This window comes from Amycolatopsis coloradensis, assembly GCF_037997115.1.
In the GTDB taxonomy this organism is placed as follows: Bacteria; Actinomycetota; Actinomycetes; order Mycobacteriales; family Pseudonocardiaceae; genus Amycolatopsis; species Amycolatopsis coloradensis_A.
The window spans coordinates 133,774-249,116 of the sequence record NZ_CP150484.1; the positions used below are offsets into that span (position 1 = coordinate 133,774).

Annotated in this window: 92 protein-coding genes, 1 tRNA gene and 1 pseudogene (1 of these 94 running past the window's edge); 60 read left to right on the forward strand and 34 right to left on the reverse strand. The window is 68.7% G+C overall.

The genetic code is table 11. The annotated features are described in order from the left end of the window. Nucleotides 1-129: 129 nt before the first annotated feature. Nucleotides 130-3,306, reverse strand: coding sequence for an AfsR/SARP family transcriptional regulator (locus LCL61_RS00465; protein ID WP_340685000.1), 3,177 nt, complete (start codon nucleotides 3,304-3,306; stop codon nucleotides 130-132). 100 nt (nucleotides 3,307-3,406) lie between these two features. Next, nucleotides 3,407-9,217: an RHS repeat-associated core domain-containing protein gene (locus LCL61_RS00470; protein WP_340685001.1), complete on the reverse strand. Its 5,811-nt coding sequence runs from the start codon at nucleotides 9,215-9,217 to the stop codon at nucleotides 3,407-3,409. A gap of 328 nt (nucleotides 9,218-9,545) precedes the next feature. Between LCL61_RS00470 and LCL61_RS00475 the strand changes: the two genes are divergently transcribed. Then, nucleotides 9,546-10,511, forward strand: a complete 966-nt coding sequence (locus LCL61_RS00475; protein WP_340685002.1) for a hypothetical protein — start codon at nucleotides 9,546-9,548, stop codon at nucleotides 10,509-10,511. A 422-nt stretch (nucleotides 10,512-10,933) separates the two neighbouring features. After that, complete coding sequence (locus LCL61_RS00480; RefSeq protein ID WP_340688452.1) at nucleotides 10,934-11,485, forward strand: YciI family protein; 552 nt, start codon at nucleotides 10,934-10,936, stop codon at nucleotides 11,483-11,485. 269 nt (nucleotides 11,486-11,754) lie between these two features. Here LCL61_RS00480 and LCL61_RS00485 read toward each other — a convergent pair. Next, nucleotides 11,755-11,827, reverse strand: a tRNA-Ala gene (locus LCL61_RS00485). A 269-nt stretch (nucleotides 11,828-12,096) separates the two neighbouring features. Between LCL61_RS00485 and LCL61_RS00490 the strand changes: the two genes are divergently transcribed. Continuing rightward, the gene (locus tag LCL61_RS00490) at nucleotides 12,097-14,250 is read left to right on the forward strand and encodes an RICIN domain-containing protein (protein ID WP_340685003.1); all 2,154 of its coding nucleotides are present in this window, start codon (nucleotides 12,097-12,099) and stop codon (nucleotides 14,248-14,250) included. A gap of 105 nt (nucleotides 14,251-14,355) precedes the next feature. Then, entirely contained in the window at nucleotides 14,356-14,910 is a 555-nt protein-coding gene (locus LCL61_RS00495) for an HdeD family acid-resistance protein (protein ID WP_340685004.1), read from the forward strand. On the opposite strand, the gene LCL61_RS00500 is transcribed toward LCL61_RS00495, so the two are convergent. Then, nucleotides 14,897-15,622, reverse strand: a complete 726-nt coding sequence (locus LCL61_RS00500) for a hypothetical protein (protein WP_340685005.1) — start codon at nucleotides 15,620-15,622, stop codon at nucleotides 14,897-14,899. The two genes, LCL61_RS00495 and LCL61_RS00500, sit on opposite strands and share 14 nt — an antisense overlap. A 25-nt stretch (nucleotides 15,623-15,647) precedes the next feature. On the opposite strand from LCL61_RS00500, the gene LCL61_RS00505 reads away from it, so the two are divergent. From LCL61_RS00505 to LCL61_RS00535, 7 genes are all read left to right on the forward strand, one after another. After that, entirely contained in the window at nucleotides 15,648-17,303 is a 1,656-nt protein-coding gene (locus LCL61_RS00505) for an FAD-dependent oxidoreductase (RefSeq protein ID WP_340685006.1), read from the forward strand. After that, complete coding sequence (locus tag LCL61_RS00510; RefSeq protein WP_340685007.1) at nucleotides 17,300-18,721, forward strand: ATP-binding protein; 1,422 nt, start codon at nucleotides 17,300-17,302, stop codon at nucleotides 18,719-18,721. Before LCL61_RS00505 ends, LCL61_RS00510 begins: the two co-directional genes overlap by 4 nt. Nucleotides 18,722-18,860: 139 nt before the next feature. Continuing rightward, nucleotides 18,861-19,949, forward strand: a complete 1,089-nt coding sequence (locus tag LCL61_RS00515) for a hypothetical protein (protein WP_340685008.1) — start codon at nucleotides 18,861-18,863, stop codon at nucleotides 19,947-19,949. Continuing rightward, complete coding sequence (locus LCL61_RS00520; RefSeq protein WP_340685009.1) at nucleotides 19,949-21,103, forward strand: toxic anion resistance protein; 1,155 nt, start codon at nucleotides 19,949-19,951, stop codon at nucleotides 21,101-21,103. The genes LCL61_RS00515 and LCL61_RS00520 overlap by 1 nt, the downstream gene beginning before the upstream one ends. Continuing rightward, entirely contained in the window at nucleotides 21,100-22,722 is a 1,623-nt protein-coding gene (locus LCL61_RS00525; protein WP_340685010.1) for a VWA domain-containing protein, read from the forward strand. The genes LCL61_RS00520 and LCL61_RS00525 overlap by 4 nt, the downstream gene beginning before the upstream one ends. Then, nucleotides 22,719-23,315, forward strand: coding sequence for a hypothetical protein (locus LCL61_RS00530; protein WP_340685011.1), 597 nt, complete (start codon nucleotides 22,719-22,721; stop codon nucleotides 23,313-23,315). The genes LCL61_RS00525 and LCL61_RS00530 overlap by 4 nt, the downstream gene beginning before the upstream one ends. 130 nt (nucleotides 23,316-23,445) lie before the next feature. Continuing rightward, nucleotides 23,446-24,546 (forward strand): peptidase inhibitor family I36 protein, encoded by a 1,101-nt coding sequence (locus tag LCL61_RS00535; protein WP_340685012.1) that lies wholly within the window; start codon nucleotides 23,446-23,448, stop codon nucleotides 24,544-24,546. A gap of 291 nt (nucleotides 24,547-24,837) precedes the next feature. On the opposite strand, the gene LCL61_RS00540 is transcribed toward LCL61_RS00535, so the two are convergent. Continuing rightward, the gene (locus LCL61_RS00540; RefSeq protein ID WP_340685013.1) at nucleotides 24,838-25,632 is read right to left on the reverse strand and encodes an LmeA family phospholipid-binding protein; all 795 of its coding nucleotides are present in this window, start codon (nucleotides 25,630-25,632) and stop codon (nucleotides 24,838-24,840) included. 45 nt (nucleotides 25,633-25,677) lie between these two features. Then, the gene (locus tag LCL61_RS00545; RefSeq protein WP_026467456.1) at nucleotides 25,678-25,932 is read right to left on the reverse strand and encodes a hypothetical protein; all 255 of its coding nucleotides are present in this window, start codon (nucleotides 25,930-25,932) and stop codon (nucleotides 25,678-25,680) included. Between the two features lie 175 nt (nucleotides 25,933-26,107). Between LCL61_RS00545 and LCL61_RS00550 the strand changes: the two genes are divergently transcribed. Next, nucleotides 26,108-26,812 carry a class I SAM-dependent methyltransferase gene (locus LCL61_RS00550; RefSeq protein WP_340685014.1) on the forward strand — a complete coding sequence of 235 codons (705 nt, stop codon included), beginning with the start codon at nucleotides 26,108-26,110 and terminating at the stop codon, nucleotides 26,810-26,812. A 50-nt stretch (nucleotides 26,813-26,862) separates the two neighbouring features. On the opposite strand, the gene LCL61_RS00555 is transcribed toward LCL61_RS00550, so the two are convergent. Then, nucleotides 26,863-27,453, reverse strand: coding sequence for a hypothetical protein (locus LCL61_RS00555; RefSeq protein WP_340685015.1), 591 nt, complete (start codon nucleotides 27,451-27,453; stop codon nucleotides 26,863-26,865). A 21-nt stretch (nucleotides 27,454-27,474) separates the two neighbouring features. Continuing rightward, nucleotides 27,475-28,914: a M20/M25/M40 family metallo-hydrolase gene (locus tag LCL61_RS00560; protein WP_425341974.1), complete on the reverse strand. Its 1,440-nt coding sequence runs from the start codon at nucleotides 28,912-28,914 to the stop codon at nucleotides 27,475-27,477. 110 nt (nucleotides 28,915-29,024) lie between these two features. Here LCL61_RS00560 and LCL61_RS00565 point away from each other — a divergent pair, with 110 nt between their 5' ends. Further along, on the forward strand, nucleotides 29,025-30,164 hold the full coding sequence (locus tag LCL61_RS00565) for a hypothetical protein (RefSeq protein ID WP_340685017.1): 1,140 nt from the start codon (nucleotides 29,025-29,027) through the stop codon (nucleotides 30,162-30,164). Between the two features lie 36 nt (nucleotides 30,165-30,200). Here the strand turns inward: LCL61_RS00565 and LCL61_RS00570 are convergent, their stop codons facing one another. Then, the gene (locus tag LCL61_RS00570; RefSeq protein ID WP_340688453.1) at nucleotides 30,201-31,238 is read right to left on the reverse strand and encodes an HNH endonuclease signature motif containing protein; all 1,038 of its coding nucleotides are present in this window, start codon (nucleotides 31,236-31,238) and stop codon (nucleotides 30,201-30,203) included. A gap of 280 nt (nucleotides 31,239-31,518) precedes the next feature. On the opposite strand from LCL61_RS00570, the gene LCL61_RS00575 reads away from it, so the two are divergent. The 3 genes from LCL61_RS00575 (at nucleotide 31,519) to LCL61_RS00585 (ending at nucleotide 33,729) form a co-directional block, all read left to right on the forward strand. Then, nucleotides 31,519-31,962 carry a hypothetical protein gene (locus tag LCL61_RS00575; RefSeq protein ID WP_340685018.1) on the forward strand — a complete coding sequence of 148 codons (444 nt, stop codon included), beginning with the start codon at nucleotides 31,519-31,521 and terminating at the stop codon, nucleotides 31,960-31,962. 317 nt (nucleotides 31,963-32,279) lie between these two features. Further along, nucleotides 32,280-32,852, forward strand: a complete 573-nt coding sequence (locus LCL61_RS00580) for an RNA polymerase sigma factor (RefSeq protein ID WP_340685019.1) — start codon at nucleotides 32,280-32,282, stop codon at nucleotides 32,850-32,852. After that, complete coding sequence (locus LCL61_RS00585; protein ID WP_340685020.1) at nucleotides 32,845-33,729, forward strand: CU044_5270 family protein; 885 nt, start codon at nucleotides 32,845-32,847, stop codon at nucleotides 33,727-33,729. Before LCL61_RS00580 ends, LCL61_RS00585 begins: the two co-directional genes overlap by 8 nt. Nucleotides 33,730-34,780: 1,051 nt before the next feature. On the opposite strand, the gene LCL61_RS00590 is transcribed toward LCL61_RS00585, so the two are convergent. Then, nucleotides 34,781-35,377, reverse strand: a complete 597-nt coding sequence (locus tag LCL61_RS00590) for a TetR/AcrR family transcriptional regulator (protein ID WP_340688454.1) — start codon at nucleotides 35,375-35,377, stop codon at nucleotides 34,781-34,783. 94 nt (nucleotides 35,378-35,471) lie between these two features. Between LCL61_RS00590 and LCL61_RS00595 the strand changes: the two genes are divergently transcribed. The 4 genes and pseudogenes from LCL61_RS00595 (at nucleotide 35,472) to LCL61_RS00610 (ending at nucleotide 38,679) form a co-directional block, all read left to right on the forward strand. Then, entirely contained in the window at nucleotides 35,472-35,618 is a 147-nt protein-coding gene (locus LCL61_RS00595; protein WP_340685021.1) for a hypothetical protein, read from the forward strand. Between the two features lie 2 nt (nucleotides 35,619-35,620). Next, entirely contained in the window at nucleotides 35,621-36,577 is a 957-nt protein-coding gene (locus LCL61_RS00600; RefSeq protein ID WP_340685022.1) for an amidohydrolase family protein, read from the forward strand. Further along, nucleotides 36,574-37,428, forward strand: a complete 855-nt coding sequence (locus tag LCL61_RS00605) for an alpha/beta hydrolase (protein ID WP_340685023.1) — start codon at nucleotides 36,574-36,576, stop codon at nucleotides 37,426-37,428. The genes LCL61_RS00600 and LCL61_RS00605 overlap by 4 nt, the downstream gene beginning before the upstream one ends. Nucleotides 37,429-37,465: 37 nt before the next feature. After that, nucleotides 37,466-38,679, forward strand: a pseudogene (locus LCL61_RS00610) (NAD(P)/FAD-dependent oxidoreductase). A gap of 3 nt (nucleotides 38,680-38,682) precedes the next feature. On the opposite strand, the gene LCL61_RS00615 reads toward LCL61_RS00610, so the two are convergent. Beyond that, entirely contained in the window at nucleotides 38,683-39,135 is a 453-nt protein-coding gene (locus LCL61_RS00615) for a VOC family protein (protein ID WP_340685024.1), read from the reverse strand. A 49-nt stretch (nucleotides 39,136-39,184) separates the two neighbouring features. Between LCL61_RS00615 and LCL61_RS00620 the strand changes: the two genes are divergently transcribed. Next, nucleotides 39,185-40,201, forward strand: a complete 1,017-nt coding sequence (locus LCL61_RS00620; protein WP_340685025.1) for an NAD-dependent epimerase/dehydratase family protein — start codon at nucleotides 39,185-39,187, stop codon at nucleotides 40,199-40,201. 16 nt (nucleotides 40,202-40,217) lie between these two features. Here the strand turns inward: LCL61_RS00620 and LCL61_RS00625 are convergent, their stop codons facing one another. Both LCL61_RS00625 and LCL61_RS00630 read right to left on the reverse strand, forming a co-directional pair. Next, complete coding sequence (locus tag LCL61_RS00625; RefSeq protein WP_340685026.1) at nucleotides 40,218-42,569, reverse strand: helix-turn-helix transcriptional regulator; 2,352 nt, start codon at nucleotides 42,567-42,569, stop codon at nucleotides 40,218-40,220. Then, nucleotides 42,566-43,711, reverse strand: a complete 1,146-nt coding sequence (locus LCL61_RS00630) for a molecular chaperone DnaK (protein ID WP_340685027.1) — start codon at nucleotides 43,709-43,711, stop codon at nucleotides 42,566-42,568. The genes LCL61_RS00625 and LCL61_RS00630 overlap by 4 nt, the downstream gene beginning before the upstream one ends. Before the next feature lie 295 nt (nucleotides 43,712-44,006). On the opposite strand from LCL61_RS00630, the gene LCL61_RS00635 reads away from it, so the two are divergent. The 5 genes from LCL61_RS00635 to LCL61_RS00655 all read left to right on the forward strand — a co-directional run bounded on the left by LCL61_RS00635 (nucleotide 44,007) and on the right by LCL61_RS00655 (nucleotide 50,463). Continuing rightward, complete coding sequence (locus LCL61_RS00635) at nucleotides 44,007-45,092, forward strand: IniB N-terminal domain-containing protein (RefSeq protein WP_340685028.1); 1,086 nt, start codon at nucleotides 44,007-44,009, stop codon at nucleotides 45,090-45,092. 226 nt (nucleotides 45,093-45,318) lie between these two features. After that, nucleotides 45,319-47,085 carry a dynamin family protein gene (locus LCL61_RS00640; protein ID WP_340685029.1) on the forward strand — a complete coding sequence of 589 codons (1,767 nt, stop codon included), beginning with the start codon at nucleotides 45,319-45,321 and terminating at the stop codon, nucleotides 47,083-47,085. Beyond that, on the forward strand, nucleotides 47,082-48,290 hold the full coding sequence (locus LCL61_RS00645; RefSeq protein WP_340685030.1) for a GTPase: 1,209 nt from the start codon (nucleotides 47,082-47,084) through the stop codon (nucleotides 48,288-48,290). The genes LCL61_RS00640 and LCL61_RS00645 overlap by 4 nt, the downstream gene beginning before the upstream one ends. 68 nt (nucleotides 48,291-48,358) lie before the next feature. Then, nucleotides 48,359-49,924: a long-chain-fatty-acid--CoA ligase gene (locus tag LCL61_RS00650; RefSeq protein ID WP_340685031.1), complete on the forward strand. Its 1,566-nt coding sequence runs from the start codon at nucleotides 48,359-48,361 to the stop codon at nucleotides 49,922-49,924. Continuing rightward, entirely contained in the window at nucleotides 49,924-50,463 is a 540-nt protein-coding gene (locus LCL61_RS00655) for a TetR/AcrR family transcriptional regulator (protein WP_340685032.1), read from the forward strand. Before LCL61_RS00650 ends, LCL61_RS00655 begins: the two co-directional genes overlap by 1 nt. Nucleotides 50,464-50,542: 79 nt before the next feature. On the opposite strand, the gene LCL61_RS00660 is transcribed toward LCL61_RS00655, so the two are convergent. Next, on the reverse strand, nucleotides 50,543-50,944 hold the full coding sequence (locus LCL61_RS00660) for a PPOX class F420-dependent oxidoreductase (RefSeq protein WP_034320079.1): 402 nt from the start codon (nucleotides 50,942-50,944) through the stop codon (nucleotides 50,543-50,545). Between the two features lie 142 nt (nucleotides 50,945-51,086). Here LCL61_RS00660 and LCL61_RS00665 point away from each other — a divergent pair, with 142 nt between their 5' ends. The 5 genes from LCL61_RS00665 (at nucleotide 51,087) to LCL61_RS00685 (ending at nucleotide 57,077) form a co-directional block, all read left to right on the forward strand. Continuing rightward, complete coding sequence (locus tag LCL61_RS00665; protein ID WP_340685033.1) at nucleotides 51,087-52,304, forward strand: glycosyl hydrolase family 8; 1,218 nt, start codon at nucleotides 51,087-51,089, stop codon at nucleotides 52,302-52,304. 434 nt (nucleotides 52,305-52,738) lie between these two features. Next, complete coding sequence (locus LCL61_RS00670) at nucleotides 52,739-53,707, forward strand: ABC transporter substrate-binding protein (protein WP_340685034.1); 969 nt, start codon at nucleotides 52,739-52,741, stop codon at nucleotides 53,705-53,707. Then, nucleotides 53,694-54,593: an amino acid ABC transporter permease gene (locus LCL61_RS00675; protein WP_340685035.1), complete on the forward strand. Its 900-nt coding sequence runs from the start codon at nucleotides 53,694-53,696 to the stop codon at nucleotides 54,591-54,593. Before LCL61_RS00670 ends, LCL61_RS00675 begins: the two co-directional genes overlap by 14 nt. Then, nucleotides 54,586-55,353 (forward strand): amino acid ABC transporter ATP-binding protein, encoded by a 768-nt coding sequence (locus LCL61_RS00680; protein ID WP_340685036.1) that lies wholly within the window; start codon nucleotides 54,586-54,588, stop codon nucleotides 55,351-55,353. Before LCL61_RS00675 ends, LCL61_RS00680 begins: the two co-directional genes overlap by 8 nt. Beyond that, nucleotides 55,350-57,077 (forward strand): aminotransferase class V-fold PLP-dependent enzyme, encoded by a 1,728-nt coding sequence (locus LCL61_RS00685; protein ID WP_340685037.1) that lies wholly within the window; start codon nucleotides 55,350-55,352, stop codon nucleotides 57,075-57,077. Before LCL61_RS00680 ends, LCL61_RS00685 begins: the two co-directional genes overlap by 4 nt. A gap of 69 nt (nucleotides 57,078-57,146) precedes the next feature. On the opposite strand, the gene LCL61_RS00690 is transcribed toward LCL61_RS00685, so the two are convergent. Beyond that, complete coding sequence (locus LCL61_RS00690; RefSeq protein WP_340685038.1) at nucleotides 57,147-58,319, reverse strand: macrolide family glycosyltransferase; 1,173 nt, start codon at nucleotides 58,317-58,319, stop codon at nucleotides 57,147-57,149. 327 nt (nucleotides 58,320-58,646) lie between these two features. Here LCL61_RS00690 and LCL61_RS00695 point away from each other — a divergent pair, with 327 nt between their 5' ends. The 7 genes from LCL61_RS00695 (at nucleotide 58,647) to LCL61_RS00725 (ending at nucleotide 66,007) form a co-directional block, all read left to right on the forward strand. Beyond that, nucleotides 58,647-60,167 carry an alpha/beta hydrolase gene (locus LCL61_RS00695; RefSeq protein WP_425342022.1) on the forward strand — a complete coding sequence of 507 codons (1,521 nt, stop codon included), beginning with the start codon at nucleotides 58,647-58,649 and terminating at the stop codon, nucleotides 60,165-60,167. Nucleotides 60,168-60,400: 233 nt separating this feature from the next. Beyond that, nucleotides 60,401-61,303: an ABC transporter ATP-binding protein gene (locus LCL61_RS00700; protein ID WP_340685040.1), complete on the forward strand. Its 903-nt coding sequence runs from the start codon at nucleotides 60,401-60,403 to the stop codon at nucleotides 61,301-61,303. Next, nucleotides 61,300-62,031 carry an ABC transporter permease gene (locus tag LCL61_RS00705; protein ID WP_340685041.1) on the forward strand — a complete coding sequence of 244 codons (732 nt, stop codon included), beginning with the start codon at nucleotides 61,300-61,302 and terminating at the stop codon, nucleotides 62,029-62,031. The genes LCL61_RS00700 and LCL61_RS00705 overlap by 4 nt, the downstream gene beginning before the upstream one ends. Nucleotides 62,032-62,051: 20 nt before the next feature. Further along, nucleotides 62,052-62,681, forward strand: coding sequence for a hypothetical protein (locus tag LCL61_RS00710; RefSeq protein ID WP_340685042.1), 630 nt, complete (start codon nucleotides 62,052-62,054; stop codon nucleotides 62,679-62,681). After that, nucleotides 62,678-63,001 (forward strand): transcriptional regulator, encoded by a 324-nt coding sequence (locus LCL61_RS00715; protein WP_340685043.1) that lies wholly within the window; start codon nucleotides 62,678-62,680, stop codon nucleotides 62,999-63,001. The genes LCL61_RS00710 and LCL61_RS00715 overlap by 4 nt, the downstream gene beginning before the upstream one ends. Further along, complete coding sequence (locus LCL61_RS00720; RefSeq protein WP_340685044.1) at nucleotides 62,988-64,310, forward strand: DNA polymerase IV; 1,323 nt, start codon at nucleotides 62,988-62,990, stop codon at nucleotides 64,308-64,310. The genes LCL61_RS00715 and LCL61_RS00720 overlap by 14 nt, the downstream gene beginning before the upstream one ends. Nucleotides 64,311-64,879: 569 nt before the next feature. Beyond that, nucleotides 64,880-66,007 carry a CapA family protein gene (locus tag LCL61_RS00725; protein WP_340685045.1) on the forward strand — a complete coding sequence of 376 codons (1,128 nt, stop codon included), beginning with the start codon at nucleotides 64,880-64,882 and terminating at the stop codon, nucleotides 66,005-66,007. Between the two features lie 56 nt (nucleotides 66,008-66,063). Here the strand turns inward: LCL61_RS00725 and LCL61_RS00730 are convergent, their stop codons facing one another. Beyond that, the gene (locus LCL61_RS00730) at nucleotides 66,064-67,089 is read right to left on the reverse strand and encodes a family 2 encapsulin nanocompartment cargo protein polyprenyl transferase (protein ID WP_340685046.1); all 1,026 of its coding nucleotides are present in this window, start codon (nucleotides 67,087-67,089) and stop codon (nucleotides 66,064-66,066) included. Nucleotides 67,090-67,540: 451 nt separating this feature from the next. Here LCL61_RS00730 and LCL61_RS00735 point away from each other — a divergent pair, with 451 nt between their 5' ends. Continuing rightward, nucleotides 67,541-68,305: a hypothetical protein gene (locus LCL61_RS00735; protein WP_340685047.1), complete on the forward strand. Its 765-nt coding sequence runs from the start codon at nucleotides 67,541-67,543 to the stop codon at nucleotides 68,303-68,305. Between the two features lie 4 nt (nucleotides 68,306-68,309). Then, nucleotides 68,310-69,512 (forward strand): DUF6923 family protein, encoded by a 1,203-nt coding sequence (locus tag LCL61_RS00740; protein WP_340685048.1) that lies wholly within the window; start codon nucleotides 68,310-68,312, stop codon nucleotides 69,510-69,512. A 1-nt stretch (nucleotide 69,513) separates the two neighbouring features. Here the strand turns inward: LCL61_RS00740 and LCL61_RS00745 are convergent, their stop codons facing one another. Further along, complete coding sequence (locus LCL61_RS00745; protein ID WP_340685049.1) at nucleotides 69,514-70,539, reverse strand: autoinducer 2 ABC transporter substrate-binding protein; 1,026 nt, start codon at nucleotides 70,537-70,539, stop codon at nucleotides 69,514-69,516. Between the two features lie 263 nt (nucleotides 70,540-70,802). Here LCL61_RS00745 and LCL61_RS00750 point away from each other — a divergent pair, with 263 nt between their 5' ends. Then, nucleotides 70,803-71,285 (forward strand): DUF4396 domain-containing protein, encoded by a 483-nt coding sequence (locus LCL61_RS00750; RefSeq protein ID WP_425342023.1) that lies wholly within the window; start codon nucleotides 70,803-70,805, stop codon nucleotides 71,283-71,285. Between the two features lie 125 nt (nucleotides 71,286-71,410). Here the strand turns inward: LCL61_RS00750 and LCL61_RS00755 are convergent, their stop codons facing one another. From LCL61_RS00755 to LCL61_RS00770, 4 genes are all read right to left on the reverse strand, one after another. Continuing rightward, nucleotides 71,411-72,634, reverse strand: a complete 1,224-nt coding sequence (locus tag LCL61_RS00755; protein WP_340688455.1) for a glycoside hydrolase family 88 protein — start codon at nucleotides 72,632-72,634, stop codon at nucleotides 71,411-71,413. Between the two features lie 94 nt (nucleotides 72,635-72,728). Further along, nucleotides 72,729-72,863 carry a BBE domain-containing protein gene (locus LCL61_RS00760; RefSeq protein ID WP_340685052.1) on the reverse strand — a complete coding sequence of 45 codons (135 nt, stop codon included), beginning with the start codon at nucleotides 72,861-72,863 and terminating at the stop codon, nucleotides 72,729-72,731. A gap of 204 nt (nucleotides 72,864-73,067) precedes the next feature. After that, nucleotides 73,068-74,294 (reverse strand): hypothetical protein, encoded by a 1,227-nt coding sequence (locus tag LCL61_RS00765; RefSeq protein WP_340685053.1) that lies wholly within the window; start codon nucleotides 74,292-74,294, stop codon nucleotides 73,068-73,070. A 134-nt stretch (nucleotides 74,295-74,428) separates the two neighbouring features. Continuing rightward, entirely contained in the window at nucleotides 74,429-77,380 is a 2,952-nt protein-coding gene (locus tag LCL61_RS00770) for an AfsR/SARP family transcriptional regulator (RefSeq protein WP_340685054.1), read from the reverse strand. Nucleotides 77,381-77,524: 144 nt separating this feature from the next. Between LCL61_RS00770 and LCL61_RS00775 the strand changes: the two genes are divergently transcribed. Continuing rightward, nucleotides 77,525-78,181, forward strand: coding sequence for an SH3 domain-containing protein (locus tag LCL61_RS00775; protein WP_340685055.1), 657 nt, complete (start codon nucleotides 77,525-77,527; stop codon nucleotides 78,179-78,181). A gap of 43 nt (nucleotides 78,182-78,224) precedes the next feature. Beyond that, on the forward strand, nucleotides 78,225-79,796 hold the full coding sequence (locus LCL61_RS00780; RefSeq protein ID WP_340685056.1) for an alkaline phosphatase D family protein: 1,572 nt from the start codon (nucleotides 78,225-78,227) through the stop codon (nucleotides 79,794-79,796). Between the two features lie 110 nt (nucleotides 79,797-79,906). Here the strand turns inward: LCL61_RS00780 and LCL61_RS00785 are convergent, their stop codons facing one another. Together LCL61_RS00785 and LCL61_RS00790 are read right to left on the reverse strand one after the other, a co-directional pair. Further along, nucleotides 79,907-80,911: a helix-turn-helix domain-containing protein gene (locus LCL61_RS00785; protein ID WP_340685057.1), complete on the reverse strand. Its 1,005-nt coding sequence runs from the start codon at nucleotides 80,909-80,911 to the stop codon at nucleotides 79,907-79,909. A 144-nt stretch (nucleotides 80,912-81,055) separates the two neighbouring features. Further along, nucleotides 81,056-82,216 carry a glycoside hydrolase family 88 protein gene (locus LCL61_RS00790; protein ID WP_340685058.1) on the reverse strand — a complete coding sequence of 387 codons (1,161 nt, stop codon included), beginning with the start codon at nucleotides 82,214-82,216 and terminating at the stop codon, nucleotides 81,056-81,058. Nucleotides 82,217-82,477: 261 nt separating this feature from the next. On the opposite strand from LCL61_RS00790, the gene folP reads away from it, so the two are divergent. Next, complete coding sequence (gene folP, locus LCL61_RS00795) at nucleotides 82,478-83,344, forward strand: dihydropteroate synthase (RefSeq protein ID WP_340685059.1); 867 nt, start codon at nucleotides 82,478-82,480, stop codon at nucleotides 83,342-83,344. On the opposite strand, the gene LCL61_RS00800 is transcribed toward folP, so the two are convergent. After that, on the reverse strand, nucleotides 83,341-84,861 hold the full coding sequence (locus tag LCL61_RS00800) for a sensor histidine kinase (RefSeq protein ID WP_340688456.1): 1,521 nt from the start codon (nucleotides 84,859-84,861) through the stop codon (nucleotides 83,341-83,343). The two genes, folP and LCL61_RS00800, sit on opposite strands and share 4 nt — an antisense overlap. A gap of 216 nt (nucleotides 84,862-85,077) precedes the next feature. Here LCL61_RS00800 and LCL61_RS00805 point away from each other — a divergent pair, with 216 nt between their 5' ends. From LCL61_RS00805 to LCL61_RS00825, 5 genes are all read left to right on the forward strand, one after another. Continuing rightward, complete coding sequence (locus LCL61_RS00805; RefSeq protein ID WP_340685060.1) at nucleotides 85,078-86,136, forward strand: ABC transporter substrate-binding protein; 1,059 nt, start codon at nucleotides 85,078-85,080, stop codon at nucleotides 86,134-86,136. Between the two features lie 16 nt (nucleotides 86,137-86,152). Then, nucleotides 86,153-86,935, forward strand: coding sequence for an ABC transporter ATP-binding protein (locus tag LCL61_RS00810; protein WP_340685061.1), 783 nt, complete (start codon nucleotides 86,153-86,155; stop codon nucleotides 86,933-86,935). After that, nucleotides 86,922-87,815 carry an ABC transporter permease gene (locus LCL61_RS00815; protein WP_340685062.1) on the forward strand — a complete coding sequence of 298 codons (894 nt, stop codon included), beginning with the start codon at nucleotides 86,922-86,924 and terminating at the stop codon, nucleotides 87,813-87,815. The genes LCL61_RS00810 and LCL61_RS00815 overlap by 14 nt, the downstream gene beginning before the upstream one ends. Nucleotides 87,816-87,901: 86 nt before the next feature. Further along, a complete protein-coding gene (locus LCL61_RS00820; protein ID WP_340685063.1) occupies nucleotides 87,902-88,786 on the forward strand; it encodes an iron-siderophore ABC transporter substrate-binding protein in 885 nt (294 codons plus the stop codon). 274 nt (nucleotides 88,787-89,060) lie between these two features. Continuing rightward, nucleotides 89,061-89,993 (forward strand): acyl-ACP desaturase, encoded by a 933-nt coding sequence (locus LCL61_RS00825; RefSeq protein ID WP_063277033.1) that lies wholly within the window; start codon nucleotides 89,061-89,063, stop codon nucleotides 89,991-89,993. Nucleotides 89,994-90,198: 205 nt separating this feature from the next. Here LCL61_RS00825 and LCL61_RS00830 read toward each other — a convergent pair whose 3' ends face one another. Next, nucleotides 90,199-91,845, reverse strand: coding sequence for a DEAD/DEAH box helicase (locus LCL61_RS00830; protein WP_340685064.1), 1,647 nt, complete (start codon nucleotides 91,843-91,845; stop codon nucleotides 90,199-90,201). 276 nt (nucleotides 91,846-92,121) lie between these two features. On the opposite strand from LCL61_RS00830, the gene LCL61_RS00835 reads away from it, so the two are divergent. Both LCL61_RS00835 and LCL61_RS00840 read left to right on the forward strand, forming a co-directional pair. After that, nucleotides 92,122-93,459, forward strand: a complete 1,338-nt coding sequence (locus tag LCL61_RS00835; protein WP_340685065.1) for a serine hydrolase domain-containing protein — start codon at nucleotides 92,122-92,124, stop codon at nucleotides 93,457-93,459. 25 nt (nucleotides 93,460-93,484) lie between these two features. After that, nucleotides 93,485-95,215, forward strand: a complete 1,731-nt coding sequence (locus LCL61_RS00840; protein WP_340685066.1) for an acyl-CoA dehydrogenase — start codon at nucleotides 93,485-93,487, stop codon at nucleotides 95,213-95,215. 66 nt (nucleotides 95,216-95,281) lie between these two features. Here LCL61_RS00840 and LCL61_RS00845 read toward each other — a convergent pair whose 3' ends face one another. Further along, nucleotides 95,282-97,651 carry a Tex family protein gene (locus LCL61_RS00845; RefSeq protein ID WP_340685067.1) on the reverse strand — a complete coding sequence of 790 codons (2,370 nt, stop codon included), beginning with the start codon at nucleotides 97,649-97,651 and terminating at the stop codon, nucleotides 95,282-95,284. 162 nt (nucleotides 97,652-97,813) lie between these two features. Here LCL61_RS00845 and LCL61_RS00850 point away from each other — a divergent pair, with 162 nt between their 5' ends. After that, nucleotides 97,814-99,304, forward strand: coding sequence for a chitinase (locus tag LCL61_RS00850; protein WP_340685068.1), 1,491 nt, complete (start codon nucleotides 97,814-97,816; stop codon nucleotides 99,302-99,304). A 103-nt stretch (nucleotides 99,305-99,407) separates the two neighbouring features. Here LCL61_RS00850 and LCL61_RS00855 read toward each other — a convergent pair whose 3' ends face one another. The 3 genes from LCL61_RS00855 to LCL61_RS00865 all read right to left on the reverse strand — a co-directional run bounded on the left by LCL61_RS00855 (nucleotide 99,408) and on the right by LCL61_RS00865 (nucleotide 103,763). After that, nucleotides 99,408-101,075 (reverse strand): GMC family oxidoreductase, encoded by a 1,668-nt coding sequence (locus tag LCL61_RS00855; protein ID WP_340685069.1) that lies wholly within the window; start codon nucleotides 101,073-101,075, stop codon nucleotides 99,408-99,410. Continuing rightward, nucleotides 101,072-102,529 carry an NAD(P)/FAD-dependent oxidoreductase gene (locus tag LCL61_RS00860; RefSeq protein ID WP_340685070.1) on the reverse strand — a complete coding sequence of 486 codons (1,458 nt, stop codon included), beginning with the start codon at nucleotides 102,527-102,529 and terminating at the stop codon, nucleotides 101,072-101,074. Before LCL61_RS00860 ends, LCL61_RS00855 begins: the two co-directional genes overlap by 4 nt. Nucleotides 102,530-102,659: 130 nt before the next feature. Continuing rightward, complete coding sequence (locus tag LCL61_RS00865; RefSeq protein ID WP_340685071.1) at nucleotides 102,660-103,763, reverse strand: winged helix DNA-binding domain-containing protein; 1,104 nt, start codon at nucleotides 103,761-103,763, stop codon at nucleotides 102,660-102,662. 78 nt (nucleotides 103,764-103,841) lie between these two features. Here LCL61_RS00865 and LCL61_RS00870 point away from each other — a divergent pair, with 78 nt between their 5' ends. Then, the gene (locus LCL61_RS00870) at nucleotides 103,842-104,870 is read left to right on the forward strand and encodes an AraC family transcriptional regulator (RefSeq protein ID WP_340685072.1); all 1,029 of its coding nucleotides are present in this window, start codon (nucleotides 103,842-103,844) and stop codon (nucleotides 104,868-104,870) included. Here LCL61_RS00870 and LCL61_RS00875 read toward each other — a convergent pair. Continuing rightward, nucleotides 104,797-105,462, reverse strand: coding sequence for a helix-turn-helix domain-containing protein (locus LCL61_RS00875; protein ID WP_340685073.1), 666 nt, complete (start codon nucleotides 105,460-105,462; stop codon nucleotides 104,797-104,799). The genes LCL61_RS00870 and LCL61_RS00875 overlap by 74 nt on opposite strands. A 126-nt stretch (nucleotides 105,463-105,588) precedes the next feature. Between LCL61_RS00875 and LCL61_RS00880 the strand changes: the two genes are divergently transcribed. Next, nucleotides 105,589-105,867, forward strand: coding sequence for a hypothetical protein (locus LCL61_RS00880; RefSeq protein ID WP_340685074.1), 279 nt, complete (start codon nucleotides 105,589-105,591; stop codon nucleotides 105,865-105,867). A gap of 104 nt (nucleotides 105,868-105,971) precedes the next feature. On the opposite strand, the gene LCL61_RS00885 is transcribed toward LCL61_RS00880, so the two are convergent. The 3 genes from LCL61_RS00885 to paaI are packed head-to-tail and all read right to left on the reverse strand — an operon-like array spanning nucleotide 105,972 to nucleotide 108,234. Then, complete coding sequence (locus tag LCL61_RS00885) at nucleotides 105,972-106,565, reverse strand: TetR/AcrR family transcriptional regulator (protein WP_126737382.1); 594 nt, start codon at nucleotides 106,563-106,565, stop codon at nucleotides 105,972-105,974. Next, nucleotides 106,562-107,845 (reverse strand): phenylacetate--CoA ligase PaaK, encoded by a 1,284-nt coding sequence (gene paaK / locus LCL61_RS00890; protein ID WP_340685075.1) that lies wholly within the window; start codon nucleotides 107,843-107,845, stop codon nucleotides 106,562-106,564. Before paaK ends, LCL61_RS00885 begins: the two co-directional genes overlap by 4 nt. Beyond that, on the reverse strand, nucleotides 107,842-108,234 hold the full coding sequence (gene paaI / locus LCL61_RS00895) for a hydroxyphenylacetyl-CoA thioesterase PaaI (RefSeq protein WP_425342024.1): 393 nt from the start codon (nucleotides 108,232-108,234) through the stop codon (nucleotides 107,842-107,844). The genes paaK and paaI overlap by 4 nt, the downstream gene beginning before the upstream one ends. A gap of 204 nt (nucleotides 108,235-108,438) precedes the next feature. Here paaI and paaZ point away from each other — a divergent pair, with 204 nt between their 5' ends. Genes paaZ through paaE form a run of 6 tightly spaced genes read left to right on the forward strand, consistent with a single transcriptional unit; the run spans nucleotide 108,439 to nucleotide 114,102 of the window. Then, nucleotides 108,439-110,469 (forward strand): phenylacetic acid degradation bifunctional protein PaaZ, encoded by a 2,031-nt coding sequence (paaZ, locus tag LCL61_RS00900; RefSeq protein ID WP_340685077.1) that lies wholly within the window; start codon nucleotides 108,439-108,441, stop codon nucleotides 110,467-110,469. Further along, nucleotides 110,466-111,410 carry a 1,2-phenylacetyl-CoA epoxidase subunit PaaA gene (gene paaA / locus LCL61_RS00905; RefSeq protein ID WP_340685078.1) on the forward strand — a complete coding sequence of 315 codons (945 nt, stop codon included), beginning with the start codon at nucleotides 110,466-110,468 and terminating at the stop codon, nucleotides 111,408-111,410. The genes paaZ and paaA overlap by 4 nt, the downstream gene beginning before the upstream one ends. Next, nucleotides 111,407-111,691, forward strand: coding sequence for a 1,2-phenylacetyl-CoA epoxidase subunit PaaB (gene paaB / locus LCL61_RS00910; RefSeq protein WP_005168080.1), 285 nt, complete (start codon nucleotides 111,407-111,409; stop codon nucleotides 111,689-111,691). Before paaA ends, paaB begins: the two co-directional genes overlap by 4 nt. 1 nt (nucleotide 111,692) lies before the next feature. Further along, complete coding sequence (paaC, locus tag LCL61_RS00915; RefSeq protein WP_340685079.1) at nucleotides 111,693-112,550, forward strand: 1,2-phenylacetyl-CoA epoxidase subunit PaaC; 858 nt, start codon at nucleotides 111,693-111,695, stop codon at nucleotides 112,548-112,550. Continuing rightward, nucleotides 112,544-113,032, forward strand: coding sequence for a 1,2-phenylacetyl-CoA epoxidase subunit PaaD (paaD, locus tag LCL61_RS00920; RefSeq protein ID WP_034323161.1), 489 nt, complete (start codon nucleotides 112,544-112,546; stop codon nucleotides 113,030-113,032). The genes paaC and paaD overlap by 7 nt, the downstream gene beginning before the upstream one ends. Then, complete coding sequence (gene paaE / locus LCL61_RS00925; protein ID WP_340685080.1) at nucleotides 113,032-114,102, forward strand: 1,2-phenylacetyl-CoA epoxidase subunit PaaE; 1,071 nt, start codon at nucleotides 113,032-113,034, stop codon at nucleotides 114,100-114,102. Before paaD ends, paaE begins: the two co-directional genes overlap by 1 nt. A gap of 63 nt (nucleotides 114,103-114,165) precedes the next feature. Here paaE and LCL61_RS00930 read toward each other — a convergent pair whose 3' ends face one another. Next, nucleotides 114,166-115,343, reverse strand: the 3' portion of a protein-coding gene (locus LCL61_RS00930) for an ABC-F family ATP-binding cassette domain-containing protein (RefSeq protein WP_340685081.1). The gene runs 394 nt beyond the window's last position; 1,178 of the gene's 1,572 nt are visible here — the last part of the coding sequence; its start codon lies off the right edge, out of view; it ends in the stop codon at nucleotides 114,166-114,168.

Here is a 115,343-nt window from a genome sequence, read left to right on the forward strand (position 1 = left end):
TCGACGAGGAAATCGCACGGGTCGTCCTTCCCTACCTTCAGAGTAGGCAAGGAGGCCTTCACGGACCTGCGACCAACTGCCGCCACATTCAGTAGGTACCTGAAACACCTTTGGTTCTGACGGCCTTTATCACTCGGACTCCGGAACGCCCAGCTCCCGGAGTATCGCCAGCGCGGACGTCCGGTTCTCCCGCGCCGCGGCCGCTTCTCCGTTGAAGTCGCGAATCCTTTCGGCGACCAGGAGGGCTCGGGCCTGGCTCAGGCGCTGGCCGTCTTCCTTCGCGATCTTCAGCGCGCGTTCGACCTGGCGGTTCGCCGCGTCGAGGTCGCCAAGGTCCAGCTGGGCGGCGGCCAATTCGGTCAGCGCCGCGCATTCGAGGACCCGCATTCCGGTCTCGTTCATCTTCGTCAGCGCGAGTTCCGCGTGCGCGACGGCGCCGGTGGGATCGCCGGTGGCACGATGCGCGGCGGCCAGGCCGATGAGAATCGACACCTCGCCGTAGCGGAAATTGATCGCCCGGGACAGACTCAGCGCCGCCGTGTAGCCTTCGATGCTTTCCGCGAGCCGCCCGCGGCGCCGGGCGGCGGTGGCGAGGATTTCCAGCGCGCCGGCTTCAAGGCGGCGTTCGCCGACCTCCTGGCCCTGTACCAGTGCCTCCCTGGCCACGTCGTCGGCTTCGGCGTACCGGCCGAGATCGCAAAGGGTTTCGGCCAGGCACACCAGTGCCGCGTTGCCGTAATGCCGCAGGCCCCATTGTTTACAGAGCCGGACGCTTTCCTCGTGGTATTCGGCGGCTTCGCGGAGCCGTCCGGCGGTCCAGTGGGCGAGGCCGAGCCCGTTCAGGGCGATCAGCGAGATGTGGTGGTTGTCGATTCGTGAGCTGAGTTCGACCGCTTTCGTGTGACAAGCGATCGCGGAGTCGATCCGCCCGAGGGACAGGAGGGCGACGCCGACGTAGTTGATCTCCCTGGCCTCGGTCCGCTCATCGCCGATCCGCCGTGCGACCGCGAGCGCGCGCTCGTGGTGGCGCTTCGCCTCGTGCGGCTTCCCGAGTTGCGCGTACACCCGGCCGAGGAAATGCCGGCATTCCACCTCCGCCACCTGGTCCTGGCCGCAGAGCGCCAGCGCGCCGGTGACCTGGACCACGGCGTCGTCGTAGTCGCTGACGTTGTAGGCGATCATCCCGCGCAAGGCGAGCGCCACAACCTTGGCCCGTGTGTCGGCGGCCGCGTCCGCCGCCTTGAGCGCGGCGTTCGCCAGCGCCACGCCGTCCGCGGCGTATCCGCAGCCGGAGAAATAGCCGCGCAGCGCGTCGGCCAGCTCCCGGCAGTAGCCGTGGAGCTCGGAAGAGATGGCCGCGCGCTCGGCGGCGGCGACCAGGTTCGGCCGCTCCTCGTCGAGCCAGCGCATCGCCGCTTCGTCGCCGTCGAACACGTCCCTGGCCACTGGATCCGTCGGCAGCAGCCTGCGGACCAGCGGAAACAGCCGTTCGTGAGCGGCGGCCGCCGTGCCGGCGTAGTGGTCGTACAACCGGATATCGGCCGCGGCCAGCTCGCCCGACGGCTCGTCGTCCCGGGCACACGCGGCCGCGAACTCCCGGAGCAGATCGTGGAACTGGTAGCGGTCGGCGCTGCGCCGGGACAGGAGATTGGCCGAGACCAGCCGGTCGAGCCACCGGCGTGTCCGTTCGGCCGGGCCGACGAGCGCGACGGCCGCCGCGAACGTGAAGGACGGGCCGGGTATCCGCCCGAGCAGCCGGAACGCCCGCCGGGCGGGTTCGTCCAGCGCCTGGTAGGAGAGCTGGAACGTGGCCTGTACCGCGATGTCCGGGTCGCCTTCGATGGCCAGTTCGGCGAGGCGGTCGGCTCGTAACGTCGCCACATAGCTCCCGACGGACGCGTGTTTCCCGCCGACCAGGTTCGCCGCCGCGATCCGCAGCGCCAGCGGCAGATGCCCGCAGAGATCGGCGAACTGGCCGACGGCTCCGGGCTCGGCGCCGACGACGTCCTCGCCGAGCAGCTGGGTGAGCAGCGCTCGCGTGTCCGGGGGTGTCAGCACGTCGAGGCTCAGCACCCGGGCGTCGTTGAGGACGGTCAGGCCACGCAGGTCGCCACGGCTGGTCACCAGCGCGACGCAACCCGAGTTCGGCGGCAGCAGCGGGCGGACGTGATCGGCGTCGGCGGCGTTGTCGAGCACCACGAGAACCCGGCGTCCGGCAAGCAGCGACCGGTAGAGCACGACCTGTTCGTCGAGCGTCACCGGCACCTGCCCGCCCGACACACCGAGGCCGCGCAGGCAAAGCGTGAGGGCCTGGGTCTTCGACACCGGGGAGGTCGACGCGTAACCGCGCAGATCGACGAACAGCTGACCGTCGGGAAACCGGTCGCGGACGCGGTGAGCCCACTGGACGGCCAGCGCGGTCTTGCCGATGCCGCCGGGACCGACGATCGCCATGGTCCGGTGCGCCGAAGCCAGGAACCCGTCCAACGTCTCCAGGTCCGACGTCCGCCCGGAGAAAGTGGGCAGGTCGGCCGGTAGCTGGCAGCCCGCCGGGGGAGTGGCGGGCAGGTCGTCCGGCTGGGTGAGGACCTCCTGATGGGCCGCGCGCAGCTGCATGCCCGGCTCGACGCCCAGCTCGTCGGTGAGCATCCGGTGCACGGTCCGGTAGGTCTCCAGCGCGTCCGCTCTCCGCCCCGATCGGTGCAGTGCGAGGATCAGCAGCGCCCACATTGGTTCCCGCCAGGGATTCTCGCGGGTGAGGGCGCCGAGATCGGCGATGATCTCGACGTGTTTGCCCAGTTCGAGGCTGACTTCGAGATAACGCTCGCGAGCCCGCAGCCGTTCCTGGCCGAGCTGGACGGCCGCTTCGCGCTGAAACGACTCGGCCGGCACGTCCGACAGCGCGTCGCCACGCCAGCAGGCCAGCGCCTCGGCCAGGAGCTCCCGTTCCCTTTCGGGTTCCGCGGTCTTCGCCCGGCCGACGAGCTGCCGGAACCGGAGCAGGTCAAGCCGCGCCGGTTCGAGGCGCATCAGGTAGCCGTCGGGGCGGGTTTCGATCATGGCGTTGTCGCCGAGCACCCGGCGCAGGCGCAACGCGTGGAGCTGGGCGGCCTTGCGTGCCGTCGGAGGCTGGTGTTCGCCCCAGAGATCCTCGGCGAGCTCGTCCAAGGACACGGTGGCGTTCGCCCGGAGCAGCAGCGCCGCGAGGACGACACGCAGCTTCGGTCCGCCGACCGCCACCGGCAGACCGTCGCGTGTCACCTCGAGCGGGCCGAGGATTCCGAAACCGAGACCGGATCCTTCCACTGTTTCTCCCCTTCCACGGGCACATCACTCATGGATCGAGAATGTGCCCGTGGTCGGAAGAGTACGTCCGGATCGCCCGGGATGGGAGGTTCGCCGGTTGTCAGCCGGTGCAGCGGTAGTCGGGCGCGGACCGCAGCCAGGAACATTCGAACCCGGCGGTGAGTGACCAACCGATCTTTTTGCCTTTCCAGTTCATATCCAACTGGGGCGCGTTACGGCGATTCCATTCGAGCGCGGCCGCGCCACCTCCGAATGTGTACTTGTCCGTCATCTTCGCCCAGGTCCGGTCGGCCCCTTGGGGACAGTCCTCGGTCATCCCGAAGCAGATCCATTGCTTCCGGTCGTCCCAGGTGTAGTCCTCGACGCTGCGCGACACCGATCCGTCGACGACCAGGAGGCTGCCCTCCACGAACAGCGCCGGTCCGGCCGCTTCGCCCATGGATTTCTGATCGACCGCGTACTTGAGCGAGTTCGAAATCGCGACACCCGTGGTGAAGCCGAAGCCGATCTTCCAGCCGTCCGTGATGTCGCCACTGGAGTCGATGCAGGTCTCGACACCGAGGACGATGCCCTCACCGGCGGATCCGGACACGCAAGAGAACAGCAGTCCTCCACCCGGGGTGTACGGCGGCGGCGCGATGCCCGTCTTCTCGGACGCCTCCTTGACTCGCTGCTTCCTGATGTCCTCCTTAACGATGGCCCTGGTGACGTTGTTCTCGCGCCACGCGTTGGCGGCCATGCATTCGAGGTTGCCCGCCGCGACCGCTTTGGGCGGACTCCCGCCACAGACCGTGTCGATCACGTACGACTCGATGGGGATCTGCCAGAACGTGACGTCCTCCTGGTCCTTGCGGGACACCACTCCCGACTTGTACGGCGTCGTCCGCCGAGCCGGTGCGGGCGCTCCCCACGGAGTGACGGGCTGCGCCTGCGCGGGCGGCGCGGGCGTGGACTTCGCCGGTGCTCGCGACCCGCTCTTACCGTTCCGGCAGTCGCCGTCGGGGCAGGACAGCAGACCGGACGGGTCACTCCTCGTGATCGGGCTGTTGTTGCTGTAGGCGTACCCGTTGAGCTGCTGCGGGTCCCCCGCGTCCAGCACGGGGTCGACCGAGATGAACCGGCCGGTGTCCGGGTCGTACTCCCGGGCGCCGAGGTGGGTCAGGCCGGTACTCGCGTCCTTGGTCCCGCCGACGAACCCGCGTTCCCCCGGGAAGGCCGACGCCTCGCCACGCGGGCCGCCGAACGGCAGCTGACGTCGGTTGGTGACCGCCAGCGTGCCGGAGTCCACCGCCGTCCGCGCGGTGCTCTGGTGATCCGATGCCAGCCACGTCAGTGCTCCGCGACCCTGGCGCATCGCGATCGCCTGGCCGCCGTGGCCGTAGTACCGGGTGACCGTCGGGTTGCCACCCGACGCCGAGAGCCGCAGTTCCTGATTGCCCAGGTACAACGTCGTTCCGGTCGGGTCGCGTCGGATCAGCCTGTCGCCGGACGGGCCGTACACGAACGAGGTCGCCTTGTCTCCCTTCGCCACCGACGCGAGCTTGCCCGTCTCATTCCACTTGAACGTCTCCGCGACGTCACCTGACGTCCGCGAAGCGAGTTGACCGGCGGCGTCGTAGGCGTACGAGGTGACACCGCCTGGCCCGGTCACCGAGCCGAGGGCGTGGGCGTGTCCGGGAACCTGACCGGTGTAGGTCCGGACGACGTCGCCCGCGGCGGCGTGCTGTGTCTCCGTTGCCCGGTTGCCGGCCTTGTCGTAGGTGAACGACTGCCAGTACGGCGCCGGGCCCCGCAGACTCGCCACGGACGGATCGGCGTCGCATGCCGAAGCGGGCGTCCACGCCTCCGTGAGCCGCTGGAGGCCGTCCATGCGGAAACACTGGACATCGCCGTTGAACTTGTCCGCGATCGACGTGATGGAACCGGCCGGGTCGTAGCCGTAGTGCAGGTCGGACAGCATCGGCGACGGCGTTTCGGCGTCCACGACGGACCGGGTCAGCCGCCGGTCGCTGTCGTCGTAGTACCGCGACAACCAGACCCGCTTCGTCCCGCTCCCCAGGGTGACCCGCTGCACCTCGCTGTAGCGGGTGAAGTCGGTCGCCGACACCAGTTCGACGGTCGAGCCTTCGTAACCGCCCCAGCTGGTGGCCAACGGCCCGAGTTCGTGATATCCGAAGCTGACGGTCTCCGCGGGCAGCTCACCGGCCGCCGGGTACGACTGGCTGGACAGGCCCCCGTCCGGGTTGTACCCGGTGTAGGAGTCGTACGTTCCCGCGAGCAGGCCTTCCTCGGCCGGGATGATCACGGACGTCCCGGTGGGCCGGTAGGCGGGATCGTAGCTGAGCACCTTCGAGGTGTACGCCCTTCCGTCCACGAACGAGGTCGACGACGCGGGTTTTCCCTTGCCCTTCGTCACCGTGTCGTACGTCCATTCCGTCAGCTTCTTCCCGCCGACGGAGCCCGAGAACTTCGCCGTCGGGCGGCCGAGGGCGTCGTAGCTGTAGGCCAGCACCTCACCCCGCGCGTCCCGCGCGGTGAGGATCTGCCCGGCGTCGTCGTAGGTCTTCGTGATCGTGCCGCTGTCCGGATCCTCACTGGTGGTCTGACGGCCGAGGAAGTCGTACCCGAATCGCCAGACCGCGCCCGAAGGGTCGGTCATCGTCGCGGTCCGGCCCGCCTTGTCGTAGGTGTACCGGGTCGAGTCGTACCCGCCTTGCCCGTCGTGCTGGCGCAGCTCGACCGCCTGGCCGCGCGCGTTCGTGTAGGTCGAGGTCGGCGTGCCCCCGGCGGGCGGGGTGACGTCCACGTGGTCGCCGAAGTACGCGGTGGTGGTCCGCCGCTTTTCGAACGCGCCCGCGAAGTAGATCGACGCGTCGGCACGTCCGGCCCCGTCGAAGTGCGACCGGGTGTGTCCCGGGACGTCCACATCGGACGCCACCCACAAGGCGTCGTCGACTGGTTTGTCGTTGTAGTACGGCTGGGTGGTCTTCCACGCCCGGCCCTGCGAGTCGTGCCGCGTGTCGGTGAGCAGCCGGCCGCCGCCGATCGCGGGCAGCTGCACCTGCCGCGCGCGCAGCAGCCCGTCGTAGATCGTGGTCCAGGAATGCTCGGCGCCGGTCGGGCCGATCCTGGTCGAGGTGACCACGGTCGGTTTGTCCCCGCGTACCAGGTACGCGGTCCGGACGGCCGGTACCTCGGGGTGAGCCGCCTTGGTCCAGGTCGGCGTCCACACCGCGACCGGGCGGCCGAGCGGGTCGTACTGGGTCTCCTTCTTTCTCGAGTTCGGGTCACTGATCAGGGTCGCGACACCCCAGGCCGGATCGAACGTCGTGGTCGTCACCAGCCCGCCCGGGACGGCGGTCGTGCCGGGACCGGTGACCACGGTCTTGGTGACCGGGCCGCCCAGCGCCGGGGTGTAAGCCGTCGTCGTGGTGCGGCCGAGCGCGTCCGTGGTCGATGCGACGCGGCCGTGCACGTCGTAGGTCGTCGTCCCGATCGTGAAGTACACCGGATCGGCCGCCGGACGCTCCTTCGCGATCTCCGTCTTCACCGCGTTGCCGAACGGGTCGAACGTCGTCTTGGTGTCCGACAACGCGTCCCGCGGGTACTCCACGGTCGCTCCACAGTGGACGGAATCCGACCAGGTGTGGCCTGCCAGGTTCATCAGCCAGGCGTTGTCCTTGCGCGTGTACTCGGTATGCGTGCACCGGTCGTCGTCGGCCGTGCCGACATCGCCGAGGTCGTTCACCTTGGTCGGGAGACCCAGTTCGTCGTAGGTGGTCTCGGTGCGCGTCTGCCGCCATCCGGTGCCTACCGCCGTGTACGCGCGCTCGACGCCGGTGCGCACGAGGTACGCCTTGTACGAGCCGCGTGTCGCCGTCGGGCCCTGTACCGAAGGCTCGGTGATCGTTTTGCTCACCCTAGGCGGATCCGGCTGGTTCGAAGGACCTTCCCGCTCGAACGTCGCGGTCTCGAATTCGGAGCCCGCCAGCCAGTCGGAGTCGGCGCGCACGCCACCTTCGGTGTCGGACACCGAGACCTGCCGCTTGCCGGAAGGCAGGTGATCGCCGTCCATGCCGCGGTGGAACCGCTGCTCGGTCATGGTGATCGGACCCGCCGGATCGTCCGCCGTGCCCGCCCGCACGCGGACCCGGCCGAACCCGCGGAACTCGTTCCAGGTCCGCTTGTCGTCCTTGGTGAACTCCGAGGTGTCCCAGTGCCAGGCCGCGCCGTCGAGGTACTCGTACCGTGTGGTCTCTTCGGGGAAGGTCGAGGTCGGCTGGCCGTCCACCTGCAGCCGGTCCGTCCGTGTCACCGAGGAGACCACGTACTTGTGGAAGTAGTCGGTCCGCTCGGCCATGTACTTCTTCGCCCAGCGCACCGGGAAGCACCGCTTGTCGTTGGTTTCCGGATTCGCGGGAAGGTTGTCGGACCTGCACTCCGACTCGTACCTGATCGAGGTGACCCCGCCGGTCTCGGACACGATCCCGCTGACCCGGTAGCGGATCAGCTCCGACACGCCGTCCCCCGGCTTCTCGACCCGGTTGTACAGCGGGGTGCCGTGGAACGTCACCGACGGCATCTCCGCGGTTCCGCCCGCCAGGCCGATGTGCTTGATGCCCTTGAGCCACAGCGCGGCCTTCTCGCCGTCACCGGGGTCGGGGTACTGCTGGTCCAGTTCCCAGCGGTCGACGTCGCCGAAGTCGTTGCCACGCCACACCTTCGTGGTCACCGACGCCAGCCGCTGCGTGGTCCAGAACGTCGGCGAGTGCGCGTCCGGGCAGGTGGCCTTGTCGCATTTGGCCTCCCACGGCACATCCGGCCAGTTGCCGGGCGCTTCCGGACGGCAGTCGCTGCCCGGCACGCACCGGTTCGCCGTCGTGAAGACGACTCGTCCGGACGGCTGGGTGACACCGTCGCGCAGGCCGTAGTCGATGTGGTCGAGGTGCCCGCCGCGGGTGTAGGAGACCGCGGCGTCCTTGCCGTTGAAGCCGTAGGAGTTCGACTCGGTGGTGTAGTGGAACCGCATCTCGTTGCCGTTGCGGTCCACCACGCGGTCCAGGTTCCACCGCCATGGCTGCGCGCACGACGAGGCGTCGAAGGTCGCGCCGTGGCAGGGCTCGCCGGAGTCGTCGCCGAACACCGGCACCGTCCAGGTCGATTCCTTGCCGGTGCCGAAGAAGTACTGCGTCCCGTCGACGGTCGTGATCTTCCAGTGCTCACCGTCGTTGTCGCCGTTGTCCGCGCCGGTGAACCGCTCGATCCGCGAGCCGTCGTCGGAGCGCGGCCGCCACTTCCCGGTCGCGTCGTCACGGATCAGCGTTCCGCCGGCGCCGCCGTAGGACGCGGTGGCGTTGTCGCTGCGCCAGCACAGGTCCGCCGCCTGCGGCTTCGCGTCGCCCTCGGTGTCGGCCGAACAACCCCCGTACATGCGCTCGATGAATCCCGAGGACAACGACCAGCCGTCACCGACCCACGACGGCTGGTTGTTGGTCACCGTCGTCCGGCCGTCCACGGCGGACGATCGGTAGGACAGCGCGAGACCCGGCGTCAGCCCGCCCGCCGCGGGCGGCACCCGCAGCGGGTATGACCAGGTGAAGTCGCCGGTCTGCGGCGAAACCGACCAGTTCGCCGACGGCGACAGTGGCGTCGCCGTCGCCGTTCCCGCGCCTTCCTGCGCGGGTTTGAGGGCCTGGTTGCCGGTCAGCGCGTTCGCCGAGGCGTGGTCGGTGCCGATGGTCCGCCACGACGGGCTCGTCACCGGTACGGAAGGGACGTTCGTGAGATTCGTCGACGGTCCGGCGGCCGATGCGGCGGGCGCGGCCATGGCCAGCAACAGGGACGCGCCCAGTTGCGCGGCGACCGCGAGGGTCAGGCAACGTCTCGTTCTCGAGCGCATCCGTTCACGCATCGTCGTTCCTCCCGTGTCCCCCAGTGGACAGATAGGCGGAATCGTGCGTAGCCCCGGCTTCAATCCGGTTTCAGCGGGGCTTCGCGGGAAACCAGGCGAACCAGGTGGTGAGCGATTCGCCGATTCCGGCTGTTCGGCAGCCGAAAATATCCGACGGTTCGCCGACCGTTCCCGACTCCTGCCGATAGTCCTCTGTGGACATACCTGCCGGATGTCGTCATCCGGCGAGGGGCAGCATCCCCCGCACACTCGTCGGTGGCCAAGGCAACCAAAGCGGCCAGTCGTGCGTGATCTCGTAGACAGCTTCCCGCGTTCCAAGGGGTATTCCATGCGTAAGGCCGTACTAAGCGCCGTACTCGGCGCGGCGCTCGCGTTCGCCGTCACCACCGCCCTTCCCATCACCGCGGCCGCCACCCCCTCGGTGGCGCCCTGCACCTGGGTCGCCTCCGACCTGCCCGTCCCCGTCGGAGCCAACGGTGGCTCGGTGGCCGTCGCCGGACCGAACGGGTACCTCGCCGGGTCGGTGTGGAAGGAGAACAAACGCGTGAACGTGCTGTGGCACAACCGCGAGGTCGTCGAAATGCCGCAGCCGCCGAACGGCGCCACGCTCCAGTTCTCCGCCATCAGTGGCCGCGGCGAGGTCGTGGGGTATCAGTCCTCGAGCGACGTCAGCGCGGGATTCCGTTACCACGAAGGCGTTTACGAGACCCTGCCGAGCCCGCCCGGGGTGAGGGCCACTGCCACCGCCATCAACGAGTCCGGTGACATCGTGGGGTACATCGGTGATGGACGAGTGCCCTACCAGGTCATCCTCTGGCCGGCGAACACTCCCGGCAGTTACCGGATCATCGCCGACGGCAAAGCGGTCGGTATCGACAACGCGGGCCGGGTGGTGACCGAGCCCGGGCTGGTGTGGTCGCCCGACGGTTCGACCCGGCAGCTGGCCGGGTACGGCGATCTCGTCATCCAGCGATACCAGGGCGAGCGGATCGTCGGCCTGTCATGGACCCAGGGTGAGCAGCTCATCGAGTGGGACGTGAACACCGGTGCCGTCCTGGGCAAGACACCGGGGACCGTCGCGATGGGCATCAACGCGAACGGCCTGCTCGCAGCGTGGTATTTCAACGACGCCGGCTCGCACACGCTCGGCATCTGGCGGAATCGAACCTTCACCGGCGACTTCGCCCCGGCCAGCAGGATCTCCGCGGTCACCGACGACGACCAGCTCGCCGGATCGCACGGCCCGGCGTCCCCCTGGGTGCCCGCTACGTGGAGCTGCGTTTCCGCGCCATGACCGGCGTTTCGGATCGAATCGACGTCGGCGACGGTACGGTCGTCGACGTCGAGTTCGGTGAAGATCCGCGGTAGGTGGTCCGCCCGCTGCTGGGTCCCCGTTCGGGGTCCATGGCTGGAGCGGTCGATGTGCCCCAGATGACCGGGGAGCGACGAGCGACTGCAACGGCAGGATGGAGCACACTACTTCAGAAACGCCCCAGGGATGAGAGATCTGGAATAGCCGAGGGCAGTACCGCAGAGGATCGCGAGACGTCGTGGCTGGAGAGCATTGAGATGTGAGGACCTGGGCGCGGTGACGGCGTAGGACGGCGAACTCGCCGAGCGACCCGACGAACACACCCCGGCATCAGCCGTCTCGCTCCAAGCGGCATCCGATCAATTACGGGGCGGGGTGGTGCAGGGTGGGTGGACACTGTGGGCATGGAGTTCTTCTGCTACCACCGTGATCGGCCCGGCTCCATGGCGCTGCGCAAAGAGCTGCTGGAAGAGCACTGGTCCTACATGGACCGGTACGCGACGGAGATGATCGCCCGCGGGCCGACCCTCGCTAGCGACGGCGACACGCCCACCGGCAGCGTGCACATCCTCGACCTGCCAGATCCCGCCGCCGCCCGCGCGTTCGCCTTCGACGAGCCCAACTACCAGGCCGGCGTTTACCGAGACGTGCTGCTGCGCCGATGGCACAACACGCTGGGGCGCACCATGTGGGATTTCCCCGGTGGCCGCACCGGTGGCAACCGGTATCTGGTGCTCGGCCTCGGCACGGGACGGGCAGCCGACCTCGCCCTGCCGCCCGATCGAAACGAGCTGATCGCGTATGGGCCGCTGATGTCCGACAACGACACAAGGTGGTTGGGCACAGCCGCGTTGGTCCGGGCACCGGACCCGGACACCGCACGCGCCGTCCTCACCCCTGACCGGTACGCCGACATCGAGGTCCACAACTGGCAGTTCGGCGGACGGCCGTCATGAACCGAGATCACCCGCGTGCCCTTTTGATCCGAGGGAATCTGCAGCTCGTCGGTGTGGATGGACTTGCGTCGGTACGGGGCCAAGGCCAGGACCATCTGGTCGGTTACATGGCTGAAGCAGGCGATGTGACCCCATTTGGCGGAGGTGAGACGGCGTGCTCCAGATTTGCTCCGGTAACTGAAGTTGGCCGCGCCGATTCTCAAGCCAAGGTGCAACGAAAAAACCGCCCTACCTCGGCGGATCTGCCAGGTGGGCGGTGTTTCGTGTTGTGGAGCTAAGGGGACTCGAACCCCTGACCCCCTCACTGCCAGTGAGGTGCGCTACCAGCTGCGCCATAGCCCCGGAGCGGATTTGTTCTCCGCATCTCGTGTGTCCATACATTACACCGCCCGCGGAGGCGGTTCACGCGGGGGTCACTCTATGCGGCCACGGGTGCCGCAAACCTCCGTGACCTGCATCTTCGCGACTTATTTTTAGCCGTGTATTGACTCCGCGTGTGACCGCCGTTACGTTTTCGACCATCGTGACGCCGAGGTCCCCGCCCGCTACGCCGCGTCTCCACTGGGCTCCGCCTCAGCTCGCCCTGCCCGAATGACGCGGAGGAGATCCTGATGAGGGCCAGAGCAGCCCTGATAGCCCTGTTTTCCCTGTTCGGAGCGCTGTTGGTGGTGGCTCCGGCAGCGCAGGCGGCCATCGTTCCCGACACCTGGTACACCGTGTCGACCACCGGTGGGAAGTGCGTGGACGCGCGTGCCGCCGGCACAGCGAACGGGACGGTCGTCCAGCAGTACGCCTGCAACCAGACCTTTTCCCAGCAGTGGCAGTTCGAGCCCACCTCGGACGGCTACTACCGGGTCAACACACGCAACGCCCCGGCGCAGGTGTGGGACGTCGCCGAGGTGTCGACGGCCGACGGCGGGCTGATCCACCTGTGGGCCTACGGCGGCGGGAACAACCAGCAGTGGCAGCCGGTCGAGGAATCGGGTGGGGCGTATCACTTCGTGAGCCGCAACAGTGGCAAGTGCCTGGACATCCCCGGCCTGTCGACCCAGGACAGCACCCAGCTTCAGCAGTACGCCTGCAACGGCACCGGCGCCCAGTCGTTCCGGCTCACCCCGGTCTCCGGCACCGCGAATCCCGACCTCGGGCCGAACGTGCTCGTCTTCGATCCGGGGATGTCGCAGTCGGCGATCCAGTCGCAAGTGAACAGCGTGTTCTCACAGCAGGAGACCAGCCAGTTCGGCTCGAACCGGAAGGCGTTGCTGTTCAAGCCCGGCTCGTACAACGTCGACGTGAACGTCGGGTTCTACACGCAGGTGCTGGGGCTCGGCCTGTCTCCCGACAACGTGACGATCAACGGCGCGGTGCACGCGGAGGCCGACTGGTTCCAGGGCAACGCGACGCAGAACTTCTGGCGTGGCGCGGAAAACCTGTCCGTCAATCCGGCCGGTGGCACCGATCGGTGGGCCGTTTCGCAAGCCGCGCCGTACCGCCGCATGCATGTCCGCGGCAATCTGCAGCTCGATGACGGCGGCTGGTCCAGCGGCGGCTGGATGTCCGACGTGAAGGTCGACGGCCAGGTGCGGTCCGGCTCGCAGCAGCAGTGGATCTCGCGCAACTCGCAGTTCGGGAGCTGGAGCGGCTCCAACTGGAACATGGTGTTCGCGGGAGTCGGCGGTGCGCCGTCGACGAGCTTCCCCAATCCGCCGTACACCACGGTGAACACGACGCCGGTCGTGCGGGAGAAGCCGTTCCTCTACGTCGACGCCGCGGGCGCGTACCAGGTCTTCGTGCCTTCCAAGCGGACCAACGCCTCCGGCATCACGTGGGGCGCCGGTCAGCAGGGCTCTTCGCTGCCGATCAGCCGGTTCTTCATCGCCAAGCCCGGCACGACGGCGTCGCAGCTCAACGCGGCACTCGCCGAAGGCAAGGATCTCCTGATCACGCCGGGCGTCTACCACCTCAACGAGACGCTGCGCGTCACCCGGCCTGACACGGTCGTGCTCGGCCTCGGCCTGGCGACGCTGATCCCGGACAACGGCATCACCGCGATGACGGTGGCCGACGTCGACGGCGTCAAGATCGCCGGCGTGCTGATCGACGCGGGCACCACGAACTCGAACATGCTGATGGAGGTCGGCCCGGCGAATTCCGCGCAGGACCACGCGGCCAACCCGACTTCGCTGCACGACGTGTTCTTCCGCATCGGCGGGGCGGGCGTCGGCAAGGCCACGAACAGCCTGGTGGTCAACAGCGACGACGTCATCGGCGACCACCTGTGGATCTGGCGCGCCGACCACGGCAGCGGGGTCGGATGGAACACCAACACCGCCGACACCGGCCTGATCGTCAACGGTGACGACGTCACGATGTACGGCCTGTTCGTCGAGCATTACCAGAAGTACCAGACGATCTGGAACGGCGAACGCGGCCGGACGTACTTCTACCAGAACGAAATGCCTTACGACCCACCGAATCAGGCCGCCTGGATGAACGGCTCGACGCGGGGTTACGCGGCCTACAAGGTGGCGAACTCGGTGACGAACCACGAGGCCTACGGGCTCGGCAGCTACTGCTTCTTCAACGTGAATCCGAGTGTGGTGGCGGATCGCGCGATCGAGGTGCCGAACAACGCGAACGTGCGGTTCCGCAGCATGGTCGCCGTCTCCCTCGGCGGGAACGGGACCATCGCGCGGGTCATCAACGACCGCGGTGGACCGGCCAATTCGGGATCGAACGTGGCCAACCTGGTCGCTTATCCCTGATGACCCCGGTGCGCGCCGTGATGGCGGTCGCGGCGCGCACCGGACCTTTCACCCCTACGGGTGGCGTGCCGCGCGTAAGCCCACCGGCGCTCCGATACTCGGGGCATGCCTCTCGTCGGTCTCACCGTCGTCGAACCCCGCCTGGCCTGGCCGCTCGCCGCCGTGCGCGGGGTTTTCGCCATCCTCTTCGGCGTTCTCGCGTTGATCTGGCCGGGAACGACCGTCCTCGCCCTCGCGATCCTCTACGGCATCTACGCGATATTCGACGGCATCGGCGGCATCATGCAGGCCTTCCGGCCGGGCGATGCCGCTCATCGCGCCGCCTACGGAGTGCTCGGCGCGTTCGGGATCATCGCCGGTGTCCTGGTCCTGATCTGGCCGGGGATCACCGTGCTGGTGCTGGCCCTTCTGGTCGGCTTCTGGGCGATCTTCACCGGTATCGTCGAGATCGTCGCGGCGATCCGGCTGCGCAAGCAGATCGAGGGCGAGGCGTTCCTCATCGCGGCGGGCGCGCTCTCCCTGATCGCGGGCATCGTGATCGTGTTCAACCCGATCGCCGGCGCGTACGGGATCGCCCTCCTGGTCGGGATCTACGCCCTGCTGTACGGCGTGATGCTGCTCGTGCTGGCCTTCCGGCTGCGGAAACTCACCCGAGCCTGAAAGCCCGCCGCGTGTGGACCCGGGCTCCGGCGCGGCGAAGATTCGACAGGCTCGGCGAACCTCCCACCGCGGTCGCGACGGCGAACCGGTGACCTTCGCGAGCGGCCGCCGCCAGGCCGTGGAGGAGCAGCCGTGCTTGTGCGCCTTTGCCGCGATGCGCCCGTGGAGTGGCGGACCCGCCGAGGACGACGCCCGGACCGTGCGCACTCAGGGCCGCGGCGGAGATCGGCACCCCGTCCTCGACCAGCAGCGACCGCCTGATTCGCGGGTCGGCGTGTTCGGCGGCCATGAACGCCGTCACGACGTCGTCGCTTTCGTACCCGCCGAGCAGGACGCGAAGGAAAGTATCGAGGTCGGGTGAGTCGTCGACGTCCGCGTCCGGCGGCGCGAATTCTGCGAGCGGAAGAGTCGCGATCGGACGGACGCCGGCGGGTACGAGACCGGTGACGGGGAGCAGGCCCGGCGGCAGCACCAGCGTCGGCGGGGCGCCGTTCCAGCACGACGCCCCGGCCAACCGGACGGCCCGCGGCAGGTTCTCCTCGGTGATCCCGGAGATCGTGCGCAGGAACCGCAAGTCCGGCGCCGTGGCCAGGACCGCCAGCAGGCCGTCTTCACGCCAAGCCTCGAAACGGCCGGGAAGCCCCGCCGCGGTGGCCGCCTCGCACGCGACGGCGGCACGGGCGTGAATCACTTCTTCGGCTTCGGTCAGCATGGATCGAACGTAATAGGCTGATCCGGTGAGCCAGCCGATCCTGTTGACCGTCGACGACGATCCCGCCGTGTCCCGTTCGGTCGCCCGTGACCTGCGCAGAAGGTACGGAAAGGACTACCGGATCATCCGGGCCGATTCCGGTGCCGACGCCCTCGAAGCGTTGCGCGAGATCAAGCTGCGCGGCGACGCCGTGGCCGCGATCCTCGCCGACTACCGGATGCCGCAGATGGACGGCATCGTCTTCCTCGAGAAGGCGATGGACCTGTTCCCGAACGCGCGCCGCGCGCTGCTGACCGCCTACGCCGACACCGACGCCGCGATCCAGGCGATCAACGTCGTGGACGTCGACCATTACCTGCTCAAGCCGTGGGACCCGCCGGAGGAGAAGCTCTATCCGGTCGTCGACGCGCTGGTGGAGACCTGGCGCGCGGTGGGGGAGCGGCCGGTCGACGAGATCAAGCTCATCGGCCACCGGTACTCCTCGCCGTCGTTCCACCTGCGCGACTTCCTGGCGCGCAACGCCGTGCCGTACCGCTGGTACTCCGTCGACGACGACGAGGGCCGCCGGATCCTCGACGCGGCCGACGCGGCGCCGCAGGACATCCCGGTGCTGGTCACCCCAGACGGCACGGTGCTGCGCCAGCCGTCCGGGCCGGAGCTCGCCGACGCCGTCGGCCTGTCCACGCGCCCGGCGCAGGAGTTCTACGACCTGATCGTGATCGGCGGCGGGCCCGCGGGCCTCGGGGCGGCCGTGTACGGCGCGTCGGAGGGCCTGCGGACCGTCATCGTCGAGCGCAAGGCGACCGGCGGACAGGCCGGCACCAGCTCCCGCATCGAGAACTACCTCGGCTTCCCGGACGGCGTTTCCGGCGCGCAGCTCACCGACCGCGCGCGGCGGCAGGCGCTCAAGTTCGGCGCCGAAGTGCTCACCGCCCGCGACGTCGTGGGCCTGGAGGCCCGCGGTTCCGCGCGCGTGGTCATGTTCGGCGACGGCACCGAGATCTCGGCGCATTCCGTGGTGCTGGCCAGCGGCGTCACCTACCGGGCGCTGGAGGCTCCCGGCGTCGCCGAACTCGCCGGCCGCGGTGTGTACTACGGCTCGGCCGCGACCGAGGCGCCCGAGTGCAAGGGCGAGCACGTCTACATCGTCGGCGGCGCGAACTCGGCGGGGCAGGCGGCCGTGTTCTTCTCCAAGCACGCCGCCGACGTCACCATCCTCGTCCGCGGCCAGTCGCTCGAAGCGTCCATGTCGCACTACTTGATCGAGCAGATCGCAGGGATCGGGAACATCCACGTCCGCACCCGGACCACGGTGGTCGAGGCGCACGGCGACGATCACCTCGAACGGCTGACCCTGTGCGAGAACGGCGGCGCGACCGAGACCGTGCCCACCGGGCACCTGTTCATCTTCATCGGAGCGGCCCCGCGTACCGACTGGCTCGGCACGGAGATCCAGCGTGACGACCACGGTTTCGTGCGCACCGGCCCCGATCTGCTCACCGAGGGCGGCCCGCCGCCGGGCTGGCCGTTGGACCGCGACCCGCACTACCTGGAGTCGTCCATCCCGGGCGTGTTCGTGGCGGGTGACGTCCGGGCGGCGTCGGTGAAGCGCGTCGCGTCGGCCGTCGGCGAAGGTGCCATGGCGGTCACCCTGGTCCACCGTTATCTGGAGGAGCAATGAGCGTTCTGCCCAGGGAGGAACTGCGCGGGCTCTTCCTCTTCGAGCACCTCAGCGAGGAACAGCTCGACTGGATCGACGAGCACGCCGTGCTGGAGCACTACACCGGCGGCGAGACGGTCATCCGCGAAGGTGAACCGGCCACCTGCTTCTATCTCCTGCTCTCGGGCGCGCTGCGGATGACGCGGCTCGTCGGCGGTACCGAGGTCGAGACGATCCGGTCCGATCAGCGCGGCGCCTACTGCGGTGCGACGCAGTTCTTCGTGCACCAGGAGACCGAGCACACCTACGGCGCTTCGGTGCACGCGGTCAGCGACCTCACCTTCCTGACCCTGCCCGCGGCCGAATTCGCCACCGAGTTCCGCCGCTGGTTCCCGATGGCGACGCATCTGCTGGAGGGCATGTACCTCGGCTGGCGCAACAGCGACACCGTCATCGGTTCGCGACGGCGGCTGCTGGCGCTCGGCGAACTGTCCGCCGGGCTGACCCACGAACTCAACAATCCGGCGGCCGCCGCCGTCCGCGCGACGGCGTCGCTGCGGGAGCGGGTCGCCGGGATGCGGCACAAGCTGGCGATGCTGGCGAAGAAGAACGTCGACCCGACGCTGCTGGAGCAGTTGCTCGACATCCAGGAACAGCTGGTCAAACAAGTCGCGTCGGCGCCGAAGCTGACCGCGATGCGGCAGGCCGACCGCGAGGACGAGATCGGCGACTGGTTCGACGACCACGGCATCGACCAGGGCTGGGATCTCGCCGACATCTACGTCCGCGCCGGGCTGACGGTGCCGGATCTCGACCGGCTGCTCGACTCGGTCGGGGAGACCTTCCTCGACGGCGCCGTCCGCTGGCTCGCGTACGCGCTCGAGACCGAGATGCTGATGGGCGAGATCGAGGATTCGACCACCCGGATCTCGGTGCTGGTCGGCAAGGCCAAGCAGTACTCGCAGATGGACCGCGCTCCGCACCAGTGGATCGACGTCCACGAAGGCCTCGACTCGACCCTCGTGATGCTGGCGGGCAAGATCGCGCCGGGGATCCGCGTCGTGAAGGAGTACGACCACGCGGTGCCGAGGATCCCGGCGTACGCGGGCGAGCTGAACCAGGTGTGGACGAACATCATCGACAACGCGCTCGGCGCCATGGGGGCAGAGGGCACGCTGACCCTGCGGACGTCCAGAGTGGACGATCACGCGCACGTCGAGATCGGCGACACCGGGCCCGGGATCCCGGCGGAGGTGCGGCAGCGGATCTTCGAGCCGTTCTTCACCACGAAACCGGTGGGGCAGGGGACCGGCCTCGGCCTGGACATCTCCTGGCGCATCGTCGTCGAACGGCATCAGGGCGACCTGCGGGTCGACTCGCGGCCGGGTGACACGCGCTTCACCGTGTGCCTGCCGGTCTCGGAGCAGTCCGTGATCTGATTTCCCTTCCATCCCAACGGTTCGCCAGAAACTACCGACGGCTTCCGTTCATCGATCGTTCACTTCGAAATGGCTCGCCCGCGCGTCAAAAGAGTCGAACGGGCTGAAAGATCGAGCCTGTGAACGAGGGGGTGGGCCGGTGAAACGCCGTCTGTCGATCGGCCTGGCAGTGGTGCTGCTGCTGGCCGTGGTCGCCGTGATCGTCTGGGGCCGGGACGGTGATGACAACACCGCGCGGGGTGCGGATCTCACCACGGTGCGTGGGGTCATCGGTTCGGAGAAGCTGGCCTTCTTCTCCGACAAGCGGGTGGCGGACGCGTTCGCCAAGCACGGGCTGAAGGTCGAGGTCGACTCCGCGGGCTCGCGGCAGATCGCGAGTATGGACCTCGGGAAGTACGAGTTCGCGTTCCCGTCCTCGTCGCCGGCCGCGCAGCGGATCCAGCGCGACCACAAGGTGACCGGCGTGCACACGCCGTTCCAGTCGCCGATGGCCGTCGCGACCTTCGAGCCGATCGTGAACCTCCTGAGCGCCAACGGGATCGTGCGCAAGGGCGCCGGCGAGTACCAGGTGCTCGACATCGCGAAGTACCTCGAAGCCGCGCAAAAGGGCACGCGCTGGGACCAGCTTCCCGGCAACACCGCGTTCCCCGCTCGCAAGAACGTGCTGGTCACGACCACGGACCCGCGCGAATCGAACTCGGCGGCGATGTACCTGTCGATCGTTTCCTTCGTCGCCAACGGGAACAACGTGGTCAGCACGCCGGAAGCCGAGGCGAAGGTGCTGCCCGCGGTGTCGAAGTTGTTCATCGACCAGGGCTACACGCAGAACAGCACCGAAGGCCCGTTCGAGGACTACCTCGCGGCGGGGATGGGCAAAACGCCGATGGCGCTGATCTACGAGTCGCAGTTCGTCGACAGGCTGGTGCGCGCCGACGGTTCGATCCGGCCGGACATGCGCCTGCTCTACACGGCGCCGACGGTGTATTCCAAGCACACGCTGGTCCCGTTGAAGCCGAACGGCGACCAGGTGGGCAGTCTGCTGGCGACCGACCCGGAACTGGGGAAACTCGCCGCCACCTTCGGCTTCCGCACCGGGGATCCGCGCTTGTTCGCCGACGTCGTCGCCGCGGCCAAGGCGCCGGTGCCCGCGGATCTGGTGGACGCCGTCGAGCCGCCGTCGTACGAAACGCTGGAGCGTCTGCTCGACGCGGTGAAGAAGCAGTACTGATGGACGATTTCACGCTCACTCCACCCGAACCGGTGGAGGCGATCCCGGCCGAGCGGGCGGCGGGCCTGGTCACCCTCGCACCGGATGTCCACGCCGAAGTCACGAAGCGCGCGGAGGGGTTCGCCCGGCGGCTCGAAGCGCTCGACGTCCGGTCGCCGGACTTCACGCGCGTCCTGGACGAACTGCTCGCGGTCGGCGAGTCCGACATGCGGGCGGCCGCGACCGTCGCCGGCGCGCTGCTGGACCGCTCGACGCGGGCGCTGGCGGAAATCGGCTCACCGCAACAGCAGGCAGCGGTCAGCTTGGCCGGGCTCCGGCGGACAGTGGCGGAGATCGATCCGGCGAAACTGCCGATCACCGGCCGCAAACTGATGGGGATGATCCCGGTCGCGGGCAGCGCGAAGAAGGCGCTGGACCGCTACCGCGCCGCCAACGAGCCGGTGAACGCGCTGGTACTGGAGCTGCGTGCGCGGCAGGACGTCCTGCGGCGGGACAACGCCGCGCTCAAGGGCGAGCGCGAGCGGTTGTGGGCGACGCTCGGCAAGCTGTCGGAAGCGGCCGCGTTCGCCGAAGCCGTCGACACCGCGGTCGAACGCCAGGCCGGGATCTTCGACTTCACCGACCCCGCGCGAGCCAAGTCGCTGCGGGCCGACGCGCTGCATCCGATCCGGCAGCGGCACCAGGACCTGCTGACCCAGCTCGCGGTCAGCGCGCAGGGCTATCTGGCGCTGGATCTGGTGCGGCGCAACAACGACGAGCTGATCCGCGGGATCGAGCGGGCGGTGTCGACCACGGTCGCGGCGCTACGGGTCGCGCTGCTGGTGAGCGGGGCACTCGCCGGTCAGCGGGACGTCCTCGACGAGGTCCAGGCCGTGCAGGCCACCACCGACGGGCTGCTCAGGGCCAACGCGGAGATGCTGGAACTGCGCAGCACCGAGATCCAGCGAGCGGGCAGTGATCCCGCGGCGGCGGTGGAGACGATCCGCGAGTCGTTCGAGCGGATTTACCGGAGCATCGACGCGATCGACGAGTTCAAGGCGGGGGCCGTCTCGACGATGGCGGCGACCGTGGAGGCGCTGTCGGGGGAGATCCGGCGAGCCGAAGACCATTTGCGCCGCTCTCACGAGACGGCGACGGCCGAGGGGGCATCGTGAAACGCTGGGCTGTGCTCACGGCGGCGGCGATCTGCGCGCTGTCACTGGTTTCCTGCGATTCGAGCGAAGGCGGGACGGGACTGGGGGAGGCCGAAGCCGGCACCTTGCGGGTGCTCGCGGGCAGCGAACTGGCCGACCTGCAGCCGCTGCTGGAGCAGGAGGCGGCGGCGACCGGCGTCAAGGTCAAATTCCAGTTCACCGGCACGCTGGAAGGCACCGAGTCGCTGGCGAACGGCAAGGCGGACGGCCAGTACGACGCCGTCTGGTTCTCCTCGAACCGCTATCCGGCGGCGGTTCCGGAGGCCGCGAAACGGCTGGGCGAGCAGGTGAAGATCATGAGCTCGCCGGTGGTGCTCGGGCTGTCCGCGTCGTCGGCGCAACGGCTCGGCTGGACCGGCCGGCCGGTGGGCTGGGGCGAGATCGCCGAACAGGCCGGGAAGAAGGCGTTCACCTACGGCATGACCGACCCGTCCGCGTCGAACTCCGGTTTCTCGGCGCTCGTCGGGGTGGCGTCGGCGCTCGCGGGGGCGGGCAACGCGATCGACGCGCGGCAGATCGCTTCCGTCACACCGAAACTGACCGAGTTCTTCAGCGCGCAGGCGATGTCCGCGGGCTCGTCCGGCTGGCTTTCCGAGGCCTACCAACGACGGGCGACCGGCCAGGATCCCGGCAAGAAGGTCGACGGCCTGATCAACTACGAGTCCGTCCTGCTCTCGATGAACGCGAGCGGGAAGCTTCCCGAACCCCTGACGCTGGTGTACCCGTCCGACGGCGTGGTCACCGCGGACTACCCGCTGACGTTGGTGCAGAGCGCGAATCCCGACGCGCGGGACGCGCACCGCAAGCTGGCCGAGCGGCTGCGGACGCCGGACACCCAGCGCAAGATCATGGAGACCACGCAGCGCCGTCCGGTCGTGCCGGGTGTCCAGCTGGGACAGCAGTTCGCCCAGAAGGATCTCGTCGAGCTGCCGTTCCCGGCGACGCAGCAGGCGGTCGACGCGTTGCTGGGCGCCTACTTCGACAAGATCCGGCGGCCGTCGCGGACGCTGTACGTGCTCGACACCTCCGGCTCCATGGCGGGCGACCGGATCGAATCACTGCGCGCCGCGCTGATCGGGCTGACCGGCGCCGACGGTTCGCTGACCGGGCGGTACCGCCGGTTCCGCAGCCGTGAAGAGGTCACGATGCTGGCCTTCGACACCGTGCCCGGCAGCCCGGAGACGTTCACCGTCCCGGAAGGCGACCCACAACCCGCGCTGGACAAGATCAAGCGGTACGCCGAGGGCCTCGACGCGAACGGCGGTACGGCGATCTACGACAGCCTTCAGCGCGCGTACGACATCATGGGTCCTTTGGTCGCGCGCGACCCCGATAGGTTCACCTCGATCGTGCTGATGACCGACGGGCAGAACGCGAACGGCGCCAAGTTCTCGGACTTCCAGCTGAGGTTCCCGTCGCTGCCGGAGGCCGTGCGGCAGATCCCGGTGTTCACCGTGATCTTCGGCGAAGGTGACTCCGCCGAACTCGGCGAGGTCGCGAAACGCACCGGCGGCAACGTGTTCGACGCGCGAGGCGACGTCCTGCCCAAGGTGTTCCAGGAAATCCGCGGGTACCAGTGATCGGGTACCTCGGCTCCACGAAGAACCTCGCCGGCTGCGTCGGCGGGCTGATCGGGCTCGCGCTGTACCTGACCGGCGTCGTCGGCGGATTGTGGCCGCTCGTCGTCGCGGGGCTGTACGCGGTGTTCGCCCTGCTCGCGCCGCCCGAGCGGGTCCGGCTGGTCTCGGCGGACGCCGTCGCCGAGGCCGGGCAGCTGCGCGCTGATCTCGACTCGCTGGTGGGCAAGGTGACCGCGCGGGCGCAACGGATGCCGGAGTCCTCTGTGGACGGTGTGCGGCGGATCGCGGAAGTGCTCGACGACCTGCTTTCGCGGCCGGAGCGGTGGGCGGCCAACCCGGACGTCCAGCACGCCGTCACCCGGTTGGCGCGAACCGATCTGCCGCTGTCGGTGGAGACCTACCTGAATCTGCCGTGGTGGTTCGCCGCCAAACGCCGGGCAGGCGGTGAGCCGAGCGCGTCCGATGAACTCCTCACGCAACTGGAGCTGCTGGAGACCGAAGCGCACCGCATCGCGGAGCGGTTCTACGAGGGCGACGTCCATCAGCAGACCGACCACACGCGCTATCTGCGCGAGCGCGGCGAATCCGTTTGAGAGTCCCGATCATCGGAAACCAAAAACAGGTCTGCCGGTCGTTCTGCATGGGCAAGGCGGTTTTCCCGTGGTGCACTGGTGAAGCCGATCCGTTCGTGGTCGGTTTCCTTTGTCCCCAGGGAGTTCAGACGTGCACAAGTACAGACTCGGGGCGGCCTTCCTGGCCGCTGTGGTGATGTGTCTCGCCGGCGGTGTCCCGGCGAACGCCGAGGAGCGAGGCGAGCACTGCGTCGCCGACACGGCGACCGGGGTGATCCGGTGCTTCGACAGCGCCGGAGATTCCCTCGCCGCGGCGTCGGCAGGCGAGGTCGGCGCGTCCGCGACGGTGATCAGTGTGCTCTACGAACACGGGAACTTCGGCGGCGCGAGCCTCACGGTCACCGGATCGCCGTGCGTCGAGGGGACCAGCCAGAACCTCGGCTTCCTCGGTGCCTGGAACGACAAGATCTCCTCGTTCCAGACCTTCAACAACTGCTACATCACGATGTACGAGCACGCCGAATACCAGGGCGGCTCCCAGGAGTGGTACGCCAACGACAGCGGCAACTACGGGTCGAACATGAACGACAAGGGCAGCTCCGTGGTGTACTCGCGCGGACCGTCCCGCGCCGAGCTGCTCAAGGACTGCGGCAACGCGACCAAGACCTGCAACGCCCACGTCGACCAGCGCGGTCAGGACTTCTACGGCAACTGGGGCCGGGTCGACACGGTGTTCAACTGCAGCGCCAACAAGATCACCCAGGTGGTCAACAAACGGGACACCCGCAGCGGGAAGAACACGGTGTCGAACGAGATCAGCGTGAGCGCGGGCTTCAAGTTCCTCGTCGACTGGTCGGTCGCGTACAAGCGCACGTGGGGCCAGGAATGGGGCTGGGAGACCAGTGAGAGCGTCGAGACCCGGATCGATGTCAGCCCGGGCTACTGGGCGGGGCTGGACCGCTCACCGGTGATGCGGGTGGCCAGCGGTTCCTACGACATGTGGTACGACAAGCGCAGGTGGGGGCACCACCAGTGGTACGTGTGGAACTTCAGCGGTGAGGGTCCGGCGCCCGGTGTCGTGGGCCAGACCCGGACCGTCGGCAAGAAGATGACTTCGGAGGAGAAGAAGAAGGTGTGCGGGAAGTCGGCCGGTCTCGTACGGTCGTCCGCCGGAACGCAGGCGGACAGCGCCGCGACGTCGGTGCCGTCGGTGCCCGCGGTGCGTGTCGCGGAGGGACCGCTGCACAGCTGATCCGCCAGTGGTCACCATGGTCGTGAGTGACGATTCGGATTCTTGAGGGGTAAAGGCAGCGGTGACGGGTTGCGAAAGCCACTTTCGCAACCTCGGAAAGCGGTTTTCGCAACGTCAGCTGGAGTGGCCTGCCCAGGTGGTGGTGAAGGCCTCCTTGCCTACCCTGAAGGTAGGGAAGGAGGCCTTCGCTACGCCTCCGGCGTGGCCCGGGGCCACGAGCGGATAGCCCACCGCACCCGCACGTTTGCCTTACCCCTCAAGAGAACCCGAATCGTCACTCACGACCAGCCGTCAGCGGCCGCCGAGCCCCGGCAGGGTCAGCGTGGCCACCGCCGTCGTCACCCAGCTCAGCAGATCGCCGAGCGGGATGGTGGACAGCTTGTCCGGCCATTCCTCCGCCAGCGCGTGTAGGACAAGGTGACCGTCGTGCGCTTCGACCGCGGTGAGCCGGATCCCTTGCGGGAGTTCGGGCAGTGGCAGGACGATCGGCTTGAGGCGGGACGGCGGGCCGAACCGTCGGCGTCCGATGTGGACGGACATCGGACGGAGGACGACGGCTTCGTCCTCCACAGTGGACTCCAGGGCGAGATGCCCCCAGCGGGGCCGCCTTTCCCAGCGGACGTGGAAATGCCCGTCCTCGCCGGGGGTCACGATGATGCCCGGCCGGACCTCGGCGACGCGCGCCTGGAGGACTTCCGGTGACACCCGGATCGCCATCTTCACCTGCTCGGGGATGGCGGCCGGGGACGGGAGCGAGCGGAGACGGACGTTCGACGCCAGCACGGTGATGCGTTCGAGGGGTGTCTCCGGCCAGTCGACGTCCTCGACGACGATGCGGACGTCGCCGATCTTGCCGGTCGCGGCCAGGCTGAGGCTGTCGGCCTGGTAGTCGAGCTCGGTCAGGGTGAGCCCGACGTCGTGCCCGTCCACCTTGGCCGTCAGTCGCCGCCCGACCAGCTGTTCGGTGACGGTCTTCAGGATCGCGGCCGGGGTCACGGGCACGTTGGGCAGCAGCGCCCGCCCGGCGGCGGCCAGGCCGAACAGCTCGGGAAGCGGGTTCAGGTCGAACCATCTGCCGTCGCTCATCCGTCCAGTGTCGCCGAACGGGACGCCGATCGTCGCCGCAGGGGGTCAGCGGGCCGCGAAACGGGCGATCACACCCGCCAGGATCACCCAGAACGCGGCGGCCAGGCCGTAGTCGAGGATGACCGCGAGATTCGGGTCACTCACCGGGAAGAGTCCCGGCCAGAACAACGCCAGCGGTTTGGCCAGTGCCTGGATGAAGATGAAGAAACCGTTGCCCGCGTTGGCTCCCGCGAGCACCATCACCATGTACAGCAACTCGATGAAAGCGAACACCGCGCCGATGCCGGTGATGACCCGCACGGCGGTGTTGCTCCTGCTGGTGGTTCGCCATCTGGACATACCGGAAATATTCCCGGGCTCCGTCGTGGCAAACGCTTCAGGTGCCAAGTTGCGCCGATCGGCCGTACCTCGCCCACTACTCGGAGGCGTCCGGTGACGGAACGCCATCTCGCTGATATCGATTATCATTGTCACTGTGACTCTCGAGGATTGGAACGACCGCTGGGAACGCCTCATGGCGAAGTACCAGCCAGGACGCGAGCGGGCGATCGAGCGGATGATCGACCTGGTCGCGTCACGCTGTGGCGGTCCGGCGCCGCGCGTGCTCGACGTGGGTGGCGGCACGGGCACGCTCTGTGCTCGTCTGCTCGAGCGCCTTCCCGGGGCGGAGGTCACGCTGGTCGATCTGGATCCGGTGATGCTGACGATCGCCGGTGCGTCCCTGCCGCCCTCGGTGGAGGTGGTCCGGGCCGACTTGCGTGACCCGGACTGGGTCGTGCAGCTACCGTACGACGGCTACGACGCCGTTCTGGCGGTCATGGCGTTGCATTACCTGCCGCCCGGGCGGCTGACCGAGTTGTACGCCGAGCTCGCCGGCCTCGTGCGGCCGGGCGGGTTCGTGGCCACTGTGGACGACATGCCGGACGTGGAGGTCGCGGCGTCCCCGAGCGACGGCGGCGAGAATGCCTGGAGTGCTTGGTGGGAGCAGGCTACGGTGGATCCGGTGCTCGGTCCCGCGGTGGTGGAACGGGCCCGGTTGTTCGGCGATTCGCCTTCGGCCGAATGGCATCCGCCGGCCGCGTGGCACGTGCGAGCTCTGGAGGCCGGGCCGGTCGAGGAACCCGTCGTGGCTTGGCGGAACGGTATTCAAGCCGCTGTGGTGGCCTTCAGGCCTCGCTGAACGGCGCTGGGCCGGTGGGGCATCACCAGAGCACCGCACCGACTGCGCGGTCAGTCGTCCAGAGGCGCGCCGCGCCACTGCCAGCCGGCGCGGGAGGGGCGTCCGGGGAGGCCCACCCGGTCGGTCGCCCACAGCAACGCCGTCCAGGGATCGACGCCGTCGGTGCCGACTTCCGGGAACATCCGCGCGAGCACTCGCGCACAGACGTCACGTGGCGGGTCGAGGGTGACGTCGAGGCCCCTGGCCATGTCCTCGCCGTGGACCAGGACCTCGACACAGCCCATTCCGGCGAAACCCTCGAGGTCGGCGCGACCGCTCGGGTGGTACGCGCGGACGTCCGGGGCCACCGTGCGGAGGGTGGCGCTCAGGATGCCGCCGCCTACCGTGACGAATTCCAGCATCTCCGACGGAGTCGCGGCCCGGTCGGCGACGGCTTCGAAGCAGACGAAACGCGGCGTCGACGGCTGGGCGATCAGCAGTCCGGCGTAGGAGATGAGGCAGTCGCCGAGATGCTCGGCCGTGCGCCAGGCGTTGAGTTCGCCGGTGCCCGGCGCGGCCGGCCAGTCACGGCCCGACGCCTCGCTCAGGCTGTCCGTCACGCTCGCGATCGCCGCGTCGAGGTCGTCGGGGGTGACTGTCATCGTGGCATCAGCTCAGTGACCTCAACTCAGTGGTGTCGGGAACGCGACCGGGCCGCGGCGGCCGTTCTTCCCGACCGCGCGCACACCGAAGAACACGTTGTCCTTCGACAGATCCACTTTAGCCTCGGTCCTGTCGCCGACCTTGATCGCGTGCGTCCAGTCGGCCGCCGTCGTCTCCCGCCAGACGACCTCGTAACCGGCGAGATCCGGGTCCGTCCCGCGCCGCCACACCAGATCCGTGTCGTTCGTGAGCTGGTTCGTCCGGATCCGGACGTCTTCAGGGGTGCCCGGCGCGGTCGCCAGTGACCACATCGTCGCGGCGTTGACCCGCGCGACCCTGGCGATGAACGGGAAGTCGCAGAACTCCGGCAAATCGCCGAACCGCTTGCCGTTCTCCACCCGGACGTCCTGGTGCTGGTGCGCGTAGTCCTCGTGCGGTTCGGTGAACCGCGCGGCCGGATAGCCCTGTTCGAGGAACGGGATGTGGTCGCCACCCCGGAGGTAGCGGTCGCGCCGGTGGATCACCCGGACGGTCATGCCGGTCGCGTCGTTCTCCGCGACCGACCGCACGAACCGTGCCAGCTGGCGGGAGGGCGAATCGTTCTCCCCGCCGACCGCGCGCCGGATGTCGGCCTGCGCAGGGGTTTCCGACGTCGGCACACCTTCGGCGAACAACCGGATCGTGCGCGGGTCCCTGGTGCCGTCGTCCGCCCGGCTCGAACCGACGATGTCGTTGGTGAACATCGCCTGCACGTTCGTGCCCGCCGCCTTGTACAGCCTGGCCATGTGCCGCGCGCCGAACAGGCCTTGCTCCTCGCCCGCGACCGCCGCGAACACGATGGTCGCGGCGGGGCGGCGGGTGGCGAGCACCCGGGCGAGTTCCATCGCGACGGCCACTCCGGAAGCGTCGTCGTCGGCGCCCGGAGCGTCCTTCGTCGCGTCGAGCGGATCCGAACACCGTGAGTCGTAATGGCCCGACAAGACGTAGACCCGCTCCGGGGTGGTGGAGCCGCGCAAGGTGGCGACGACGTTGGTGATCGTGGTGGCCACCGGGATCCGGGGCGGGGCGGGCTGCTGGAGATACGACTGCAGTTCAACCGTCATCCGGCCGCCCGACCGCTGCGCGGATTTCGTCATCTCCGCGAAGATCCAGTCACGGGCGGCGCCGATTCCGCGGACGGGATCGGTCTGCGAGGACAACGTGTGCCGGGTTCCGAAGGCGGCGAGTCTGCGTACGGTGGCCTCGATGCGGTGTTCGTCCATTTCTCGGAGGATCGCCCGGAGCTCCGCGTCGGGGCGTTGCGGAGAGAGGCGTTCGCCTGGGCCTCGAACTTCTGGTTCTTCGGCGACGGCGGGGACACCGGCGAGGGCAGTGGAAGACAGGGCGGTGGAAGACAGGGCGGCCGCCGAGAGTGCCGCCGAGGTGGACAGGAAAACTCGTCTGGACCTTTCCTCAACCATTCTCGTGTTCCTACGCGCCTTGTGGTCGGGCGTCTACCCGCGAAAAGGATGAGCGCGGCGCGCAGGAGATGGGAGAGGATCACCGGGTGATGTTCGGGAGAAGGAAGTCCGTGGCCGAGGCGCTCCGGGAAACGCTGGAGAGCCGGGGGCTCCGTGTGGGCGTGCTCGTCGATGCGCTCGTGCGCGTCGACAAGTCCGGTGATGACGCCGAAATCACGGCTGCCTTCGAGAAGATCACTGAGACACCGGCGCTCATCGCGACTCTCGACGAGTACTGGCGGCACGAGCGGGCTCTGGATGATGTCGCCGTGCCGCTCAGGGCCGGCAAGGCAGGACTGCTGACAACCGCGATCGCGGCTTCGCACCACGACGGTCGGGTCCGGGAACTGGCGGTCACGAGACTGCTGGCGAAACCTCGCCCGGAGACACTTCCGTTCCTGCTGGTGCGCATGACGGACTGGGCATCTCCGGTCAGCGACGTAGCCCGCGCGGGTGTCATCCGGCTGCTGCACGATGATCCTGCCACCTACCTGCGGCCGGCTGCCGAAACGATGCTTCACCTGGGTCGCCGTCGCCGAGGTGGCTTCGGCGTGCGACAGCTGTACGCGGCTGCTTACGACGTCCCCGTGGCGGTGCTCGAGCAGCTGATGCGCTCGGTGAACTCCGCGGTGCCGAGGTTCGCGTTCGAGGTGCGGACTCGGCGTGGCGATCTCCAATTCGACGGGCTGATCCGGCTCGCCCTGACGCATTCCGATAAGGGCATCCGCGTGCGCGCCGGTGAGGCCGTCGCCCGCGACGCCGTCTGGACAGGACGCGTGGACGTCCTGCGCAAGCTGGCCGCCTGCCGCCACGGCGAGGTACGGATCAGCGCGCTGACCGGACTCGCGCGTCTCGGCCACTGGGAGGAGATCGCCGGTCTGCTGGACGACCGTTCCACGCTGATCCGTGCGCTCGCAAGGGATGCCGCCCGGCGGACGGGCGTCGACGCCGTAGTTTGGTACCGGTCCGCTGTTTCCGGTGCGAACCCTTCTCTCGGAGCCATCGCGGGACTCGCGGAGTCGGGGCGGGCAGAGGACGGGCAGCGGCTGTATCCGTTGCTGAGGCATCCCGTGGCCAGGGTGCGGGCTCAAGCCATTGGGGCGCTTCGGATTCTGGATGCCGTTCCGGTCGATTCGGTGAGGTCGATGGTCGAGGATCCTTCGCGACGGGTGGTCAGGGCGGCGTTGAAGGCGTTGGAGACACGGGCTTGAGTTCGTTGCCGCGTCGGTAGAGAGCCTCCGCGTTGCTCAGACTCGCGGTTCGTCGTCATCGGGACCTGTGCGTGGTTCGTGGAACGGCTCTGGCGCTGTCTCGTAGGTATGGCCGCTCGGCGTGGTGATGATCATGCCGCCGTCGCCGGTGGGCACGGCCGACCATCCAGGCTCCTCGCGAAGCAGGTTGTGACCTGTGCAGTAGCTGTGGCAGTTGTGCTGGTTGGTCTTGCCGTCGCGAGCCCAAAAGGTGATGTGGTCGATCTCGGAGAATTCGGCGGGCCGGTGACAGCCCGGTTGCGTGCACTCGCGATCCCGCGCCTTGATCAACCGTGCCAAGGACGCCGGTGACCGGTATTTGTCGGCGCCGGCTTCGAGCAGCTGTCCTGTGGCGGAGTCGGTGATCAGCCGCGACCAGGTCGAGTCGGGGTCGGAGGCGATCTCGCGGACCAGCCAATCGGGGATGGGACCGTACCCGGCGAGTGTCGCGGGGTCGTTGGATGCGCCGACGAGTGTCAAGAAATCGACATAGACATGGATGTGCGCACGCGGCTTGCCGCGTCCGTCCTCAGCCAGCAGGCGTTCGGCGAAGATATCGGCGCGATGCTGGTCGAGGGTGCGGGTTTTGTCCTTGTTCCGCCGGGCTCGCGCGGCTCTGCTCAATGATGCGTAAAGGGAACTGGCGACTTCCGCCGGAAGATGGCCGGAGAGTGTGGACATGGTCTCGTCGTGGTGTTCCAACGAGATATGCCGCAACGCGCGTTTCTTGGCGGCTCGTTCGCGATAGCCTTCGGGATCGAATTTCTGCACGGCGTGACTCACCGAGCCCCGGATCGCACCGGGATCACGACCGGCGAGACGTTTGGTCAGCCAGGCGTCGACCTGCGCCGCGACTTCGTCCGATACTTCCCGTGTCAGTTGCATGACCTTGGAAGCCTTGTACAGGTCGATATCGCCACGCTCCAACGCCGCCAGCGTGTTCGGCAGGCGAGCGACAAGGGCGCAGGAGGTCTCGACGAGCAGGTACGCGTGATTGCGGGTGATCGAGAAGCGCAAGGCGACCTCCTCGGTCACAGATCTTCGTGATCCACCGCGAGCGGCGAAGTCGGCTAACGCTCGCACCTGACTTCCCTGTGTCCGACGAAGCGAAAGCTCTTCGTCGAACGCGGTGTCAAGAAAGCGAGCGGCTTTCGGGTTATAAGGGAGAGCTGTGGTCATACCCTTGATCTTACTCGAACTGACGTTCGAATGCGATCGGGATCGTGATCGGGTTTACGCGGAGAGTGAACGGGACTCTCGCGCAGCCGGAACGCCATCGGCGGCCCGGCTCTCCTGCTTGAATAGGTGAGTGAGCGTGGACTATCCGAGGCCGCTGGAAGATCGAGAAGTGCTGGTGGCGAGAGGAGTCGAGAGACGGCAGGCGCGGCTGCGGGGCTGGCTTGACGGCTACGACGGGCCACGGCCGCTCTATCGGATCGAGCTGTTCCTCGACGGTGACCGGTATACGGCCACCGCCATGGACATGTTCGAGTCACTCACCCGGCTGCGTCGTCAGCTGGAACCAGGCGGTTGGGCGATCGCCGTTCAAGGGGCCCGCCGCGACACGTACCCGAGCGGGATGTGCAGGGATATGGGCGGCGGTATGCGGATCTCTGTCATGCGGACCGGCCACGAGACTTCGGAAGCCGACCTCGTCGACACGCTGGCCGATGCCGAGCTCGACCGGATCGTGACTGTCGCGGAACAGGAGGCCTGGCACGCCGAATGGTGGGAAGCGGCCACAGGTCGCCGACTCTGAGCGCACGTGATCCGCGCAAGCCGCCGTCCTTGGGCGTTCCCGGAAACCGTTACGAGCCAGTCGCCGGCACCTTGATCTCTCTTGGGTGATTTGCGAAAAATGCTCTCCGGGTGTTTCGGACGCTGACACGACAACCGGGGTTCCCGTATTGCGCGATCAGGCGCGCTCTCCTGTCGCTACCACCCCGCTGGCCTAGTCGTCGCTGCGTCTGTGCTGGGGTCAGCGGGCGGCACGTGGGAAGAAGAAACCGGCCGACGGCGAAGTGGTGGTGAAAGCTGACTGCCGACGGGAAGGACCCACATGTCAGAGGCGGGCACATGACAGCGGGAACGGGCGAGCAGGTGACCGATGCCGACCTGGCCGCCCGGTTGCCGCAGGACCCGGAACTGTTCACCGAAGTGCACGATCGCTACTTCGCGGCCATCTACCGGTATGTGGCCGGACGGCTGGACGCGCAGACCGCGGAGGACATCGCCGCGGAGACGTTCCTCGTCGCGTTCGACCGGCGCGGCACGTTCGACGCCGAACGCGGTGAGGTGCGGGTCTGGCTGTTCGGCATCGCCACGAATCTGGTGGCCAGGCACCGCCGCAGGGAGGCTCGCCACTATCGGGCGCTGGCACGGGTGAGCGTCGCACCAGCGGTCGAGGGGCACGAGAGCAGGGTGGTCGCGTCGGTGGCCGCCCGGCGGCTGCTTCCTCAGCTCGCGAACGCGCTGTCGCGGCTGTCCGCCGGGGAACGGGACGTGCTGCTGCTCGTGGCGCTCGGCCAGCTCGGGTACGAGGAAGTGGCCGCGGCGCTCGGTATCTCCTCCGGCACGGTCGGTTCCCGGCTCAACCGTGCACGCAAGAAGCTCAACTTCATCCTCACCCCGGAGGCACTCGATGAATGACCTGCAGACGCTGCGCGCCGCGCTGGCCCTGGACGAGCCGTCCCAGGACGTGGTCGACCGCAGCCGGCACCGGCTCCAGAACCGGATTCGCGGTGGCCGGACTTCCCGGCGGCGGACCGGATGGCTGGTCGCTGGAGCCAGACTCACGGCGGCCGCCGCTGCCGCCGTGGCGATCGCGGCCATGCCGGCCGCACCGGTCGACGGTCCGCCGGTGCGAACGGTCAGTGGGCAGGAGATCCTGCTCGCGGCCGCCACCGCCGCTGAGCGTTCCCCCGAGGGGGCCGGCAGCTACTGGCACGTGAAGGTGACCGAGGCGGACGGCGCTGCTGCTTCGAGTGGGTATGAGTACTGGACCAAGCCGGACGGTCAGTCGTGGATGAGGGGAGCGAAGACGGGAGGCAAGGTCACGCCGATAAAGGCGCTTTCGGCCACCCCGTTCTCGCTGGTCGCCGTCGATCTGACCCTCGAGCAGTTGCGTGCCCTGCCGACGGACCCGGACGCGTTGAAGGCCTGGATCGCCGAGGCCCTCGAGCGCAGTGACGCCAGGACGAGCGCGGGCAAGCTCACCGCGAGCGACCGGGAACAAGCCGCCTTCCAGTCGTTGATCTCACTGGTGTCCACGCTGCCGGCCACACCGGAGGTCCGGGCCACGGCCTTCCGCGTGATCGCCGACTATCCAGGTGTCGAAAACCTCGGCGCGGTGCCGGGCGGGCAGGGCCTGTCGCTGCCCACGGGCGAGCGGCTCGTCGTCGATCCGGCGACCGGACGGGTGAACGGGACGTCGGTCTTCGTCACCATGGACGGGGCGGTGTACAAGGTGGCCGACCCCGCCGGCGCCAGGATCAAGGCCGAGTGGACCAACACCCTGCCCGAGTAGCGGATCGGTGGCCGGGAGCATGTCCCGCTCCCGGCCACTTCCGCGCCCCAGGCGCGGATGAGTCTGCCGTCCATCACGCGCACCGTCGCACTCTCATGCCGAACAAGGTTCAGGCCGTTCGGCTTTCTTTGGCCAGGCCGCAATCCCGATCTGGTTTGGTGCCAGGCATCCGCACCCTGACACCTGATGCGAGTGCAGAATGGGTGAGTGGGCTACAACGTCCGACTCATCAAGGGGGAGGGGGTCATCCCCCTGCCCGGACAGCCCTCGCACTGAGTGCGATACGTGCGCTGAAGCAGCGCGACGACCTCAAGAGCGGGTGGTCCCGGGTCGAATATCCGGACGGGACCTTCGGCCGACGACCACACTGGGCGTTCACCGATTCCGCCGAGATCCGGTCTGCGCAGTCCTTGATCGAGATGGTGCGAGCCTTCCGGTACGAGGCAATGACGGAACCCGACGGCGAGATCTACGGCGTCGAATTGATCGGCGGAACGCGCTCTGCGGGGGACGACGTACATCTCTGGCGAGCCCTGGCACCGTACGTCGACGCCGGCGGAGAACTCCTCTGGCTTGGCGAAGAGGACAAGCTGCAGTGGTGGAGCTTCGACGGAGTCACCATGACGGTCGCTGACGGCCGGATGGTATTCCCTGCCGGCCGCACGGGTGTGGCCTCATCTGAAAGGCACTCACCTGCCTGCCCCGGGAGCTTCACTTGTCGGTGCTGCTGTCCCAAAGCGCATAGAACGTAGATCGGGAAACAGGTGTGAGGCCGGGGTCGGCGAGGTCGAGTGCCTGGTCGGTGAGTCCGCCGGCGTCATCCTCGATATTCCGCCACGAGTAGCGGTGAACAGCCCGACGATTCCTGCTCGATTTGCTTGATGGCCACTTGCCCGGAACGCGGGCCGTTGTGCTGCCGGACGCCGGTGGTGCCGAGCAACGACCGAGCAGGTCATTCCGATGAGTCGCGCAAGCATTTCCCCCGGCCGGATCGCCACGTAAGCAGATCGGGATCGACGCCGCGCGGCGGTGCGGGAATCACACGCCCGGCTCAAGGCCCAGGACATGTCCGTGGGACGGATCGGCCCTTGCCCATGCGCAGGATCAAAGCGACCGCGGCCTCCGCGTGGCCTGCCGGAGTCAAGACCTCCTGGAGGAGAAGGCCACGCATCGCGGCAATGGTGACGGTGGCCAAGGTCAGCGCTTCCTCGGCGTCGAGTCCTTCGCGTTCCGCGAGCGAGGCCAGCATCTTGGTCAGGTCGTCGAGCGAGTCGATGAACTCACGAAAGTCCTCTGGGCTGTACGCGGCCAGACCTACGACGTGGAAGAAGCCGCGGACACGCGACAGCTGCTCCGGACGGGTGTAGGCCCGCCAGATCGCCACGACGAAGTCGTCGAAGGTGCCCTGCTGGGCGGCATCGAAAAGCACCTCGTTGTCACGAGATCGCTGTGCCTTGAGCATGGCTGCCAACACGCCCGGGAGCGACCCGAAGTGGTATCGCAGGAGGGCGTGGCTGGTCCCGGCCCTGGCGGCGATCTCACGGAGCGACACCTCCGGCGCGGGAAGCGCCTCGTCGAAGGCGTCGAGAAGCCGAGCCAGGAGACGCTCGCGTGCGTCGCCCTTGTGTTCCGCGCTTGACAAGATCACTCCCACGGTTTATCCATTGGAAAAGAAGCGTTGACGGTGCCGTGTCGCGTCACACATGGTCGCAGCCGGCTCGCAACGGCGGAGGGAACGACTCGTGGGACGTGTTCAGGTGGTCGGCGCGGCGGTCCTCGACGGATCGGGTCGCGACCCAGCCGACGTCGACGTCAGCATTGAAGACGGGCATATCGCCACGTCGGTGCCTCCGGCGCCCACGGCGAGCGCCTGGACGCCGGAGGCCTGACGATGACGCCCGGCCTGATCGACGCTCACGTCCATTTGGGCTTGTCGAGCCCGATCCAGCCGCAGTTCTCGTTTCGGATGAGCGCCGCCGAGCTCGCGGCGGACATCTTCGCCACAGCCGGCGCGGCGCTCGATTCCGGGTTCACCACCGTTCGGGATACCGGCGGGATCGACGGCGGCGTCGTCACCACGATCGCGAAGGGCAAGGTCAGGGGGCCACGCGTCCTGTCCTGCGGACCGGTTCAGTGCCAGATCGGTGGGCACGGCTACTACGGAGCCGACTGGGAACCCACCGAGCTGTGGAGCAGCCATCACGTTCCGGGTCTGTGCGCCCTGTCCATGATGTCGGGCAACGCGGACGAGCTGCGGCACAACGTGCGCGAAGCGTTCCGTCGCGGAGCCTCCTTCCTGAAACTCTGCGTGACCGGCGGAGTGGTCGGGGCGCACGACCGGCTGTCCGACACCCAATTCACCGTCGAGGAGATCGCCGTCGCCGTCCAGGAATCCGCGGCGCGGGGCACCTACGTGACCGTTCACGCCCACAACAACGACGGCATCCGGAACGCGGTCGAGGCCGGCGTGCGCTGTGTCGAACACGGCACCGACCTCGACGAGTCCACGGCCACCCTGATGGCCACTCACGACGTCGCCCTCGTGCCCACGTTCGCCGTCGTCGAGCAACTGCTGCACGACACCGCTGGCGCCGGCCTCGACGAATCGACCCGCGATCGAGTGCTGGGTGTTCGCGAGCGGATGACCGAGGCGCTCGCTGTCGCCAAGGAGGCCGGAGTACGGATCGGGCTGGGTTCCGATCTCATCGGTCCGGCTCAGCACCGTCGAGGTGAGGAGCTCAGGCTGCGCGCAAAGCTCGAAACACCGATGGAAGCTCTCGTGGCGGCCACCAAGACCAACGCCGAGATCCTCGGCCTGTCCGGCCGAGTCGTGAAGGACCTTCGATGAGCACTATGTGGCACGGCTGTCTCGCCGGCACCGACTACTTCGAGATGCGCTCCAGCGGTGGGCACGACTACGGCGTCTGGGTCACCACACCACCGGGTTACGACCCCGCCACGACGCGAACGCCTGCCGTGTATGTGCTCGACGGCAACTGGGCCGTGGGCATGACGGCTCCGCTCATCATCACCCAGGCGGACCCCATGCAGCGGATCCAGCCCTACATCCAGGTCAGCGTCGGCTACGCGGGCGAGGAAGCACAGCACTGGGATCGGCTGCGCAACAGGGACCTCGTGCCACCCGGCGAGCCCATCGCCAAGGAACTCGTCGACGCCGTGGAGATGGGAGTTCGAATGGGCGCGAGGACCCGCGAGGAATCCGATGCCTATCTCGCCGAATTGCGCGACACCCACGCCGACGCGTTCCTGCGCTTCCTCACCGCGGAACTGCACCCGCGGATCGAACGCGACTACGGCACGGCCACGAGCGGTCACGGCCTTTTCGGCTACTCCTACGGCGGCCTGTTCAGCCTCTACACCTGGCTCACCGGTTGCACGCTCTTCGAGAGCATCGGAGCGGGCAGCCCCGGCGTCGCCAGTGAAGACAGCCAGATCTTCGCCCAACTCCAAGAGATGGGTGACAGGCACCATGCCGCCCAGCTGCACGTGACCCTCAACGAGCGTGAGCTGCTCGGGGACCTGGCCATTTACCAGAGCCTCACGAAGAACACGGCCACCGTCCTGCACCGCCTCACCTCACGCGGCGGAGCCGTCACCAGCGCGGTCCTGCGCGAAACGCATGTGACCGGCCTGCAGACTTCGTTCCTCAGTTACCTCAGGACCTGCCGTGCCCGGTAAGCGCCTGATTGCCGATGTGGTCCTGATCGGGGCAGGGGTGATCGGTTCGTCGATCGCCCTTGAGCTCGCGCGGTCGGGGTACCGGGTCCTCACGCTCGATCGGGCCGCAGGGGCCGGACAGGGGTCGACCTCGGCATCGAGTGCGATCGTCCGGTTCAATTTCTCCACCACCGCCGGGGTGGCGACGGCGTGGGAGGCGCATTTCGGCTGGCTCGACCGGGCAGGCCACCTCGGGAACGATGTCGGCGACCTCGCGATGTTCCGCAAGAGCGGGCTGGTCATGCTGGACGTCGAGGCGGCTCCGCGTACATCGTGGCTTCCGTTGTTCGATGAGATCGGGGTTCCCTACGAGGAATGGGACAGCGCGACCTTGGCCGAGCGCGTTCCAGGTATCGACGCCGGCCGCTATTGGCCGCCGAAGCGGCTCGACGAAGAGGAATTCTGGGAGGACGCGAAACACTCGCTCGGTGGCGTGTACACCCCGGACGCCGGTTACGTCTCGGACCCGGGCCTCGCTGCCGTGAACCTCGCCTCCGCGGCCTCGGCATGCGGGGCGGAGTTCGGCTTCCGCGGCACGGTGACAGCGGTGGAGAAGGCAGGCGGATTCCCTGTGCCGTCGTGGTCAACGCGGCCGGTCCGTGGTCGGGCGCGGTGAATCGCTTGGCAGGCGTGGGTTCCGATTTCACGGTCGGTGTGCGACCGATGAGGCAGGGAGTAGCGCACGTGCCTGCCCCGGAGGGCTGTGCAGGGCCCGTGGTGGCGGACATGGATCTGGGCACCTACTTCCGCGGTGAAGGAGGAGCGGGCCTGCTCGTCGGTGGAACGGAACCGGCGTGTGATCCGATGCAGTGGACCGACGACCCGGACGCCGTCGACATCCAACCGACGGCCGCGGTCTTCGAGGCCCAGGTGACGCGGGCCGCGCGGCGGCTGCCCGACCTGGCGGTGCCCAACCGGGCGCGCGGCGTGGTGGGAGTCTATGACGTCGCCGACGATTGGACTCCGATCTACGACCGCACCGAGCTCGACGGTTTCTACCTCGCGATCGGAACGAGTGGCAACCAGTTCAAGAACGCGCCGGTCGTGGGGCAGCTGATGACAGAGCTGATCAACCAGGCCGAGAACGGCGTCGACCACGACGCCTCGCCCGTCCGGTTCCGGGCCCCGCGCACCGGCCTGGAGATCGACCTGGGTGCGTTCTCTCGTAAGCGCGACCGAAACGCCGCGAACTCGGGCACGGTGCTGGGCTGACCGTCACGGGTCGCCCAGGTCGAGGGGTGGCATCGTCGCTGCGTCCGGGGCCCAGGCCTCGCGAAATCCCGGCTGGACCGCGAGATCGACCAGCTCGATCCTGGCCCCGATGCTGTCGAGCCGGTGGTAGGTGAAGGAACGACCGTAAGGGCAGGAGTCGAACTCGATCGGCGCGCCTCGATCCGCCAGGCGCTGTTTGTCCGCCATGACGTCCTTGGACCAGTAGCCGATGTGGTCGAAGCGGGAACCGCCGGTCGCATCCCACGGACTGCCTGCTGGTCCTTGGATCACCTCGAAGAACGGTGGCCCGTCGGTCGAGAACACGATGTCGTAGTCCCAATCCCCGAGGGTGCTCGCACGGACAGGACTCCAGGCCACGCCGAGAGTACGGGTGAGGTCTTCGGTCGCCTGTCCGATATCTCGAACGACGAAGCACAGGTGGTAGAAGGCGTTCACCCGTCCTGTCTAGCAACCCTCAGCGGACGAAGGGCGTTATCGTTGATCGATGTCGCACGCGGTCGTTCTCGGTGGGACCGGGCTGATCGGTCGCGCCACGGCACGCCGGTTGCTGGCCGCCGGTTGGGGGGTGACCGTTGCCGGCCGGGACTCCTCGCGCATGCCCGAGGACATCACGGTCGCGGGTGGCCGGTTCGTCGCCGGGGACCGCGGCGAACCCGGCAGCCTCGCGGCGGCGCTCGGTGCGGGAGCGGATCTGGTGGTCGACTGTCTGTGCTTCACCGCCGCACACGCCCGTGATCTGCTGCCGCTGCTGGACGATGTGGGGTCCACGGTGATGATCTCCAGCAAAGCCGTGTACGTCGACTCGGCGGGCAACCACGTGAACTCGGCCGTCGCGCCGGTTTTCGACGGGCCGATCCGCGAGTCGCAGCCCACCATGGCCCCACGCGAGGATGTCGACTACCGCACTCGCGACGGCTACGGCGCCAACAAGGTGGCCGCGGAACAAGTCTTGCTCGACAGCGGATACCCGGTCACCGTTCTGCGACCGTCCAAAGTCCATGGAGAGGGGTCGGCCAAGCCCGGCGAATGGGTGTTCGTCAAACGCGTGGCCGACCGGCGCGAAGTCCTTCTCCTGTCCCGCGGTGGCCGCGGCGTCGACCATCCGAGCGCGGCCGGGAACATCGCCGCGCTGATCGAAACCGCCGCGGAAAACCCGGGCAGGCGTGTCCTCAATGCCGCGGACCCGGACGCACCCGACGTCCTGGACATCTCGAGAACCGTCGCGAAACACCTCGGCCATCGGTGGGAGGAAGTGCTCCTCGACGACCACGCCCCCGCCGGACTCGGCCGGCACCCCTGGGACCGTCTACCGGGTATCCGGCTGGACATGTCCGCGGCCGGGCGACTGGGCTACCGGCCGGTCGGCGACTACGCCGCCACCGTGACCGCCGAGCTGGACTGGCTGGGCTCCACCGATCGGCTCCCGGCTGGCTTCGACCACGACTATTTCGCGCCGATGTTCGACTACGCCGCGGAGGACGCCTACCTCGCGGAGCGATAGGCAGGCCCGAACCCGCTCAGCCCTCGCCGGCGGGGAGCAACTCCCGCAGCATGGCCAGCAGCTCGCGCCGGTCCCCGGCGCCGAGTTTCCCCCGGATCCGCGCCATGTGGTGCTCCACGGTCTTCCCCGAGATGAACAGTTTGCTCCCGGCCTGCTTGTACGTCAGCCCGTCGACGACCAGCCGGGCGACCTCCAGCTCCCGTTCACTCAGCGCGCTCAGCCCGGTGGGCGCGGCGGGCTCCGGAGCGCGCCCTTGGAACTGCCGCGCCGCTTCGAGCAGCTGGACCATCGCCTTCCGGTCCGAGGTCCGGATCGCCGCCTGCCCGGCCAGCCGGGAAGCGTCCCAGCAGAGCCCGAGTTCGTGCAGTTCCGAAGAGGACGCGGTGATCGCCTCGGGATCGACGGTTCCGGTCAGGACGGCGAGCCAGCCGGTCGCGGCGGCGGCGAGTGCGGCCGGATAGCGGCCGCAGGACGCGAAGTCGTTGAGCGCGGCCAGATGTTCGCCCGCCGACGCGTGATCTTCGACGGTGATGGCGGCGTGGAGTTCATGCCAGCGCAGGGTGGCTGTCCACAGTGGAGGGTTGCCGAGCGCGTCGAGTACGGAGTGCGCCCGTTCCAGCTGGCCTGCCAGTTTGGCGCCCGCGCCGCCACGAGCGGCCGCGATCGCGAGTTCTCCCAGTGGAAGTAACGAATACAGGTCCGGCTGCTGCCGCATCGAAGCCTGGTACGCCCGGTCCCAGGAGCGTTGCAGACCGGGAAGATCGCTCGCTCGCCGCGCCAGCCCCAACTGCAGGGTGGCGGCGAAGAATTCGTCTCGTGCTTCGAGACCGTCCGGCGGCATCAGCGCCTCGGCGGCCGTCTTGAGGTCGCCCGCGGTCATCGCGACCCAGCCGAGCAGCAGCCGGTGCCGTTTCGCGAGCAGATCACCGCCGATCCGCCCGTCTACCGCGCGTCTCAGCACCGACTCGGCCAGCGCGAGTTCGCCGGAATGCAGGCCCACCAACGCCGCGAGGGCCGCCGGGCTGTCCGGGAGCGGCGCCGGCGCGCCCGCCGACTCCAGCATCGAGGCCGCGCCCAGCAGGGCCGACAGCGTCTCCGCGCCGCAGCCGGACACCGAATCGGTGACCGCCCGCGCCATCCGTGAAGCGGCGCCCGCGAACAGGGTCGGGACTTCGGGAGTCTCCAGCGCGCCTCGGGCGGCTTCGAGATTTCCGGTGCCCAGCAACGCGATCGCGGCGAACGCCTTCGAGCCCGCCCGGCCGGACCATTGGTACAGCTCCGCACTGTGCGCGAGTTCGCCGCGATGCGCCAGCACGGTCGCCGCCACTTCGGCGCCCGCGGCCCTGGCGTCCGTATCCGATGTGCTGCCGAGCATGCCGTCGCCGAGCCGGAGCGCGGTGTCGAGGTCACCGGCCAGCGCCGCGGCGTGCGCCCAGCCGACGGTGAGCGCCGCGCCGCGCCCACCGGCCTCGGACGCGGCTTCGTAGAACCGCGCCGCGAGTTTCGTGTCGTCGGACATCGCCTCACGGGCGGCCGCCTCGAAGGCCGCCGCCGCGCTCGCGCCCGAACTTCCCGTCCCCAACAGGGAACGAGCGAGCTCCAGCACCGGAAGCCCGTCCCGCAGCTGGAGTTCCACCAGCCGCTGTAGCACCGTCAGTCGCCGCCCTGGCGACCCCCAGGTCCGGATGGCTTCGGCGGCGATCGGCAGCAGCACGTCGTCCTCGCCGAGCAGACCGGTCGCCCTGGCACTGTCGAAGACCTCGGGCAGCCCCTCGCGATCGCAGTTCAGCAACGCCGCCAGCAGATCGAGATTGCGGCCCGCGCCCGCCTCCGCCGCGATCAGGTAGCGGTGCACGTCGTCGTCCAGCTGCTCCAGCTCACCGCGGAAGTCCGCGAGCCTGCCGGTGACCGCGCGGAGCACGAATCCCGGGACACCGCCGGTCCTGGCGTGGACGTCTTCCGCCATGGCCACGTCACCTCCGGCGTGCTCGACGAGCCGCCGGACGTCGTCGACGCCGAACGCGCCCAACGCCACCGACCTGCCGAAGGAATCGGCGAGGACGCGCAGGGTCGTCGTCCGCGCCGCCGGCCGGAACGCCAGCACCACGGGTGCCGTGGTTTCTTCGGCCTGGGCCTTGATCTTCGCGATCTCGTCGTCGTCGAGCTGGTCGGCGTCGTCGACCAGCAGCGCTTCGACCCCCGCGTCCGCGTAGTGACGTCCGAGCTGGCCGAGCAGATGGGTCTTGCCGTGCCCGCCGGGGGCGACGACGGTGACCCGCACCGGGAGTTCCGGGGCGGTGGTCACCTCGTCGAGCAGGCGCCGGGCACCCGGATGGATGATGCCGGGCTTGTCGAGCAGTGCGTTCAACAGCGACCTTCGGGGGTGGACGGCGTGGCACCGGGGGTGGGCGGCGCGCACGAGCTCGAAGTGGTGGGAGGGGCTTCGGGACCCTTGTCCGCGGTGGCTTCTCGAGTGGTCAGGGTGAGCAGCAGGGTGGACGCGGCCAGCACCACGGCCGCGGCTCCGGCGACGAGAGGCTTGCGCCGGCTGAGCAGTTTCGCCGCCCCGGTGCGTTCTGGCAAGGGGAACGGTGTGATGTCCACCGGCGGCCGCTCGGGTCGCTCGGTGAGTTCTTCGGGCACGTCGACCCGGGGAAGCAGGGTGGTTTCGATGGTGGCGACGGCGTTCGATCCGGCGCCGCCGGGTTGAGGAACGTCACGTCGCGCGGCGATGTTGGCCGCCCCGGTCGCCACCGTCAGCACCGGGTCGCTCGACGCGAAGAGGGGGCACGGGGTCCGGCCGGGAACCGGCGGGGACTCGCCGCAGAGCACGATGCCTGCCAGCGCTTGGGGCGGGATCCCGGCGCCGTGCGCGAGTTCGAAGACCTTGCCGACGGCCTCACCGGGCTCGACGCCTTCCACCGTTTTGACCGGCTGCCAGCCGTTCACCCCGGCGGCGGCGATCGTGACCACCGCGCCGTCCGGGCCGAATTCGCAGACACCGGCGGTGACGTCGCCGTGCGGGGCGAGGTACGCGTGCAGGGCGGCGACAGGCGCCGCCACCAGCGCGGCACGGGGGAATCCGGCCTCGGCCAGCGCCCGGCGCAGCAGGTCCCGGCGGAACGAACCCCAGCCGACGGGGTGCGTGAGCACGATGTGGCGCGGTTTCTCGCCGAAGCGTTCGGCCGCTTGATCCACCGCGGCGTCCACGAGGACCGCGCTGAGGGATTCGGGCGGGAACCGTTCACCGCCGACGATCACGGGGACGTCGTCGCCGACCCGTTCGTGGAACCCGGTGAGCAGCCGGGCGGGCGCGGACCGGCCCGCCTCGACCGCGGCGTCCCCGGTGAGCAGGTAGCCGTCGTCGTCGAGGAACACCGCGGACGCCGCCGCCGGGCCGCGCGCGCCGAGCCACGACGGCTCGGGCAAGCCCCAGCCGTCGCCGGAGTCCACGCAGGTGGCGGCGGTGGTGCGGGTCGAGGCGATATCGATGCCGAGGACGTAGGGCAACGAGCATCCTCCTTCGCTTGACCAGCCCCTAAGGACCAAATAGGGCCACTCACCTGAACGGCTTTACCCATCCGGGTGAGGGTTGGCATTAAACCCAACCGAGTGCGTCTCGGTTAAGCCCCTAACGCCCTAACGATGTCATACCGATCCCCTATTGGCTGAGTGAGCGACGACCAGGAGTGATCCCCGATGTGCCCAGTGGCACCGGCTCACTAACTTCGGTGACCTGCGCTCAGCCGTGCCCTCCGGCCGCTGTGCCAGCCCCACCGACCTAGACCTCCAGGAGAGTCCTTTCATGGGTTCCGTCCAGACCCTGCACGACTTCACGCTGAACCTGCTGAACGACACCGCGGCCCGCGCGGCGTTCGCCAACGACCCGCAGCAGGTGCTGGCCGATGCCGGCCTCGGTGACATCAACGCCGCCGACGTGCACGAGGTCGTTCCGCTGGTGCTCGACTTCGTCCCGGTCGGCACCGCCACCGACCTCACCGGGAACACCGCGGCCACCGCCGACAACCTGGCGGGCTTCGGTGGCGTCACGAACGCCGTCAACGGCACCGACGGCGAGTGCGCCGACGGCGTCCAGGGCGCGATCGACCAGCTCACCGCGCTGACCGCCGGCCTGCCGGTCGCCGTCCCCGGTGCCGACGCCCTCCCGGGCCTGCCCGAGGCCGGTCTCCCGGGTGTCCCGGCGGTGCCGGGTCTGCCGGAGCTGGGCCTGCCCGCCGTCCCGGCCGTGCCCGCCGTGGGCGACCTGCCGGTCGACGTCCCGGGCCTGCCCGCCGTCCCGGCCGTCTCCGACGTGACCGACGTGTCGAACGCCGCCGCCGGCGTGACCGCCCTCGCGCAGAACACCGTCGGCAGCTTCGGCCTGACCGGTGACCTTTCGCGTGGCCTCGACGCCGCGTCCATCGGCCAGGCCGGCGACCTCGCCAACGGCGCCGTCGACACCGCGACCGGCCTGGTCCCCGAGGTCCCGGCCGTGGACGCCGTCCAGGTTCCGGCCGTCGACTCGGTGCCGGCCGTCGGCGACCTGAGCAGCGACCTGCCGCGCACCGACGGTGTCGCGGGCGGTGCGCCGGACTTCCTGTCCGAGGTGGGCGACCTGACCAGCACCATCGGTCACGTCGACGTCGCCGACGTCACCACCAAGGTGCACGACATCGCGAACAACTACGGTGACGTCGCCAACCACCACGGCGACGTGACCGGCGAGGTCGCGGGCAACGTGGCCAACGAGGTCGCCAACGTCGCGAACCACGCGGGTGTCACCGAGGTCCACGACACGGTTTCCGAGGTCACCAACACCATCGGCAACATCGGCGACGTCAACATCGGCACCGGCGACATCGCGTCGAACAACGACATCCACATCGGCTGATACGAACATCTTTCAGCTTTGTGTCAGGGCCCCGCGACCGCACCAAGGGAGTACGGGTCCATCCCGCGGGCGACGATCTCGCTCTGCGCCAGATAGCTGTNCAGCGACTGGCTGGGACGGCGGCGGGTGATCCTCGCCGCGACCGCACCAGGTCGCGGGGCCCGCACGGCGTTGTTGGCCCATGCCACATTGATTCCGCGCTTGGTTAAGGGAACACTGCATCCCCGTGACAGCCCCCGCCTGGCTCGACGTGCTCAACGAGACCTTGGACGCCTGTGCCGCCCACGGCCGCGCCGACCTGGCCGAACGCCTCCGGCGCAGACGAGACGAGCGAGCGCCGGGCACCCGGATCGCGGTGGTCGGTTTTCCCAAGCAGGGCAAGGGTTACCTGCTCAACGCGCTGGTGAACGCGCCGGTCTGCGCGGTCGGGGACGCGAGTACGCCCGCCGTTCCCACGGAGATCGGCTACGCCGCCGATCCCGCCGCGACCCTGGTCGGGCATGCCAGGGAAAGCGTGCCGGTCGGTGACCTGGCCAAGGAACTCGAAGTCCGGCCGCCCGGTTCCCTGCGCCGGGTCGAAGTCGGTCTGCCGCGCGAACTGCTCGGCACGGGACTGGTGCTGGTGGACACCCCGGCGATAGGGGATCCCCGATCGCCGCGCACTGCCGCCACCCTCGACGTCCTCGCCGACGCACACGCGGTGATCCTCGTCTCCGACGCGACACAGGAACTCCAGCCGGCGGAACTCGCGCTGGCTAGGCATATCCGCACCTGGTGCCCGGCGCTGGTGCTGGCGCTGACCAAGATCGACGTGAGCCCGGACTGGCGGGAACTCGCCGCCCGCAATCGCGCCGCGCTGTCGGAGACCGGTGTCGTCGCCGACGTCTTCCCGGTGTCCGCGACGGTGCGCCAGGCCGCCGCGAAGGCCGGTGACGCCGTCCTCAACGGACGGTCCGGTTTCCCGGAACTGCTGAACTGGGTGGGGGAGCAGGCCGCACGCCCGATCGAACGCACTCGTGCGCTCGCCGCCGCGGTGAGCGTGCGCGCGGCGGCGGTCGAGCTGGTCGAGACACTGCAGACGCGGCTCAACGCGGTCTCGCAGGACAACGGGGTCGACCAGGTCACGCTGCTGCACCAGGCACAACGGCGCGCGGAGGAACTACGGCGGCAGAACGTCCGCTGGCAGAACATGTTGTCGGACGAGATCACCGACCTGCTCTCCGACGCCGAGTACGACCTGCGCGAGCGGACACGGATGATCGTGCGGCATATCGACCGCACCTTCGACGAAGGCGATCCCGTGCAGATCTGGCCGGATTTCCAGACCTGGCTGGAAGAGAACCTCGCGGAGGCCGTCGAGACGAACTACAACTGGGTCTCCGACCGGTCGGAGTGGATCGCGCAAGCGGTCGCGTCGACCTTCGGGTCGCACTACGGCCAAGCGCCGGAACTACCGCTGACCGGGTCCGGAGTGGACTCGATCCCCGAGGTCGGCGCACCCAGGATCGAGCGGTTCAAGATCGGGCAGAAACTCTTCACCGGCTTGCGTGGTTCCTACGGCGGCGTGCTGATGTTCGGCCTCGTCACCAGTCTCGCCGGGCTGCCGCTGATCAACCCGGTGTCGCTCGGCGCCGGTGTCGCGTTCGCGACCAAGAGCGTGCGCGACGAAGGCGGCACACGCTTGCAGCGACGTCAGGCGCTGGCGAAGGCCGCCGCGCAGCGCCACGTCGACGACGTGTTCATCCGGTTCAGCAAGGAGATCAAGGACGAGGTCCGTCAGGTGCAGCGGCGCCTGCGCGACCATTTCGCCGCGGTGTCCGACCAGCTCTCGGAAGAGCTGACGCGGCAACGGGAACTGATCATCGCCGGATCCGCCGAACGGGACCGGCGCACTCAGCGGGTCAAGAAGGAGATCGACCGCCTCGCCGCCCTGCACCGGAAGGCGGGGGCGCTCGGCACCGGCGCCACGCCGCGCCGGGAGCTTTCGGCGTGAACACCGCCTTGGACGTCCGGGAACTCCTGAACGAAGCGGCGGCGCACTACCGGGATCGCCCGCACGCGGTGTCGATGCTGCGGGAATGCCTGGAGCGCCTGGAAGAACCGCTGCGTGTCGGCTTCACCGGCACGCCGGGAACCGGAAAGTCCACTTTGGTCTCCGCGCTCGCGGAATGGCCGACGCGGGCCCTGCGCGAAATCGAGTTGTCCGACACCCCGGCACCCGCCGAACACGTCGACGCGACGGTGCGCCTGGTGCGCCATCTGGAACCCGACGAACTCGCGGGCACCCGGCCGGTGGGCGGTTCGGCGTTCGCCCGGCAGACGGCGGTGAACTCCGTACTGGTGCTCGGAAGGGCGGACGAGGTCGGCGCGGGCCGGATCGACGCCTTGCTCACCGCGAAACAGCTGGCGCGGCGGGCCTGGCGCGAGAACCCGGACTGCGCGGGATTCCAGGGAGTCATCGCGGTCGCCGGGCAGCTGGGTTACGCGGGGCGTGCGCTGCGGGACGACGAATTCGAGGTGCTGCGCGCGCTGGCGTCGGTCTCCCGGCCGGAACTGGAGCGGTATCTCCTGTCCGTGGATTCCTTTGTGGACGATCCGTTCCCGGTGGGGGTCCCGCCGGGATCGAGGAAGCACCTGGTGTCACGGTTCGGGCTCTACGGGGTCCGGCTGGCGCTCACCCTGATCCGCACCGGTTGCGAGAGCAGGCTGAAACTCTCGGCGGAACTCGTGCACCGCAGCGGTCTCGGCGACCTGAGGGACACGCTCGCCGGTTGCTTCGTCGCGCGGGCCGAGGCGTTGAAGGCGCGCACGGCGGTAGTGCGGCTGGAAGGTCTTCTCGCCGCGGAACCACTTCCGCACGGCGACCGGCTCGCCGCGCGTGTCGAGCGTTTCGCCGCGGCGGCGCACGACTTCCGGGAACTCCGGCTCATCGCCGGTATCCGCGGTGGCCGCACGGCGTTGACCGGAGAGGTCGCCGAGGAGGCCGTCCGCTTGCTCGGCGCGCAGGGACTCGCGCCCACCGAGCGGCTCGGTCTCGAACCGGACGCGGATCCGGCCGAGATCCACGCGGGTGCGGAGAGCGCGCTCGTCCGGTGGCGGCATGAGGCGGAACGGGCCGACGCCGCGCACGCCGAACGCGCGGCCGCCCGGGTGATCGTGCGCTCGGTCGAAGGGCTGCTGAGCCTGTTCGTGGCTTGACGCCTGCCGGTCCCAGAGTCACCATAGACCTCTCTATGGTGACTCTGACCAGGCGAAAGGGGTCCGGCATGCCCGACGACGCGCGTCCGGATGTTCGGGTACTCGGTGAACTTTCCGCGTATTGGGCGAAGACGATCCCCGAGCGTGAAGCCCTCTCGTTCCAGGAGCGGAGGCTCACCTGGGCCGAGCTCGACGAGCGGACGAGGCGGGTCGCCGGTGCGCTCGCGGCCGCCGGGCTCGGCAGGGGTGACAGGGTCGCCTTCGTCGACAAGAACACGCCTGCCTGCCTGGAGGTGACCTTCGGCGCGTCCTCGCTCGGGGTGGCGAACGCGGTCGTCAACTGGCGCCTCGCCCCGGAGGAACTGGCGTACGTGCTCGGCGACAGTGGCGCGCGGATCGTCTTCGCCGGTCCGGAATCGCTGGCCGCCGTCGAGGCGCTGCGCCATCGGCTGCCGTCGGTCGAGCGCGTGATCGTCGTCGGCGGAGAGGACGACCAGTACGAAGACTTCCTCGCCGAGGCGGAGCCCGCGGGACTGTCACCCGAGGTCGGTGAACACGACGGCGCGCTGATCATCTACACCAGCGGTACCACCGGTTTCCCCAAGGGCGCCGTACTGACGCACCGGAACCTGCTGGCGCACAGCCGCAACGCCGGCGCGCGGTTCCCGATGGGGGAAGGCGATCGCAACCTGGTCGCGATGCCGCTGTTCCACGTGGGCGGGAGTTGTTACGCCATCATCGGTTTCCATTACGGGCAGCCGACGACGATGACGCGCGAACCCGACGGCGAGTCCCTGCTTGGCGCGCTGGCCGAAGGTGTGACGCACGCGTTCCTGGTGCCCGCCGTGGTCGCCGGGATCATGGAGGCGGGGGAGCAGGCCGTCGCCGCGTTCTCGCGGTTGAAGTACCTGGGTTACGGCGCGTCGCCGATGCCACTCCCGTTGCTGCGGAAGGCGCTCGCGGCCTGGCCGGACACCAGGTTCGTGCAGGTCTACGGCATGACCGAACTGTCGGGAGTGGTGACGGCGCTCGATCCGGAGGCACATCGCGATACCACCCGGCCGGAGCGGCTGGCGTCGGCGGGCACGGTGCTGCCCGCGGTCCGGATGCGGGTCGTCGACCCGGCGACCCTCGAAGACGCCGAACCGGGGACGCCGGGTGAGCTGTGGTTCCGCACCGACCAGGCGATGGCGGGCTATCTGGGCAAACCCCAGGCGACCGCTGAAACGATCGTCGACGGCTGGGTCCGCAGCGGCGACGTCGGCAGAGTCGACGACGGAGGCTTCGTCTTCATCGAGGACCGCGTCAAGGACATGATCATCACCGGTGGCGAGAACGTCTACTCGCCCGAAGTGGAACGGGTCATCGCCGAACATCCCGCGATCGGGGAGGTCGCCGTCATCGGTATCCCCGACGAGCGCTGGGGAGAACAGATCAAGGCGGTCGTCGCGCCCGCGCCCGGGCAGCGAGTCGACGTCGGCGAACTCGTCGAGTACTGCCGGGAACGGCTGGCGCATTACAAATGCCCGCGTACGGTCGAGATCGTGGAGGCGTTGCCGCGCAACGCGACCGGCAAGATCCTCAAACGCACCCTGCGGCGCCCGTACTGGGAGGGGCGGGAGCGCGCCGTCTGATGCCGTCGATCGTCAGCCGCGAGAAGTACTTCGACGCGGCGCTGGACATCCTCGCCGAGTCGGGGTTCGCCGGGCTCAACGTCGGCGCGCTCGGCAAACGCCTCGGCGTCACCAGCGGATCCTTCTATCACCATTTCGGCGGCTGGCCCGGTTTCGTCGGCGCGCTGCTCGAATTCTGGGCGCAGCGGCAGGTGCGGATCCTGCGGGAACTGGACTTCGGTTCCGGCGGCCCCGAGGCGGACTTCGCCGCGCTGATGAGCCTGACGCGCGGCCTCCGGCATCGTGCGGAGGCGGCCATCCGCGCCTGGGCGGCGAACGACGAAACCGTTCGCGTGGCGCAGAAACGCGTCGACGACGCCCGGGTCAAGACGGTCGGGAAGGTGGTGGCCGAACTGATCCCCGACCGGCGCCGCGCCGAGGTCGTGACCTCGCTCGGACTGGCGATGCTGGTCGGGTATCAGCAGGTGGCCTCGGCGGGTGGCTTCACTGACCTCGGTGAAATCCTCGACGAATACACCCGGCTGGTCATGCTGGGCTGAAGGGAACTTTCCCCGCATGTGATGTGGTGAAAGCGCCCTTCGCCGCGTGAGACGAGGGGAAAGTCCCCTTCAGCCCCCGTCAGGCGTTGCCGAGGACCCGGGTCACGGTGATCTCGACGACCACGCGTTCCGGGTTCGGCTTGGGCTGCCGGTAGCGCGCGGCGTAGCGGTTTTCGGCGTCGCGCACCGACTCCGGGTCTTCGCGCAGCACGGCGCGCCCCTCCAAAGTGGACCATCGGGGCCCGTCGATCTGGCAGGCGGCGACCGGAATGCCCTGTTCGCCCGCTTCCTTGATCAGACGGGCCTTCTTGGACGAGCGGAACGTGATCACCCTGGCGATCCCGGCCTCGAAGTCCACCGTGACCCCCACCGCCACGACGTGCGGGGTCCCGTCGGGGCGGACCGTGGTCAGGGTGGCGAGGTGCCGTTCGGTCCAGAAGTCCCGGAAGGACTCGCCGCGCGCGCTCAGGTCGATCGTCATGCCGTCAACGCTAAGGCACGCGTCACACAGGCGTCCTTTGAGGTAATAGTAAGGAAACTTTCTTAACTCTCTTGTTTTTGCCCGACCCGGCTGTCACTCTCGAAACGCGCCGCCGCCATCAACGACGTTTCCGGAGGAGCCGATGAGAAAGACCGTTCGGACAGTGCTGGCCGCAGCCGCGCTGACCGCCGGGCTGGTCGCCACGACCACCCCCGCCGCCGCGGTGACCACTCAGGGGACCCCTTACCTGCCAGGGGTTCTGCGCCCGTCCGTGGCCCAGTCGGCGCAGGACGCGGCACTCGCCAAGTACTACGACTACTGGAAGAAGAACTTCCTGACCACCAAGTGCGGAGCGGGCACGTACGCGGTCAAGGCGCCGGACGCAGACCATGCCTTCGTGGCCGAGGGCCAGGGCTACGGGATGACCATCGCGGCGATGATGGCGGGCAAGGACTCGCAGGCGCGCACGGTCTTCGACGGCATCCTGAAGTTCGTCAAGGCGCACCCGTCCGTGATCGACAAGGATCTGCACGCCGCCGAGCAGGACGAGAGCTGCCAGAGCGTCAACGGCAGTGACGCGGCGACCGACGGCGACCTCGAGATCGCGTACGGCCTGCTCCTCGCCGACAAGGTTTGGGGCAGTGGGGGTTCGGTCAACTACAAGGCCGAAGCGCTGCGGATCATCAAGGCGATCAAGCGCAGCGAGGTCAACCCCGACACCAAGTTCATGCGGCTGGCGGACTGGGCCGACAGTGGCAAGTACATCAACAGCTCGCGTTCCTCGGACTGGATGCCGGGTCACCTCCGCGCGTTCGAGAAGGCGACCGGCGACTCCTTCTGGGGCCAGGTCCGGACCCGGCAGGAGAAGGCGGTCACGCAGCTGCAGCAGCAGTACGCGCCGAAGACCGGTCTGATCCCGGACTTCGTCGTCAACACCAACGCCACGCCGAAGCCCGCTCCGGACGGCTTCCTCGAGGACCACGACCCGCACTACGGCTACAACGCATGCCGTGACCCGTGGCGGCTCGGTGTCGACGGGATCACCGTCTCGGGCAGCCCGGCGCAGGGGCAGGTGCGGAAGATGAACACCTGGATCCAGCAGAACACCGGCGGCAATCCGGCCAAGATCACCACCGGCTACACGCTGTCCGGCTCCAAGCTGCCGAACGAGACGGGGCAGCACCCCTGCTTCACCGCGTCGTTCGCCATCGCGGCGATGAACGACCCGGGCAGTCAGGCCTGGCTCGACAAGCTGTGGACGTCGATCACCACCTGGTCGCCGAACGCCAAGGACTACTACGGCACCGGCATCACCGTGCAGGTCCTGATCATCCTGTCGGGGAACTACGTCGCGGTCTGAGCTGACTCGCGTGAAGGTCAGGGTTTCTTAGGTATCTCCGTGGATTCCGGCCGCGGTTCGTTCCCGGGGCCGGGTCCGTGAAGGCCTCCTTCACTACCTTCAGGGTAGGGAAGGAGGCCTTCGCTACCTTGGTCACCGTCACGTGTGCCCCATCTGCATCAGCAGTCACAGTGGCTGCGCGTGAAGGCCCCTTCCCTCGGCTCAGCCGAGGAAACTCGACCTTCGCACCTTCCCCAGTACATGAAGGGGGCCTTCATGTACCTCAGCCGGGTAAGGGCGCAGGTCTCAACAACTCATGACCCGCGGAAGGGCGCGTGAAGGGGCCTTCACGCGCGAAACGGACATCCACCGGACAGGATTTCAACTGGCAGTTGACCTCTTCAACAGCCAGTTGTAGCGTCGGCGACCACCTGAAGCCCCTGTGGAGGTCCGTCATGCCGTCGACGCCGCTCACCCTCACCCGAACCTGGCGCCTGGCCGTGCTCACCGGCCTGGCCGCGCTCGTCACCGCGGCCTGCGGAGGCGGGCCCGACGGAGCCGGCGGACAGGAACCCGCCGCCCCGGGCGCACCCGCCGCGATCCCGGACACGACCGCGCTGATCGAGTCCGTCCAGAAGGACGCCGCCGTCGCCGGCACCCTGCCCGCGAAGTACGCGCAGGCCGGAATGCTGCACCTGGCCTCGAACCTGCAGTCCGCGCCCAACAACTTCTACGCCGCCGACGGCAAGACACCGATCGGCTACGAGGTCGACCTCGCCAAGGCCATCGGCAAGAAGCTGGGCGTCACCGTGCACCATCAGGACATGGCGTTCGGCTCGCTGATCACCAGCCTCCAGTCCGGCCGCGTCGACCTCACAATGGCCGCGATGAACGACACCAAGACCCGCCAGGCGCAGATCGATTTCGTCGACTACTTCTCCTCGGGCATCACGATCATGGTCCGCAAGGGCAACCCCGATCAGATCTCCGGCCCGGACACGTTGTGCGGCAAGAACGTCGCGGTGGTGCAGGGGACGAGCCACCAGAAGTTCGCCGAAGAGCAGAACGGCAAGTGCACGCAGGCGGGCAAGCCCGCGCTGACCGTGACCGCGACCGATTCCGACACGCAGAACCAGAACCAGCTCCGCACCGGCCGGGTCGCCGCCATCCTCAACGACCTGCCCAGCGCGGTCTACATCTCGCGGACCGCGGGTGAGGGCAAGTTCTTCGAGGTCGTCCCCGGCGAGCCGATCAACGGCGGGCCGTACGGGATCGGCGTCAACAAGGAGAACAAGCCGCTCGCGGAGTCGATCCAGAAGGCGCTGCAGTCCCTGATCGCCGACGGCGGCTACGGCAAGATCCTGCAGGCCTGGGGCGTCGAGCAGGGCGCGGTCAAGGAGGCGAAGCTCAATGGCGGAAGCTGAGCCGCTGCCGATCGTCCGGCTGAGGCACTGGGGCCGCTGGGTCAGCGCCGTCGTCATCCTCGCGCTGCTGGTGCTGCTCGGGATCGCGCTCGCGAACGCGCAGATCCAGTGGGATTCCGTCCCGGAATTTTTGTGGTACCGGGTGATGGCGGTCGGCCTGCTCAACACCGTGTTGCTGGCGGTGATCGCGCAGGGATCGGCGATCGTCATCGGCATCGTGATCGCCCTGATGCGCCGCTCGGCGAATCCGGTGGCGCGCTGGTTCGCGGCAGGCTACATCTGGCTGTTCCGCGGGCTTCCGGTGCTGCTGCAGATCCTGATCTGGTACAACCTGGCGCTGGTGTTCGAGTTCATCTCGATCCCGTTGCCGTTCGGCGGCTACCTCCTGCACGAGCAGACCAACGTGCTGATCACGGCGTTCACCGCCGCACTGCTGGGCTTGGCGCTCAACGAAAGCGCGTACATGGCGGAGATCGTCCGCGCCGGGCTGAACAGTGTCGACAGTGGGCAGACCGAGGCGGCGAAGTCGATCGGGATGTCGCCGGGCGCGACACTGCGCCGCGTGGTGCTGCCGCAGGCGATGCGGGTGATCATCCCGCCGACCGGCAACGACTTCATCAACATGCTCAAGGGGACGTCGATGGCGTCGGTGATCGGCGTGACCGAGCTGATCCACGCCGCCAACAACATCTCGTCCAACAACCTGCTGGTGATGGAGACGCTGCTGGCCGCCGCCGTCTGGTACATGGTCGTGGTGACCGTCGCCGGGGTCGGGCAGCACTATCTGGAGCGCGCCTTCGACTCCGAAGACCGATCGAGGAGCGCGTTCTCCCGTGCCGCCAAGGCGTTGCGCACCGCTCCGCTGGTGAGGAGTGAACGTGTCTGAGCCGCTGCTCAAAGCCGTCGGCGTCCGCAAGAGCTACGGCCACACCGAGGTGCTGGGCGGGATCGACCTCGAAGTCCACAAAGGACAGGTGGTCTGCCTGCTCGGCCCGTCGGGTGCGGGGAAGAGCACCTTCCTGCGCTGTGTCAACCATCTGGAGACGATCGACGCCGGGCAGGTCTGGGTCGACGGCGAGCCGATCGGTTTCCGGCTGCGCAACGGAAAGCTGTACGAACTGAAGGAACGCGAGGTCGCCCGGCAGCGGCGCGACATCGGCATGGTGTTCCAGCGGTTCAACCTGTTCGGCCACCGGACGGCGCTGCAGAACGTCGTCGAAGGGCCGGTGCGCGTGCTCGGTCTGAACCCCGAGGAAGCGCGCGTCCAGGCGCTCGAACTGCTCGACAGGGTCGGCCTCGCGCACCGGGCCGAGGCCTACCCGGCGCAGCTGTCGGGCGGGCAGCAGCAGCGGGTCGCGATCGCCCGGTCGTTGGCGATGAAACCGAAGCTGATGCTGTTCGACGAGCCGACGTCGGCGCTCGACCCGGAACTCGTGGGCGAGGTACTGGCGGTGATGGGTACGTTGGCCGCGGAGGGGATGACGATGGTCGTGGTGACGCACGAGATGGGGTTCGCGGCCGAAGCCGCGGACGAGGTGGTGTTCATGGCCGACGGCATGGTCGTCGAGACCGGGCCGCCGGGGGAGATCCTGAGTTCGCCGAAGCACGAGCGGACCAAGCAGTTCCTGGCACGGGTCCTCGCATGACGCGGATCTCCCCGCGGTACCTGCTGCAGTTCGACGAACCGGCAGGCTACCTCGACTTCGCGCGGTTCGGCCCGCCGTCGCACGCCGTGCTCGACACGACGGCGAGCCTGCTCGACGCCTCGACCAAGGCCGGTCCGTCCACTGTGGACGACCTGATGCGGCAGGAGACCAGGGCCAAGGCCGCCGCCGCGCGGCTTTCCGGCAGCGACACCGACCACACGGTGCTGCTGCCGCACACCAGTCTCGGGTTGTTCCAGGCGGCGTTCAACGCGCCCGGCGGCGAGGCGCTGGTGTCGGCGGCGGAGTTCCCGGCCAACACCTACCCGTGGGCGCGGGCCGAACAGGCGGGACGGCTGACCGTGCGGCGGCTGCCGCTGGGGAACGTCACCGCGGACGCGGTCAAGGCGGCGCTGACGCCGGACATGTCGCTGGTCAGCGTGAGCGCGGTCGACTTCCGCACCGGGTACCGCGCCGATCTGGCGGCGATCCGGGAGGTGGTCGGCGACCGGCTGCTCGTGGTCGACGGCATCCAGGGCTTCGGGGTGACCGAGGCGCCATGGGAGGTCGCGGACGTGCTCGTCGTCGGCGGGCAGAAGTGGCTGCGGGCGGGCTGGGGCACCGGTTTCGCCGTGCTGTCCGACCGTGCGCTGGAGCGGATGGAACCGATCCTGTCCGGCTGGACCGGCGCCCGCGATCCGGGACTGTTCGACGACGAGATCCATCCGGCCGACGACACCGCGGCCTCGTGGTCCATCTCGAACCTGAGCCCGATCACCTCGGGCGCGTTCGCGGCCGCGCTGGAACTGGTCGAGGAAGCGGGCGTCGGAGCCATCGCCGGACGGATCGCCGAACGGGTCGCCGAGCTCGAAGAGGCCGTGAAATCCGCTGGCGGGGAAGTGGTTTCGGCCGTCGACCGGCGGGCGGGGATCCTCGCCTTCACGCTGCCGGGGCACGCGGCCGAACAGGTGGGTTCCGCGCTGGCGAACGCCGGGATCGCCGCGACCGTGCGGCCGGAACACGTCCGGCTGTCGCCGCACGCGTCGACTCCGGCGAGCGCGGCGGAACAGGTGCGGACGGCGCTGGAGCGGCTGAAGAAGCCGGTCACGGTGTTCGAAGCGCCGGTTGTCGCTTCGGCGGCTTCGGGAGATCTGCTCACTGCGCTCGTCCCGGCGGTGCACGCGCTCGCGGCGATGCTGGGGCCGGGCAACGAAGTCCTGCTGCACGACCTGAGCAGGCTGCCGGACTCGATCGTCGCCATCGCGGGTGACCTCACCGGCCGGACGGTCGGCGGGCCGATGACGGATCTGCTGCTGGGCCTTGTCCGTCGCGGCACCACGCAGGACCTGACGAATTACGAGACGCACGGCCCCGACGGCCGGGCGATCCGCTCCTCGACGCTGTTCCTGCGAGACGCCGACGGGGTCGCGATCGGCTGCCTGTGTGTCAACCGGCTGTCCGACGGCGCGCCGAAGGCCGACGGGCACGAACCCGAGACGTTCCCGCCGGACGTCGACAGCCTGCAGCGGTTCCTGGTCGGGCGCGCCGTGGCGAAGGCAGGGATCCCGGTGGACCTGATGAAGAAGCGGCACAAGGCGGCCGTGGTCCGGGAACTGGACGAGGCGGGGTTCTTTCTCATCAAGGACTCCGTGGACCACCTCGCCGGGGAACTCGACGTCACGCGGTACACGATCTACAACTACCTGAACGAGATCAGGGGGACCTGACGCGCGTGCCATGAAGGAGTCTTTCATCGCGAAATTTGCGATGAAAGACTCCTTCATGGCAGAAGGGTCCTAGCTCAGAAAGGACTCCACGGCGTCGGCGGCCTTGTCGATGCCGCCGTTCCCGCGCGTCTCGGCCCGGACCTCGGCGAGCCGCGCGGCCACCTCGGGCGACCCGGCGACGCGCTCGACGGCGGCCCGCAACGTCGAGGGCGTCACCTCGTCGGCCGGGAGCTGCTCACCGACGCCGAGTTCCGCCAGTTTCGCGGCGTTGCCGAAGCCGTCGGTGGCCAGCGGGATCGCGACGGTCGGAACGCCGTACCACAGCGATTCCGTGCTGCCGCCCATGCCGGCGTGCGTGATGAACGCCGACGCGGCCTCCAGCACCGCGAGCTGCGGCACGAACTGATGCACCTCGATGTGCTCGGGCAGCGGCCCGAGCGCGGCCGGATCGGTCTGGCCGATGGAGATGACCACGTGCCAGTCCGAGTCGCGGAAGCCGTCGACACAGGCGCGGAACAGGTCCAACTGATCGGTGAACGCCGTGCCGAGCGACATCAGCAGGACCTTCTTGCCGTTCGACGGCGGGGTCCAGCTCCGGTCGGCGAGGCGTTCCGGGTCCAGCGCCGGGCCGACGAACCGGACCGACGACGGCACCCGTTCGACGTTCGGCTGCATCGCCTTCGGCAGCAGCGCGAGCACCTGCGGCGGATGGGAGATCCAGTCCCAGGCGTCGGCCTCGATGCCGTTCTCGTGCAGCCATCGGGTGAACGTGGCGAAATAGTCCTTTCCGGACGGTGAGGTCCGGATCGCGGTCAGCATCTCGCCCATGTCCTCTTCGTAGCCTTCCCAGGCGACATACGTCGGGGAAAGCTGCACTGCCGGAACGTCGTAGCGCTTGGCCAGCAGCGGGGCCGGGAGCCCGCCGATGTCGTAGAGCAGCAGGTCCGGGCGGTTCTCGTCGTAGAAGCCGGTGAGCACCGGCATCGCCTGGATGCCCTCGTCGAGGAAGACCCGCATCTGCGACGCCGGATCCTCCGGCCACGCCGCCTGATCGCCGAGCGGAAGGATCGACGGATGCGGGACGACCTCGGCCCCGGTCGGCTCGATCAACCCGGTGAGCGGCTCGCCCACGGCGTAGCTGACCCGGTGCCCGCGAGCGACCAGCTCACGGATGATCGCCAGCGACGGATAGATATGGCTCGGCGCGGTGCTGCCGATCATGGCGATGTGCTTGTTCTGCATGATGTCCTGTCTGGAATTCGTGAAGGAATGTCAGACGGCGCGCAGAAAGGGGGCCTCCCGATCGCGGGAGGCCCTGCGGGCACGCCGTCTCAGGCGGTGCGCATGCGGATGAAGTAGATCATGATCGACAGCCTAGCGATCCCCGCGAGGCCGCCCAACCGATTAACGGGTTGCCCGGTTTGCCGCGATCGGGACCCGCCGTTGGTAGGGACCTTCGCCGGAAGGCTTCCGCAGGTCATGGACGTGGATAGGGTTTCGGGGCTTTCACCTTTGGAGGGAAAGGGAGAAACCTTGAGACGTGTGCTCATCACCGCGCTGGCCGTCGCCATGCTGGCGTCGGTCGCGGTGACCGCGCCCGCCGTCGCCGCGGAAGAGACGCAGCCCGCCGAGACGATCACCTGGGGCGCTTGTACCGACGAGACCTTGATCAAGGCCGGTGCCGAATGCGGCTACCTGTCCGTTCCGCTGGACTATTCGCGGCCGCGCGGCGAGAAGATCCAGCTCGCGCTCAGCCGCGTCAAGCACAAGACACCCGACGCGCGGTACCAGGGCGTCATGCTCACCAATCCCGGTGGGCCCGGCGGTTCCGGGCTGCTGCTCGCGACCCGTGGGACGCGTGTGCCGAACCGCGCCGGCGACGCCTACGACTGGGTCGGTTTCGACCCGCGCGGTGTCGGCTCCAGCAAGCCGGCGCTTTCGTGCGTCCCGGACTACATGGACTACAACCGGCCGAACTACGTGCCGACGACGCGGCAGCTGGAGAAGACCTGGCTGCGGCGTTCGAAGTCCTACGCCGACGCGTGCGCGGAGAAGAACAGCCGCGCGCTGCTGGAGAACATCAAGACGACCGACACGGTCAAGGACATGGAGAGTATCCGCAAGGCGCTCCGCGTGGAGCAGCTGAACTTCTACGGGTACTCCTACGGCACCTACCTCGGCCAGGTCTACGGGACGCTGTTCCCGCAGCACGTCCGCCGGATGGTCCTCGATTCCACTGTGGACCCTCGCAACGTCTGGTATCAGGCCAACCTGAACCAGGACGTGGCCTTCGACGTCAACCTCAACATCTGGTTCGGCTGGGTCGCGTCGCACGACGCCGTCTATCACCTCGGCAAGACCCAGGCCGCGGTGAAGCAGGTCTTCGACGAGCAGTTGAAGAAGCTGGCGGCGGTTCCGGCCGGCGGCTACATCGGGCCGGACGAGTTCATCGACGTCTTCCAGCAGGCGTCGTACTACCAGCTGCGCTGGACGCTGCTCGGCGACGCGCTCGCGAAGTTCGTCAACCAGGGTGACTGGCAGACGATGAAGGGCCTGTTCGAGGCTTTCGGCGGCCGCGGTGACGACAACGGGTACGCCGTCTACCTCGCCGTCCAGTGCACGGACGTGAAGTGGCCGCCGAGCTGGCAGCAGTGGAAGCGCGACAACTGGCGGACCTATCAGCAGGCGCCGTACTTCACGTGGCAGAACGCTTGGTTCAACGGGCCTTGCCTGTACTGGCCCGCGAAGCCGGGCAAGCCGGTCAAGGTCGACGGCTCGAAGGTGCCGAGTGTGCTGATGATCGGCGAGACCCTCGACGCGGCGACGCCGTACGAAGGCAGCCTCGAAGTGCGTAGCCGGTTCCCCGGTGCTCGCCTGATCGGTGAGCCGGGCGGGACGAGCCATGCCATCACCCCGCGCGGCAACGCGTGCGTCGACAACCGGATCGCCGACTACCTGGCGACCGGGGCGCTGCCCGAGCGCAAACCCGGGCGGACGGCTGACGTCGAATGCGCGCCGCTGCCGCTCCCGGTGCCGCCTCCGGCACCCGCTTCGGTTCCTCAGGCCGCCACCTCCCGGGTGCCCGCCTAAAGGATGCGCGTGAAGGCCCCCTTCCCTCGGTTCAGCCGAGGGAAGGGCACAGACGAACGGCGGNCCGCGTGGAACCGGACCGCGAGCCGCGCCGAGGCGGTGGCGGCGAAGCTTCCCTCGGTTCAGCCGAGGGAAGGGGGCCTTCACGCGCTCCAAGCTTTCCGAGCCAGGGGACTTTGTGTTACAAAGTGGAAGTGAGCTTTGTAGTTCAGAGTGCTCGAAGGGGGAAAGTCATGGCGGACGCGTTCAGGCTCGAAGGGCTGGTCAAGCGCTTCGGCGACGTACTGGCCGTCGACGATGTCAGCGTGCGGGCCGCGCCGGGGGAGGTGGTGGCGCTGCTCGGGCCGAACGGCGCCGGCAAGTCGACCACCATCGACATGCTGCTGGGCCTGAGCAGGCCGGACGCCGGCCAGGTCCGGGTCGCCGGGCTCGGCGCGAGCGAGGCGATGGACCGGGGGATGGTCGGCGCGATGGCGCAGAACGGGACGCTGCTGCGGGACGCGACGGTCACCGAACTCGTCGGCCTGTTCGCCTCGCTGCACCGGAACGCGCTGCCGGTCGGTGAGGTGCTCAAGCGCGCCGGCGTCACCGAATACGCGAATCGCCGCTGCGGGAAGCTGTCCGGTGGTGAGCAGCAGCGGGTGCGGTTCGCGCTCGCGCTGGTCGGCGATCCGGACCTGCTGGTGCTCGACGAGCCGACCGCGGCCATGGATGTCGACGGACGGCGCCGGTTCTGGGCGTCGATGCGCGAGTACACCGAGACGGGCCGCACGGTCCTCTTCGCGACGCACTACCTCGCCGAAGCCGAGGACTACGCGGACCGTGTCGTGCTGATGCGGCACGGCCGGGTCGTCGCGGACGGTCCGGTCGGTGAGGTCCGGGCCGCGGTCGCCGGACGCGTGCTGCGTGCCGTCGTCCCGGACGCCACCGAAGCCACGCTCGCCGCCTTGCCCGGGGTATCGCGCGCGGTGCTGCGTGCCGGGCACGCGGAGCTGAGCTGTGCCGATTCCGACGCCGCCATCCGCGGCCTGCTGCGCGGGTTCCCGCTCGCCTCGGACATCGAAATCACCGCTGTGGGACTGGAAGAAGCCTTTATCGCGCTGACCGCCGATGCGGCTGAAGGAGCTTTGAGATGAACCTGAACTACCTGGCGCTGGAGATCAAGCGCATCGTCCGAAGCCCGCAGTTCGCGTTGTTCACCATCGGCATGCCCTTGGCGATGTTCCTGTTGTTCGGCGGGATCTTCGGCGCCCGCGAGATCGCTCCTGGGATCTCGACCGCGACGGTGACCATGGTGAACATGGCCGCGTACGGCGCCATGACCGCCGCGCTGTTCACCGGCACCCGCGTCGCCACCGAGCGCACCGACGGCTGGCAGCGCACCCTGCGACTGACCCCGATGCGGGCGCCGGGCTATCTGATGGTCAAGGTGTCGGCGGGATTGTTCGTCGCGTTGCCCGTCCTGCTGGTGATCTTCGCGGCCGGGATGATCCGCGGTATCCGGCTCGAAACCGGCCAGTGGCTGACGATCTTCGGCACACTCTGGCTCGGGACGCTGCCCTTCGCGGTGCTGGGGCTGATGATCGGCCTGTTCGGCAAGGGCGACACCGTCCAGGCGGTGACCGGCGCGCTGATGCTGCCGCTGGGCATGTTCGGCGGATTGTGGATCCCGCTGCAGGTCCTGCCCGGCTGGATGAACACGGCCGGGCACCTCATGCCGACGTACTGGCTCGGCGAGATCGGCCGCGCGCCGGTGCTCGGCGGTTCGGGCACGCTGACCGCCGTGGGGGTGCTCGCGGCGTGGCTCGTGATCCCCGCGCTCGTGGTGATGGCGAGGTTCCGGCTCGACACGGCGAGACTGTGAACCCGTGTTAGTTTTCCGAAGTGGTGGAGGATGAACGGGACGGCGACGAGCGGCCGATGACGCCCGAGGAGTCGCTCGCGCTCATCGCCACGCAGGCGGAGAAGACCCGGCGCGAGATCGGGCCGAATCCGGCGGTGCTGCTCGCCGTATGGGGTCTGGTGTGGCTGCTCGGCTTCGGGCTCGTCTACCTTTCCGCCCCGCCGACCGCGCTGCTGCCGATGTGGGCCGCCGGCGTGATCGCCGTCGCCGGTTTCGCCGGGGCCATGGCGTATTCGGCGATCTACGGCATCCGGTCGGGCCGCGGGGTGCGCGGGCCGTCCCGGCTCGTCGGGGCGATGTACGGGTGGAGCTGGATGATCGCGTTCGGCGGCCTGACGGTGGTGAACACCGCGCTGATCCGCCTCGGCCTCGACAGCGAGTTGATCCCGTTGCTGTGGTCCGGGACCTCGCTCATACTGACCGGTCTGATGTACCTCGCCGGCGGGATGCTGTGGCAGAGCAAGCTGCAGTACGGCCTCGGCGTGTGGATCATCGCGTGCGGCGCGGCGAGCGTGCTGGCGGGGGGACCGCACAACTTCCTCGTACTGAGCCTCGCGGGTGGCGGTGGCTTCCTGGTGGCGTCGCTGGTCTTCCTGGTGCGGGCGCGATGAGCGAAGACGGGTTGCCCCAGCTCGACCCGGTGATCCACGCGCAGGCGCGGCTGCGGGTCACCGTGGCGTTGTCGAGCCTGGGGCCGGGGGACAGCATCACCTTCCCGAGGCTGCAGCAACTGCTGGACATGACACCGGGCAACCTGTCGACCCATCTGCGCAAACTCGAGGACGCGGGCTACGTCGAGATCACGAAGGCGTTCGAGCACCGCACGCCGGTGACCCTGGTCCAGCTGACCACCCGTGGCCGGGCCGCGTTCGAGGAGTACACGAAGGCCCTGCATCGTCTTCTCGAGGTGCCGGGCGATGGGCGGGCATGACCGGTGGGTCATCCACCTCGACATGGACGCGTTCTACGCCTCCTGTGAACAGCTGACCCGGCCGACCCTGTCCCACCGTCCGGTACTGGTCGGCGGCGCGGGACCGCGCGGCGTGGTCGCCGGGGCGAGCTACCAGGCGCGCGAACACGGGATCAAATCGGCGATGCCGATGTCGCAGGCCCGGCGGCTGCTGCCGCCCAACGGGGTCATCCTGCCGCCGCGGTTCAAACTGTACGAACTGCTGAGCACCCAGGTGTTCGACCTCGTCGCCCAGTACGCGCCCGTGCTGGAACGGATCTCCCTCGACGAGGCCTTCGCGGAACCGCCTTCACTGGCCGGTGCCTCCTCGGACGAGGTGCGGGAGTTCGGTGCGCGCCTGCGGGAGCACATCCGGTCCGAAATCGGCCTGGTGGCGTCGATCGGGGCGGCGTCGGGGAAGCAGGTCGCGAAGGTCGCGTCGGATCTGGCGAAACCGGACGGGCTGCTCGTCGTCGACCAGGGCACCGAACGCGACTTCCTCGCGCCGCTGCCGACCAGGGTGTTGTGGGGGATCGGCCCGGTGGCGGAAGGGAAACTGCGGGCGATCGGCGTCCGGACACTGGGCCAGCTGACCGCGCTCTCCGACGCCGACGCGGTGTCCACTTTGGGCAGTGTGGTCGGGCGGGACCTGCGGCGGCTGGCCACCGGCGTCGACGACCGGCCGGTGTCCGACCGCGCGGAGCTCAAACAGGTCAGCGCCGAAACGACCTTCGACCGGGACCTGATCGATCTGACGAGCCTGCGGCGCGAGGTCCGCGACCTCGCCGTGCACGCGCACCGGCGCCTCGTCAACGCCGGACGGGTCGCGCGGACGGTGGTGGTGAAGCTGCGGCACACCGACTTCAGCACCGTGACGCGTTCGGAGACGATGGCCTCGCCCACCGACGAATTCGACCAGCTCGCCGCGATGGCGGAACGGCTGCTGATCGATCCGACCGAGTTCGGCGGGGTGCGGCTGGCCGGGGTCGCGTTCTCCGGGCTTTCGGTGCCGCATCAGGATCCGCTGTTCACTCTTTCGGTTCCGGCCGCCGAGACGCCCGTGGTCGAGCGAGCCCCGGCGCCGGTGCCGGTGCCGGTGGTGTCGTCGAGTTGGCGGCCCGGGGACGACGTCGTGCACGAGTCGTACGGAACCGGGTGGGTGCAGGGCGCCGGGCACGGACGGGTGACCGTCCGGTTCGAGACGCGCACCAGTGGGCCGGGGGTGGCGCGGACGTTCCCGCAGGAGGATCCGGCGCTGCGCAGGGGAGAGCCCGGCGACTGCCTGGCTTGAGCCGGCAAGCGGAGTGTCCACAGGGACACTTAGTGCCAACCGAGTGCTCTTTTGCGGAGGGGTCGTGAGTGCTAGAGAGCGTTCTAATCCAATGTCACGTAGCTTAAGTCGATCTTGGGTGGGTGTCTTGATCGTAAGCGGTGAGGGTTGCCGCAGGTCACGCGCTCAGTTGCCCTGGCCGGCGGGAGCCGACTGCGTTCCTGAGTGTCCATTAAGGACACGTTCGCTGACTCGATGTCTGATTGACCCCCTCGGCCCACGACCAGGGCCGAAGGCTCCCTTCGTCGCATCAGGCGCAGCGAAGGGAGCCTTCACCCCGACTGTCAACCTCGTCCAAGATCAACTTAAGTTACGTGGCATTGCGTTCTAATGCTCTTTATCACTCACGACTCAGGGGCGCGCCGCACGAGCGTCTCCCGTTCCGCTGATCGTTCAGGACGGCCATGGCGGCGATCCTCCCAGGTTCCGGAGGCGATTCACGAACGGAAAGTGCCGTGGACCTCGGTTGAGTGTCGTGCCTACGGGCCGTAAGGCAGGATGGAGGGACCTTCACCCGATCGAGGGAATAAATGCTCAGCTCCCGTGCCCGTCAGACCACTGCCCTCCTCGGCGCCGCCCTCCTGCTCGCGGGGTGCGGCAGCGCTCCGGAACAGCGGCAGCCGCCCGCCACGTCCGAGGCGCCGCCGTCGAGCCAGGCGCCGGACGGGTCGTTCACCGTGGTCGCGACCGGCGACGTGCTGATCCACCCCGCGCTGACCGAACAGGCGAAGGAAGACGGTGGTGGCAAGATCGACTACCGGCCTCTGCTGGCCGGGATCAAACCGCTGATCTCCGGGGCCGACCTCGGCATCTGCCATCTCGAGACCCCGCTCGCGCCGAAGGGCGGGCCGTACAGCGGCTACCCGTCGTTCAGCGCGCCGCCCGAGATAGCCGGCGCGCTCAAGGACACCGGGTACGACAACTGCTCGACGGCGTCCAACCACACGATCGACCAGGGCGTGGACGGCGCGACCAGGACCCTCGACGAACTCGACGAGGCCGGGATCAAGCACACCGGCTCGGCGCGTTCGGCCGAGGAGGCGAAGAAGCCGCTGATCGTCGACGTCACCGGCGTCAAGGTCGCCCAGCTCTCGTACTCCTACGGGTTCAACGGGATCAAGGTGCCCGCGGGCAAACCCTGGCTGGTGAACCAGATCGACGCCGAAGACGTGATCGCCGAGGCCAAGGCCGCGCGGAAGGCGGGCGCGCAGGTCGTCCTCGCGAGCCTGCACTGGGGCACCGAGTACCAGCACGAGCCGACCGCCGAACAGCGCTCACTGGCGAAGAAACTCCTCGGCGACGACTCGATCGACCTGATCATCGGCCATCACGCGCACGTCGTGCAGCCCTTCGAGCAGATCAACGGCAAGTGGGTCGCCTACGGCCTCGGCAACAGCGTCGCCCGCCATTCGGAGCCGAAGGGTTCGACGGAACAGGGCGCGGCCGCGCGGTTCCGGTTCGTGCGCGACGGCGAACGCTGGAAGGTCGACAAGGCCGAATATGTCCCGACACTGGTCCAGCTCGGCCCGCCGATCCGCCTGCTCGACCTGACCGCGGGACAGGCCGGGAACGCCGGCGCGGAAGCGCTCGAGGCCACCGACGAAGTCGTCCTCAGCCGCGGCGCGGGCGAGCGGGGGCTGACCCGCCCCGGCCGCTGACCAGAGGGGGCAGGGGCGGGCTCGTCCCGCCCACCCCTGCCTTACCGCGCCCGCCTTCAATACCGTCGCCGTACCACCAGTTTCGCGAGCGCCGCGAGCTCGGCGCCTGGGCGGGGCACCGGATTCGAGACGGCGAGATGGTGCAGCGCGCCGGTCAGGAGCGCGTCGGCCTGCTCCTGACTCCAAGCCCGGCCGCCCGCCCGTTCCACCAGCTCGGCCGCGTGGGGCAATTCCGCGGCGTCGAGGTTTTCCTTGCGGTACAAGGCATCCAGTTCTCGCCCGGCTTCCGTCCCCGAGTGGAGCGCGGCCACCACCGGCAGGGACTTCTTCCGGTTGGACAGATCCGAGTGGACCGGTTTGCCGGTCACCGCCGGATCGCCCCAGATCCCGAGTAGATCGTCGATGTGCTGGAACGCCAGCCCGAGTGCCCTCCCGTACTCGGTCAGCCGGTCGACCTGATCCTGTCTCCCTTCCCCGGCCAGCGCCCCGAGCGTGCACGACGCCCCGAGCAACGCGCCGGTCTTCCCCTCGGCCATCCGTACGCATTCGGCGGTGTCGACGTCACCGCGTTCCTCGAACTTCAGATCGGCGCTCTGGCCCTCCAGCAGGTCGATCACGGCGGTGCTGAGCACCCGCAGCGCGGTCTGCCCGAACGGGGCCAGCACCTCGAAGGCCCGGCACAGCAGGGCGTCCCCGGCGAGGATCGCCGCGCCGGTGCCGAAAACGGTCCAGGCCGTCGGGCGGTGCCGCCGGGTCGTGTCGGAGTCCATCACATCGTCGTGCAGCAGGGAGAAGTTGTGCACCATCTCCACCGCGACACCCACCGGGACGGCGATCTCGGCGTGCCCTCCGACCGCCCGCGCCGACAGCAGCGCGAGCGCGGGCCGCAAGGCCTTCCCGTTGTCCGAAGTGGACGGACGCCCGTGTTCGTCCCACCAGCCGAAGTGGTAGCCGGCGATGAGCCGCATCGATTCGGGCATGCCGTCGACGGCCTCGCGCAAGGCCGGGTCGAGCAGATTCCGGCTCCAGGTCAGCACTTCACCGGCGGGCCGGGCTCCGGTATGGGTCTCGATGGTCGTCAACGGACTCCCTTTCAGTCGACCCGGAGAACTGCTGTTTTTCGCAATTCGTGGATAACCATTCGAGTAGGGCGGTGGCAAAGTCAACATAGCAAGGGGTAATGCCCCGACAAACAACTCGATCGGGTCTGCGGAAATGTTCACCTGTTTGCCGACCGTCCCGGACGCGCGGCCGGAGGCGGCCGTTCGGGTGTCGAAGCTGCGCGAAATGCCGGTATGCGGCGGAGTCGGTGACGTCTCGTGGTGGCGACTCACTCGGTCGTGAAGCCGCGCTCTCCGATCGGTGACGCGCCTTTCCGGCGCGTATCGGAAATTGTTTCGAGTGCTGAGAAATTGGGCCGAGCCGGTGATGATCGACTGCGCTGAGTCCGCCGCTGGTATGAATTGATTCAACCGGTCTTTTCGCTCGTGGAAGGGTGAACTAGCTTCAGCAGTCTCCGTGGGAAGGACTCGAATGGGCATGTACCTGACCGGCATCGCCTGGGTCGTCGGCGCGGCGGCCCTCGCGGGCTTCGTCGGCTACCTCGTCCGCAGGTTCGGCTGGGACGAGGGACGGCCCGACAACAACGACGCCGCCGGCCAGGTGTTCACCATCGTCGGTGGGCTGCACGCCGTCCTGGTCGCGTTCGTCCTGATCTCGCTCTTCGACTCCGCGAGCGCGGCGCGCGAGGGCTCGTACCACGAGGCGGACAGCCTGGTCGCCGCCGTCTGGGCCGCCGATTCGCTGGGGACCGAGGTCAAGGACGAGGTTCGGAAGCTGAGCGCGGAGTACATCACCACGGTCGAAAAGAAGGAGTGGCCGCTGATGGCCGGGGGGCAGACGAGCCTCCCCGATCTCGGCTGGACGCACCTCGACAACTTGCGCAAGGCGGTGGACAAGGCCCCCTCGGACGACGACTGGGTCCGTGAGCGCAAGGCCGAGGCGTCCACCCAGCTCTGGCAGGTCTATGAAGCCCGGCAGGACCGGCTCAACGCGGTCGTCGGCGGCCGGGTCGGCGGCGTCGTCTGGTTCGCGCTCATTCTCGGCAGCCTCGTCTCGGCGCTGTTGCCCAACCTGTTCGGCGGTACGCGGCTGGCCGCGCATCTCGTGATCGTGTCCACCCTGGCAGGCACGGTCACGTTGCTGCTGTTCGCGATCTACCAGCTGCAGAACCCGTTCGGCGGTGGGGTACGGATCCCGCCGGACGCGTTCACCTCCGCGCTGGCGAGGATCTCTTGAGCCGGTGAGCACCGTGGACCGGGTGACGCGGACGGCGGCGACGGTGGCCGTCGCCGGCCTGGTGGGGGCGTCGGCGCTGCTGGCCCCGATGGCCGCGCGCGCCGCCGAGTCCTGCCTGGTGGTGCAGGCGGAGACCGGGTCGCACGGGAAGTCGAAGCTGCGCTGGTTCGACGCCGGATCGGGGACCACTTCGCGCGTGACCGAGCCGGGCTACCGGCTCAACGCGCTCGGCTACTCCGCGACGCGGAACCTGGTCTTCGGTGTCGCGGAAGGACTCAGCCGGGGCGGGCACGCGGTGACGATCGACCGTGACGGGAAGACCCAGGATCTCGGGCCGATCACCCGTGCCGGGAACCGGCTGCCGGTGTGGAGCCCCGTCGCCGGGGTGACCGCCGGCGCGATCGGCGAGAATTACTGGTATCTGCTCAGGAACGGCACACTGTACACAGTGGACTTGTCGCCGGGAGAGCGGTACCTGCGGGTGATCAGGACGGTGTTCCTGCGGCCGATCACGCTCGCCCACGACGTCAACGATTTCGCGTACCACAACGGATTGCTCTACGGCGTGTCCACCACCTGGCGCGGAAAGGGCGCCGTGATCACCATCGACCCGGCATCCGGCAAGGTCCGCGAAGCCGAAGACGCGCGCTTCCCGCCCGCCGACGTCTACGGCTCCGTCGTGCTCGGCCGCGACGGCGCCCTGTACGCCACGGCGAACCGGATCGGCGGGCGCAGCGTGCTCTACCGCCTCGACCGAAGCGGGCAGGTGACCGTCGTGCGTTCGGGCCCGCCGCTGGCGGGTTCGGACGCCGCGGGTTGCCTCACCGCGCCTGAGCCGCCGAAACCCGAGCCGCCCAAGCCGACTCCGACACCCACGCCGACATCCACTCGGACTCCGGTGCCGTCACCCACTCCGTCTTCCACGCCCTCGCCCAGTCCGTCTTCGTCGCCGAGTTCGAGTCCTTCACCGACCCCCTCTCCGACGCCGTCGCCGAGCCCGGCGCCCACTCCGGCACCTCAGGTGGTCCCGCCGCCCGCTCCCGCGCCGAAGCCGTCTCGTTCGGCCGCGCCCCGGGAACGGAAGGAGGAGGCGGCGGAGACCGATTCCCTTGCCCGCACGAAGGAGAAGCGGCGGTGGGGATTGACCGCGCTGGTGCTGATCCTCGGCGGCGGCGCGGCGGCGGGTGCCGTCCGGCGGGCCCGGTGAGTCAGTACTTGAACTGGTCCACGTTCTCGCGCGTGATGAGCAGCGGGTCGCCGAGGAGCACGGTCTTCGTGTCTTCCTCGTACTTGATCGCGGGGAGTTCGAGGTTGACCTTGTTCGACGGGCTGAGCCGTTTGCCCTCCGCGATCTGCTTGCCCGCCCACGCGGTGAGGTAGCCGAGCGATTCGACGTTCCACAGCACCGACAGCGACGCGGAGCCGTCCAGCAGGTACGGCTTGATCGCCTGCGGCGTCCCGACGCCGACGGTGAAGACGCGGCCGATCTTCTGCTGCGACCGCACGGCCTCGGCGACCCCGGGCGCGGACGTCGTGCATTCGCCGACCAGGCCGGTGAGGTCCGGGTACTTGGCCATCAGCCCTTTGGCCAGCGCGGTGGCGTTGTCCTTGTCCTCGCCGGCGTAGACCGTCTCGACGAGCTGTGCATGGGGGTACTCCGTAGCGGTATACGCGCGCTGAACCGCGATCCACGCGTTGAGGTTCTCGGCGGTCTCGCCGCAGGAGACTATCGCGTACTTGCCCGCGTTCCCCATCTTCTTCATCAGGGCGTCGGTGAGCGCCTTGCCGATGCCCTCCGGGGTCGCCTGGTTGACGAAGAGTTCGCGATCGGTGCCGGGTGCGTCGGTGTCCGAAGTGATCACATGGACGCCCTTGGCCCGTGCCTCGGTGATCGCGGGGGCGATCGCCCTTGGATCGTTCGGCGCGATCGCGATGACGTCCACCTGCTGGTCGACGAGGCCGCGCACGATCGAGACCTGCGCCGCGGGGTCCACCGTGACCGGGCCGGTCGAGGACCATTCGACACCGAGCTGCTTGGCCGCGGCCTGCCCGCCGGCGTTCATCGCCTCGAAGTACGGGATGCCCGCGACCTTCGGCACGAACGCGATCCGGATCGGCTTCGCCGCCGTCTCCGCCGGTTCTTCACCACCGCCACAGCCGGTCAGCCCGAACACCATGCCCCAAGCGAGCACAGTGGCAACGACGAGCGTCTTCGTCGGCCCTCGCATCTCCACCCCATAGTCACGGAACTACCTGAACCAGCCGATCGGTCTACGCGCGGTGGAGACCTCCGGCGAAACTAGGGGTCCTCGGTTACCCCGGTCAACCGGATGAGCGCAAAGGGTTACGGAAGTGAGTTCATCGACCTGGGCCGATTACCGGGTCGGCCTACGGGGGTGACGGTGAGCGACCGCGAGACGCGGATCACTGCGCCACTTATACGGGTGGGGGGTATAGTGTCCGCATGAACGAGACACGGCATGGAGCAAGCTGGTCGATGGCGGCTTCGGCGACGCTGCACTGCCTCACCGGCTGTGCGATCGGTGAGGTCCTCGGCATGGTGATCGGTACGGCGCTCGGCCTCGGCAACGTGGCGACGATCATCCTCGCGGTGGCGCTCGCTTTCGTCTTCGGCTACGCGCTGACCATGCGCGGCGTCTTGAAGTCGGGCCTGCCGTTCGGCACCGCGCTCAAGGTGGCGCTGGCGGCCGACACCGTGTCGATCGCGGTCATGGAGATCGTCGACAACGGGGTCATGCTGGTGGTGCCGGGTGCCATGGAGGCGGGGCTCGCGAGTCCGCTGTTCTGGGGCGCGCTGGCGTTCGCGCTGGCCGTCGCGTTCGTGCTGACGGTGCCGGTGAACAAGTGGATGATCGGGCGCGGGCTGGGGCATGCGAAGGTCCACGCGCACCACGGCGGGCACGGCGACCACGGCGACCACGGCGGACACAGTGGTCACGAGGGGCACCACGCGCACTGAGCGCCCTTCGTTGCACGGCCGCGGCCTGCCGGAGGTCCGTGAAGGCCTCCTTCCCTACCCTGAAGGTAGTGAAGGAGGCCTTCACTACCTTCAGGGAACGCCGCCTGCCAGGTGACCCCGCCGGGTCAGACGCTCGACAGGTCGATCGCCCTGTCGATCTCCTTCGGCATCAGCACCCGCAAAATGCCCTCCAGCAGGTAGTAGTCGGCGTAGGGCAGCGAAACCTCGACGCCGTCCTCGGCCCGCCGGTTGCGCGTCCCCCGCGCCACGATCGCCTCGGCGCGGGTGGACTTCGTGGTCAGGCAGGTGTCGCACAACGCGGTGAGGATCCGGATCGCCGCCTCGCGGTAGTGCGGCCGGTTCGCGACCTTCGCCAGGTCGAGCAGGCCGCACGCCATCACCGCGCCGGCCGAGGAGTCCTTGATGTCGTGCGGCGCCTGCGGTGCGAGGTAGTCCCACACCGGCACGGCGTCCGGGGTGAGGGCACGCAGCGCGAAGTCGGCAAGGCGTTGCGCGGTCCGCAGGAACAGCGGGTCGCCGGAACGCCGGTACATCGTGGTGAACCCGTAGATCCCCCACGCCTGACCGCGCGACCAGCAGGACGCCGGACTGTAACCCTGCACGGTGTTCGGGCCGATTTCGGCGCCGGTCTCGGGATCGAAATCGAACACGTGCGGCGTCGAACCGTCCGGGCGCAGGAAGACCCGTTCGGTCGTCTTCGCGTGGGAGACGGCGATGTCGAGGTACTTCCGGTCACCGGTCTGCTTGCTCGCGAAGGTCAGCAGATCCAGGTTCATCATCGTGTCGATGATGACCCGGCCGGCGTTGTTCGGCGTGCCGAGTGCGCCCCACGCCCGGATGAACCTCCCTTTTTCGTTGTAGCGCTGGATGAGCGACGCGGCGGCGGTGAGCGCGCCGGCGCGCCATTTCTCGTCGCCGGTGAGCCGCCAGCCGGTCACCCACGACGGGTAGAAGAGGAATCCGAGGTCGTGGTCCCGCGTCTCGTGCTGGCGCGGCGCGAGCTTTTCCGCCGACGCCATGGCGAGGGTGCGGAATTGCGGATCGCCGCTGTAGATCGAGGCGAGCCATAAAGTGCCCGGCCAGAATCCGCCGATCCAGCCGCCGTTCTGCGAATAGGTCCATTTCTCGAACCGGGTGATCTCCGGAAAGGCCGTCACGCCGGGTGCGACGGCTCGCAGCTTGGTCACCGCGTAGTCGGCCGTTCGGCGGAATGTCCTTAGGCTGTCGGCCACTTCCCCGGCCGCACTGGCGGCCGGGGTGATCGCCGTCGCCGCGACGGCGGCAATGCCGGGAACATGGGTAAAAAGGGTTCGCCGGGAAACGCTCACCATACCCGCCATTCGTCAGTGGGAAATGCGTCACGGGAGTTTCGCACGACGATCACGGCATTGTGAAGACCATTCATGGTTGTGAATAAACGGCTCACTCAGTGGGACGGATGTTCGCGTTGTGCCGGAACACGTTGTCCGGGTCGTACACCGCCTTGACGGCGGCCAGGCGCGCGTACTTCTCCGCGCCGAACGCCGTGCGCACCCGGTCTTCGTCGTATTCGTTCATGAAGTTCAGGTAGCCGCCGTAGTTGTTGGAATGCGGCAGGAGTTCTTCCCGCAGCGGGACGAAAGGGCGAAGGCCCGGCGTTATGGGGTACGCCGGGCCTTCGCGATCTGTGTTCGACCTCTGACCCCGCGACCGCGATCGACGTGGCCAGGGGCGCCTTGTCACCGCGATAGCGGGGCCTTCGGCCGAAGCGGGTTCAGGGGGTCACGAGCACTTGGGTGCCACCGGCAGGTCCGAGCCGGTCTGCACGTAGGTGTCGGAGACGTAGTGCCCCGGGCCGATCCGGTCCCAGACGTTGCTGGTGCCGAACTTGCCGGTGACGGTCTCGCCCTCGACGTAGCACTCGATGTTGACCTTCGCGTAGTTCGCCGCGAGGCCCTTGATCGCCGCGGTGGTGCTGGCCGAAGCCCGGACGTTCATCGGGTCGCCCGCGGTGCTGATGACGCCGGTCGGGCCGGAGCCGGTCCACAGGTAGGAGACGTTGACCCAGCCGTTGTCCGTCATCTTCAGACCGTCCCAGAAGGTGCCGTCCGCGAGGTCGATCCCCGCCGGGTTGGCCACCTTGCGGCCGAACTCGTCCTTGCCGCCGTTGTAGCCGTCCTGGTACGCCGCCTGTGCCTCGGGCTTGCCCTGCGGCAGGTTCTTCCACATCTGGCGGGTGGCCGACGGGTTCCAGTAGTCGTCCTTGGTGTTCCACGGACCGACGTCCCACACCGGCGCGTACTCGCAGCGGCTGTTGTCGGTGCGGCAGATCCGGACGGTGTAGTTGCCGGTGTTCTTCGGCGCCAGGCCACGGCCAGAGGGGAGGGCGACGAAGTGGTCGCGGGACTTGATCACGTGGCCGTTGGCGGTGGTGCCGCCGACGAGGCCCTCGCGGGTGCCGTAGACCCGGTACGTCAGCGGGGCCGCGGCCGCGCCGATCGCGTTGACCTGCGGGCCGAGCTCACCCTGAAGGGTGACGTCGCTGACCTTCGCGGTCACGCCGTCGGTCACCGTGCGCAGTCCGATGCGGACCTGGACGGTGGAGACGGAGGCGGGCAGGTGGGCGGCGCCGCCCTCGGTGGGCGTCCACTCCGTCCAGTCCTGGGAGTTGAGCCTGCCTCGGACGTCGACCTCGACCTCGGTGCCCTTCGGCGCGTCGGCGGTCACCTGGGCGGTGACGCGGTTCACCGGCTTCCCGAGCTTCTGCTCGGCGAGCAGCAGGTAACCCTGGCTGCCGACGGAGTCGGGTTTTCTGTGCCAGGCGGCGTTTTCCAGGCTGAGCACGCCGCCGTCGCTGCGGACGTTGACGTCGTCGCCGTCCACAGTGGACAAGTCGGCGCGCCAGCTTCCCTCGGGCGCCGCGTTCGCGGGGCTGGCGGCCAAGGCGGTGACCGCCCCCACGGCCAGCACGGCCGCCATCACCCGGCGGGCCTTAACGGTCCGGACCATTCCGGTCTCCCTTCGAGCACTCTCGGTGGCTACGAAGGGAGCTTCGCCGGGGGGTGTACACGATCGATACAAACGTGAGTCGGCACCTGATCGCGGTGGGTGAACCCGCAATCAGGTGCCGAAGTGCGAAAAGGTCAGGCGCTCGCGGAGTCGTTGTAGGAGGCTTCGGCCGCTTCCTGCAGGCGCGAAGCGAGTGCGGATTCCTGTGGCCGCGCGGAGAGTTCCCGCCACAACGCCAGCGCGCGCTCCGAATAGGTCCGCGACCGCTCGGGCTGGCTCAGCGCCTCGTGCAGTTCCCCGAGCAGCTGGGACACCTCGGCCTCGGACCGGCGATCCCCGTTGCGCCGGTGCACGCTCAGCGAATTGACCAGCAGCAGCTGCGCGTGGGCCAGATCGCCGCTGTGCAGATACAACTCGCCGAGGTTCTGGTTCGCGTAGCCGACGCAGTGGTCGTCGCCGAGTTCGTTGAAGATCGCGATGGCACGGTCGACCCACTCCCGCGCGCCCGCGAGGTCGCCCTGGTGCTGGCGCAGCATGGCGAGCCGTTTCAACGCGTGCGCCTCCCGGTGCCGATCGCCGATCCGGGCGGACTGATCGAGCGCCTCGGTGAACCAGCGTTCCGCTTCGTCGAACCGGCGCCGCGCCAGCCACACCGCGCCGATCGCGATCCGCGCGAGGGCCTCGCCGTGCGGATCGCCCGCCGCCGAGAACTGGTCGAGCGCCGCGTGACAGTGCTCCAGCGCGACGGCGTCCTCGCCCTTGATCCGCAGCACGGTGCCGAGCCCGGCCAGCGCGATCGCCGCGCCCTGCGTGTCGCCGACCTTGTCGAACAGCAGCTGCGACTGCTCGAACGCGACCAGCGCTTCGGCGTAGCTGTCCTGGTACAGCTGGATCTGCCCGAGGTTGCGCTGGATGATCGCCTCGCCGCGGACCTCGCCCGAGCGGCGCGCGGCGGCCAGCGCGACGGCATGGGTGTGCATCCAGTCGTCCTGGTGACCGCGCTGGTCGAAGTACGGGGCCAGCGCGGCGGCGAGACGCCAGGCCAGCGAGTCGAAACCCAGGTCGGCGGCCAGCGAGACGGCGGCGACACAGGTGTGCCGCTCGGCGGCGAACCACGCGGCCGGGTCCTCGATCAGATGCGCGGTACCCGGTGGCAGCGCGGGCTGGACGGCCGTGTCGTCCCGGTAGAGCCCGAAGAAATGGATCGGCATCCGATCCGCGGCCTCGACCGCGAGCGCGAGATAGCCCTCCAGCACCCGTTTCGTGGCGTCGCGCGCCTTCGCCGGGACGTCCTGCGCCCGGAGTTCGAGGGCGTAACACCGCAACAGGTCGTGCAGGCGGTAGCGGGGCTCGCCGGTGGCGTCCGAGCCGCTGAGCTCGACCAGATGAGCGTCCACCAGTACATCGAGGACGTCCTCACCGTGCGTGCGGCCGAGCAGGGCCGCGACCACCCAGCCGGGGAACTGGACCGAGCCGAGCCCGCCGAGGCCGCGGAACGCGGTCGCCGCCGACATAGGCAGGAGGTCGTAGCTGAGGGTGACACTGGCCCGCACGGCGAGATCTCCGACGCGGAGTTCGTCCAATCTTCGTCTTTCGTCGCGCAGCCGGTCGGCCAGCACGCGCAACGTCCAGCCCGGCCGATGGGTCAGCTTCGCCCCGGCGACCCGGATCGCCAGTGGCAGATACCCGCAGTGGCGCAGGATCGCCGTCGCGCAGTCCGGCTCCGCGGCGACCCTTTCCGTGCCGACGATGCCTTCGAGCAGCTTCGCGGCCTCGGCCTCGGGCAGCAGGTCGACGTCGACCGGGGTGGCCCCGGCCAGATCCGGCATCCGGACCCGGCTGGTGATCAGCACCGCGCAGGAACCCGCGCCGGGCAGCAGCGGGCGGACCTGCGCCGCGCTGCCGGCGTCGTCGAGGACGACGCACATCCGCAGTGTCGCGAGCCGGGAACGCAGCAACGCCGCGCGCTCGGGGAGATCACGCGGCAGCCCCGCGTCCGGGACGCCCAGCGCGCGGAGCAGCTCGGCGAGCACGGTCATCGGGGGCCGGGGCGATGACGACGTCCCGGCCAGGTCGACGTGCAGCTGACCGTCCGGGAAATCGTCGCGGACCGCGTGCGCCACCCGGATCGCGACGGAGGACTTGCCGATCCCCGGTGCCCCCGAAAGCACCGCGATCGCCGGCTTTCCCTGCTCGCTGCGTTCACGGAAGAGGCCGACGAGCTCGCCGACCACGTCGTCGCGGCCGGTGAAGTCCGGCAGGTCCAGCGGCAGCTGGCAGACCGGCGTCACCGGCACGGTGAGGGCGGCGGTCACCGCGTCCTGGGTCGCGGACGGCGTGAGGACCAGCGAAGCCCGCAGTTCCCGCAGCCGCGGCCCCGGTTCGGTGCCGAGTTCGTCCGCGAGCACCTTCTCGGCCGTTTCGTAGGCCTCGATCGCGTCGGCCGTGCGGCCGTCGGCCCGCAGCGCGACGATCAGCTGCTGCCAGAGCTCCTCGCGCAGGGGATGTTCGGTGACCAGGCCGCGCAGTTCGGCGACGGCTTCGGCGGTCCGGCCGAGTTCGATCCTCGCGCGCAGGCGCTGTTCCTGGACCGCGAGCCGCAATTCCGTCAGCCGGGCGACGGTCGCGCCCCAGCCGTGGTCGTGGGGGAGACCTTCGAGGACCTCGCCGCGCCACAGCGCTTCGGCTTGATCCAGCAGGTCCAGCGCGGATTCGGCTTCCCCGTGGCCGAGCGCGTCCTGCGCGCGGGCGGCCAATTCGCCGAAGCGGATGTGGTCGATCTCGTCGGGAGTGGCTTTGAGGATGTATCCGGATGCCCGGCTTCCGATGCGCTCCCCGAGCTCGGGGTCGTGGTCGGCGAGGCGTTTGCGGAGTGAATGGACGTAGGTGCGGATGTTCGCCGCCGCCGACCGGGGAGCGGACGAAGGCCACAGGACCTCGATCAGCAGTTCGGTGGAGACGACGACGTTGGGCTGGAGCAGGAGAGCGGCCAGCAGCAGCCGGGGTTTGGGCCCGCCGAGCGGCACCACCTGCCCGTCCACCGCCACTTCGAGCGGACCGAGAACGCGAAACCCGAGAATAGTCACCTAAACCGCCAATACGGCAGGAGCCCCATATCCGCCGATAATATTGCCGTCCCGCCATGGTTGGCTAGATCCATTCGCATGCATGTGCAGACAGCCGGTCGGCGTTTGTACGTGATGTGTACGACGCCGGTCGACGCTGAAGCCATGAAGCGTTCAAGTGTCCGGCGGCTCGCCGGTTTCTTTCTCGTGCTGGTGACGGCGGGCGCCTTGGGTCTCGCCGGAGCCACTCCCGCACTGGCCGCGGCCACCGGGACCGTGAAGACGGCGGGCGATCCGCTGAACGTCCGCCGCGCCCCGAGCACCTCCTCGACCGCGGTGCGCACGGTGGCCAACGGCGCCACGGTGACCATCGACTGCCAGACGGTCGGGACCTCGGTCACCGGTCCGCTGGGTACCACGACGTTGTGGGATTACGTCCCCGCGCTCGGTGGCTACATCTCGGACGGCTACGTCTACACCGGCTCGGACCAGCGGATCGCCCCCGACTGCGGAGTCGGCTCCGGCAGCGCCGAATGCTCCACCGGCGTCTGCGCGGGTGAGGGGCAGTTCCGCTCTTCGGACGCGCATTTCCTCGTCTACGACAGGAACGCCGACGGCAAGTCCGCCGTGGTCGCGTACTGGCTGAAGGGTGGCGCCGGCCCGTTCTACGTCTGGGCATCCGGCGGTAACGGCACCCACGTCGACAAGGCCGTGCCGGTCGCGAAGGGATCGTGGGTCTATTACAAGGTCTGCGTCGCCGACGCCGCCGCGAATCCGACGCTCGAGGCCTGTAGTGGCGGCATCACCGATTACGCCGCGTGAAATCCCTCCCCGTTCTTTCCCCACTTCGAAAGGTTGAATTTTCATGGGCCAGGTGAATCGGCGTGCGGTACTCCTCGGTGGGGCCGCGGCGGTTTCGGCGGCGGCGTTGTCGTCGACGGTGCCTTCGTGGGCGAACGCGAGAACACTGGCGGCGGCGCCCGCCATCCACGACCCGTTCCAGCTCGGTGTCGCGTCGGGTGACCCGCTGCCGGACAGTGTCGTGCTGTGGACGCGGCTCGCTCCCGCCCCGCTGAACCCCGACGGTTTCGGCGGCATGCCGGACGCTTCGTACACAGTGGACTGGGAACTCGCCGACGACCAGGCGTTCTCCTCGATCGTGCAGAAGGGCACCGTGACCGCGGCCCGTGCCTCCGGACACAGCGTCCACATCGAACCGGTGGGCCTCGAACCGGGACGGGAGTACTTCTACCGGTTCAAGACCAGCGGCCACATTTCGCCCGTCGGCCGGACGCGGACCGCCCCCGCCGCCGGTGCGGCGGTGAACCAGCTGAAGTACTGCTTCTCCTCCTGCCAGCATTGGGAGGAAGGCTGGTACCACTCGTACAAGGGCATGCTCGCGGACAACCCGGATCTGGTGCTGTTCCTCGGCGACTACATGTACGAGCGGAAGTCCGGCCGTGCCGCCGCCGACCGGAATCCGCGCAAACTGGCGTCCACCGAGGACGTGACGACGCTCGCCCAGTACCGCGCCCGGCACGCCCAGCACAAGACCGACGCCGACCTCCAGAACGCGCACGCGATGGCGCCGTGGATCGTGGTCTTCGACGACCACGAGGTGATGAACAACTGGAACGGCACCACCAGCCCGGCGACGGACGCGCGCAAGGCCGCAGGTTTCCAGGCGTTCTACGAGAATATGCCGATCCGGTCCACCGCGAAGCCGAGCGGCGCGTCGATCCGCCTGTACCGGCAGTTCGGCTGGGGGAACCTCGCCCGGTTCCACATGCTCGACACCCGCCAGTATCGCAGCGCGCAGGTGCCGGACCCGTCCGGTTCGGCGGGCCCGTCGTGCACCGACATGCGGTCGACGTCGCGCAGCATCCTGGGCACGGCGCAGGAGGCGTGGCTGCTGAAGGCACTGGAGACGCATCCGGCGAAGTGGGACTTCCTCGGCCAGCAGGTCTTCTTCGCCACCCGTGACGGTGACGGGAACAAGGCGACCTGTGAGAGCCCCGATTCCTGGCAGGGTTACGAGGCTTCCCGCGACCGGATCGCGAAGGGCATCGTGGATCGCAAGGTGCCGAACCCGATCGTGCTGACCGGCGACGTCCACCGGCACTGGGCGGCCGACCTGCGCCGCGACTACTTCAACCACAGCGACCCGGTGTTCGGTTCGGAACTGGTGACGACCTCGGTCACGAGCAACAGCGACACCGCGACCGATCCGTCTTCGACGTGGCTGTCGAACAACCCGCATGTCAAGTACTGCCGGGGAAAGCGTGGTTACGTGCGCGTGACGGCGTCGCAAACGCAGATGCGGGCGGACTTCATGACGCTTTCGGACACCACCGAGTACGACTTCTCGAAGGTTGTCCTGGCCGCGGACCGCAGTTACGTCGTCGAGGCGGGGAAGCCGGGACTCCAGCGGGTTTAGCGACCTCGTGAGTGTGGGCTGAAAGCGTCCTTCGCCTCGTCTGACGCGGTGAAGGACGCTTTCCTCGCATCCGATGCGGTGAAGGACGCTTTCAGCCCACCGCGCTCGGCTCAGGAGAGCAGGTCCACCAGCGCGTCGCCGCGCGGCGTCCGGACCACGAGCACCACCTGACCCTCGCGATGCCGCTGGATCAACCCAGCCGAGACGAGCTGTTCGCAGTGGTAGGTCGCGGTGCTCGCGGCACAGGACAGCAGATTCGCGATTTCGCCCATCCTGGCGGGCTTTCCCAAGTGCCGCAACAGTTTCGCGCGGTGGGCGCCGACGACCAGATCGAGTCCGTCGACACCGGGGGCCGGTTCGGGCTTGCCGCCGTCGAGCAGGCCGTCGAGCCCCGGCAGCGGGTAGCCGATCCAGATGGCGTCCTCTTCGTCGAGGTTGGACACCACCGAGCGGCTGCCCGCGAGCATCGGGACGAGGATCAGTTTGCGGCCACGGACGGTGTACTTCGCCGGCTCGGCGTCGGGCAGCAGCAGACAGCCGTTGCTGAACCGGAAATGGGGCCGCAGCAGGCCGAGCACCGCGTCGGTCCCGCCGCGGACCGAGGCGACGCCGATCCGCTCGATTTCGCGGTCGAGCAGGGGACGGGCCCTGCTCCAGAGGTTTTCGGTCGCCAGCCTGGTCGCGGTGAAGGCGTCCGCGAGCGAGGCGGCCCAGCGTCTCGGATGGTCGGCGGCCTGCCGCCACTGCGCGGGCACCCGATCGCCGAAGACCTCTTCCAGGCCTTTCAGTACGTCGGATTCCGTCAGGTCGCGCAGCATTTCCGCCTGGGCCGCGGCGGAACAGTCCTCGCCGGGACTGATCGGGACGATGAAGTCCGGCTGCACCGAGGTGCCGCGGCGGGCGAGTGAGCTCGCCGCGCGATATCCCTGCTCGGGAATCGCCGAGCCCACCTGACGGCGCCAGGCGGCGGGCAGGCCGCGGTCGTACCCGCCGACGACCTCGACGAGCATCGAAACCAGCGAGATGTGCGGGGAAACCGTCACACCGACCGGGATCGTGCTGGTGTCACCGAGTTCGAGCCGGGTAAAAGAGGCCAGGGGCGGCGTCTCGCGCATCCGGTCGTCCCTCCTGGGAGTGGGCGTCGCAGCACGCGATGTTAGCGCCTCCGGTCAATACCCGGCACCCGGTCGGAAAACGACCGAAGGGCGCTTTCCCCAGGTCGGAAGCGGGGAAAGCGCCCTTCGGCCGGTGCGGCGACCTCAGCGGGCGAGTTGCTCATTCATGATGAGGAACGCGCCGAGACCGTGGAAATCGTTGGTGTTGCGTTTACGCGCGTAGTAATACGCCGTGTCGCCGACGTTGGTGCCTTCGGAGATGTTCGAGATATCGGTCAATCCGTCGGCTCCGGTCGAAACCTGGGACAAGACCCCGCGATAGCCCTTCGCGGCCACGGGCCGGTACTCGGCGCCGATGTAGCCGCGTTCCACCGCGCGGGAGAGCAGGAAGGTGTACATCGCCGAAGCCGAGGTCTCCAGCCAGTTGTCCTTGTCACCGCCCCGGTCGACGACCTGGAACCAGCGGCCCGAAGCCCGGTCCTGCCAGCGGGTGTACCCCGCGGCGAGGAATTTCACGACGTCGACGAGACGACGGCGCCGCGGATGGTCGCGGGGGAGGATTTCGAGGAGGTCGATCGCCGTCATCCCGAGCCAGCCGATCGCGCGGCCCCAGTGGAATTTCGAATGCCGTCCGGGGCCCGAGGCCCACGGTTCCGAGCCGTCTTCGTCATAGGCGTGGTACAGCAGGCCCTTCGCGGGCTCCTTGAGCCGGTCGAAGTAGACGCTGACGTTCTTCGTGGCCTCTTCGTAGCAGTAGGCGGTGTCACCGAAGGTCTTGCCGTACAGGGCGAGGAACGGCTGCGCCATGTACACGCCGTCCGCCCACAGCTGCCCGACCCTGCTCGTGGCGTGGAGCATCCCGCCGTCGGACGTCCGGGGATAGGACGGGAACCGGGCGCGCAACTGGTCCGCCGCGGTCTTGTACTTCGCCTGCCCGGTTTCGGTGTACAGCAAGGGGAACATCTGCCCGGAGCGCATCGCGTCCAGATTGGTGAAATTGTTGGAGACTCCGCTCTCGGTGACGAACCGGTCGTACCAGGCGAGGATGTAGTCGAGGTAGGACTTCTCGCCGGTGCGCCGGTACACCAGGTACTGGCCGTAGAGGTAGAGGCCGCGGGTGTAGCCCCAGCCGCCGAGGGTGGCCGGGGTGTGACGCTTCATCGTCGAGTCGACGACGGCGCGCGACCAATCCACCGGAGCCGCGGAGGCCACGCCGGGCAGGGCGAGCGCGCCGAGGGCGCCCGCGGTTCCCGCCAGCACCGTGCGCCGGGAAAGCCGTGCCGCGCGAAGAGGATCTGGGGACATTCGAGGCCCTTCCTGCGCCGGGGAAGCGGGGAGTGAGTGGCCGGGATGCCGATCCGCCGTCCGCCGGCATCCCGACCAGTCTTGGGGGCGGAACTTCCTTGTGGGACAACGTGTACTCGGGTGTTCGTCGGCGAGTCAAGAGAGATCCGATCTCTTACGTCATATATCAGATACGCCACCCGAATGGGCGCTCCCGGTCGCCGGGACGGTCCCGATGGGCGGTACTCACCGGGCGGGCGTCCGCTCGCCTACGATCGGTGCGTGAACGAGCTGACCTTCCGCGGGCGCCGCGTCGCCCGGGACCGCGCCCTGGTCATGGCGATCGTCAACCGTACTCCCGACTCCTTCTACGACAAGGGGGCGACCTTCTCGGATCCGGACGCGCTCGCCGCCGTCGCCAGGGCGGTGGCCGACGGCGCGGACATCGTCGACATCGGCGGAGTCAAGGCCGGCCCCGGCGCGGAGGTCGACGTCGAGGAAGAGATCCGACGGGTGGTCCCGTTCGTCGAGCGGATCCGCGAACTGCACCCCGGCCTGGTGATCAGCGTCGACACGTGGCGTCACGAGGTGGGCAGGCGCGCGGCCGAGGCGGGCGCGGACCTGATCAACGACACGTGGGCGGGAGCCGATCCGAAACTGGCCGAGGTCGCGGCCGAGTTCGGCACCGGCTACGTCTGCTCGCACACCGGGAACGCCGTCCCGCGGACTCGCCCGTTCCGGGTGCACTACCCGGACATCGTCGCGGACGTCGTCGCGGAGACCACGGCGCACGCCGAAGCCGTCGTCGCGCTCGGTGTCCCGCGTGAAGGGGTGCTGATCGATCCGACGCACGACTTCGGCAAGAACACGTGGCACAGCCTGGCGCTGCTGCGGCACGCGCGGGAACTGGCGGACACCGGCTGGCCGGTGCTGATGGCACTGTCCAATAAGGACTTCGTCGGCGAGACGCTCGGCGTGGAACTCGCGGAGCGGGTCGACGGCACGCTCGCCGCGACGGCCTGGGCGGTGGCCGAGGGAGCCAAGGTGTTCCGGGTGCACGAGGTGCGGCGCACTCGTCAGGTGCTGGAGATGATCGCGTCGATCCAGGGGACGCGGCCGCCCGCTCGCGCCATTCGCGGGCTGGCCTAGCCGTCCAAGGGGATGACGGCCGAAACCGTGGTGCCCGTGCCGGGTTCGCTCGCGACGGTCAGTTCGCCGCCGAGCGCGCGGACCCGGTCACGGAGGCCGTGCAGCCCCGAGCCGCCGCCGATGTCGGCCGTGCCGGTGCCGTCGTCGTGGACGCCCACCCGCAGGCCGTCGTCCTCGACGCGGATGCACACGCGGACTTCCCCCGCCCGCGCGTGTTTCAAGGCATTGGTGACGGCCTCCGAGACGACGAAATACGCCGTCGCCTCGACGGCACCGCTGAGCCGCGGCACGTCCGCGCCCACGAGGTCGACCGCGAGCGGGACCCGGTCCAGCAGCGACCGCACCGCGGGGATCAGCCCAGCCTCGGTGAGGATCGCGGGCCGGAGCCCGCGCGCGAGTTCGCGCAGTTCGGTGACCGTGGCCTGCAGTTCGTCGATGGTGCTTCGCAGCAGTGTCGCGACGGCGGGGGTGAGCTCACTCCCGAGCCGGCGCTCCGCCATCCGCAGCAGCAGGACGACGCTGACCAGGCGTTGCTGCGCGCCGTCGTGCAGATCCCGCTCGACCCGTCTCCGCTCGTCGTCGGCGGCGGCCACGATGCGGGCACGGGAGGCCTGGACCTCGACGAGGCGTTCCTCCAGTTCCGCGGCGAGCCGCTGGTTGTCCAGCACCAGCCCGGCGGCCGCGTTGAGCGCGTCGATCGACCGGCTGTCCTTCCACACCTCGTCGTCCTGCACGAGCGCGGCCAGCCCGGTGCCGTCGCGTTCCAGCAGGAGCCGGATCATCTCCGCGTTGCCGACCCGCGCCCGCAGCACCCCGATCAGGAACGTCAGCGGCCACAGGCAGAACGAGATCCGGTAGACGTCCAGCAGCGGTTCGGAGAACGGGTGCCCGGAGCCGAGCGCGCTGCCGACCGTGGTGCTCAATGCGCCGACCACGGCGATCGCGAGGACAGGGGAGAGCAGTCGCCGCTGCGGAAGCCGTCCGGTGAGCCAGCGGTAGAGCAGCACCACCACGACTCCGCCGCCGATCAGCGCGCCGACGAGCTCCAGCAGCCGTTTGACCAGCTGTTCGGCCTCCGGCGATGCGGCGACCGCGGCGAGGTTCTTCGGATCGTCGTTGACCAGCAGACCGAGGATGGCCGACCCGAAGACCACGGCGTACGCGGAGAAGGCGAGCGCTCGTTCGGAGTATGACCGGAGCTTCCCGTGCGGGAAGGCGAGCACGAGATGCGCGATCACCGGGCTGGACGCCGCGGACAGCGCCAAACCCACCGTGTGCACCAGCGGTTGGTCGGCGAATTGCAGATCCTCGGCGAACAGCGCGAGCCCGGCCAGCGCGATGAGCAGGCCGATGGGGTTCGAGGCGCGGCGTACGTGCGCGACGGCGCCGGCGAGGAGGAAGAGGAACCCCGTCGTCGTGGACAGGGTGGTGTCGAGCACGGTGTGCGTACCGTCGGCGATCTTGAGCGTCGACGCGACGACGCCCATCCCGATCCCGGCGGTCAGCACGCCCGCCATCGCGACGGTACGAGGGTGCGTCACCACTGAGCGTGATTCGTCCGTTCGGCTCGAACCGTTACACCGGTCCTGAAATGTGGAACAGGAGTTCCGTCTGGTGTCAAGGATTCTCAGCATCTTTCCCGTCATTCGGATGGCGATGCAGGCACGTGGGTGAACATGCGACTCTCGCGCCACCACCCGAGCCGAGTCGTACCCTCCGAAAGGCGACCTCCCGTGCGCACCCACCACAGAACCCGCTTACTGGCCGCGGCCTTCGCCGCCTTGACCTTGGCCAGTGGGATCGCCGGGTGTTCGCGTGCCGATCGGGGCACCGAAGTGGAGCAGAAGAGCCAGGGCGCCGCGGCCGAGGTGCGCCTCGGGTACTTCCCCAACGTGACGCACGCGCCCGCGCTGATCGGCGCCAAGAACGGCTTCTTCGCCAAGGAGCTCGGCTCCACGAAGCTCACCACCCAGACGTTCAACGCCGGACCCGAAGAGGTCAACGCGTTGCTCGGCGACTCGCTCGACATCGCGTTCATCGGCTCCGGCCCGGCCATCAACGCCTTCACCAAGTCCAAGGGCGCCATCCAGCTGGTCTCCGGCGCGGTCACCGGCGGCGCCCAGTTGGTGGTGAAGCCGCAGATCACCGCGCCGGAGCAGCTCACCGGGAAGAACATCGCGACGCCGTCGCTGGCGAACACCCAGGACGTCGCGCTCAAGAAGTTCGTCGCCGAGAAGAAGCTGGCGGGAGTCAAGGTCACGAACCTCGACAACCCGAAGACGTTCGACGCCTTCAAGAAGGGCGAACTCGACGGCGGGTGGCTGCCGGAGCCGTGGTCCTCGCGTCTCGTGCTCGACGCGGGCGCGAAGGTCCTGCTGGACGAGAAGACGCTGTGGCCGGAAGGCAAGTTCCCGACCACGGTCGTGATCGTCCGCAGCGAGTTCCTGCAGCAGCACCCGGAGACCGTCACCGCCATCCTCAAGGGTGAACTCGCCGCCATCGAGTGGGCGAAGACCAACCCCGCCGAGGCGAAGAAGGTCGTCAACGGCGAGCTCAAGGCGCTCGCGGGCAGCACCCTGAGCGAGGCCGTCCTCGATCGCGCGTTCTCCGGTATCGAACTCGGCATCGATCCGGTGGCGTCGACCTTCAGCCAGCTCGCGCAGGACTCGGTGACCGCGGGTGTGGTGAAGTCCGCGGTGGACCTCAAGGGGTTCGCCGATTTCGGCCCGCTCAACGCCGTGCTCAAAGAGCAGGGCAAGCCCGGCGTGAACGCGCCCGGGCTGACGAAGTGACCGGAGGGGATCAGCGATGACGACCACCTTGGAGCCCGGCCTGTCCACCGGTGTCGCCGTGCGCCTCGACGGGGTGCGGAAGGCTTTCGGGCCGACCGGCCGCGCCGTCGTGGCCCTCGACGGGATGGACCTGACGGTCGCCCCCGGCGAGTTCGTCTGCCTCCTCGGCGCCTCCGGCTGCGGCAAGAGCACCCTGCTGAACCTGGTCGCCGGTCTCGACCGGCCGACGTCGGGCTCGATCACCCTGGAGACCTCCCGGCCCGCGGTCATGTTCCAAGAGGCCGCGCTGATGCCGTGGCTGACCGCGGCCCGCAACGTCGAACTGCCGCTGCGGCTCGCCGGCTTCGGCCGGGCCGAGCGCCGGGAAAAGGCGGCCGAACTGCTCGAACTCGTCCGCCTCGGTGGCGCGGGTGACAAGCGGCCGCACGAGCTGTCCGGCGGGATGCGGCAGCGCGTCGCGCTCGCCAGGGCGCTGGCCGCCACCCTGCGTGTCGGCGGTGACCCGGAGCAGTCGCTGCTGCTGATGGACGAGCCGTTCGCCGCGCTCGACGCCATCACCCGCGACGTCCTGCAGGGTGAACTGCTGCGCGTCTACCGCAGCACCGGCACCTCGGTGCTGTTCGTGACCCACGACGTCCGCGAGGCCGTCCGGCTCGGCCAGCGGGTCGTGCTGCTTTCGTCGCGGCCCGGCCGGGTGGTGCGGGAATGGCGCGACGTCCAGGCCTCCGACGCCGAGGAGCTGACGCTGGAGATCACCGGTCACCTCCGGGAGGTGATCAGTACCCATGCCGCGGCTTGACCGCCCCGAAACCGCGGCGGAAGACGCCGACGAGGCCGTCGGCGCGGGGCTCGACTCGCTCGACACCCCCACCGGGGAGCGCCGGGAAAGCCGGGGAAAGCGATTCCTTCGCGGTTTCGTGCCGCCGGTGGTCTTCCTGATCCTGGTGATCGCGCTGTGGCAGGCGCTGTGGGCCGCCGCGTTCTGGCCGGAGGCCATGCTGCCCGCGCCGCTCGCGGTGTGGGACGAACTCGTCGGCATCACCGTCGACGGTGAGATCTTCGAGTTCGTCTGGACGTCGGTGCACCGGGCCGCGCTGGGCTTCCTGATCGGCGTGGTCATCGGGACGCCGCTCGGGCTACTGGTGGCGAAGGTTCGGGTCGTCCGGGCCGCGGTCGGGCCGTTCCTGACCGGGCTGCAGAGCCTTCCGTCGGTGGCCTGGGTGCCCGCGGCGATCCTGTGGTTCGGGCTGAACGACGCGTCGATCTACTTCGTGGTGTTGCTGGGTTCGGTTCCTTCGATCGCGAACGGCCTCGTCTCGGGCATCGACCAGATCCCGCCGATCCTGCCGCGCGTCGGCCAGGTGATGGGAGCGAACCGGCTTTCGTCGGCGCGGCACATCCTGCTGCCCGCCGCGCTGCCCGGATTCCTCGCCGGGCTCAAGCAGGGCTGGGCGTTCTCGTGGCGTTCGCTGATGGCCGCCGAGCTGATCGCGCTGTCCCCGGCGCTCGGCAAGGGACTCGGCGCGTACCTGCACGAAGGCTCGTCGTTCAACAGCATGGAGGCCGTGATGTCGGCCATCTTCCTGATCCTGCTGGTCGGGGTCGGTATCGAGCTGGTGGTGTTCCGTCCGCTGGAACGGTCGGTCCTGCGTGCTCGCGGTCTCACCGCGTCCCTTTAGGACTTTGGGCAGGCTAGCCGGTTGCGGTTCTTCGCAATCGGTCGACGAGACCCTGGTGCCGCCGGAGGCCAGGGGGGACCTTTCCGGTGACCGTCGAGCACAAGTACGGGTCCGCGACGGTCGAAAAACAGCCGTCGCGGATCATCACGCTCGGCCTGTCCGACCACGACGCCGTGCTGGCGCTCGGGATCCGGCCGGTCGGCGCCGTCGACTGGTTCAAGGAGCGGCCGTACGGGAAGTGGCCGTGGACCCAGGCTCGCTGGGGCGACAAGCAGCCGGAGATCGTGGGCGAACGGGACGACTACAACTTCGAGAAGATCGCCGCGCTGAAGCCGGATCTGATCCTCGCCCAGTACAGCGGGATGAAGAAGGAGCAGTACGACAAGCTTTCGCAGCTCGCCCCGGTCGTCGCGCAGCCGCCGAAGTTCGAGGACTACGCGGCGCCGTGGCAGGAGACGACCCGGATGGTGGGTCGCGCGCTGGGGCTCGCGCAGAAGGCCGAGGACCTGATCGCCGGGATCGGCCGGCGGTTCGCGCAGGCGCGGGCCGAGCATCCCGGGTTCGCGAAGCTGTCGATGGTCGTCGCCGATACCTTCGAGGCGGGCAAGTTCTCCGCGTTCACCACGACCGACCCGAAGATGATCTTCACGGCCGAGCTGGGCTTCCGGCCCTTCGAACCGGTCAAGGCGCTGAGCAAACCGGAGAACAACGTCGTCGAGGTCTCGTCGGAACGGTTCGATCTGTTCGACGCGGATCGCCTGGTGTGGCTGAACTCCGACGTCGGCGCGGAGGCCAGGGTGCGGGCCGATCCGGTGTACCGGAAGCTGAAGGTGTCGGCGGACAAGCGGGATCTGTTCATCACCTACGAGAACCCGCCGGTCGGGGCCGCGATCTCGTTCAACACCGTGCTGAGCATCCCGTACGCGATCGAGCAGCTGGTGCCGAAGCTGGCGGCCGTCGCCGGCTCCTGACAGTTCAAGGTCGAGGACTGGAACACCTCGCGTCTATGAAGGAAATGGGACATTCAACGTCCCAATTCCTTCATGGACGGCCCCGGTGTGGCGCCTGGCCCGACCACTCGCCAGACGTTGCGAAGGTCACGGTGATTCCTGACGTCCTGAAAGTGGCTTTCGCGACATCCCGTCGCCGGCTCCTGAGCGTTCACCTTCCGGAGGTGGCAAACCTACGACACCGTAAGTTACGGTGTCGTAGGTAGCGTTTTCCGTACCCTGGAAGGACGAACGCATGGCGGTCCCCGAAACCACCCGGCTGATGCTCGAGCTCGAGGGGACGGTGGAGGAGAACCTCAATCGGCATCTCTCGGTCGCCAAGGAATGGATGCCGCACGAGTACGTGCCCTGGGACGAGGGCCGCAACTTCGCCGATCTCGGCGGTGAGGCGTGGGATCCCGAGCAGTCGCGGGTGTCGCCGATCGCGCGGACGTCGTTGGAGGTCAACCTCCTGACCGAGGACAACCTGCCGAGCTATCACCGCGAGATCGAGCGCGCCTTCGGTCGCGACGGCGCGTGGGGCACCTGGGTGCATCGCTGGACCGCTGAAGAGGGCCGCCACGGAATCTGCATCCGCGACTACCTGCTGGTGACGCGCGCGGTGGACCCGGTCGAGCTGGAGCGCATGCGGATGCAGACCATGCAGGCCGGCTACGACAGCGGCGACAAGGAGCTGCTGAACGTCTTCGCGTACGTGTCCTTCCAGGAGCTGGCGACGCGGATTTCGCACCGCAACACCGGAAAGTACACGCAGGATCCGCTGTGCGAGAAGCTGCTCGCGCGGGTCGCGATGGACGAGAACCTGCACATGCTCTTCTACCGGAACCTGGTGCAGGCGTCGCTGGAGCTTTCACCTGACGCGATGATGCGCGCCATCACCGACGAGGTCGTCCAGTTCCAGATGCCGGGCGCGGTGATCCCGAGCTTCGTGCGGAAGGCCGCGCTGATCGCGAAGGCGGGCATCTACGACCTGCGCATCCACCACGACGAGGTGATCTGGCCGTTGCTGCGGCAGTGGAAGATCTTCGAGCTCGAAGGGCTCGGCGAGGTGGGGGAGAAGGCACGGGACGAACTCGACCAGTTCCTGAAGGCCCTCGACACGCAGGCTTCACGCTTCGAGGAGCGCCGCGCGGCCGCTGAAGCCCGCGCCGCCGCCCGGCACGCGTGATCCGGCCCCAGCCACGTGAGTTCCGCCTCCAAGCACGCGAGATCCGGCGGCCGTCACGCGTGTCCCGCCGGACGACACGCGTGATCAGACGGACGACTCGCGTGATCAGACGGCCAACTCGTGTGTCGTCCCTCTGATCACGTGAGCCGGCCGCCGGATCACGCGTGATCGCGGGCGGAACTCGCGTGACAGCCGTCGGCGAGGACTAGCGCGAGCGGCGCGAGCCCGCGCGGGTCCCCGAGGAGAACGCGGCGGCACCACCGCGACGGGCCGGAGCGCCGCCGGACTGGTTCCGCGAGGACTGGGACTTCGCGGCACCGGAGCCGCGGCGCGGCTGCGACTCGGCGGAGCTGTGGCGCCCCTGACGGGCCTGGCCGCCCTTGGGCGCGCCTTCGCGACGTCCGGTGCTCTCGGCCGCGCGACGGCCTTGGCCGGCGGGAGCACCGCGACGGTCGCCCTCGGTACGGGGCTGACGCGAACGGCCGTCGGAAGAGCCGCCGCGACGGCCGCCACCGGAAGCGCCACGGCCACCGGCGGAGGGGCCCCGGCCGCGACCACCGCGGCCGCCACGTCCACCGCTTGCCGGACGGTCTTCGTCGTCGCCCTTGCCCAGGATGGCTTCACCGCTCGCGCTGACGCGCTTCGGCCGCGTGTCCACGATCGGCCGTCGCGGCGAAGCGGTGAACGAACGCTCACCGGGCGCCAGTTCCGACAGCAGCGGGTGGCCGGGGCCGAGCTGCGTCGTGGTCGGCTTGATGCCGGCCTTGCGGGTGAGGTCGCGGACGTCGCCGACCTGCGCGTCGGTCATCAGTGTGACGACGGTGCCGGACGCACCGGCCCGCGCGGTCCGGCCGGAGCGGTGCAGGTACGCCTTGTGCTCGACCGGCGGGTCGGCGTGGATGACCAGCGTGACGTCGTCGACGTGGATCCCGCGCGCGGCGATGTCGGTCGCGACCAGCGTCTTCGCCGCGCCGGAGGCGAACGCCTCCAGGTTGCGGGTGCGGGCCGTCTGGCCGAGGTTGCCGTGCAGTTCGACCGCCGGCACGCCGGAGGCCATGAGCTTGCGTGTCAGCTGCTTGGCGCGGTGCTTCGTGCGGGTGAAGACCAGCGTGCGGCCCGGGGCGGCGGTGAGATCGATCAGCACCGGCAGCCGGTGGGTCTCCTCCAGGTGCAGCACGTGGTGCTGCATCGTCGAGACCGGCGACTGGGCCGAGTCGACGCTGTGCGTGACCGGGTCGTGCATGAAGCGCTTGACCAGCACGTCGACGCCCGCGTCGAGGGTCGCCGAGAACAGCAGCCGCTGCCCGCGCTCCGGGGTCTCGGCCATGATGCGCCGGACGTCGGGCAGGAAGCCGAGGTCGGCCATGTGGTCGGCCTCGTCCAGGACGGTGATCTCGACGTGGTCGAGCTTCGCCTCGCCGGAGCGCATGTGGTCGGCGAGCCTGCCGGGGCACGCGACGACGATGTCGACGCCGTCACGCAGCCTGGTGATCTGCGGGTTGGGGCTGACGCCGCCGAAGATCGTGGTGACCTTGAGGCCGAGTGGCTTGGCCAGCGGCAGGAACGACGCCTCGATCTGGGTCGCCAGTTCGCGCGTCGGCGCCAGGACCAGCGCACGCGGACGGCCGGGGCGGCGGCGGGTAGGGCCTTCGGCGAGCCGGGCGAGGACGGGCAGCACGAAGCCGTACGTCTTGCCGGAGCCGGTGCGGCCGCGGCCGAGGACGTCCCGGCCCGCCAGCGAATGCGGCAGTGTGGCGGCCTGGATCGGGAACGGGCTGGTGACGCCTTGTTCGGCGAGCGAGTCCACGAGGGTCTTGGGCAGGCCGAGTTCGGTGAAAGTAGGTGTGCTCATAAGCGTGTGGGCGCGAAGCGCGCCCTGGTATCTCCGTAAGGATAGAAACGGTTGTCCTGCCCGGCGCAGACCTCGGGGGGCCGCGGCGCGTGGTCTTCGACAACGAAACGCGGCCCGAGGCAGAACTGAGCGGACCGCGTCGTCCAGTGTACTGGGTCGTGATCTCCCGGGCTACGTGATATCGCCCGCACCGGTCCGGTGATGTTCGTCGGTTCGGACGAGCCGGGCGCGGCGTCGCGGTGAAACGCTGACCTGACCGGACGAAAGGGGACACGGGTGTCGAACGTTCAGGAGCTGCAAGGGGTGCTCGACGAGGAGGCGCGTCGCGCGAGCGTCCCCGGAGCGGTGGTGGGGGTGACGTACCGCGGTGAGGAGTCGGTGTTCGCCACCGGAGTGTCCAGTGTGGACACCGGGCTTCCGGTCGATCCCGGCACGTTGTTCATGATCGGCTCCACCAGCAAGACCTTCGCCGCGGCCGCCGTGCTGGCCCTGGTCGAAGACGGTGTGCTGGACCTGGACAGGCCGGTCGTCGAGTACCTTCCCGATCTCCCCTTGGCGGATCCGATGGCGCGGAAGACGGTGACCTCGCGTCATCTGCTCACGCATTCGGCCGGTTTCCTCGGCGATGTCGACTTCACCACCGGGTGGGGTGACGACGCGCTGGCCCTCGCGATCGCGAAGTTCGGCGACCTGCCGCAGAACTTCCCGCCCGGCGAGGTGTTCTCCTACTGCAACGCCGGATTCCAGCTGGCAGGCCGGGTCGTGGAGGTGATGGCGGGCGAACCCTTCGAGGACGTGGTCCGCGGCAGGCTGCTCGAACCACTCGGCATGACCCAGTCGTATTACCTGCCGTGGGAGGTGCTCACCCGCCGTCACGCCGTCGGACACGTGCTGCGCGACGGTGAAGCGGCGGTCGAGCACACCGTGGGCCTCACCCGTGCGGACAGCGCGAGCGGCGGGCTGTGGTCGACCGCGGGCGACCAGCTGAAATGGGCCCGGTTCTTCCTGACCGGTGAGGCCGAGGGCGAGCCTCCGATCAGCGAAGCCACCCGCGACCTCATGCGCGCGCCGCAGCGCAGGGCCGCGCTGCGGTTCGAAGAGGTCGGGCTCAGCTGGCTGCACACGACCCACGGCGCCGCCCGGCTGGTCCGGCACGGCGGCAACGTGAGCAACCTGCAGTTGTCAGAGTTCGTGACCGTGCCGGAGGAGGACTTCGCCGTCACGGTGCTTACCAATAGCGCGGGCGGGTCCGCACTGGGCGCGAAGGTCGTCGACTGGTGCCTGGAGCACGTGGTCGGGCTGCCTCCGCTCACGAGCCCGCCGCCGGTGCCGCAGCCGGACATCGCCGAGTACCTGGGCCGCTATCAGACCGGTGACCTGGCGTTCGTGGTCAAGGACCGGGACGGCGCCCTCTGGGCCCAGCTGGTCGCCGACGTCGAGGGCTTTCCCTCGCCGCCGCCGTTCGAGGCCGTTTTCGTGGGCGGCGACGCGATCGCCCCCGTGGCCGACACCCGCAAACCCACCGCGCGGTTCCTGCGCGACGAGCGTGGACGGGTGACTTCGGTCGAGTTCGGTGGCCGGACGGCGAAGCGAAGCGCTACGGTTACCGGGTAGTAACTTCGGCTGACCAGGAGTGACCATGAGCGAAAAGGCGACCGCGTTGTTGCTGAACCCGGGTGGGTACGACCCACGGCAGTTCGACCCGGAGACGCGTCGCCTGTTGCGTGCCACCATCGAGTGGTTCGAACAGCGTGGCAAGCGCAAGCTCGTCGAGGACTACCACGACCGGACCTTCTACGCGGACTTCATCGAGTTCGCGGGCAAGGAAGGCCTGTTCTCCACGTTCCTCACTCCTGGCGCCAACGCCGAGGGGAACCCCGACAAACGGTGGGACACCGCGCGGGTCGCCGCCCTGTCGGAGATCCTCGGCTTTTATGGCTTGAACTACTGGTATCCGTGGCAGGTCACCATCCTCGGCCTGGGCCCGGTGTGGCAGAGCGCGAACGAGGCCGCCCGCAAACGCGCGGCGGACTCGCTCGCTGCCGGCGGCGTCGCCGCGTTCGGACTGTCCGAAAAGGAGCATGGGGCCGACATCTACTCGTCGGACCTCGTGCTCACCCCGGACGGCAAGGGCGGCTACCGCGCGAACGGGTCGAAGTACTACATCGGCAACGGCAACTGCGCCCGGACCGTGTCCGTGTTCGGCCGCATCGACGGTGTCGACGGCCCGGACCAGTACGTGTTCTTCTACGCGGACTCGGAACACCCGAACTACCGCGTGGTGAAGAATGTCGTGCCGTCGCAGATGTACGTCGCCGAGTTCGAGCTGAACGACTACCCGGTGTCCGAAGAGGACATTCTGCACGTCGGCGCCGACGCGTTCTCCGCGGCGCTGAACACGGTCAACATCGGCAAGTTCAACCTGTGCTTCGGCGGCATCGGGATGTCGACGCATTCGCTGTACGAGGCGATCACGCACGCGCACAACCGGGTGCTCTACGGCAAGAAGGTCACCGAATTCCCGCACGTGCGCCGGGAATTCGTCGAGGCGTACGCGCGGCTCGTCGCGATGAAGCTGTTCTCCGACCGTGCCGTGGACTACTTCCGCAGCGCGACCGCGGACGACCGCCGGTACCTGCTGTTCAACCCGATCACCAAGATGAAGGTGACCACCGAGGCGCAGAAGGTCATCGGCCTGGTCGCGGATGTGGTGGCGGCCAAGGGATTCGAGGCCGACACCTACCTCGCGATGGCCAAGAACGACATCGACGGCCTGCCGAAGCTGGAAGGCACGGTGGCGGTGAACCTCGCGCTGATCGCGAAGTTCGTGCCCGCGTACCTGTTCGCGCCGCAGGCCTACGAGCCGGTGCCGACCCGTTCCGACGCGGCCGACGACGAGTTCCTGTTCCGCCAAGGCCCCGCACGCGGCCTGTCGAAGGTGCGGTTCCACGACTGGCGTGAGGCGTACGCCAAGGCGTCCGCGATCCCGAACGTCGCGCGGTTCACCGAGCAGGCCGAGGCGCTGGTGAAGCTGTTCACCGAAGCCGCGCCGGACGAGGCTCAGCAGCAGGACATCGACTTCGGTCTCGCGCTGACCGAGCTGTTCACGCTGGTCGTCTACGGGCAGCTGGTGCTGGAGCAGGCGGAGATCACCGGCATCGAGACCGAGGTCGTCGACCAGATCTTCGCCATCCTGGTGCAGGACTTCAGCCTCACCGCGATCGATCTGCACGGGAAGTCGTCCTCGACCGACGCGCAGCAGGCCCTCGCGCTGGCCTCGATCCGGAAGCCGGTCGTCGACGCGGCGCGCTTCGATCACGTGTGGTCGCTGGTGCGGGACCTCTCGGGCGCCTACGCCATGAATCCGTAAAGTTCCGTGAAGGCCTCCTTCCCTACCCTGAGAGTAGGGAAGGGGGCCTTCACGGACTTCTGAGAGCTACTTGCCGAAGCCGGCCTTCCGGAGAGCGTCCGCCATGGCGCCGCCGCCACCGGAGTTCCCGCCGCGGTCCCGGCCGCCGCCACGGCCGCCCTGACGCTGGCCGCCTTGGCGCTGACCGCCGCCCTGGCCGCGGTCACGACCACCGCCACCGCCCTGCTCGCGGGCGGGACGGCCGGGCTCGTCGTCCAGCCGCAGGGTCAGCGAGATCCGCTTGCGCGGCACGTCGACCTCCAGGACCTTCACCTTGACGATGTCGCCGGGCTTGACGACCTCACGCGGGTCCTTGACGAAGTTCTTCGACAGCGCGGAGACGTGCGCGAGCCCGTCCTGGTGCACGCCGACGTCGATGAACGCGCCGAACGCGGCCACGTTCGTCACGACACCTTCCAGCCGCATGCCCGGCTTGAGGTCGCCGATCTTCTCGACGCCGTCGGCGAAGGTCGCGGTCTTGAACGCCGGACGCGGGTCGCGGCCCGGCTTTTCGAGTTCGGCGAGGATGTCGGTCACCGTCGGCAGACCGAAGGTCTCGTCGACGAACTCCGTGGGCTTCAGCGCCTGCAGTGTCCGCGAGTTGCCGATGAGCGAGCGGATGTCCGTGCCGGTCGAGGACAGGATCCGCCGCACCACCGGGTAGGCCTCCGGGTGCACCGAGGACGAGTCGAGCGGGTCGTCGCCGTCCGGGATCCGGAGGAAGCCCGCGCACTGCTCGAAGGCCTTCGGACCCAGCCGTGCGACCTCCTTGAGCCCGCTCCGGGTCTTGAACGGCCCGTTCTCGTCGCGGTGCGCGACGATGTTCTCCGCCAGGGTCGTCGTGATGCCCGAGACGCGGGTCAGCAGCGGGGCGGACGCGGTGTTGACGTCCACGCCGACGGCGTTCACACAGTCTTCGACCACCGCGTCGAGTGAACGCGACAGCGAGATCTCCGACAGGTCGTGCTGGTACTGCCCGACGCCGATCGACTTCGGGTCGATCTTCACCAGTTCCGCCAGCGGGTCCTGCAGCCGCCGCGCGATCGAGACCGCGCCGCGCAGCGAGACGTCCATGCCCGGCAGCTCCTGCGAAGCGAACGCCGACGCCGAGTAGACCGACGCGCCGGCCTCCGAGACGACCGCCTTGGTCAGCTTCAGCTCCGGGTGCTTCTTGATCAGTTCGCCGGCGAGCTTGTCGGTCTCGCGCGACGCGGTGCCGTTGCCGATCGAGATCAGGTCCACCTTGTGCCGGGCGCACAGCGCGGCGAGTTCGGCGATGGACTGGTCCCACTTGTTCGCGGGCTGGTGCGGGTAGATCACGTGCGTGTCGACGACCTTGCCGGTCGCGTCGACGACGGCGACCTTGACGCCGGTGCGGAAGCCCGGGTCGAGGCCCATCGTGGCGCGCGTGCCCGCCGGGGCGGCGAGCAGCAGGTCCCGCAGGTTCGCGGCGAACACGCGGACGGCGTCGTCCTCGGCCGACTGGCGCAGCCGCATCCGCAGGTCGATGCCCAGGTGCAGCAGGATCTTCGTGCGCCACGCCCAGCGGACGGTGTCGCCGAGCCACTTGTCGGCCGGCCGCCCTTCGTTCGAGATGCCGAACTTGTGCGCGATGCGGTTCTCGTACTCGGTCGGCCCGGTGCGCGGTTCTTCGGAGGGCTCTTCGGACTCCATCGTGAGGTCGAGGATCTCCTCCTTCTCACCACGGAACATCGCGAGGATCCGGTGCGAAGGAAGCTTGGTGTAGGGCTCGGAGAAGTCGAAGTAGTCGGAGAACTTCGCGCCCTCCTCGGCCTTGCCGTCGCGGACCTTCGAGGCCAGGCGGCCTTCCGCCCACATCTTCTCGCGCAGCTCGCCGATCAGGTCGGCGTCCTCGGCGAAGCGCTCGACGAGGATCGCGCGGGCGCCGTCCAGCGCGGCCTGCGCGTCGGCGACACCCTTGTCGGCGTCGACGAACACCGCGGCGGCGGCCTGCGGGTCGGTGTTCGGGTCGCTCAGCAGCCCGTCGGCGAGTGGCTCCAGACCGGCCTCGCGGGCGATCATCGCCTTCGTCCGCCGCTTGGGCTTGTACGGCAGGTAGATGTCCTCGAGGCGGGACTTCGTGTCCGCCGCCATGATCGAGGCTTCGAGCGCCTCGTCCAGCTTGCCCTGGCTGCGGATCGACTCCAGCACCGCGACCTTGCGCTCGCCGAGTTCCCGCAGGTAGCGGAGGCGTTCTTCGAGGGTGCGGAGCTGGGTGTCGTCCAGCATCCCGGTGACCTCTTTGCGGTACCGGGCGATGAACGGCACGGTCGATCCGCCGTCCAGCAGGTCGACGGCCGCCTTGACCTGCCCCTCGCGCACGCCGAGTTCTTCGGCGATCTTCTGCTCGACTGTCTGCAGGCCCTGCACGCTCACTCCCACGCTCCTGAAATCCGCCCTCGGGTGCTCTCGGACCCTGCATTCTGCCGCTCGCGCCGAGCCGACTTTCGTATGGCCTCCCCTAACCGAACCCTTGACAGTTGTATTGGTCTGTACCATTTTGATGTGGCCGACATCACCCGTTCGTGGAGGCCAGTCGTGAAAGTGAAGCCGAAACACGCGTTCCTCGCCCTGCTGTCGTCACTGGCCGTGTGCCTGGGGGTGACTTTCGCGGTCTCGGGCAACGCCTCGGCCGCCAACATCCTGACCAACCCGGGCTTCGAACTCGGGACCACGAGCGGCTGGACCTGCTCCGGCACCAACGCGGTGGTCACCACGCCGGTCCATTCGGGCACCCGTGCGCTCAGCGCCACCCCGGCCGGACAGGACAACGCCCGCTGTTCGCAGAGCGTGGCGGTCAAGGCCAACACCGCGTACACGCTTTCGGCGTGGGTGCAGGGCAGCTACACCTACCTCGGTGTCACCGGCACCGGGACGGGTGACAAGAACACCTGGACCCAGGGCGGCGGCAGCTGGAGCCAGCTCTCGCTGAGCTTCACCACCGGCGCGTCCACCACCAGCGTCGAGATCTACCTTCACGGCTGGTACGGCCAGCCCGCGTACTTCGCCGACGACGTGAACCTCGACGGCCCCGGCGGCTCGCCCACCACGACGCCGACCACGCCGACGACGTCCACGAGCCCGACGACCACCACGTCGAACCCGCCGACCACCACGACCAGCACCCCGCCGACCGGGAACCTGCCGAAGCACGTGATCACCGGCTACTGGCAGAACTTCTACAACGGTGCGAAGGCGCTCAAGCTCGCCGACGTCCCGACGAAGTACAACATCATCGCGGTGTCCTTCGCCGACGCGACGGCCACGCCGGGCGCGGTCAGCTTCACCCTCGACTCCGGTCTGTCGAGCCAGCTCGGCGGCTACACCGACGCGCAGTTCAAGGCCGACATCAAGACGGCGCAGGCGCGCGGGCAGAAGGTCATCCTGTCCGTCGGCGGTGAGAAGGGCACGATCCGCGTCGACTCCTCGGCCGCGGCGACGAACTTCTCCAACAGCATGAAGTCGCTCATCGCGACCTACGGCTTCGACGGCGTCGACATCGACCTCGAGAACGGCGTCAACGCGACCTACATGGCGCAGGCGCTGCGCAGCATCCACGCGGCGGGCGGCTCGGTCATCACCATGGCGCCGCAGACGATCGACATGCAGAGCCCGGCGGCGGAGTACTTCAAGCTGGCACTGAACGTCAAGGACATCCTGACGATCGTGAACATGCAGTACTACAACAGCGGCACGATGCTCGGCTGCGACCAGAAGGTCTACTCGCAGGGCACGGTCGACTTCCTCACCGCGCTGGCCTGCATCCAGCTGCAGAGCGGTCTGCGCGCCGACCAGGTCGGGCTCGGCCTGCCCGCCTCAGGCTCGGCCGCGGGCGGCGGCTACCAGGCGCCCGGCAACACGGTCAACGCGCTGAACTGCCTGGCGAAGGGCACGAACTGCGGCTCTTTCAAGCCTTCGACGACGTACCCGACGATCCGGGGCGCGATGACCTGGTCGATCAACTGGGACGCCTCGCAGGGCTACGCGTGGTCGAACACGGTGAGCGCGGGCCTGGCCGGCCTCCCGTGACGACCCGCTAGACCGGGGCGGGGCACCGTCGTCGCGCGGGCGACGGTGCTCCGCCCCTTCCACTTCTTCCCCTTCACGCATCCAGAGGACTGAACGCGTGAGGTCAGAGCGGGGTGAGGGGGAGCCGGAGGGCGGCCGGGGCCTCCGGAGGGACGACGGGCTTCAGCGGGGCGACAGGGGACAGGCGCCGGTAGGGGGAGCCGAGCGGCGGCCGCGGGTCGGCCTCGCCTTTGTTGGGCCACAACGACATCGCGCGCTCCGCCTGCGCGGTGATGGTGAGCGACGGGTTCACCCCGAGATTCGCCGAGATCGCCGAACCGTCCGCGATATGCAGCCCGGGATGACCGTGCACGCGCTGGTACGGGTCGACGACGCCGGTCTCGGCGCTGTCGCCGATCGCGCAGCCGCCGATGAAATGCCCCGTGATCGGGATGTTCGCCAGATCCGTCCACGCGCCCTGCGCGAGCCCGCCGATCTTGTCCGCCACCCGCCGCGTGACCTCGTGCCCGGCCGGGATCCACTCCGGGTTCGGCTCGCCGATGCCCTGTTTCGTGGTCATCCGGCGGCCGAAGAGCCCGCGTTTCGTGTACGTGGTCACGGAATTGTTCAACGTCTGCATCACCAGCAGCCCGACCATCCGCTCCGACCACCGTCGCGGGTTGTGCAACCGCACCAGCTGCCGCCGGTTCCGCCACAGTTCCCGCGCGCCCAGCACCCACCGGCGTTTGCCCGGCTCGGCGTCGACGAGCACCGTCGTCAGCAATCCCATGAAGTTGCTGCCCTTGCCGTAGCGCACCGGTTCGACGTGCGTGACGGCGTCGGGACGGATCGACGACGTGATCGCGACGCCGCGGGTGAAGTCCGTGTCCTTGCGCAAGGAACGCGCGGCGAGCACGGCCTCGGAGTTCGTCCTGGCGAGCAAGCCGAGACGCGGTGACAGGTTCGGCAGCGTGCCCGAGTCCTTCAGCGAGTGCAGAAGTCGTTGCGTGCCCAGGGAAGCGGCGGCGAACACGACTTCGGAGGCGGTGAAGGTCCGCTTGCGCTTGCGTACCCAACGTCCTGTTTGGACGGTATCGACCGCGTATCCGCCATCGATCGGCCGGACCGACACGGCGGTGGTCAGCGGATGGACCTCCGCGCCCGCCTTCTCCGCCAGATACAGGTAGTTCTTGACGGTCGTGTTCTTCGCGCCCACCCGGCAGCCGGTCATGCACTCGCCGCAGTGCGTGCACGGCTTTCGCGGCGGGCCCTCACCGCCGAAGAACGGGTCGACGTCGCGCTTGCCGAAATGGACGCCGACCGGCGTCGGCCGGTAGGTGTCCGCGATGCCCATGTCCTCGGCGACCTCGCGCAGCACGCGGTCGGCCGGCGTGACCAGCGGGTTCTCCACCACGCCCAGCATCCGTTTCGCCTGGTCGTAATGCGGGGCGAGCTCGGCCTTCCAGTCGGTGATGTGCGCCCACTGCGGGTCTTCGTAGAAGGTGTCCGGGGGTTCGTAGAGCGTGTTCGCGTAGACGAGCGACCCACCGCCGACGCCCGCGCCGCTCAATACGAAGGTGTTCTTCAGCAGTGTGAGCCGCTGGATGCCGTAGCAGCCCAGTTTCGGGGCCCACAGGTACTTCCGCAGCCGCCACGAGGTTTTCGCGAACTCGTCGTCGGCGAACCGGCGGCCGGTTTCCAGCACGCCGACGCGGTATCCCTTCTCGGTGAGCCGCAACGCGGTCACGCTGCCGCCGAAACCGGAGCCGATCACCAGCACGTCGTAGTTCATCGCGCGCCCGCCGTCCGGTAGTCGCCGAGGTCGAGCTTCCTCGTCCGCCGGTCGTACTCGGTCACCAGACCCGGCCAGTTCGTGCTCACGCGGCCGTTCTCCTGGCGGTACCAGCTGGCGCAGGCCGTCCAGACACTGCGCCCGAGGCGTCGCTGGATCTCCTCGTCGTACTTCCGCTCGACCTCCGGTATGACGTCCATATAGGACACTTCCGGTTTGGCGAGGTGCTCGACGGCTTGCCGGATGTAGCGGGCCTGCCGTTCGATCATGTAGATGATGGAGCCCGCGCCGAGGTTCGTGTTGGGCCCGTAGACACAGAACAGGTTCGGGAACCCGGGCACGGTCATGCCGAGGTACGCCCGCGCCCCGCCTTTCCACGCGTCGGACAGCGCCCGTCCGCCGAGGCCCTCCACCTTCAGTTCGCCGAGAAAGTCGGTCGCCGCGAAACCGGTCCCGTAGACGATGACGTCGGCTTCGTGTTCGACTCCGTCCTCCGTGAGCACACCGGACGGTGTGATCGCGCTGATCCGCCGTGTCTCGACGGCGACGTTGTGCTGCGCCAGCGCGGGCAGGTACTCGTTGGTGAACAGGATCCGCTTGCAGCCCAGGGGATAGTCCGGGGTGAGTTTCTCGCGCAGCGCCCTGTCCTTGATGTGACGCCGCCGCAGCTGGGCCGTCCGGAGTTCGAAGACCTTGGCCAGCAACGGATGTTTGGTCATCGCATAGGTCGCGTACTCGGCGAGGAGGAAGATCCGGAGCCTACCGAGCAGCTGGGTGGCAGGCAGATACCGGAACAGCCGCTGCTGCCAGCGCCGGTAGCGGGTGTCCCGTTTGGCCATGATGTAGGGCGCGGTCCGCTGGAACACCGTCAGCTCGCCCGCCTGGCGCTGGAGTTCGGGCACGAACTGGATGGCGCTCGCGCCGGTGCCGATCACCGCGACCTTCTTGCCGCGCAGGTCGACGTCGTGATCCCAGTGCGCGGAGTGGAAGCTGTCGCCCTCGAAGGTTTCCTGGCCTGGGATGTCCGGTTGGACGGGCCGCGAGAGCTGGCCGACGGCGGGGACGAAGACGTTCGCTTCGAACGTCTCGCCGCCCGCGGTCTCGACCCGCCAGAGCCCGCACTCCTCGTCGAAGGCCGCGGCGATGACGCGAGTGCCGAACCGGATGTGCGGTTCGAGCCCGTAGCGGCGTACCACGCGCTTGAGGTATTCGTGGATGTCCGGTTGCAGCGAGAACCGTTTCGGCCAGTCGGGGTTGGGCTCGTAGGAGAACGAGTACAGCGGCGACGGGATGTCACAGCCGGCGCCGGGGTACGTGTTCTCCCGCCAGACGCCGCCGGGTTCGCCGGCGCTTTCCAGGATGGTGAAGTCGTCGAATCCGGCGCGTTTGAGCTCGATCGCCGTCCCGACCCCGCCGAAGCCCGTCCCTACGATCAGCACGCTGGTATCGCCCATGCCGATCGAAGTTACCCAGCGGTCACCCCGCTAGGAAGTACACGACCGGCCACTCAATCGAGATTTCCGGCCACCCCCTGCCCGCGTTTCGTCCTCTGAATGCGGTAGTTGGTAGTGCGAACTAGCGCGTTCAGAGGGCGAAACACACCGAGTGGGACTCGGCCTTCGGGTGCGCCCAAGCCAGGAGGCGGTGGGCGGAGCTTTCGAGGGCGTCCAGATCGCGCTTCGGGACTCGCTCGAAGGGCGTGATCACCACCGAAGCCGCCTTCTTCACCATCTTGATCTCCCAGAAGCCCTTCACGAACCCGCCGACCAGAATGGTGCCCTTGACCAGGCCGTTCTGCGAGATGACGACCTTGCGGTACTCGTCGCTGATCACCCGCGTGCGGTCGGCGTAGGAGAGGACGGTCTGGTCGAACGGCCCCAGCAGCCGGGCGGGCGCGGGGGTGTCCGGGTCCGGGCGGGGTGCGTCTTCGAGGTCGAAGAGTTCGCGGCCGTTCTCGTCGCGGAACGTCCGCAGTTCCGTCCGCAGCCGCTCGGCGACGTCGCCGAGCTTCGTGATCCCGGCCCACGCCTGCGCGTCCTGCACACTGGCCGGCCCGAACGCGGCCAGATAACGCCGGAACATCGCTTCCGGGGACGGCGCCGGGTCCGCCTCGGCGCCCAGCCAGTCCCCGGTGGTCTGATACGTCGGCTGCCCGGACTTGCCCCAGACGCCGCGCGGCGGGATCTGCACCAGCGGCAGCAACGCCCGCGCGACGTGCACCAGCGACGACGGCGCCACGCCCTCCCAATGCTTCGCCAGTTCCGCGCCGAGGCCTGCCGACGAAAGCGGCCGCTCGCCGAGCAGTTTGCGGGCGGTGCGGGCGATCTCCTGGTGGTCGAGGCCCTTGATGTCAGGGCCGAACTGGGTGTTGCCGGTCACCGAACGGTCGTAGAGGGGCTGCACGATCGGCCGCCAGGCCAGCGCGTCCGCCGGTTTCACCAGGTGCACCGTGCCGCGCATGAGCGCGATCCGCACGACGCTCTTGGTCAGCAGGAGGTTCGCCAGCTCTTCCTGGCGGAAGCCGTGCAGCCGGGTCCACAGCGCGAAGTACGGCGGGTTCGGGGCCTGTGCCTGCAACCCGGCCAGATGCTCGACCGCTTCGAGCGCGGTCATCTTCGAACGCCGGAGCAGCAGCTGCCGGTCCAGCATGGCGCGGTTCAGCGCGCGCCTGCTCAACGTGTCGGACATGCCGCTCACCCTAATCGGAATCAAGGACAGTTACGGTCCTCAATGCGCCGAGCGTTGCCGGGATCCATAATCCCGGCCATGGAACTACCGCCGCCGGTGATCCGGGACTGGGACTACCCGCGCGGCACGGCGAGCATCGTGCTCATGGCCCGCTTCGCCGCCGAGAACGGTGTCGCGGGGCTGGAGTCCTACGAGCACGCCCCCGTGGACGGCCAGGTCGACGCGCGACAGGAACTCGCGGTGGTCCGGGCCCTGGTCCGCGGGCTCGACGGCGGAGACGACGTCGCGCTACGGCTGAGCAGGCGGTACCGCGTCAGCGCGTTCGGCATCTTCGGCTTCGCGTGCATCAGCAGCCCGACGCTGGGGGACGCGATGCGCTTCGCCCTGCGCTACCTCGACCTGAGTTTCACCTTCTGCATCCCGCACGTGACCGTCGAGGCCGGACGGCTCGCGCTGGCCATGGACGACAGCCGCGTGCCGGGCGACGTCGCCCGGTTCCTGGTGCTGCGCGACCTCGGCGCCATCCACACCGTCATGCGCGACATCCTGCCGGACATCTCCCTGCGCTCCTTGGTCTTCCGGCACGAGCGTCCCTCCACAGTGTACGAATACGTGCGGACGTTCGGCCTGGTGCCGTCGTTCTCCGCCCCGGCACATCTCGCCACCCTGGATCCGCTCTTCCTCGACAAGCCGTTGCCACAGGCCAACGACCAGACGGTCGCGGTCTGCGCCGCGCAATGCGATCTGCTGGTCTCCCGGAGACGGGAACGCTCCGGGATCGCGCAGCAGGTCCGGGAACGGCTGGTGCGACTCGGAGGCGTCGACGCGGGGATGGACGAGGTCGCGCGGCAGCTCGCGCTCAGCCCGCGCACGCTGCGACGACGGCTGTTCGAGGCCGGGACCGGCTACCGCACGCTGCTCGACGAGGTCCGTCAGGCCTTGGCGGAGGAAATGCTCGACACCGGCGCGCTCAGCGTGGAGGACGTCGCGCTGCGGCTGGGCTACGCCGAAGCGTCGAGTTTCATCTACGCCTTCAAACGCTGGAAGGGGATGACGCCGGCGGCTTATGCCCGGCGGAACGCGTTGCGAGCACGGCCGGGTAGGTGACCCGAAGCAGGTGCAGGATCGAGTCGGTGAGGAAGACCCGCAGCTCGTCGCGGCCGAGCGTGCCACGGATCAGCCATTCGCGTGACGCCGCGCGCAGCATCCCGCCGTACGAACGGATCATCGCGCGGAGTTCTTCGCGACCTTCGGTGACGTCGCTCATCAACGCGGCCGCGAGCACACGATCGGCGGCGATCTCGTCGGCCTCCAGCATGATCCGCTCGATCTCCGGGTCGCGGCCCACCGCCTCCGGGCCGATCGCCGTCAGCCACGCCTGCTCGTTGCGCTCGACGACCTCGATCCAGTGCTGGACGCTGATCGCGAGCCGGTCTTCGGCGGTCGTGTCGGGCAGGTTCTCGATCACCGGCGCCGGGACGATCATCATCTGCCGGACGACTTCCAGGTACAGCTCCCGTTTGCCGCCGAAATAGTGGTTGATCAGCGGCCGGGCCACCCCGGCGGCCTTCGCGATGTCCGAGGTCGAAACCGAGGCGTACGTGCCCGCGCCGAACAGCCGCCGGGCCGCGGTCAGGATCTCGGCGCGCCGGGCGGCCGGCTCGAGGCGGCGCCGCCGGATCTCCGGATCGGTGCTCATGGGCCGAGCGTAACCCGTTTCACGTGACCGCCTGCCGTTACTCATTCGGAACAACCCGCCGGTAACCCCCGGGGCCTTCAAGGCGACGTTCGGGGCGGGGGGACCGGGCGTCATGAGTAGGGACGAATGGCCAGTGCCGAACGCGAGCCGGTTCGCCGTACCGGACGGTGGGTCAGTGTGCGGCTGCAGCATCGTGACGTCCGGATCCAAGGTGACATCGGGGAGGAATCCGTCTCCTACGCGGGGATCGTGATCACCAGTTTCGAGAACGGTGCCGAGGTCGGCGAACGCTGGATCCCGCTCGGGGTCGATCCGTCGGAGGCCGACGACGAACAGCTCATCCAGCAGTTGCGCGACGCGCTGATCTGGCAGGCACGCCGGCCGCCCAAGGCCGCGGGGGAGTAGCGGAATTGGGAAGGTTCCAGAGCTGCTGAAGGGCGCTTTCACCGCATGCGACGCGGTGAAGGACGCTTTCACTGCATCACATGCGGTGAAAGTCCCCTTCAGCCTCATTGGGTCCGGAGGCCGTCGAAGGCGATCTTGCACACCGCGTCCGCCAGTTCGGTCCCGGCCGAACCCCGTCGCGGCCGGTACCACTCGATCAGCGAGTTCACCATGCCGTACAGCAGCCGCGCGGTGACCGCGGGATCGATGTCGGGCCGCACGTCGCCCTCGGTCTCGGCCTGTTTCACCAGTTCCGTGACGAGCCGGTCGAATTCCCGCCGCCGCGCCAGCGCCGCCCGTTCGATCTTGGTGTTGCCGCGCACCCGCAGCAGCAGCGTCACGAACGGCAGCTGCTCGACCAGCACGAGGACACTGCCCCGCACGAGGTGCTCCAGCTTCTCGATCGCCTTGCCCTCGAAGGATTCCGTCTCGGCGGCGACGGCGAACAGGCCGTTCAGCGCGCGGTCGACGGCGAGCCGCAGCAGCTCCTCCTTGCTCGGCACGTGGTGGTAGATAGCGGATTTCGTGATGCCGAGCTTGCGGGAGAGGTCCTCCATGCTGGTGCCGTCGTAGCCGCGTTCGTTGAACAGTTTGACCGCGACCTGGAGCAGCGACTCGAGGTCGTAGCCGGGACGTCCCCGGCGGGCGGGGGTGCTCAACCGCGGTCCCGTTCGTCGAGGACGCGGCGCATCTTGCCCAGCGACCGTTCCAGCGTGTCCGGGTCGACGACCTCGACGCCGACGCTCACGCCGACCCCGTCCTTGACGCCGGCGATCAGCCGGGCGGCGGCGTCGGCGCGCTGCTCGGCCGTCGCGTCCGGGCGCGCTTCGACGCGCACCGTCAGGTGGTCCATCCGGCCCTTCGTCGATCGGACCAGCTGGAAATGCGGCGCGAGCGCGGGGGTCACCAGCACGACTTCCTCGATCTGCGTGGGGAAGACGTTGACGCCACGCAGGATGATCATGTCATCGCTACGTCCGGTCACCTTCTCCATCCGCCGGTACGCCGGCCGCGCGGTGCCCGGCAGCAGCCGGGTCAGGTCGCGCGTGCGGTACCGGATGATCGGCAGCGCCTGCTTGGTGAGCGAGGTGAACAGCAGCTCACCCTCGGCGTCGGTCGGTTTTTCGGTGAACGGGTCGATCACCTCGGGGAAGAAGTGGTCCTCCCAGATGTGCAGCCCGTCCTTGGTCTCGACGCATTCCTGCGCGACGCCGGGGCCCATCACCTCGGACAGGCCGTAGATGTCGACCGCGTCGATGCCGACGCGTTCTTCGATCTCCGTGCGCATCTGCTCGGTCCATGGCTCGGCCCCGAAGATGCCGACCTTGAGCGAACTCGTCTGCGGGTCGACGCCCTGCCGTTCGAATTCGTCGAGCAGGGTGAGCATGTACGACGGGGTGACCATGATGATCTCGGGTTTGAAGTCGGTGATGATCTGCACCTGGCGCGCGGTCATGCCGCCGGACGCCGGGATCACCGTGCAGCCGAGCTTCTCGGCGCCGTAATGCGCGCCGAGCCCGCCGGTGAACAGGCCGTATCCGTAGGCCACGTGGACCTTGTCGCCCGGACGCCCGCCCGCCGCGCGGATCGAGCGTGCCATCACCGTCGCCCAGGTGTCGATGTCTTCGGCGGTGTAGCCGACGACGGTCGGTTTCCCGGTGGTCCCGCTGGACGCGTGGATGCGGCTGACCTGCGCTTCCGGCACGGCGAACATGCCGAACGGATAGTTGTCGCGCAGATCCTGTTTGGTGGTGAAGGGGAACCTCGCCAGGTCTTCCAGCGCCTTGCAGTCGTCCGGGTGAACGCCCGCCTCGTCGAACTTCCTGGTGTAGAACGGCACGTTGTCGTAGGCGTGCCGCAGCGTCCACCGGAGACGCTTCAGTTGCAGCGCCTGGAGTTCGCCGATGGTCAGGTTCTCGGCGTCGTCGCTGAAAGTCATCGTTGGGGTGCCTTCTCGATGGTGCGGCTGCGGCCGCGGAATTCGGCGACGACCTCCGGCCCGTCGGGGGTCTCCCGGTGCACGGTGACGTCGTAGATGCCGTTGCGGCCGTAGCGGGTCCGCTCCGTGGCGGTGGCGATGAGGTGGTCGCCGAGTTTGCCGGCGGCGACGAAGGAGATCTCCGCGCCGGAAGCGACGGTCACCGGGCCGTGGCTGTTGCAGGCGCAGGCGAACGTCGTGTCGGCCAGCAGGAAGACGTAGCCGCCGTGGGCGATGTCGTGGCCGTTGACCATCGCTTCGGTGATCCGCATGGTGGCGACGGCGCGCCCTTCGGCGGCCTCGACCAGCTCGATGCCCAGCGCGTTCGACGCCTGGTCGTCGGCGAACATCGTGTGCGCGGCGTTGCCAGTCATGCGAGACCACCTGGTTACTGACCGAATGGACGGTTGTTCAAGGGCGCCGCAAGTAAAAACGCGCTTTCGTGCGGATGTCAAGGGTCCGTCACCGTCCGGGGGTTTGCAAGCGCCGGGGCAGAAGCTAGAGTGAATTACTGAACGGACGGTCTGTTAATCCCATCATCGAAGGGTCGCCCCATGGCTTTGCTGCGCAGCTACGTCTCCGGCGGATGGCACACGGCGGACAACGACGGCGTACCGCTGCACGACGCCTCGACCGGCGAAGAGGTCGCCCGGGTTTCGTCCGAGGGCATCGACTTCGCCGCCGCACTGGAGTACGGACGCCGCGTCGGCGGCCCCGCGCTGCGCGAGCTGACCTTCCACCAGCGTGCCGCGCTGCTGAAGACACTGGCCTCTCACCTGCGTGAACACCGCGAGGAGCTGTACGCGCTCTCGGCGCGCACCGGCGCCACCAAGACCGACTCGATGGTCGACATCGACGGCGGCATCGGCGTGCTGTTCGCCTACTCCAGCAAGGGCAAGCGCGAACTCCCGAACGACACCGTCTACGTCGACGGCAACGTCGAGCCGCTGAGCAAGGGCGGCACCTTCGTCGCCCAGCACATCGCCGTCCCGCTGCGCGGGGTCGCCGTCCAGATCAACGCGTTCAACTTCCCCGTCTGGGGCCCGCTGGAGAAGTTCGCGCCCGCGTTCCTCGCCGGGGTGCCGAGCCTGATCAAGCCCGCCAGCCAGACCGCGTACCTCACCGCGCGGCTGGTCGAGATCATCGTCGAGTCCGGCATCCTGCCCGAGGGCACGCTGCAGTTCGTCGCGGGCAGCGTCGGCGACCTGCTCGACCACGTCACCGCGCAGGACCTCGTCTCGTTCACCGGCTCCGCGTCGACGGCGCAGAAGCTGCGCGCGCATCCGGCGATCGTGCGCAACTCCGTCCGCTTCAACGCCGAGGCCGACTCGCTGAACCTGTCGATCCTCGGCCCGGACGCCAAACCCGGCACCACCGAGTTCGATCTCTTCGTCAAGCAGCTGACCACCGAGATGACGGTCAAGGCGGGCCAGAAGTGCACCGCCATCCGCCGCGCGTTCGTTCCCGCGGACCTGGTGGACGACGTCGCCGAGGCCGCGAGCGCGCGGCTGGCGAAGGTCACCATCGGCAACCCCGCCGCCGAAGGTGTGCGGATGGGTGCCCTGGCCAGTCTGGAGCAGCGCGAGGAGGTCCGGCGGTCGCTCAAGGCGCTGCTGGACGTCGGCACGGTCGTCTTCGGCGACCCGGAGCAGGTCGAGGTCGTCGGCGCGGACGCCGAACGCGGCGCGTTCATCTCGCCGGTGCTGCTGAAGGCCGACCCGGAGCGCTCCGAGCCGCACGAGGTCGAGGCGTTCGGCCCGGTGTCGACGCTGCTGCCCTACACGTCCACCGAACAGGTCATCGAGCTCGCCGCACGCGGTGGCGGCAGCCTCGTGGGTTCCGTCGTCTCCGCGGACCAGGAGTTCGTGCGCGAGGTCGTCCTCGGTGTCGCGCCGTACCACGGCCGTCTGCTGGTGCTCGACGCCGAAGACGCCAAGGAGTCCACCGGCCACGGTTCGCCGATGCCGCAGCTGGTGCATGGCGGCCCCGGCCGCGCCGGCGGCGGCGAGGAGATGGGCGGCGTCCGTGGCGTGCTGCACCACATGCAGCGCACGGCGGTCCAGGGTTCGCCCGCCGCCCTGAGCACGGTCACCGGCCGCTGGGTGACGGGCGCACCGAGGGCAGAGGGCGACGTCCACCCCTTCCGGAAGTCGTTGGCGGAGCTGAAGATCGGTGACTCCGTCGTCGCCGGCCCGCGCACCGTCACCCAGGAAGACGTCGACCACTTCGCCGAGTTCACCGGCGACACCTTCTATGCCCACACCGATCCCGAGGCCGCCGCGGCGAACCCGCTGTTCGGCGGGATCGTGGCGCACGGGTACCTCGTGGTCTCGTTCGCGGCGGGCCTGTTCGTCTCGCCGGAGCCCGGCCCGGTGCTGGCCAACTACGGCCTGGAGAACCTGCGGTTCCTCACCCCGGTCAAGGTCGGCGACTCCTTGACCGTGACCCTGACCGCGAAGCAGATCACCCCGCGCATCGACCAGGAGTACGGCGAAGTCCGCTGGGACGCCGACGTGACCAACGCCGACGGCGACTCGGTCGCCAAGTACGACGTGCTCACCCTGGTGGCGAAGGAGCAGTCATGACCGCGACCCTCCCTGAGGAAGACCTCGAACGGCATTTCGAGGCGACGATCGAGCGGGACCAGCGCATCGAGCCGCGCGACTGGGTGCCCGAGGGCTACCGCAAGACGATGATCCGGCAGATCGCGCAGCACGCGCATTCGGAGATCATCGGCATGCAGCCGGAGGGCAATTGGATCACCCGTGCGCCTTCGTTGCGGCGCAAGGCGATCCTGCTCGCGAAGGTGCAGGACGAGGCCGGGCACGGGTTGTATCTGTACTCGGCGGCGGCCACGCTCGGTGCCGACCGCGCGGATCTGACCGACAAGCTGATCAACGGCAAGCAGAAGTATTCGTCGATCTTCAACTACCCGACGCTGACCTTCGCCGACGTCGGCGTGATCGGCTGGCTGGTCGACGGCGCGGCGATCTGCAACCAGGTTCCCCTGTGCCGCAGTTCGTACGGGCCGTACGCGCGCGCCATGATCCGCATCTGCAAGGAGGAGTCCTTCCATCAGCGGCAGGGTTTCGAGCTGCTGATGACGATGATGCGCGGCACGGAGAAGCAGCGGGAGATGGTGCAGGAAGCGGTGAACCGCTGGTGGTGGCCGTCGCTGATGATGTTCGGCCCGCCGGACGCCGATTCGCCGAACACCGCGCAGTCGATGGCGTGGAAGGTCAAACGGCACACCAACGACGAGCTGCGCCAGCGTTTTGTCGACATGTCCATTCCGCAGGCCGAGGCGCTGGGGGTCACCTTCCCGGACCCGGACCTGAAGTGGAACCCCGAACGCGGGCACTACGACTTCGGCGCCGTCGACTGGGACGAGTTCAAGAACGTGTTGAAGGGCAACGGCCCCTGCAACGCCCAGCGCATCGCGCACCGGCGGCGGGCCCAGGAAGACGGCGCGTGGGTGCGGGAAGCCGCGGCTGCCCACGCCGCCAAGAAAGGGGCTTCGGTATGAAGCACGACTGGCCGTTGTACGAGGTGTTCGTCCGCGGCAAGCGCGGCTTGAACCACGTGCACGTGGGTTCGCTGCACGCCGCTGACGACGACATGGCGCTGCACCACGCGCGGGATCTGTACACCCGCCGCAACGAGGGCGTGTCGATCTGGGTCGTGCGCGCGTCGGACATCACGGCGTCTTCGCCGGACGAGAAGGATCCGTTCTTCGCGCCCAGCGGCGACAAGGTGTATCGGCACCCGACGTTCTACGACATCCCCGACAACGTTCCGCACATCTGACATGAGCTTCGACAACGCCTACGAGGCGATCACCGAGGAGAACGACTCCCGCTGGGCCTTCGGCACCGGGTTCGAGGACCCGCTGTCCGGTGTGGACACCACCGTTCCGTCCGGTGTGGACGGTGCGCGGCTGGCGGCTTACTGCCTGATGCTCGGCGACGACGCGCTGATCTTCTCGCACCGGCTGCAGGAGTGGTGCACGAACGCGCCCGAACTCGAGGATGAGGTCGCGATCGCGAACATCGCCCTCGACCTGCTCGGACAGGCCCGGCTGCTGCTCGCCCGTGCGGGCAAGGCCGACGGCAGCGACCGCACGGAGGACTCCTACGCCTTCTTCCGGAGTGAGCAGGAGTACCGCAACGTCCGGCTCGCCGAACTCGACGGCGGGCACTTCGGGCATCTGGTCGCGCGGCTGCTGGTGTTCTCGATCTGGCGGCTCGCCTTGTTGCAGCGGTTGCAGGCCAGTGTCGATCCGGTCCTGGCGGCCATCGCGGACAAGGGTGTCAAGGAAGTCGCGTACCACCGCGACTACGCCGCCCAGTGGGCCGTGCGGCTCGGGGACGGCACCGAGCTGTCGCATGAGCTGATGCAGGAGGGCCTGGACGCGGTCTGGCCGTACGTCGACGAGTTGTTCGTGGCGCACGAGGCCGAGTTCGTCGAGTCGCCGTCGCTGCGGCCGGAGTTCGACGCGATCCTGGACCAGGTGCTGGCCGTCGCGACGTTGAAGCGTCCCGAGACCGGTGCCATCGCCGGGGTTTCCGGCCGGATGGGCCGCGACGGCGTGCACACCGAGCGGATGGGCTACCTGCTGGCGACCCTGCAGAGTGTCGCCAGGGAACATCCGGACGCGACATGGTGACCGCGTACGCGGTGGCGGCCACGGTCACCGATCCGGAACTGCCGATGCTCACCCTCGCGGACCTCGGCGTCCTGCGTGAAGTGTCCGAAGAGGACGGACGGGTGGTCGTCGCGATCACCCCGACCTACACCGGCTGCCCGGCGATGGACACCATGCGCGACGACCTCGTGCACGCGCTGACCGGCGCGGGGTACGGCGAGGTCGAGGTCCGCACGGTGCTCCAGCCCGCTTGGTCCACGGACTGGATCACCGAGGACGGCAAACGGAAACTGGCCGAAGCGGGCATCGCTCCGCCGGGGGCCGCGCCGCGGCGCACCGGCCCGATCCCGCTCACGCTGAGCCCGCCGGTGTCGTCCGTGCGCTGCCCGCACTGCGGTTCCGCGGACACCGAGGAGCAGTCCCGGTTCAGCGCGACGGCGTGCAAGGCCCTGCGCCGCTGCCGGTTCTGCCTCGAACCGTTCGAACACGTCAAGGAGATCTAGTGACAGCGACCCTGCGCCGCACGGGTTTCCACACCCTCAAGGTGTCCGACGTCCAGCGCCTGTGCGACGACGCCGTCGCGGTGACCTTCGAGGTTCCCGAAGATCTCGCGGACACCTTTCGCTTCAAGCCGGGCCAGTCGCTGACCCTGCGCCGTGAGATCGACGGCCGCGACGAGCGCCGTTCGTACTCGATCTGCGCACCCGCCGGCGCGGCGCCGCGGGTCGGCGTCCGGGAGGTGCCGGGTGGGCTGTTCTCGTCGTGGCTCGTGCGCGACGTGAAGCCCGGCGACGAGATCGAGGTCGCGCCGCCGACCGGCAGCTTTACTCCGGACCTGAACGTTCCTGGGCATCACGTGCTGATCGCGGCCGGATCCGGGATCACGCCGGTGCTGTCGATCGCGTCTTCGCTGCTCAGCGACTCCGACGCGACGGTGACCGTGCTCTACGGCAACCGCCGCACGGACACCGTCATGTTCGCCGACGACCTCGCGGATCTGAAGGACCGCTATCCAGCGCGGCTCGAACTCGTCCACGTGCTCTCCCGCGAGCCGCGCGAGGCGGAACTGTTCACCGGGCGGCTCGACGCGGAGAAGCTGCGGCGCCTGTGCACCGTGCTGATCCCGGTCGAGGACGTCGCGCACTGGTGGCTGTGCGGGCCGTTCGAGATGGTGACCGGCGCGCAGGAACTGCTGCGCTCGCTGGACGTCGCCGACGATCGCGTCCATCAGGAGCTGTTCTATGTGGACACTCCGCCGGAGCCGGTGCACCACATCGATCCGGCCGTCGTCGGGGCGTCCAGCGAGGTCACGCTGGTCCTCGACGGCCGGTCGACGACGATGACGTTGCCGCGCAGCTCCTCGCTGCTCGACGGCGCGCAGAAGTTCCGTCCGGATCTGCCGTTCGCCTGCAAGGGCGGGGTGTGCGGCACCTGCCGGGCGAAGATCTGCGACGGCAAGGTGGACATGCGGCGCAACTTCGCGCTGGAGAAGGCCGAAGTCGACGCCGGTTTCGTGCTCACCTGCCAGTCGGTGCCGATCTCCGACGCCGTCACCGTGGACTTCGACGCCTGACCCACCGCCGCGTTTCGTCCTCTGAATGCGGTAGTTGCACACGCAAGAACCGCATTCAGAGGACTAATCGCGGAGGGGGAGCCACCGGGTGATGCCGATGTCGGCGAGGAACGGCCGGTCGTGGCTCGCCACGATCAGCGTGCCCCGGTAGGCCAGCAGCGCCTCGGTGAGCCGCCGTACGCTCGCCAGGTCGAGGTTGTTCGTCGGCTCGTCGAGCAGCAGGAGCCGCGGCGTCGGTTCGGTCAGCAGCAACGTCGCCAGCGCCGCCCGGAACCGTTCCCCGCCGGACAGCGACGCCACCTCGCGGTCGGCCGTCTTGCCCCGGAACAGGAACCGCGCGAGCCTCGCGCGGATCTCGTTGTCCGTGAGTGACGGCGCGACGAGCCGCACGTTGTCCACAATGGGCATAGAGTCGTCCAGTACGTCGATCCGCTGGGGGAGCAGCCTCGCGGGGACGAACAGCCCCACCTCGCCCGACTTCGGCGGGAGCTCGCCGGCGATCGTCCGCAGCAGGGTGGTCTTCCCCGAACCGTTCGGGCCGACGAGCGCGATCCGCTCGGGGCCCATGACGTGCAGGTCCACCGCCGGTCCGAACTGAGGCACGGCGTCGATCCGGAGCACGTCCGTTCCCCGCGGGACCGTCGTTTCCGGCAGTTCGACGCGGATCTCGGCGTCCTCCCGCACCAGTTCCTCGGCGGCCCTCAGCGCCTCGACGGCGCCTTCCAGCCGGTCGGTGTGCAGGTTCCGGTACTTGCCCGCGGCGATCTGCGCGTCCTCCTGGCGTTTGCGCATGCGCCCTTTGGGTTCGCGTTTGGTGTCCCACATCTTCTGGCCGTAGCGGGCCCGCCGGGCGAGTTTGAGCCCGGCCTCGACCAGCTCCCGCTTCTGCCGTTTGACGTCCGACTCCGCCGCGCGCACATGCCGCCGCGCGGCCTCTTGAGCGACCTCGACCGCGTGTTCGTAGGCCGCGAGGTTGCCGCCGTACAGGGTGACCTCGTGGTCGCGGACCTCGGCGATCCGGTCGACCAGCCGCAGCAGTTCGCGATCGTGCGAGACCACCACGAGGATCCCGCCCCAGCCCGCGACCTCACGGTGCACGAGTTCACGCGCCCGCAGGTCGAGGTTGTTCGTGGGCTCGTCGAGCAGCAACGCGGCGGGACGGCGCAGCAGCAGGGCGGCCAGCCCGAGCAGCGTGAGTTCGCCGCCGGACAGCTCGCCCGCCCGCCGGTCCAGGCGGACGG

Excerpts from the sequence above, each read along its gene's own strand:
- LCL61_RS00880 (WP_340685074.1), top strand. The coding sequence starts at position 105,589 with ATGGCCAGTGCCGAACGCGAGCCGGTTCGCCGTACCGGACGGTGGGTC.
- LCL61_RS00785 (WP_340685057.1), bottom strand. The coding sequence starts at position 80,911 with ATGCGCGAGACGCCGCCCCTGGCCTCTTTTACCCGGCTCGAACTCGGT.
- LCL61_RS00540 (WP_340685013.1), bottom strand. The coding sequence starts at position 25,632 with ATGAGCGACGGCAGATGGTTCGACCTGAACCCGCTTCCCGAGCTGTTC.
- LCL61_RS00690 (WP_340685038.1), bottom strand. The coding sequence starts at position 58,319 with ATGCAGAACAAGCACATCGCCATGATCGGCAGCACCGCGCCGAGCCAT.
- LCL61_RS00585 (WP_340685020.1), top strand. The coding sequence starts at position 32,845 with ATGAATGACCTGCAGACGCTGCGCGCCGCGCTGGCCCTGGACGAGCCG.
- LCL61_RS00810 (WP_340685061.1), top strand. The coding sequence starts at position 86,153 with ATGACGACCACCTTGGAGCCCGGCCTGTCCACCGGTGTCGCCGTGCGC.
- LCL61_RS00605 (WP_340685023.1), top strand. The coding sequence starts at position 36,574 with ATGAGCACTATGTGGCACGGCTGTCTCGCCGGCACCGACTACTTCGAG.
- LCL61_RS00875 (WP_340685073.1), bottom strand. The coding sequence starts at position 105,462 with ATGAGCACCGATCCGGAGATCCGGCGGCGCCGCCTCGAGCCGGCCGCC.
- LCL61_RS00580 (WP_340685019.1), top strand. The coding sequence starts at position 32,280 with ATGACAGCGGGAACGGGCGAGCAGGTGACCGATGCCGACCTGGCCGCC.
- LCL61_RS00650 (WP_340685031.1), top strand. The coding sequence starts at position 48,359 with ATGCCCGACGACGCGCGTCCGGATGTTCGGGTACTCGGTGAACTTTCC.
- LCL61_RS00855 (WP_340685069.1), bottom strand. The coding sequence starts at position 101,075 with ATGAACTACGACGTGCTGGTGATCGGCTCCGGTTTCGGCGGCAGCGTG.
- LCL61_RS00555 (WP_340685015.1), bottom strand. The coding sequence starts at position 27,453 with ATGACAGTCACCCCCGACGACCTCGACGCGGCGATCGCGAGCGTGACG.
- LCL61_RS00790 (WP_340685058.1), bottom strand. The coding sequence starts at position 82,216 with ATGTCCCCAGATCCTCTTCGCGCGGCACGGCTTTCCCGGCGCACGGTG.
- LCL61_RS00635 (WP_340685028.1), top strand. The coding sequence starts at position 44,007 with ATGGGTTCCGTCCAGACCCTGCACGACTTCACGCTGAACCTGCTGAAC.
- LCL61_RS00560 (WP_425341974.1), bottom strand. The coding sequence starts at position 28,914 with ATGGTTGAGGAAAGGTCCAGACGAGTTTTCCTGTCCACCTCGGCGGCA.
- LCL61_RS00870 (WP_340685072.1), top strand. The coding sequence starts at position 103,842 with ATGGAACTACCGCCGCCGGTGATCCGGGACTGGGACTACCCGCGCGGC.
- paaK (WP_340685075.1), bottom strand. The coding sequence starts at position 107,845 with ATGACTTTCAGCGACGACGCCGAGAACCTGACCATCGGCGAACTCCAG.
- LCL61_RS00670 (WP_340685034.1), top strand. The coding sequence starts at position 52,739 with ATGCCGTCGACGCCGCTCACCCTCACCCGAACCTGGCGCCTGGCCGTG.
- LCL61_RS00840 (WP_340685066.1), top strand. The coding sequence starts at position 93,485 with ATGAGCGAAAAGGCGACCGCGTTGTTGCTGAACCCGGGTGGGTACGAC.
- LCL61_RS00655 (WP_340685032.1), top strand. The coding sequence starts at position 49,924 with ATGCCGTCGATCGTCAGCCGCGAGAAGTACTTCGACGCGGCGCTGGAC.
- LCL61_RS00720 (WP_340685044.1), top strand. The coding sequence starts at position 62,988 with ATGGGCGGGCATGACCGGTGGGTCATCCACCTCGACATGGACGCGTTC.
- LCL61_RS00750 (WP_425342023.1), top strand. The coding sequence starts at position 70,803 with ATGGCGGCTTCGGCGACGCTGCACTGCCTCACCGGCTGTGCGATCGGT.
- LCL61_RS00495 (WP_340685004.1), top strand. The coding sequence starts at position 14,356 with ATGCCTCTCGTCGGTCTCACCGTCGTCGAACCCCGCCTGGCCTGGCCG.
- LCL61_RS00735 (WP_340685047.1), top strand. The coding sequence starts at position 67,541 with ATGGGCATGTACCTGACCGGCATCGCCTGGGTCGTCGGCGCGGCGGCC.
- LCL61_RS00620 (WP_340685025.1), top strand. The coding sequence starts at position 39,185 with ATGTCGCACGCGGTCGTTCTCGGTGGGACCGGGCTGATCGGTCGCGCC.
- LCL61_RS00660 (WP_034320079.1), bottom strand. The coding sequence starts at position 50,944 with ATGACGATCGACCTGAGCGCGCGCGGCGAGTCCTTCCGGGACTTCTGG.
- LCL61_RS00800 (WP_340688456.1), bottom strand. The coding sequence starts at position 84,861 with ATGGCGGGCGTGCTGACCGCCGGGATCGGGATGGGCGTCGTCGCGTCG.
- LCL61_RS00665 (WP_340685033.1), top strand. The coding sequence starts at position 51,087 with ATGAGAAAGACCGTTCGGACAGTGCTGGCCGCAGCCGCGCTGACCGCC.
- paaD (WP_034323161.1), top strand. The coding sequence starts at position 112,544 with ATGGTGACCGCGTACGCGGTGGCGGCCACGGTCACCGATCCGGAACTG.
- LCL61_RS00830 (WP_340685064.1), bottom strand. The coding sequence starts at position 91,845 with ATGAGCACACCTACTTTCACCGAACTCGGCCTGCCCAAGACCCTCGTG.
- paaI (WP_425342024.1), bottom strand. The coding sequence starts at position 108,234 with ATGTTCGCCGACGACCAGGCGTCGAACGCGCTGGGCATCGAGCTGGTC.
- paaB (WP_005168080.1), top strand. The coding sequence starts at position 111,407 with ATGAAGCACGACTGGCCGTTGTACGAGGTGTTCGTCCGCGGCAAGCGC.
- LCL61_RS00685 (WP_340685037.1), top strand. The coding sequence starts at position 55,350 with ATGACGCGGATCTCCCCGCGGTACCTGCTGCAGTTCGACGAACCGGCA.
- LCL61_RS00480 (WP_340688452.1), top strand. The coding sequence starts at position 10,934 with ATGGAGTTCTTCTGCTACCACCGTGATCGGCCCGGCTCCATGGCGCTG.
- LCL61_RS00675 (WP_340685035.1), top strand. The coding sequence starts at position 53,694 with ATGGCGGAAGCTGAGCCGCTGCCGATCGTCCGGCTGAGGCACTGGGGC.
- LCL61_RS00700 (WP_340685040.1), top strand. The coding sequence starts at position 60,401 with ATGGCGGACGCGTTCAGGCTCGAAGGGCTGGTCAAGCGCTTCGGCGAC.
- LCL61_RS00825 (WP_063277033.1), top strand. The coding sequence starts at position 89,061 with ATGGCGGTCCCCGAAACCACCCGGCTGATGCTCGAGCTCGAGGGGACG.
- LCL61_RS00500 (WP_340685005.1), bottom strand. The coding sequence starts at position 15,622 with ATGCTGACCGAAGCCGAAGAAGTGATTCACGCCCGTGCCGCCGTCGCG.
- LCL61_RS00705 (WP_340685041.1), top strand. The coding sequence starts at position 61,300 with ATGAACCTGAACTACCTGGCGCTGGAGATCAAGCGCATCGTCCGAAGC.
- LCL61_RS00715 (WP_340685043.1), top strand. The coding sequence starts at position 62,678 with ATGAGCGAAGACGGGTTGCCCCAGCTCGACCCGGTGATCCACGCGCAG.
- LCL61_RS00475 (WP_340685002.1), top strand. The coding sequence starts at position 9,546 with ATGCGTAAGGCCGTACTAAGCGCCGTACTCGGCGCGGCGCTCGCGTTC.
- LCL61_RS00760 (WP_340685052.1), bottom strand. The coding sequence starts at position 72,863 with ATGAACGAATACGACGAAGACCGGGTGCGCACGGCGTTCGGCGCGGAG.
- LCL61_RS00780 (WP_340685056.1), top strand. The coding sequence starts at position 78,225 with ATGGGCCAGGTGAATCGGCGTGCGGTACTCCTCGGTGGGGCCGCGGCG.
- LCL61_RS00865 (WP_340685071.1), bottom strand. The coding sequence starts at position 103,763 with ATGTCCGACACGTTGAGCAGGCGCGCGCTGAACCGCGCCATGCTGGAC.
- LCL61_RS00600 (WP_340685022.1), top strand. The coding sequence starts at position 35,621 with ATGACGCCCGGCCTGATCGACGCTCACGTCCATTTGGGCTTGTCGAGC.
- paaZ (WP_340685077.1), top strand. The coding sequence starts at position 108,439 with ATGGCTTTGCTGCGCAGCTACGTCTCCGGCGGATGGCACACGGCGGAC.
- LCL61_RS00765 (WP_340685053.1), bottom strand. The coding sequence starts at position 74,294 with ATGGTCCGGACCGTTAAGGCCCGCCGGGTGATGGCGGCCGTGCTGGCC.
- LCL61_RS00860 (WP_340685070.1), bottom strand. The coding sequence starts at position 102,529 with ATGGGCGATACCAGCGTGCTGATCGTAGGGACGGGCTTCGGCGGGGTC.
- LCL61_RS00470 (WP_340685001.1), bottom strand. The coding sequence starts at position 9,217 with ATGCGTGAACGGATGCGCTCGAGAACGAGACGTTGCCTGACCCTCGCG.
- LCL61_RS00695 (WP_425342022.1), top strand. The coding sequence starts at position 58,647 with ATGCTGGCGTCGGTCGCGGTGACCGCGCCCGCCGTCGCCGCGGAAGAG.
- paaC (WP_340685079.1), top strand. The coding sequence starts at position 111,693 with ATGAGCTTCGACAACGCCTACGAGGCGATCACCGAGGAGAACGACTCC.
- LCL61_RS00490 (WP_340685003.1), top strand. The coding sequence starts at position 12,097 with ATGAGGGCCAGAGCAGCCCTGATAGCCCTGTTTTCCCTGTTCGGAGCG.
- LCL61_RS00775 (WP_340685055.1), top strand. The coding sequence starts at position 77,525 with ATGAAGCGTTCAAGTGTCCGGCGGCTCGCCGGTTTCTTTCTCGTGCTG.
- paaA (WP_340685078.1), top strand. The coding sequence starts at position 110,466 with ATGACCGCGACCCTCCCTGAGGAAGACCTCGAACGGCATTTCGAGGCG.
- LCL61_RS00510 (WP_340685007.1), top strand. The coding sequence starts at position 17,300 with ATGAGCGTTCTGCCCAGGGAGGAACTGCGCGGGCTCTTCCTCTTCGAG.
- LCL61_RS00520 (WP_340685009.1), top strand. The coding sequence starts at position 19,949 with ATGGACGATTTCACGCTCACTCCACCCGAACCGGTGGAGGCGATCCCG.
- LCL61_RS00725 (WP_340685045.1), top strand. The coding sequence starts at position 64,880 with ATGCTCAGCTCCCGTGCCCGTCAGACCACTGCCCTCCTCGGCGCCGCC.
- LCL61_RS00815 (WP_340685062.1), top strand. The coding sequence starts at position 86,922 with ATGCCGCGGCTTGACCGCCCCGAAACCGCGGCGGAAGACGCCGACGAG.